Here is an 87,304-nt window from a genome sequence, read left to right on the forward strand (position 1 = left end):
GGTCACGGAGCGCCGTTTGTGCTTATTCATGGCAATACCTACAGCGCAACAACGCAAGTACGTTTAGCGCAGCGCTTCGCCGATCAATTCACCGTCTATTCATTTGACCTGCTTGGCCATGGCGGCTCGGCGCGCCCACCGGATCTGTTTACAACCCGCTACTTTGCGATGCAGGGGGAAGCGGTGGCCGATGCGTTAGCCGGTCTGTTTCATGCGCCAGTGCCTGTGTTCGGAATGAGCGCTGGCGGGATCGGTGCGCTGAACGCGGTATGTATTCGGCCTGATTTGATCGCTGCATTGATTCTCGATGGCGTCTTCGCCCGGGTGACAACAGCGACCTATCAGGCGCACCGGCACGCAACCGCGAGCATGTCACCGAGTTGGCACCGGTATATGGCCGGTCAGCATGGCGCTGACTGGTGGCCGATTCTCAATGCCGGTGTAGAGGCAGTGATCGAGCAATTGGCTAAGCAAGAGGCTTTAGTCACACCATGCCTTGATCAGATCAAGGTTCCTACCATCATCTTTCATGGCGGGAAGGATCCGTTTGTGCCTGATGAGCAAGCGCGCGCAGTGGCGGTCGGCATTCGCGGCGCGCGGATCGTCTATGAGCCGGAGGCCGGCCATTTGATTGCGTGGCGAAATCCCGACGCCTTTCGGGCCCGAGTAGGCCGATTCTTGGCCGAGCATGGGTTGATCGAGGCGACTATGTGACAAGCAGTGCAATTTGTCAAGATCGCCACATAGGTGAAAGAACAATGAACGGGTGCGGTGGTCACCGCACCCGCGGCAGCAGGGTATCTGGCAGGACTAGCCGTGCCGCGCCACTTGCTCTTTCACTGCCGCCACAACACGCTCGGCAGTCAGGCCAAATTCGGTGTAGAGGCGCTGGAACGGGGCCGAAGCGCCGAAGCGATCGACACCAATAATCGCGCCGTCGCAGCCAACATAGCGTTCCCAACCGAGCGAACGGCCAGCCTCGATCACGACCCGCGCCTTGACCGGCGGCGGCAACACCCGATCGCGATAGGACTGCTCTTGCTGATCGAACAGCTCGCGGCAGGGCATGCTGACCACCTGCACTGCAATACCCTCATGCGCCAATTGCTCTGCCGCAGTCAACGCAATCGACACTTCCGAGCCGGTGGCAATTATGATCGCTTGGGGCGAATCGGCGGCACGCAACACATAACCGCCGCACAGCACGCCATCGGCAGCGCCGAGCTGGGTGCGGTCGAGCGTCGGAACATTTTGGCGCGATAGGATCAGCGCGGTGGGGCCATTGGTACGCTGGAGAGCTAAGCGCCATGCCATCGCCACCTCGTTGGCGTCTCCCGGACGCACTACCAACAGGTTGGGAATGGCACGCAACGACACCATCTGCTCGACCGGCTGGTGGGTGGGGCCATCTTCACCAACACCGATGCTATCGTGGGTAAAGACGTACACGACGCGCAACCCCATCAATGCCGCCAGCCGGATTGACGGGCGCATATAGTCGCTAAACACGAGGAAGGTGCCGCCATAGGGAATAATGCCGCCATGCAGCGCCATACCATTGAGGATTGCGCCCATCGCATGTTCACGCACGCCAAAGTGTAAATTGCGCGCGTTAAAATGATCGCCGCTAATCGACCCTAGCCCTTCTAGATAGGTAAAATCCGAGGTGTGAAGGTCAGCCGAACCACCGAGCAAACCGGGGATAATAGGAGCTAGCGCCTGCAACACTGCGCCAGATGCGGTACGAGTGCCTTTTGCCTTTGGATCAGGGGCAAAGACCGGCAACGCCGCTTCCCAGCCGTCGGGCAACCCACCCGCTTGCAAGAGGTCCCATTCGGCGGCCAATTCGGGATACGAAGCCCGATAGCGGCGCAGCATCGCCTCCCATTCGCGTTGGCGCACCTCGCCGACTTCAACCGCCAACTGCATGTGGTCGTAAACCTCATTAGGCACGTAGAAGAGCGGCTCTTGCGGCCAACCGAGCGCCGCTTTGGTCAAGCGCACCCCCTCGACACCGAGCGGCTCGCCGTGGGCTTTGTGGCTGCCAGCGCGCGGACTGCCGTACCCGATCACCGTGCGGGTGATGATCAGCGAGGGCCGCTCGCCGTCTGCGATCGCTTCGGCCAAAGCTAAGGCCACCGACGAAATATTGTGACCATCGGCATACAACACTTGCCACCCGTAAGCGGCAAACCGCTCAGCCACGTTCTCGCTCCACGCTAGCTTGGTCGGCCCAACGAGCGAAATATCGTTGCTGTCGTACAGAACGATCAATTTGCCCAACCGCAGATGGCCGGCCAAGCTGGCTGCTTCATGCGAGATGCCCTCCATCAAATCGCCATCGCTGGCAATGACGTAGGTATAGTGATCAACGACCGGAAAGCCGGTCCGGTTAAACTTGGTCGCCAACCACCGCTCGGCAATCGCCATCCCAACCGCCGTGGCAATCCCTTGCCCCAGCGGGCCGGTGGTCATTTCAACTCCCGGTGTCTCGTGGTACTCAGGATGACCGGGCGTGCGACTGCCCCACTGCCGAAACTGTTTTAGTTCCTCCAACGGCAGATCATAACCGGTGAGATGGAGCAAAGCGTAGAGCAGCATCGAGCCGTGTCCAGCCGATAGCACAAAACGGTCACGGTTCGGCCAGCCCGGATCAGACGGGTTATGCTTGAGAAAACGAGTCCAGAGAACATAAGCTGCATCGGCCATGCCGAGCGGCATACCGGGGTGGCCGCTGTTGGCTTGTTGGACGGCGTCGATGGCCAGCGCGCGGATAGCGTTAGCGCACAACTGGTCGATGGTAGTTGTCACGGGTTCGTTCATGCGGCAATTTCTCCTATCTGTGCGCCGTCGGTGAGCGCCGGCGCATGTTCACCACTCTGTGGTTCATCATACCACTGCTTAGATGCAATGCTGCATGAACAGCAACGATACGATCGTGTGCCTGCGCCGGCAGCGACAGGGATTGGTCTGCTATTTTTGCGACACCTGCTGCGCAGGTTGATGGTCCTTACCGACCGGCTCCCGCTCCCACCAAGCAGTAGGAGCGGCAGAACCGGACGGTTGCCGGCACCGATCTTTGCCATCAACTACACCTACGCGCATGGGTTCTGTCCGCCCTCAAACATTGACAGCAGGGGAGCGGGGCGCACAAGAGCCTTTGTCATTGCAAGGGAGCGATGGCCTCCAGCGCGGCTGGAGGATGCCCGACCGAAGCAATCCCCCTGTTAGCATGCCTGAGGGGATGTCCGTTCGTGCTGGCGGGGATTGCTTTGCTGCGGGACAGAGCATTGCTCTACCCTTCCGCTCGCAATGACACGAGGGGAAGCGAGGCAGGGCGCCCGACCCTGAAAGATCGGACTACGTTTACGAAGCCTGCGGCGCAGGTTAGGCATGGTGATCTACGAGTAGTGGCTTCAACGCACACCGGTACATTGCGCGACACCTTCGGCTACATTTGTTATGATAGAACCATAATGATTACGCCCCAACGAGGTGTTATGGCCGAACCCTTACTCATCCTTGAAACTGATCCGGCAATTGAAGGCTTGTGGGTCGCAATCGAGACAGCGCGCGCGCAGAGCTACCCGCTCACCGGCGCAGCGTTCCGGCTTACGCGCGCGCCGCAAACACCCCTCGAGGCGTTAGATGCCGCTGCACGTGAACTCGACTTTCAACCGCTCGGATCGCACTGGATCGAGGTACCGCGGCGGATTGCCGTCAAGATTGCCACGCACATTATTGCCCACGATCTCGCCTACCCTGACGAGATTGTGCCAGCGGCGCAAGCAACGGAACTGGCCGGCAGGGTGTTGGCGCTAGTGGGGCCGCAGGCGCGCTACTTTACCAACGGCGCGGTAAGCGGCGAGTTTGCGATCTATGACATGCAGGGCAATGAAGTGATTGGTTGGCGCTCGCTGAGTGACGCGCCGTTTGACCATGGTCTATTTGCGCTGGATGATCGGCGTGTCATCGTGCTGTGGGCGGAAGATGCGCCGTAGGCGAGCCATAACCTAGAAACGCCAGCTATTGTCACGTATAATACAAATGTGATGAACCAACCTCGTTCCTTTAATCTATCCGCTTTAACCGCGCCCTTCCGCGTGCTATGGGATACATTACGCGATTTGTTCGATGAGTTTCTGTTGCTGACACTGGCTAATATTATGTGGGCGGCGATGAGCGTGCCACTCTTTAGTATTGCCTATGTCGCCATGGTGAGCAACGCAGCGCTGCCGGCGGCAGCGGCGGCGCTGATTGGCGTTGGGCCAGCGGCCCCTGCGTTTGCCGGTTTGTACGTACTGAGCAAACGGATTATAGAGGGACGGGCCAGTAAACTCAGCGACTTTTTTGCCGGGATGCGGGCTTATGCTGTGCCAGCATGGCGGCTGTACGGAGTATGGATGGCCGGGTTGGTGTTGATTTTTTGGAATCTGGCCTTCTATGCTGGCGTTCCCGGCATCTTGGGCGGGGTACTGATCGGCTTTTTCCTTTACCTCTTTATGCTCTGGTCGGCGCTGATTATCTACGCCTTTCCGCTCATGGTGCTGATGGAACGGCCTTCGCTGAAGCAGATTGCGCGCAATGCACTGGTGATGATTGTCAGCCGGCCAGTCTATACACTTGTAACCATGCTGCTGATGGGGTTCATCTTGATTCTGAGCAGTGTGGTGCTGCTGGTTCCCTTCTTGCTCTTTGCGGTTGCGCTGCTGGCGCTGTGGAGCACGCGGGCCACCCAGTTTCTGATTGACGAAGCGCGGGCGCGACAAGCCGCGGCTGCCGCCGAAACGGTGCCGCCGGCGGAAGAGCGGGGCCGGCGCGGGCAGGTGCGGCCTAAGTGATGACGCAAAGGCGCAAAGGATGGTAAATGCAAAGGCGCGAAGATCGCAAAGCACGCAAAGAGTTTGTTAATGTTATGATGCGCTGCCGGTGAGGCAAGAAGACGGTGCCGCTCAGCGGTCAAGGGTGCGTCAACACAAAGGCGATAGATAGTATGTTAACGCGACGGATTATACCTTGTCTTGATGTGAAGGCCGGGCGCGTGGTGAAGGGGGTCAAATTTCTCAACCACCGCGACGCCGGTGATCCGGTGGCGTTAGCGGCGGCCTATAATGCCGCCGGCGCCGATGAGTTGGTCTTCTACGATATTACCGCCTCGAGCGACGAGCGAGCGATCATGGTAGACGTGGTCGAACGCACCGCTGCCGAGGTATTTATTCCGCTAACGGTCGGTGGTGGCTTGCGCAGCGTCGAGGATATGTACCGGATGCTGCGGGCCGGCGCCGATAAGGTGAGCTTAAACACGGCTGCAGTCTACAACCCGAACCTGATAGCCGAAGGCGCACGGCGGTTCGGCAGTCAATGCATTGTGCTGTCGGTCGATGCCAAACGGGTGAACGCACCCGACGAACCGCCGCGCTGGGAAGTCTTTACCCACACCGGCGCGAACCCGCGCCCAACCGGCCTCGACGCGATCGAGTGGATCAAGCGCGGGATCGATCTTGGCGCAGGTGAAATCTGCATCAACAGCATGGATGCTGACGGCGCGCGCACCGGCTACGATCTCGCACTGCTGCAAGCGATCACCACCATTTCACCGGTGCCGGTAATTGCGTCGGGCGGGGTTGGATCGCCGCACGATATGTACCGCGGGATTGTCGAAGGCGGCGCTGACGCAGTACTGGCGGCCTCGATCTTCCACTTTGGCGACTATTCAGTCGCCGATGTCAAGCAGTATTTGGCTGAACACGGCGTCCCCGTGCGACGAACGTAGGGCCATTGCGGCACAATGTTCCTACGGCGTCACGACACACCGATTAACGCCACCGCATCGATCTCGCTCCAACTGCCATCACGCTGGTCAAGCGTGATCCGTGCGCCAACAATCCGGGTGAGGGTCTGCTCAAACGTGATCGTGAGCGCAAACGGGCACTCAGACAGCGGGACAGGATCGGCGCGGTGAACCACCTTGGCCGTGCCTTGTTCGTCAATCAGTTCGACCAGCGTGATGTAGCCGGGTTGGTAGTTCTGGTAGATGATCAAGCCGGTGGCGAAGACCGGTTCGGCAAAGGTGACGGTCAGCGTCTCGCGGCTGCCGGGAGTCGCCGGTGCCCACGCATTCGGGCTGTCTTGGCACTCTGGCACATCGGGCGGGCCAACCACGCCGCTGGGGTCGTAATCGGGCGCATAGAAGCTGCTGGCCGTAGCAGACGCCACCCACTGCTGCACCGTCTCGCTCGGCGGCGCTTCAGCGACCGGCGTGAGCGCCATTGCCGTTGCGAGGGCCGCAGCGTCGGTTTGTAAGCGAAACGCAGTCACCGCACTGTATTCACCGCTATTGTCACTCACCCAAACCACGCCACCGGGAGCGACGACAATCCCGTTGGGCAAGCTCAACTCGCCGGGGTTTGGAATGCTGCCGGGTGCAGCCGGTGCGCCGCCGCGAGCCACAATCGTACCGTCAGGAGCAAGCCGCAGAATCGTACCAGCATAGGTAGCAAGGTAGAGATAGCCGGCGCGGTCGATATCAAGCACCGGCCCGGCCAGTTGGGCAGGATCGGCGGGATCACCCCAACGGGCTAGCACGCTGCCATCAGGGGCCAATTTGACGATTGCGCCGGCAAAACTCTCGGCCAGATAGATCACGCCGCTGCGATCCACCACTAAATCCGCAGGCGCCAGATCAGGCGGCAAGGCAATCCGTTCCATCAACCGGCCTTCGGCGCTAAAGCGGACAATACTGCTAGCCGCCAAACCATCGGGACCGGGGCGGGCATCCAGCGCGTACACGCTGCCATCAGCACCGACAGCGATCCGTTGCGGCGCCGACAGGCCAAACTGGTCGGGCGCATCGCCGTGACCGCCCCACCGGCCTAGAAAGTCGCCAGCGGCGCTGAAGCGAACAATTGCGTTGCGTCCGTAATCAGCGACGTAGAGATCACCACTGGGGCCAAGCGCAACATCGTAAGCGTCGAGCAATTCATCGGCGCCGAAGGTGGTACGCAGCGTGCCATCAGGGGCAAAGACCCAAATCCCGCGCCCGCTTTCAGCGAGATAGAGCGTGCCATCGGGCGCTGCCGCCAGCCCGCGCGCGGCGACAAACCGGCTATTGGCCGGGCCGCTGCGACCACCCAGCCGCAGCACAAACCCCGGCGGCCCCGAACGCACAATTTGCGGCTGGGCAGCTACATCAACTAGCGTCGGGGTAGGGGTAAGCAACGGCAACACCTCCAGCGAAGCCACGATCCGTTCAATGAGCGGTTGTTCAGTTTCCCAGTTGGCGGCTGCCGCTTGAGCCAACACGCGCACCACCCGCATCTCATCAACTAACACCCACAATCGTCCGGCACTGGCCGGACTGCTGAGGTTGGCGGCCACCCCTTGGGCTGCACCGATCTGCACCGCTTGGGTAGGGGAGATCGTGTAGCCAGCCGACTGGATCGCGCTGCTCGCCAGCTCAAACACCGTCTCTGGGTTTGCCGCCGCTGGGCCGTATTGTGCGGTCAGCGCCGCCAATGGCGTCGTATCGAGCACAATCACCGGCGCATCGATCACGCCAGCCGCAAGGGCAGCCGCGTTAGGCGCAATGCGCAGCGCGCCGCTTTCCACCCGACTCTGCCATCCATCCGGCAGGAGCAATTGTACGCCGAGTTCGGTAAACATTACTTCATTCAGCACGATTACCGTCGGGCTTGGCGTCACTGGTGCCGGCGTTGGCGACGGCGGCGCGGCACAAGCAGCGATCAGATTGGTGAGCAGCAATGCGATAAGCAGAGGTAAACGCATGCCGGTTCCTTAACTATAAGCAATATGCAACGATGCTACCAGTAGATATACCACAGTCGCCGCAGGGTGATGATCACTGCGTCGGCAAAGGGTATGACAACATTGCAAGCCGAACTGTCACGCCATTAACGTGAAGGTTATACCGGCCCGTTATACTCAACGCAGCAAGCTGGCATGTTTGAAGATCACCTGCTCAGCGGCATCATAACGATCATCCGCATCGCCAGTATGACATTAATCAAACGACCATCAAGAGAACGGTCAAACGAGCCTATAGGCATGAGAGGATCAGGCGTGAAACAGGTCTTGCTCGCTGTCGCCGGAGTCATCCCTGCTGACCTTGAACAACAGATCGCAGCCGGACGTCGTCCACGCGCCGACTATCTTGAGCTAGCCCGCTACTGTGAGGCCGATCTCATTGACTACCGCATTGCTCACGCCGATAGTGGCATTGTTGGTCATCTCTGCGCGCAGTTGGGCGGGCCACACCTTGTGCTGGCGTTGGCCTGTTTTATGCGCCGCCATCACTATCAGGCCATTGTGACCAGCAACGAACAGGTTGGTCTGCTGCTCACGGCCCTGCTCAAGCTCTTTAGTCTCAACCGCCGCCCGCGCCATCTCATACTAGGTCATCAATTATCCAATCCGAAGCATCAGGCGGTTTTTGATCGGCTTGGCGTTCAGAGCCACATTGACCGGCTGATCGTTGACTCAGCGTGGCCGCAACGCTTCATCAGCAAACGCCGGCAAATACCGCCGCAGCGGGCGCCATACCTACCGGCAGCAGTTGACGAACAATTCTTTCACCCGCGCCACGCGCCACCGCGTCCCACGGTACGGCCACAGATCGGCGTGGTTGGTTTCAAACAGACCGATTACCACACCCTCCTGCGTGCAGTCGCCAAGCTTCACAGCGATGTCGTCGTGGCCGCTGCCGACCCATGGTTTACCCACCGTGACAGTAAGGGAATGCATCCGCTCCCGCCTAACGTGCGCGTGCAAACATTTACCCCTCTCGAATTACGTCAATTCTACCGCGATAGCCGGTTTGTAGTCATACTGCTCGAACCGGCAGATGTGCAGATTGGCAGTCGCGCCATCCTCGAAGCGATGGCGATGGAACGTGCGGTTATCTGTACGCGCATCACCGGTCAAAGTGACCTTGTTGTCGATGGTGCAAGCGGAATCTATGTACCGCCGCGCGATCCGGCAGCATTGCGTGCCGCAATTGAACAACTACTGGCCGAACCGGGCAGGGCGGAGCGGATGGGACGTATGGGGCGGCAGATCGTTGAACAAAGGCTGAGTCTTGATCACTATACCAGCCGTATGACCGATATCTTGTACGAAGCGTTGGCCGAAGCCGGCGTTGAGCCAGCGCCCAAGTAGCAGGAGCAATCGTAACATCGCTCGATCAATCCATCGGCAGCAGAAAGACGAGCCAACTCGCTCGATCCAACGGCTAGCACCGGTGTATACTACAGCCAATGCAGACTGGCATTGCAAGACCGAGGCGCGGGATGATGCCAGAACAGGAGATGAATCGCCTGCGCTGGAGCCTAAGCGACTCGCTAGGCACAAGCCGCCCGCTGCCAGATGACAGACGCCGCCTCCCGCCATTGCAATCTGACCCGGCGTCGATCACGATAGGCCTGAAGCACATAGAGGAAAATGATCATGGACATCAAGCTGCGTCATGTCGGCACCGTAGCTATTATCACTATCGCAGGCCGCTTCGACGCCTATACGGCGCCATCAGTGCAGCAGTGGCTCGAACAAGCGACCGCAGCCCCCGGTGCCCGTGTACTGGTGGATCTCACCGATACCACCTTTGTCGACTCCACAGGATTAGCGACGCTCGTGGCAGCCCTAAAGCGATGCCAGCAAGGTCAAGGCGAATTTGCGCTCTGCGGACTCCGCCGGCCAATTATGATGATTTTTGAACTAACCCGGCTTGATAAAGCGTTCAACATTTTTGTTGACACCGATCATGCGCTAGCGGTACTCAATGCGTAAACACGCCCATGATGCTGATCTCATCCCTCAGTTCACAATACAACCGCATACAGATCCTTGCCGAAGCGTGGCTAGCGCAAGGTGCGCAGGCCTTCAGCGTCTACGAACGTGGTCGCCTCTTGGCATCGTGGCCGGATGGACAGCGGATGCTACCGCCCGATCTGACGGCTCCGATCACCCGCTATAACGACGTTGTTGGTGAATTACACCTCAGCGGGCTGCGGGGCGAGATGGCTCGCCAGCGCTTGCAGGCTGAGGCGAGCCTGATCGGGGATATCTTGCAACTCGAACACGAATTGCAGTGCATGGCCGCCGATCTAGTCACCAGCCAAAATCAGCAGTTGGCACTCTACCGCCTCACCCAAGCGATGCGCGATCTGGTAACCATCCGCGAAAGCTTGGCAGCGATCGTCACCGAAGCGCAGCGGATGTTGAAGGGACGGGCCGGTTTTGCAATCTATGCGCCTGCGCAGCGTGATGATACGATTGTCGTGCAATCAACCGAGAGCGATCTCGACCCTGACCTCATCTGGCAACTATCCCGACAAGTGCAACGCGAGGATCGGCCACTGATCATCGGCGAAGATGATAGCAGATTCTCCTATCTGCCCGGCATACGCAACCTCTTGCTGCTGCCGATCCGGGTGCGCGGAGAGGTTATAGCTTGCCTTGGCATTGTCGATCGCGCTGACACCATTGGTACGCCGGAATTAAAACTGGGGCGCGCGATTGCCGATCAAGCGAGCGCCCAAATCGAACGCATCTTGCTCTACCAAGAGATGCTGGCACAGGCCCGGCTCCGTAGCGAGATGGATCGTGCCCGGCGAGTGCAGACCGCACTGCTCCCCCGGGTTTTGCCAGAGATAGCAGGGTTAGAGATCTACGCCGCTTCACGCCCGGCCCTGCAAGTCGGCGGCGATTTCTTTGATGTTATCAATCTGCCCAACCATCCGTTCATCTTCACGATTGGCGATGTGAGCGGCAAAGGCGTTTCAGCCGCTTTATTGATGTCAATGACGCGCACTGCGCTGCACAGCAAAGCGCGCTTCATGCCAGCGCCAACACCCGCGCTGGTCATGCGGCAATCGAACGCAGACCTCTACCATGATTTCACCCGCATCGGCGTCTTTGCCACCGTCTTCGTCGGCCAATATGTCGCCGAACAGCGCGCCATCACCTATGCTAATGCCGGCCATGCACCCGTCATCTACCGTCCGCGCCACGGCGCCGCCACCTTGCTCTTGGCCGGCAACCCCCCCCATAGGAGTTGCGACCACTACTCAGGTGCAAGATGGTTATCTACCTATGGAGCCGGGTGATCTGTTGATCGTCGCCACCGATGGCTTTCATGAAGCCCGCAATGCAGCGGACGAATTATTCGGCATCGATCGTTTACTCATGGCAGTAAACGCACTGGCTGAACAATCGGCACGAGCGATCGCTGACGGGATCTTTCAGGTGGTGGAACACTTTAGCGCCGGCCACCCACAAGACGATGATCAGACTTTGATCGTACTCAAAGGAGCAGCGACGTGAGCCAGCAGCGCAGTGAAATGATCCGGCTGGATTTACCGGCCCAGTATGCCTATCTGCATCTGCTGAGCGAAACCATCGCTGCGCTATTACGGCAGGCAGGAGCGAATGATGAACTATTGGTGTACAATGTGCAGCTAGCAGCCCACGAAGTCTGTACAAATATTATTCAGCACGCTTATCGGCATCGCAGTCATAGCGACAACCGCATCAGCATCGCGCTCACATTCCACCACCAACCGCCGCGGATCGAGATCGAGCTACATGATACCGGTGAGTCGTTTACTCCAGAACTGGCATCGCATCCTCATCTGAGCGAGGCGCAGATTCACGGGTACGGATTATTTCTGATCCGGCATTTGATGGACCACGTCGGCTATATCGCACATCCTGACGGAAATTGCTGGCGCCTAGTGAAGCGCCTTACGTAAAGGAGACGAGACGATGACCACCATCATGATTGTAGATGACTATCTTCCGAGCCACCGCCTAATGAGCTTTGTGCTCAACCAATATGGCTACACTGTAGTGACGGCACTTGATGGCGAACAAGCACTCAACCGTCTCGCCACCGGTCAGGTTGATCTGGTCGTTACCGATCTGAAGATGCCCCGTATGGACGGGATCGAACTCGCTCGTGCCATACGCGCTGATGAACGCTACGCCGATCTGCCGATCATTATGGTGACCGGCAGTGTCAAAGAGCAAGATGAAGTCAAAGCGACCGGTGTTGGCGTCAATGCCTTCCTCACCAAACCGGTCGACTCTGATGATTTAGTGAACGAGGTTGATCGACTGCTCCAACGGACGCCGCCGCAGACGCCACAGCAGGCATAACCCCTTAGCTCTCCAGCACGCGCCAAAAAGTGCCAACCATAACCATACGACCAAGCATCGTCAGCACAAAGAGCATTGCCAACCCGCTCACAGCCAGCGGCCCCAAGGCAACGGTGACGCCGGTCATCGCTTGGCCGATGGTGCCGCCGGCCAACGATGCCAGCAGGGTGCCTAAGCCGGTGAGCAGGCTGAAGATCGCCATCGCCGCGCCCCGCTGTTCCGCCGGCGCCCGCGCCATCAAGAGGTTGCCTAACCCTTGATTCACCCCCGGCCAAAAGACGCCTGAAAAGATGGAGGTTAACCACAATGGCACGATATTGTCAGGGGTTGAGAGGATCCAACCTAAAGGCAGCGGTATTGTACCCATAACGCACGCCGTCACTACCAACCGGTAGCCGTAGCGATCCATCAACCAGCCGACCAGCGGTGAAAAGATGAGGGCAACCGCATTGGTGACAACGCCCGTAAGCGCTAGCAGCGAGAAATCGAGCCGTAGCGCAGTGAGACCGTAAGCGTTAAAGAAGGGTGCGGCAATGCCGGTAACCAAGGCCCAGCCGGTCGCCAACATGGTAAAATGCCGAAAGCTGGCCTCGCGCAACGGATCAAACAGAAACGCGCTTACGCCACTCCACGGACGCGGGGTGATTGGCGGTTCAGGTTGGCGTGCAATCAGCACCGCCGCGCCAAACGCAGCCAGCACCGCCACGCCAAAGATGACGGCATAGCCCTGCGCTGTAGCGCCATTGGCGCGAAACCAGTCGAGCACACGACCGGCGGCGTAGACGCTGACCATAGCGCTGATCCCAGCGACCGTGTTGCGGATGCCAAAATAGCTGCCACGCCGGTTGGGCGGCACCAGATCGCTCATCCAACTCATCCACGCATTGCCGGCCATGCCGTTGAGACCATAGGAAAAGCCAAGGGCAATGAAAAAGACGGTTAATTGCCATGTTGTCGGCCAGCCAGTAAACGGCAAGCAGAGTAGAAATGCCCAGACCAGCCGGCCAGACAGCGCTGAATAGAATACAACCGCGCGCCGATTGGCGAAACGGGCTTCGAGGTAGGCGCTGAGAAATTGAAAGAGCTGGCCAATAAACGGTAACGCCCCCAACAAGCCAATCTGGAAATTATTAGCTCCAAGCAAGATGGCAAACCCGCTGAGGAAGACACTGCCGCCAATGGCGCCGGTGATACTGATGTGAATGTTGGCAATCGCCCCCTCCCAGATCGAGATGGTCAGGCCGCGCTGCATTTCCGATGGGAGTAACGGACGCGAGGCAGAGGGCGCGGTTGCGATGTGTTCGGTCGTTGCGGCGGCTTGGCCTGCAACATTGGTTTGGCTGGTCATCGTAACAACCTCATAGAAGCATAGACGCGCTGCGAGCCAGAAACGGGTAAGCCAGTATGCTATAATCAGCTAACACATCTTTGCGCTATAGACAGGGATTAGCGCCGGGGGAAATAGAATTATGAACGTCATCGATCTTCTCTTCGTTGTACTCTTCTTTGGCGCACTTGCGGTAGGTTTTTTTCAAGGCACTGTGCGTCTGCTGTTGATCATCCTCTCGTTTTATCTCGGCACCGTGCTGGCTAGCTTGTACTACCAAAGTTTGGCTGATATCTTCGTGCGTGAATTAGGCGGACAGCGCTTCGTCAGTCAATATGTTGCCTTCGCACTTATTCATCTGTTCAGCTTCATCGTGCTCACCTTTGTCGGCATTTACACCTTCCGCTATGTGCAAATCCCGCACCATTTGGAAATGATTGACCGCATCACCGGCACCGGTCTCGGCCTTGTGATCGGCGGAATGATACTGGGTCTGACCGCTGTGCTGCTCTGGAACCTCTTTATCGTGCGCGGTTTCGCCAACATTGATTACCCGATTACGCGCTGGCTCGGCGGGCAAATCGGCGCCTCGCTAATGTTGCGGTTCTTTGCCAATGCCGTCTTACCCAGCCTGTACGAGATTGTCGATCCAGTGTTGCCCGATGCCGCGCGGATCATCTTTCAAGTGCAGTAATCAACCTTGCGGCTGATGGCGCGATCGAAGCGCTAATGGTAGGCTGAACGCAGGAACGGCTGTGTTCAACGGTACGAGTATGTCAATCTCGGAATCATCGCTGCATACGCTTGAATTTGACACGATCCGCGACCGCTTAGCGCACTATACCGCTTTTTCGGCCTCACGTGAACTGGCCTTAAGTCTGACTCCGGCCACCGATCTAGCCGAAGTGCGCCGGCGGCAGGCACTGACCACCGAGGCACGCTTGTTGTTGGAAGAGTGGCCAGAATTGAGCATTGGCGGGGCGCGTGATGTGCGGCGGGCAACGCAGCACGCCGCGCGCGGCGGCATCCTCGATGGCGCTACCCTACGCGAGATTGCCGCGACCTTGCAAAGTGCAGCGTTCCTGCGCCAGCGCCTCAGTCGGCTCGACGAACGTTTTCCGCATCTGATCGAACTCGGCAATGCGTTGCCGGAGTTGCCGCAGGTGATCGAAGCGATCGAACGAGCGATCGGCGATGATGGGCAGGTGCTCGATAGCGCTAGCCCTACGCTGGCTCGCTTGCGCCACGACGTGCGAGTGGCCTTCAATCGCCTGCACGAGCGCTTGCAGAGCATGATCCATTCGAGCGCACTGGCCAATGCCTTGCAAGAACCGATTATCACCGTGCGGAACGGGCGGTATGTCATTCCGGTCAAGGCCAGCCACCGGCGCGAAGTGCGCGGCTTGGTGCATGACCAGTCCGGTTCGGGGGCAACACTCTACATTGAGCCGATGGCGGTGGTTGAGCTGAATAACCGCTGGCGCGAGTTGCAATCGGCGGAAGCGGAAGAGGTGCAGCGTATCCTCAGCGCACTCTCAGAGCAGGTTGGCGCGGCGGCGAGCACCATTACCAGCGCCGTCAATACCCTCGCCACGCTCGATCTGACGTTCGCGCTGGCCCGCTATGCGATCGCCACCCGCAGCATCGCGCCGGAGATTGTCGATTGGCGGCCCGACGATCCGCCGCCGGCTGAGCCGCCGTTCCGGCTGACCCGCGCCCGCCACCCGCTCTTGCCCGCCGCAACAGTGGTGCCGATCGATGTGTGGCTCGGCGGCGAGTTTTCCATCCTCCTCATTACCGGCCCTAATACCGGCGGCAAGACGGTGGCACTCAAGACAGCCGGCTTGCTAGCATTGATGGCGCAGGCCGGTATGCACATCCCTGCCGAGCAACCGTCGCGGCTGCCGGTGTTTCAATACATTTTTGCCGACATCGGCGACGAGCAAAGCATCGAACAGAGCCTGAGCACCTTCTCGTCACATATGGCGAATATTATTCGCGTGTTGCAGACGCTGGCTGAAACCCAACAGTTCCCAGCAGGCGACGATCAGGATTGGTTCGTTCATCGTCCGCCGGCGTTGGTGCTGTTTGATGAATTAGGTGCAGGTACTGATCCGGTAGAAGGTGCAGCTCTAGCACGCGCGATCATTGGCCGACTACTAGAGTTGGGGGTGCTGGCAATAGCTACGACCCATTACGCTGAGCTAAAGGCCTTTGCCTATGCGACACCGGGAGTGCAGAACGCCTCAGTCGAGTTTGATGTCGAGACATTGGCGCCCACCTACCGGCTGAGTATCGGCATTCCCGGTCGCTCGAACGCACTGGCGATCGCGGCCCGGCTAGGGCTTGACCCGGCGCTGATCGAGCAGGCTCGCTCGTTCATTGACCGCAAAGAGGCGCAGGTCGAAGACCTGCTGGCCGGGATTCAACGCGAGCGTGACGCTGCCGCGGCAGCGTTGCAACGCGCTGAAGAACTGCGCGCCGACGCCGAGAAGTACCGTGATCGGCTGGCTGCCGAGCAGCAGGCGTTTGCCGCCGAACGTGAGGCGGCGTTGGCGGCGGCCCGCCAAGAGATCGAAGCCGAACTGCGCGAAGTACGCCAGCACTTACGCCGGCTGCGCGAAGAATTCCGCTCAGTCAATATCTCGCGTCAATGGTTGGAAGAAGCGGAAAAGCGTTTGGCCGCCACCGCCGAACAATCCCAACAAGCTGTTGAAAAGCTGCGCCAAACCCATGCCCCGGCTGCGCCGCCCTCCCCCGCCGAACGCTCGCTGCAAGTCGGGGATACGGTGCATGTCGCTTCGATTGGTCTCAACGGCGAGATTGTCGCCATCGATGAGGAAGACGGCACTGCCACCGTGCAAGTTGGTGGCTTCCGTATGACGGTCAAGCTTGGCGAACTCAAGCGCCCCAAAGCGCAGGTCAGCGACGAGCGGCGCTACACCCCGCCCGAACGCAGCGTCAACCTGCCCAGCACCCCCGATGTCTCAATGACCTTTGACATGCGCGGCTGGCGCGTCGCCGAGGTCAGCAACCGGCTCGACCGCTACCTCAACGACGCCTATCTGGCCGGCTTACACCAAGTTCGCCTCATCCACGGCAAAGGCACCGGCGCGTTGCGCCAAGTCGTGCGTGATGTGCTGGCAACCCATCCGCTGGTGGCTTCGTTTAGCAGCGGCGGGCGCGACGGCGGCGAAGGGGTAACGATTGCTACGCTGGTTGAGCGGTAAGTCTACCGACTGGTGATCCAACAAATACGGGATATCCACGGAGGGTACGGATTGGCATAGAGCGGTGGTACGCTGCCCGGCTGCTGTCATTGCGAGCCACCCACGGCGATGAAGCAATCTCCTTGCAACGGGCTGGTTATGCTGTGCAACCCAGCAAGGAGACACTACTAAACCCGGATTGATCTGGATCGCGCATAACCTTGGCAAGATAACTGCTGCACCGCACGGAGACAATGCAGCAAAGCGGGAGGAAATGCGGACATGGATAAACCCGGATTGAACAGATTTACACCGATCCGTGCCAATCCGTGTCTCATTCCATGTGATGATACAATATTCTTCAATACCCGCACGCCCGTCAAGGAACACGTATGAGCGAACCGACCATTCTGGAACAGATTCTGAACCATAAGCGGATCGAAGTGCGCCGCCAGCAAGCGAAAATCCCGCTGGCAGCCCTGCAAGACAAGATACAGCGCATGCCGCCAGTGCGCGACTTTGCCGCGGCGCTGCGCCGCTCGCCGGCCACAGCCTTGATCGCTGAGGTGAAGAAAGCCTCGCCGAGCCGTGGCGTGTTGCTGGCCAATTTCGACCATTTGGCCCTTGCCCGCACCTATGTCGCCAACGGCGCCGCAGCCATCTCGGTCTTGACCGACCAGCGCTTTTTTCAGGGCAGCTTGACCTATCTGGCCGGCATTCGCGCCTTGCCGGAGGTGCAAGCCGCCGGCACACCGCTGCTGCGCAAAGACTTTCTCATCGATCCGTATCAGGTGTACGAGGCGCGCGCGTATGGCGCCGATGCTGTCTTGTTGATTGTCGCCGCGCTTGATGATGCCACCCTGAGCGAGCTCTTCGCGCTGACCTACGAACTCAGCATGCATGCGTTGATCGAGGTGCATACCGTCGCCGAGTTGGAACGGGCGCTCCAGTTAAACCCGCCAATTATCGGCGTGAACAATCGCGATCTGCACCGCTTCGTTACCGACCGCGCAACCACGAAAGCCATCGCCGATCACCTGCCTGCCGGACCGCAGCGCCCGGCGCTGGTCAGCGAGAGTGGCATCTTCACGCCGGAACACGTGGCCGAAGTGCGCAGCTATGGCGCAGACGCGATCTTGGTTGGTGAGGCCTTGGTGACGGCTCCCGACATCGGCGCACAGGTACGCGCGTTGGCAATGGCGTAAGCTTGCGATGCATTCGGCCCAGCGCTACCCGGCCCGCAGCATCCACAGCCATCTCTCCCAACGCGAACGCTGCCTGCTTACGCGTTGGTCATACCAGTGCATACCATAAAAAATGGGTGAAAATTCCAAGTTACCAGACGTGGAACGCCATCTTGACGATAAGGAGTGCGTACTGTGCGACAGTGCCCTAGCTGCGGTCATACCATCACCGGCGCTGAACGCTTCTGCCCAGCCTGTGGCCAGGCGCTGGCAGTAGCGGTCTGGCAACCAGCGCCAGCCATCGAAACTACCCTGCCGATTGCGCCGGCCCGCAACAGCCGGTTGGCGATTGTCAGCCTGATCTGCGGCATCACGGCGTGGATTCTCTTCTTCATTCCATTATTGCTGGCTGTGCCGGCGATCATCTGCGGCCATCTTGGCCAGAGTGCCGTCAAGCGCGGCAACGGCCAGCTTACCGGCAGCGGGCTGGCCTTGTTCGGTTTAGCGCTGGGTTATGCCCACATTGCCTTGACCGTCGTGGCATTATGTTTGGCAGTAGCGGTGATGGCGGTAGGGGTGTGACAGTCGTAGTGAACAAACCCACATAAACACCCCTCCCCCGCGCAGGCGAGAGGAGGGGTTGGCAGAGAGGGGCTGGGAGAGAGTTAGCCGATTTCCGGCACGATCACCCCGTAATTGCCATCGCGCCGGCGGTAGAGCACGCTGACCTGCATCGTCTCAGCGTTCTGGAAGATAAAGAAATTGTGACCAAGCAGCTCCATCTGCTCGATCGCATCATCAACGAACATCGGGCGCAAGCGGAAGGTCTTGGTGCGGATCACCTTCGCTTCTGGTTCCGGTTCAGCCGGCGCAGCCGCAGCTTCCTCCTCGGCAATCGCCACCTCTTCAGCGGGTGTAAACCCATTGGTTGCGCGCCGCAACTCGCGGCTCCGCCGCCAATATTTCTCTTTATAGCGCGAAATCTGGCGCTGCAACACCTCCTGCACTTCATCGATGGCGGCATAGAGGTCGGGTGCGCGCTCTTCGGCGCGCAGGATCACGCCGTGCTCGGCAACTAGCGTCGTCTGCACCCGATAGATTTCGCCGGCATTCCGCTGTTGTTCATGTTGGATTTCGACCGCGATGCTAGTAATGCCGTTAAGATAACGCCCCAATTTGGCGAGTTTCTCTTCGATGTGCTCGCGTTGACGCTCTGAGATCTTGCCGTTCCGGCTCTTGATGGTGAGTTCCATCGCATTCCTCCATCCGCTGTTGCCAACCCGTCATTGGGTGGCCGGGCGATAAAAACAACCCGGCCCCCGCCATCAGCACGGCGAGGACCGAGCTATTTCTCAAAAGGTCATCAGTTGCGGAGCATTGCGGCTGACCAAAGGGGTCATAAAGCCTCACTCCTGAATGGGTGCTATTCCCGTGTAGCACTCGCTAAAAAGCTTTGCCAGTATTCTACTACGCCGCCAGCCGTCTCGCAAGATAGGAAGAGTGAGAAACTGTTTACCATGCGTAATAATTAATCCGCTGCGGTGACTTGTTCGCTTCGGATCAAGCGATCACCCTCACACCACCAATTCCATCCCCTCTGCTGCCGCGGCCACCTGTAGCGGGCTATCCTGAGCTGCGAGCTCGGCGCGGAGACGGATGACCATCGCATCAAGTTCATCGTCGGTGCGAGTAGGCGCGTGGTGAAACAGCAACAACCGTTCGACGCCGGCAGCTTGGGCCACTTCAATCGCGTCTTCGATCCGGCTATGGCCGTAGTCTTCTACTTGTTCGGCGCGCAAATAGGGTGCGCTATGGATAAGTATGTGCGCATGACGCGCAAACGCGATCGCCTCCGCGCGGATACTCTCTTCATTATAGCGCACATCGGTCATATAGACTAGCACCCGGCCCTCTTCTTCCAAGCGATAGGCCCAGATCGGCGAATGCTGGCGGCGCGAGAGGGGTAGGGCGCGCACCAGCAAGCGACCGATCATAAACGGTTCGGTTGAGATAGTGGTGAAACGGTGCGTTGCACCGATGTGCGCCAGACCGTAAACCGGTGAGTAGACTGGCGAGAGCATCCCGTCATACACCATCTGCAACGAGCCGCGCGTGCTGTCAGGGCCATAAATATCGAGTCGATTGCCGGGAATATGCACCACACCGGGGAAGGGCAAACCGAGAATATGGTCCCAATACGTATGGCTGATGAGCAGCGTCAGGGTACCGCGTCCACGGCCAAACTCACCCTGCATCAACTCATCGCCCAGCATACAGAAGCCGGTGCCGGTATCAAGCACGACTAATTCGCCATGATCGCCCGTGACGGCAGTGCAGCAGGTATTGCCGCCGTACCGCAGCATAGCGGCGTGCGGCGTCGGCACGTAGCCGCGCACCCCCCAAAACCGCACCTTCATGGCTTCCTCCACAACTCCATGCCTTCAAAGGCTGCCGTCACCAACAATCCCGGCGCGGCCAACACTTGCTGTTCAGCCACAATCCGATCCAGTTCCTCATCGGTGCGATGAGGATCGTGGTGAAACAAGATCAACTGGCGCACCTGCGCCTCTTCAGCGATTTCGCGGGCTTGGGTTGCGCTGCTATGCCCCCAATGCGGAAAGCGCGCGTATTGGGCATCGGTGAATTGGGCATCGTAAATGAGCCAATCAGCGCGGTAGGCCAATTCAAGAATTGCCGCTTTCATCGCTGCTAATTCGCGCAATTCACTCTGGCTACGCGCCGTAGGTTGGCCAGTCCACTCAATTCGCTCCTCGCCGAAGAGCACCGTATGGAAGGGGCCGGTATCGGGAATAAAGGTCAGCACGCCATCGGACGTTTCTAGCCGGTAAGCGAGCGCGCGGTACGGATGGTTGGCGAGCGCCGTGCGCACCTGTACCGGGCCCAATTCAAAGCAGTGCCCGGCGCCAATTTCAAAAAAGTTAATCTGCGCGCGCAAATCATCCATATTCAGCGGCAACAGCGGATCACTCAACGCACCGGCCAACGTGGTGCGCAAACTCGACTGCGTGCGGGCCAAGCCATAAATATCGAGTTTCAAATCGGGATCAAACAGGGGTGCAAAGAACGGAAAACCTATGATATGATCCCAATGGGTATGGGTAATCAAGAGATCGAGTTGCCGTGGCACTTGCTCTTGAGCAAACGAATCGCCTAACATCCGCAGGCCAGTGCCGGCATCGAGAATAATATGGCGCCCTTCCGCCACTACCTCCACACAGGTAGTATTCCCGCCATACCGCAGCATACTGGCGTGGGCAACTGGATACGAGCCGCGCGTGCCCCAGATACGAACTCTCATCGATGCGCCCGTATATGTTGTCGTACCCTGAAAAGTGCTGCGCAACGTAATTGCAGCTTTGCATTTCACAGTTTACAGCATAAACGTAGTTTGTGAATGCTTTTTAGAGGATCATTTTACCAGCCAAGCGCAATTAGAAAGGTTAGATTATGGCTCGTTTTCGGGTTGGCGTACAACTCCATCCACAACATACCACGTGGGAATCGTACCGTGATGCCGTGCGCTATGCCGAAGCGATCGGCTGCGATACGATCTGGAATTGGGATCACTTCTTTCCGCTTTATGGTCCGCCAGACGGCCCACACTTCGAGGGATGGACGCTCTTGACCGCGATGGCGACCATCACCCAGCGCGCCGAGATCGGCTGTTTGGTAACGTGCAACAGCTATCGTAATCCGGCGCTGCTCTCAAATATGGCCAAAACGGTTGATCATATCAGCGGGGGTCGGCTGATTCTTGGACTGGGTGCCGGCTGGTTTGAACGTGATTATGCCGAGTTTGGCTATACCTTCGGCACTGCTGCCGATCGCTTGCGCGCGTTGCGCGAAGCATTGCCGATCATCAAAGCACGCTGGGAGGTCGATCAGCCGCCGCCACTGCGCCGCATCCCGATCTTGATCGGCGGCGGCGGTGAAAAAGTCACGCTGCGGATCACTGCGGAACACGCCGATATCTGGCACGGCTTCGGGCCGGTCGAAAACTTCAAGCGCAAGAATGAGGTTCTCAACCAGTGGTGCGCTCAGGTAGGCCGCGATCCAGCCACAATTGAGCGCAGCGTCTCACCGCGCGCAGGCGAGCCAATCGAGCCATACCTTGCAGCAGGCGCAACGCATATCATTATCGGTATGGGTGAGCCGTGGAACTTCGCGCCGGTGGAGGAGCTGCTCAAGCTGCGCGATTAACAGGCGATGCTCAGGCGCACTGAGAAGACGGGGAAGTAGACCATGCCCTTGACCTCGGTGCGCCTTAGCGCATGGCGTTCACCGCAACGTTGCATACCATTCGGTATAGAGTTCTTGAAAACTCTTGCCGTAAAGCCCGCGGTAATTGGCCGAACCGGGAGCGCGCCCACGACCACTGGCATACAACTCGTTGAACTTATCCCAGCCGTAGGTTTGGGCCAGATATTCGACAAACCCAGCCCACATCTCGTAGGCGACCATCGAATCGGCGCTACTGGCCAAGGCCGCCAGATTGCCGCGATAACCGGCTTGATAGAGCTCGCGCGCGCGGGCCTGAAACGACGACGAATCGGACAGGCTGAGCCAATATTCGCCCGAAATCCACGTCGCCAAGCCTTCCAACAAGACCAGATCAGAGCGGCTCTGCGCTTCGCGGCCATACGCTTCGGCCTGCAAGGCATGCGCCAGCTCGTGGGTGGCGATCACTAGTGCCTTATAGGTATCGTCGTTGGGGCCGTAGAAAAGGCGAATATTCGTGCGATCGTGGGTGTAGGCAATGCCGCGCGTATCGCTCGTCGGGGCTAAAGCCGGATTGTAGAACCCCATCGAGACGCGATCGGTCAGTTGGACATCAAATCGGCGTTGCAGATAGCCAAGCGCGTACTCGATCTTGACCGCCAAGTCACGCACTTGATCGGCGCGAAACGTACCCCTGCCAACGTAGAAATCGATCCGGCGTCCGGCATAAACAAATTCACCGGGCAAGACTGGGCCGTGACCGGGCAGGAAGCTGGTTGGCGCGGTTTTGACATCAAACGACTCGAGAAACTCGCGCCGGGCAAGGGTGGGGGTTAGGGTTGGTTCTGGGATCGGCGATGGCGAAGGCGTTACGGTAGGGAGCAGTGCTACCGTTGGCGTCTCAAGCGGCGGGAGATCGGCCACCTTCGGCGTTGGAGGCGGAGCAGGCGGCGTTGCCGCCATCAAGGCCACCAGCAGCAACAAGGCTAGCACGGGCAGGAGCACAAGCAGAGCGCGATTCAGTCGTTTCACGCAATCTCTCTCCTGTGTCGCGCAACGAGGCGCTAAGAGCCATAGATTGCCATCGTTCGCTCTCTTATATCACCACATGCGCGCAACTGTCAAATGGCTTGATGGCTATGAGGCGCGCAACTGGTTGGACATTTGACATCTGGTACCAACTGGTCGAGCGAGCTGCGCGTTGGCAGGGCACGTGCTGAACGATGAAGACGCCGGCTGGCTAGGAATGCCGCAGGCAGCGCAGCAATCCCCTTGCTAACACGAGCGGCTGCTATTCTGATGTTGCGCCACTATTGCAGGGAACTGCTGCGGACGATCGGCATCCTCGCAACGACAGGATGCAAGCAACTCCGGCCTATTGCACGGCCATGCTAGTATGCTGCACCCTGAGCGGCACCCAGTTGGGGCCATCATCATAGGGCAGCGATGCATAGAGGGGAGCCGCACTACCGTGCGGCTCGACAGTGATCATTTATTCGGCTGGGGAAATTTCAATCCACGCCCGTTCGACGCCACGCACATTCATGAAAAAATCGAACATTGCCTTCATCAGGCCATACTTATTATCGAGGGCTTCACGCGCCACCTTGGTCTCTTCAGGGGGCAAAATGCGCGCCCGCGCCGGCACGGTCGGCCCCAACGGCTTACCGGCGCGATCAGATGGCCCAACTTCGACGTGCGGATTGTTACGGATGCGCTTGACCTTGCCGGCATTAGCAGTAGTCATCACGTACAACTTGCCATTGCGCTCGGCAAACCAAACCGGTGTCACCACCGGCTGGCCATTTTTGCGAAACGTGATCAAATTGGCATATTCGTGCCGGTAAAGACCGGCGAAATAGGGTGTCGTCTGCTCGGCCACTGTTTCCTCCAGAAGTATAGACTTGCGAACCAACAATTGGCTCTCTTAGTACTATACCCCCGATTCGATCAAAACAGCGAGCAAGTTCGCCCATTCGGCCAATGTCACTGTTTCGGCGCGGCGTTGGGGATCAATCCCGGCAGTACGCAGCGCCGCCACCACTTGTTCGCGAGTAATATCGACCCCTAACGCGGCTAACCCGCTCGGCAAGGCATTGCCCAATTGTTTGCGGGCATGGAGGAAACCGGCCTTAATCAAACGGAAGAGGGCATTGACATCAGCGACCGTCACCGCTGGCTGCGGGCGACGTTGCAAGCGCACAATCGCCGAGTCAACGGCGGGCGCGGGGAAAAAGCTACTGGCGGGCACGCGGGCCACAATCGCGGGTTCAGCGTAAAACTGGATCGCATGGGTCAACACGCTATAGTCACCGGGGCCGGCGCAGATACGCTGGGCGACCTCCCATTGTACCAGCAACACACTTAGCTCAGGCGGAACAGTCGCTTCGAGGAAATGGCGCAGCAGCGGCGCTGTAATTGCATAGGGGATATTGGCGACCAGTTTGTAAGGCGGCGCAGCACCAGCGCGATCCAGCAGATCTGCCGGAGCTAGCTCAAGCACATCACCCTGCACCAGAAAGAGATTGGCACGATCGCGGAACTCAGCGGCCAACCGGTCAGCCAAACGGCGATCGAGTTCAACGCAAATCACCCGGCCTGCCCGGGCCAGCAATTCCCACGTCAACACGCCCAAACCCGGCCCCACTTCGATAACGGTATCGGATGGGGTTAGCGCGGCTTCAGCGACGATGGTTGCCAACCCATGGCCATCGAGCAGAAAATTCTGGCCCATGCCACGGGTTGGGCGCAGATTAAGCGCACGCAACGCGGCGCGGATCCGTTGTGGATTGAGATAGGGGTTCACGATTATTCAACCGGCACAAAGATGGTGATGCGCGTGCCCTTGCCGGGTGTCGAATCAATCTCGGCCCGACCGCCGGCTAACCGGGCCCGCTCATCAATATTCAAGAGACCAAAACTACCGCGCTTCTCATAGCTTTTGAGCAAGGCCGCTTTATCAAAGCCAACACCATCATCTTCGATCACCACTTCCAGCATCTTATCTTGCACCTGCCGCAAACGTACCCAAATATGAGCGGCATTAGCGTGCTTAATCGCATTGGTGACTGATTCTTGGATCATGTTAAACAACGCGCCTTCCACTTTTGAACCGAGACGGAGCTGATCAATATCGCTGGCTGCGAGAATGATAGCCGTCTTACCGGCTTTAGCGCGCAACCGATCCAGATATTGCTCTAACGCCACCTTCAAGCCCTGCGTTTCGAGCATTAGCGGGCGCAGCTCAAACAGCATTGTGCGCACCTCATAGTTGGTACGCTTAGCAATCGTGCTCAACTCATCAAGTTCGGCCAACGCTTGAGCCGGATCGCGATCAAGCAGGCGTTTAATATACTCGGCCTTCATCGTAATGACGGCCATCGATTGGGCCGGACCATCGTGCAGATCGCGCGCCAACTGGTGACGCACCTCCTCTTCGCGCGAGAGCAACTTTTCTCGTTCTTCTTTGAGATCGAAAATTAGTTGCGCATTATGCAGCGCAACGATGGCATAATTTGTCAACGCCATTAACATCTCGGTCTGATCCGTTTGCAGCATGTAATCGGTGGCAACTACAAACAGACCATAGGCGCGCATCCCCACTTGGAGGGGAATCAGGGCCGCTGAGACACAATCACGCAGCGCACTGATCTCTTGCAACGACGGAAACTGGGCAAAGGAGGTAATTGTCTGGGCCGTATTGGCGCGCAATGCCACCGCCAAGCCAGCATCCATCTGCAAGGTACGATTCAGATCACCCGGCGCCAGATTGGAGCCAAAGGCGACATACAGCTCATTCGGCTGGCCAGAGGAGAGTAACACCACACCAGCGCGGTAGGGCACAATTTTACGGCTTTCACGCAGCAGCGCATCAAGCACCTGCCGGTAATCGGCGGTCGATCCCAACGCCAGCGCCACTTGGTAGAGCGAGCGCATCTGATCGCGGTAGACATTTGCCTCTTGCAACGCCCGTTCAGCCTCTTGTTGGGCCTGCGCAACGCGATAGCGATTAGTTTCGCTCTGGCGTTCAGCCAGATTCCCCGTCACCCATGGCACGATCGCCAGTGTCAAGCCACGCAACGCCAGCGCCACGTAATCGAGCATAGTCATCAACGCTTCAGGCGCAATCAGCCGGCGCCAGCCGATGAACGCCGCAATATACGCCACGGCGGCCAGTGCGCCCGAAAGGACGCCGATGTGGAGCGGCTGTCGGATGGCAGCATAGGTCAGCGGCACCAAATAGAGCGGAAAAAAGATCACAACCCGCTCGCCACCCAAAAAGGCCATCAACGAAATGAAGGCAATATCAAACAGGTACGACAGGCTCACGAGACCGGCAGCGGGGGGCACAAACGCCAACAAGGTAAAAATTAGCGCAAAGCCGGCATACAGCCAAAAGATCAAATCTAAAGCCTCGAGTGCGCCATTGATCGGCCAAAGACTACCATTAGTCAGGAATTGGGTGACAACACCGAGCAAGATAATCATGACCCAGCGCGCCATCGCATAGAAGCGCTCGCCACCGAGTGGACTCCATGCCGACGTTGTGCGTGGTGATGACGATGATTGCATTGACGATTGCGCCGAACTGGCCATAACAGTATTCGCAAACAGTGAAGCGGCGACACGAACTAGCGCGCCGCCGCCGTGCTGAGATTACAACGACTTCAACGTCTCAAGCGTTGAGCGCACTGCTTTCGCCGAGGCGTTCAGCAGCGCCATCTCTTCCTCGTTGAGCGGCAACTCGATAATCTTCTCGACCCCGCCAGCGCCAAGCACTACCGGCACGCCGAAGTAGATATCGTTCAAACCGTATTGACCGGTCAGATACGCTGCCACCGGCACCACTCGCTTCTTATCCTTCAAAATCGCCTCCACCATCAGCGCCGTCGAAGCAGCTGGAGCATAGTAGGCACTGCCGGTCTTAAGCAGGTTGACAATCTCGCCGCCCCCCTTGCGTGTGCGCTCAACAATCTGAGCCAGCCGGTCAGGCGCAATGAAATGGCTCACCGGAATGCCGCCGATGGTCGAGAAGCGGGGCAAGGGCACCATCTCATCGCCATGGCCGCCCATAAGCATCGCCTGCACATCTTCGACCGAAACACCAACCTCCATGGCAATAAAGGTGCGGTAGCGCGCCGCATCGAGCACACCGGCCTGCCCCATCACCCGCTCTTTGGGGAAACCGCTCACCTCAGCCGCCAGATAGGTCATTGCGTCCAGCGGGTTATTGACCATAATAATGAATGCGTTTGGCGAGAGCTTCGCCGCTTTGCTAACACAATCGCGGGTAATATCAGCGTTAACCTTAATCAGATCCTCGCGGCTCATGCCCGGCTTACGCGGTGCGCCGGAGGTAACGACAATAACGTCGGAATTAGCGGTATCGGCGTAATCGTTCGTGCCGATCACCCGCACATCGTACCCCTCAACCGGCGCTGCCTCATAGAGATCAAGCGCCTTACCCTGTGGCACACCCTCGACAATATCCAATAGCACGATGTCGCCTAACTCTTTGGCAGCCAGCCAGTGCGCCGTAGTTGAACCAACAAACCCTGCCCCGATAATGCTAATTTTCTTGCGCATAACTGTCTCCTCACATCTTCGCGGCGCCAGTTATGGAATGCGACGGAGTGCGTCGTTGCCATCCCTGCGCATTGTAGCATATTGCGAGCTTAGTGCGTGGATGCAACCATTTGTAAATGGTTAAGAACGGACGACAGATCGGGCGGCAAGGGCGCAGTGAATTGCCGCCATTGCCCATCACGCGGGTGAAACAGGCCCAACTCGCCGGCATGCAAAAACTGGCGTGATAGGTACAGATGCGCGCGGCGCGGGCCATAGACCGGATCGCCAACGATCGGATAGCCGAGATGGCGCAAATGCACTCGGATCTGGTGCGTGCGACCGGTTTCGAGTTGCACTTCGAGCAAACTATAATCGCCAAAAGTCGCAATCACCCGATAATGGGTACGCGCCGGGCGGCCATCACTCACCACTGCCATGCGCAGCCGGTCACGCGGATCGCGGCCAATCGGCGCATCAATCGTGCCAGTGACTGGCGGTCGCCCGATCACCAGCGCCCGATAGATTTTGCGCATGCGTCGCGCCTGTTGTTGTTCAACCAACGCGCGCAGGGCGTCATCGTGACGGGCAATGACTAACAAGCCAGACGTGTCGCGATCAAGACGATGGACAATGCCGGGGCGTACCTCGCCGCCAATCGCCAAATCGGGGTAGCGGGCCAAGAGGGCGTTCACCAGCGTGCCGCGCGCATGGCCCGGTGCCGGATGCACGACCATGCCGGCTGGTTTGTTGATCACGGCAATATCGGCATCTTCGTACACCACGTCAAGCGGGATCGGTTCGGCCACCAGTTCGGTCGGTACGGGCGGTGGAATGGTGACGTGAATGGCCATCCCGGGGCGCACCGGCTGGCTGGCGCGAGTAGGCCGGCCCGCGCAGAGCACCATGCCCTGCTCGATTAAGCGTTGCACTTGCGCCCGCGACAGATCGGGCAAGGTCGCCGCTAAAAACCGGTCGATCCGCTCACCACTTACCTCGGCAGGAACGATCACCACCCGCTCATCAGAATCGAGCCATTCCAATGTACTGGCGTCATTCATGACGGCGACTCCGAATTGCGATTGCGCGGCTCGGCAGGCAGTGGCATTTCGGGATCATGGCTCAACAACTCGCTGAGCAAACTATCATCAACTGGCTCTGGTTCGACTGGTGCCGGTTCATCGCCAATGAAGATGATGTGAAAGGCCAATGCCGCGACTCCGAGTGAGATCGTGCTATCGGCTAGATTGAACACCGGCCACCAACCAATCTGAATAAAATCAACCACATACCCCTGCCGGATCCGGTCGAAGAGGTTGGAAATCCCGCCGCCGAAGATCAATCCGACCGCAACTGTTACCCACCGCGACTCAGCGGGGAGGATGTGCTGATACGTGTAGGCCAGCAAGATGAGCACCAAGCCAGCGCCAACCGAGAGGACACCGCCTTGGTCGGGGAAGAGGCCAAAGGCAACTCCAGTATTCTCGTGATAGGCGAGCTGCACCCAATCAAAGAGCAGTGGAATCGGGCGATTGGTACGCATCAGCACATCGCTCAACCAAACCTTGCTCAGTTGGTCGAGCAGAAAGATCGGTAGCGCCACCAGAAAGAGCAACATCCAACGGGTGCGCATCGCCATCACTGTGACATCATCGCTTGCCGCACACGGCGGAGAGCGATCTCATCAAGCGCGTATTGCAACATCAAGAGGACCGCACCAACCGTAATCGCACTATCGGCGAGATTAAAGATTGGGAACCAACCGACCTGAATAAAATCGACCACATACCCCAACCGGATCCGATCGATCACATTGCCCAACGCGCCGCCGAGGATTAACCCCATCGCGATCTGCACTAACCGGCGCCGGTTGGGCAATTGCGTCACATAGAGATAGATCGCGCCGGTAATGATCACCAACGCCACGATGGTCAACATATCTGACTTGCCTTGGAATAGGCTAAACGCAATCCCCGTATTATGTGAATACGCCAGCCGGACATCGTCGCCAATCAGCGGAATAAAGCGGGTCATCGTTTCAGGGCCAAGGGTGACGACGATCCAGCGCTTTGACGCTTGATCGAGCGCAACCGCCAGCGCGGCGACGAGCAATGGCGTGATCCAGCGAGCTTGCACCAGTGACTTCACGATTGCATCCCTTCCTCACGAATTCAATCTCGTTTTATCTCATTATAACGTAGGGCGCTGGAAATGGATGGGTAATAACGCTTTGTTAATATATTTGTACTATGTGTTCTCGTTGTACTTGACAGGAGCTTCCGGCGTGACTCGACGTTCTAACACTCGTTCCCGCGCTGCTAGCGAGGAGTTTGACCCGATCAGTGGCTTGTTAGCAATTGGGGTGATTTTGGGCAGCATCTTGTTATCGCTTCCCTTGTTATGGACGATAACCGTGATGGTTGCTGGGATGACGATTGTCTTCTTTATTAACCACTGGTTACGCGAACAGCGCATCCAAAAGTTACGCCGCCAGCAGTTGCTTGATCTTTCACCGAGTGAGTTTGAGCAGCGAGTTGCGCTATTGTTGGAAGATCTGGGTTGGAAGAAGGTCACGGTGCGAGGCGGCAGCGGCGATCGCGGTGTAGACATCACCGCCGAGCGCGATGGCTTACGCTTTATCATTCAATGCAAACGCTACACAAAACCGGTCGGCCCCAAATACGTGCGCGATCTGGTCGGCGCGCTGCAAATTCAGCAAGCGGATCGCGCCATCTTAGTGGCAACCAGTGCCTTTACTCGCCAGTCACAGCTCGAAGCACGCGGGCAAGCCGTTGAATTGTGGGACGACCGGATCCTGTTGCAACGCATTGACGAAGCGGAACGGTTGCGAGCAACGCAGCAACCACAGCGCAGCCGCCAAACTGCTCTCTTATTCGCCAGCGCACTGGTTCTAAATCTGGTGCTAGCCGGGGTTGCACTCTTGTTTGATGGCCTACCTGTGAACAATGCCGAAGCACAGATTAGGCAAACCAGCTTCTTTGGCATCACCGCTAATGCGCCATTATCTAACCAGACTGTAGCGGAAGCGGCGTCAGCGACCGCCACCCCACGCCCTACCCGCACCCCGCAACTGGCGGCTACACCACAACCAACGCCGACCCCAACCCTTCCAACCGCCACCGTGTTTAACGGCGGCAATGTGCGGGCTGAGCCAAACTTGAAAGGCACAGTCTTGGACCATATCCATGCCTATGAAACAGTGATCTTGCTTGGGCGAAGCGCCGATGGGATCTGGATCCGAATCATTAACCCCCGCCAGCAAGAGGGCTGGGTGCATCGCACACTCCTGACGCTCGCTCCGGCAATTGAGGCGGAGTTGCCGGTGATTGCGTCGAATTGAGGCCGGGAGGGGAGATAGGGAGGAGGGTAGAGATGCGCCGTATCCGGTATCAGGTAGCTTGTAGCCTTGATGGGTATATTGCCGGCCCGCAAGGCGACACGAGTTGGATTCCGGATGAGCCGGCGATCGAATTCGGCGCATTGTTTGCCGAATTCGAAACCCTCTTGATGGGGCGTAAGACCTTTGCCGGCTTACCACTCGCCGATCCTGAGTATGGCCAGTTGTACGCCAGCAAAGAGCTGGTTGTGGTTTCGACCACGCTCACGGCGGCTGATCATCGAAACGTGACCATCATCAACGAACTGAGCCATCACTCTATTGAACAGTTGCGCCAGCGTCCCGGCAAAGACATTTGGCTGTTTGGCGGCGGCGAGCTGTTTCGCCACTTGTTGGCGTTAGATGTGGTTGATACAATTGAGCTAGCTATCGCGCCGGTGTTATTGGGCAATGGCATCCCATTCTTGCCCGCGCCGGGACCATCACGCCAGCTCACGCTCACGGAGCAACGCCGGTATGAACAATCCGGAATCGTCTGGCTGAGTTACCGGATTGAGCCGGCAGCTCCTCAAGAAAGCCGTTTCTTAGGTTGTTAAAGTACCGGCCCGGTTAACAAACGCTGATATGGAGTGCGGTAGTTTCGACTACCGCACTCCATAAATATCACCACAACGCAAACACCTCGCTGCCCACCACCATCACAAACAGCAAGTTCAACAAAATCCCAACCACGAGACTGATCGCGGCCAACAAGAGCAAGTACATGGTGCGCCGGCGGATGAGGCGACGAAACTCGCCTTGCAACAACGCTTCGAGGGTCTGTTGTTGGGCAGCCAGCACCATTTCAACCGGCGTGCCTTCAGTTTCGGCTTGAGCCAGCGCAGCAGTGGCATCAATCAGCTCACGGCAACGATAGCGGCGGGCAACCTCGGCCAGCGCCGCAAAGGGTCGCATGCGCTGCTCTTCACCGAGTTCGATCGCGGTGGCGACCACTTCGCGCATAGGCGCTTGGCGCGGCGCGGCCTGTGCGCAGTAGCGGCGCAAGAGCGTGCTCGGCGCTTCAAAGCTGCCAAGCGCGACGCGGATGAAGCCTATCAACCCCGGCGTCAACCGGCGCAGCTCTTGCTCCATGCGCTCACGGGCGCGGCGCGGCTGGCGCGGCCACACCAAGCCAAGCGCCAAATAGGCGGCCAGCGCCAAGCCGAGCCAGATCGGGCCGCCACTGAGCGCCGCGCCCGCACAGAGTAATGCCAATGCTGTGCCGCCGGTCTGGCCGATGATCAACCGTTGCCGTTCGTCAAACGATGGTGTGGCAATGGGTTTCCCGCGCAATACCACGCCAAGCGCAGCCAGCAGCGCGCCGCACAACGCGGCCAGCAACGCCGGCGCAGCGGGAGTAGTTAGGACATGAGGCATGTATCGTACTCCTTTCGAACATATCTTCATCTGGTTCCTCAGACTTCACCTCTCGCGCCGTTCCCACAAGCTGGAGATAGGTGGCAAAGCGGGCCATTGTGGAGTGCAGCAGTCAAACTGCCGCACTCCATAGCATTGCTGGCGCTTTGGGTAGCGCACTGTCAACCGCGTGCGGCGGCAAGACTGCCGCACTCCGTAGCATTGCCCGATTTCACCTACCGACAAGACATATGCCATACTCGCTAACCCGCCCTAATACTCCACATCTTCCACCCGCGAGAACCAGATGCCGCCGGCAATGGGGGCCAGCAGGGCCAATCCGACCATCACTGCAAAGACCATCCCCAGCGGGGTGCTGTACGCAATGCGCACTCGTTCCCACTGGGTGGCAATCAAGTAGACAGCCATCAATACACCGGCCCCGCCAACGGCCAAACCGCTATAGCGCATCTGGGCCAGCTCGGTAAGCGCCTCTTCGCGACGACGTTCCGAGGCTTGCAAGGCGGCATAGGCCGCAGCGCAGCGGCGGGCTTGCAGGTCTTGCGGTTGGTCGGCGGCGACAGCAAGGTGGTTGAGCAGGGTCGCATGGCGGGCCGCCGAAGTTTGCCCGGCCAGTGCCGCAATCACTTGGCGCATAGTGGCAATGCTGCCATCGGCCAAAGGCGCACCTTGTTGCCGGATCAGCCACGACCATTCGCTCTGCAACGGGCCAGCAGTCATATCGGCGAGCAACCGCTCGAACGCAGTGCGCAATCCCAAACCGCCGCCGAGCAGGGCACTAAGCCGGCCAATCGCGGGAGTCAGTTCTCGCTCGAGCTGCTGGTTATAGCGCTGAGAGGCTAGTACAAAACCTACCCGTACTGCGAGCGCCGCTGCTGCCGGTGCTGCCGCCAACCCCATCCAGAGGGAACCGATGAAACCAAGCACTGCACTCACAAGGGCTGCTGCGCCGGCAGCTATCAAGAGCGCCGTGGCCGGTTTTAGCAGTGCTGGACGCCACACTAAGGCTGGATCGAGCGCCGCCGGCGATCGCTGCTGGACCAGCCGGGCCAGCCAGCGCGCCAACGGTTGGCGCAAAACGAAGGTTGCGGTCAGTGTGATCAGTGCGGCTAGCAACGCCGGTGCTGCGCGCAGCAGCCACGCTGTTTCGGGATGGGTGAGTGTTTCCATATTGGCTGAACCCTTTCACTTACTCAATCTGTCGGAATCTGCTGGTACCAGCGAGCAGATGTCTGCCGTGTTCACGGGCGATTACTTCAGTTGACAAGGCATGGCGTTGCAATACCCTGCTATGCCTCGCAATGACCGCAGGCACCCTGCGGTTGCATTTACGCTACGCACTTTGCGCCTGCAACGCTGCTTCACGCATACGCAACGCGGCGGCTACCGGCGTCAATGCCGCTGTGCCGACTTCACCGCTAGCAACAAGTGCATTGAGCGCAGCGTAACGCGCGTGCAACAATGCCAACGCCGTCTCATCGCTGAGGCGCGCCGGTTCAAAGTTGGTCAACAAATCGAGCGCATCGCGGGCGCGGCCCTGCGCCAATGCCTGTTCAGCGCGGTTAATGGCCACACCAGCCTCGTGATCGGTGCGCTGGCCGACAGCGATTGCCGCTACCAACACCGGCCAGCCGCCGGCTGGCGCAAACGCGGCGTAACGTTCGAGATCGGAACTCAGCTCGTCGTAAAGCGTCGCTGCCACCGCCCAGCGTCGCGCGGCCAAGGCCGTATTGATCTGCTCATACGCGGCACGGGCCGCCTCAGCCGCTTGTTGTTGTCGCCGTGGATCCATGGCAAGGGACTGACGGGCCGCATGCACCAACCGCTCATCGTTGCGCTCAGCCCATGCCCGCCGCAAGATGGCCAACGCGCGCTCGGACGCACCGGCTTGGCGGGCCAACGCAGCTTGTACCAACGCTTCATCAACTACGGCCCGGCTACTCGCCACGGCGCGGGGCCGCTCGGCTAGCTTGAGCAACGCCAGACGTTGCGCCAGCAGCTCAGGCGTCTGATCAGCGCCACGCCAGACCAACCGATCTCCATCAGCACGGGCCGCACAATGCCAGCGCACCCCATCAGCGGTTGGTTCAACCCATGCCAAGCGGATAAGTCTTGGCCGCAAGCCTGTAGCCGTCTCGTCACAGCCATCGAGCAACGCCACCTCATCAATATAGCGACGACCAGCCGCGCGGCTGAGATGGATCACGACATTGAAGTTGTCACAGATGTCTTCCAGCGCATTAGTGCGCCGGCCTTCGTAGAGGTACGCCCCCGGCATCGCGGCACAGTCAGCCAACCGGCTCAAGGCGCGCAAGGCTGTGCGCGCGTGAATCGTGGTGACCACCGCATGGCCACTGACAGCGACCGCGAGGATAGCGCCAGCTTCAGCGGCGCGTGTCTCACCCGGCGCTACCAGTGAAGGCGTCTGGCGCAAGACTTCCCGCGCCGCTCGCCCAAACGCCAACGGATCGAGGCTAGTCTGCACCAGTTCGCGCGTCCACGCTGCATGGCGAACGTTGATTTCAAGCGTGTTGTCTTCGATTGTAATCACGTGCGGTTCACCCGGCCATGAATTGACAATCGCTTCCAGCAGCGCCGTCTTGCCGCAGCCAGTCTCGCCGGCGATCAGAAACGAACAACGAGCGCGCACCAGCAATTGCAGCAGCGCAAACAAAGGTTCATCACACGCGCCGCGACGCAAAATATCGGCCAGCGTCCACGCAGTGCGACGACCGCGCCGGATACAGATCAGCGCAGTGTCGTCAGGTGTACACGGCGGAATAGTCACGTGCATACGGGTACCGTGCGCAAGCGGCAAAGTATCTTGCGGGCGGCTGCGGTCGAGCGGCACTGCCAGCCGCGACGCCAGCACCAAGGCGCGATCCAGCGCTTGGCGCGGCGAGCTAAAGCGTTCCGGCGCAAGGGTGAAGTCAGCCCCCTCTTCCTGCACCATAATGCGGTCACCGATAATCTTCACCTCTTGGATCCGCTCGTCATCCAGATAGGGTTGGGCTGGTCCCCAACCAATCGTATCGTGAAAGAGGCGGAGCAGGCTGGTATCGTCGGTGGGCAAACCAGCCAACGGCCCGCCGCGTTCGGTCTGGGTACCGATGGCAACCCGTAGCACGCGCAGCACCGCCGGATCACGCTCGGCAGCCGGCGCTACCGGGTCAAGCAGATCGGGTGGCAGCTCGGCGAGCAGAATCTCGCGCGCCGCTTGCAACGCCGTCGCCGCCGGATCGACTGTTGTCTGCTGCGGCATCAAATCGGCCAACCCACCCTCTTCAATCACTGTGAGAGGCCGGTACGCAGGATGCATGTATCTCCTCCATCTATAGTGGTTCGCATTTAGCTACCCAAGCCGGGCGGCTCAGGTCATTCAGGGCGGGCAGGCGACTAGCAATGCCGGTGCCTCCTACCCAAGGCCATCCCTCCCAAAAGTGAAAAGCATACCTAAAAGGGAGCGGCAACACCGACCATGAAGCGCATGAGCGTCGCGTTGGCGACAGTGCGGTTGGCTGATTGCTTGATCGCAGCGATGTTACTGATCCATATTGCGCACGATGACGGCGAGGGCTACGCCCCGCGCAACAATAGGCATACACCTTGCCAAGCCCGCCACTCCAGCGTTACGACAGCGCTGGCGCAGCAGCGCGCTGGCCTAACACCTGTTCGCTCAACCGTACCCACCAACCAACCCGCGGCAACGGCAGGCGCGGCTTCAAGCCGGCATGCGCGCACAGCGACTCAACCACCTGATGGGTAGCGCGGGCAAACCGGCTTTGCGGGCCAAGATCGAGCATCGAAACGTAGCCATCATGTTCATCGGCAAGACTGGCGAGGCGCGGTTCGCGCGGCAAAACGCCGAGATTGCCCACCCGCGGGTAACGGCGGGCAAAGAGATCAGCCACCATGCTGATCGTCACCGTTACCCCGCGCTCCGGCTCCATAAAGAGCAGTGAGCAACGTTCGAGCCGCTCTGGGGCCAATTCGGTAAAGTGTTCGAGCATGTGACCGACACCCATGCGTTCACGAGCGCCGGGCGGGGTGGGCAAGATAACGCTGCCACCGGCTTGCAAAACGTGGGTAGCATAAGGCCGACGTAGATAGTCAGGCGGGGTATCAATCAACACCACATCGTACCCTTCCAGCGCCACAATCCCCTGATACAGCCCTTGCCAATCGGGCAGGCGTAGATCATTCTCGGCCCGCGCCACCGCATGCGAACCGATCAGCAAGTCGATCCGCCCCCACCCTTGCTGATTGGCACGAGTATGTTCAGGCTGAAAGATGAAAGGCTGAATACCAGTCGGATTCCAATATGACGGCCCGCGCTGCACAAGATGAAGGTAGGACGGAGCGCTAGCCGGGATGCGAAACGCCGGCACCAAGCCGGGGTTTGAGATATCGCTATCCCACACTAGCACATCAAGCCCGCGCCGGCGCAGTCCTTCAGCCAACACACAGGTCGCGAAGGTCTTGCCAATACCACCTTTTGCAGCGCCAATCGCAATCACCGGCAGGCGCTGCGCGCCACCCCCGCGCCGCCGGCCAATCTGCGCACCAATCCAATCGGCCAGCGTCGCAGGATTACGTTCAGCGGTCGCCGGTAAACCGGCAGCCAACGCATCGGGCAACGCTGCCCGCGCTGGGCCGGCCAACCCCAGCATCACCCGTGTCCCCACCTGTTGGGCGCGAGCGGCCAAATCCCACAGATCGGCCAGCGGTGTCCCGCGACTATCGTCAAGGAAGATGGCATCTGGCGGTCGTGAACCGGCCAGCAACCGTTGCACCTGATCGATCCGTGATGGCGCTAATACCGCTACGTCACGCAATTGCTCAACTTCAGCCTGCAAACCATCGATCGCGCTAAAGATGATAAGTTCCATAGGGGTTGCTCCTTTTGAGAATTGATAAACCACCATCGTTGTGGGTGGTTGGTCACAGCGGCGCTATGCTGCTACAACCGTCCCGCTCCCCATCCGGCATTGACGTAGCCGGCGCGCGCTAACCGTTCGCTGGCGCGGTCGTAACGGAGGAGCGGGTTAGTCGGGAAGGGATCGCCACTCTGGCCTTGTGCCCCTTGCGGCAAGACCTCTTCAATGGCCAACACACCACGCTTCCCGTTGGGAGCACGCCCAATTAACACTACCAACAGATTCACCACATCAGAGGTAATCAGACCGCGCACGATCTGCGCTGCCGCCTGCCCGGCGCCGGTCGTCTCGTGGGCCAAGCCGATCAGCGCCATCCGCTCTAGATTGCGCAACGCGCCCTGCACGGTCGCCGCATGGATGGTGCCCAAGCCGGGGTGGCCAGTCGCGGCGGCTTGTAACATCGCCATTGCTTCGCCGCCGCGCACCTCACCAACGATGATGTAGTTGGGCTTTTGGCGCAAGGCAAACGTCACCGCCCGGCTAAAACCGCCCGTTTCAGCCGGCGCTTCAATGTGCAAGCTGTTCGCGCTTCGCGGCAACTCGCCGCCATCTTCAATTACCACCAGCCGCATCCGCGCCCCGATCGCTTGGCTGAGCGCCGCCGCCAGCGTTGTTTTGCCGCTGCCAGTTGCCCCTGCGATCAATAGCGAAGCACCGCCGTTCAGTGCTGCTAGCAACAAATCGCTCGCCTCACGGCTGATCACATTGCTCTGCACCAGATCATCGAGCGTTGCCCAGCGTTCGGGCAACAGCCGGATCGAAAGGCTTGGACCGGCTGGGGAGGCCCGCTGATTCGTGATTGCATAGCGCAAACCATCCACCACGCCTTGGGCAAACGCTGGCACCTCAACAGCGCCGCCATGGCAGCGTTGCACCAGTTGGCGTTGCGTCCACTCAATCCACGCCGGATGGACTATCACGCCGGTGTTGACCATCATGCCGCGTTGGACAACAAAGAAAGGCGAATCGGGCGGGCCGTTGAAGAGAATGTCCGAGACCGCATGCTCCGGATCGCGCCAGATTTCGAGCGGGCCGTACCATGCCACCTCATGCCACTGGATCGCGCCATCAAAACCGAGCCGCGCGAAGGCTTCTGCCGGCGGCAGATGCCAGCAATCGCGTAAACGCCCGCTGCGCAGCAGCATGCGCAACTCGTCGACGATCGCGGCACCAGAGGTTGGCAAAGAAGCCGGCGTGTGCGTCAAGGTATCCCAACCGCTCTGCATCAGTGAACCTCCTTCCGTGATCCTTGTCGGTTGCGGCAGCCGAGCTGCCGCAGTCCATAGCCATGGCACTCGCGTGCGCCCACACCAGCACCTACTTATCGGCTTCAGCGGGCATAACCGGCGCAGTCAACTCGCTTACCGTAAACTGGCCAATGTCAAGCCGCTCAAGCACGGGTAAGATCGGCGCATCGCTGCTGTAACGTTCGCCCCACAGCGGCAGGCCAGCGGCTTGCAAGGCCCAAATCGCATGCGATTGGTACGGGGTCAGTTCGAGGTAGGCCACCTGCGCTTCGGCATCGACATAGAGCACGCGCGCGCCGCTGAGCAGTCGGCAAGCATACGGACGCAACGGCAAAGGAGATGCCGGCGGCTGCACCGTTGGCACGCGGCCCTCGGCGGCGCTGCGCGCTTGATCGCACACATCGGGCGAACCGTTGGGATCATTGAAACCGATATTGAGCCGATCGTGATGGGTCAGCGGGCCAATGGTTTCAGTGCTAAACGGCACTGGCACCATCCCCGGCGTCAAGGCCTCGCCATTCGGATAGACCGGCTGAGCCGGCGGACGCTCCGTGATCATCGACGGTTGCAACAGATCATTGGCGGCGAGATTGCGAGTCGCATACTGGCCAACCGCAAGCGATGGCGCACTGATCCCCGCCAGTTGGGCCGGACGATGGCGCGGCAACAGCACTACCGCCAGATCGTCGGCGCTTAGCCGCTGGCCGTAGGGCACATTGCGCGCCAGAATGACAACCGGCTCGCTACTTCCAGCTTCTAGAAAGGCCAGCACGGTGAACACAGCGGTGATAATCAAACCGAGACCGATCAAGATCGCCGGGAGCGGATTGGCACGGCGACGGGCGAGCGCCTGATTGAGCGTGCCAAGAGCAGACATACGAGTTCTCCTTTCGATACGAGCTTACGGTTGGCCCAAACGATCGATGGTGTCAGCCGCGCGGATGCGAGGACGCACTTCGCCCAAACCGAATAATCCGCGCAGAGTTGGTTGCAATTCGGCGCAAAGCAGTGGCGTTGCACTAGCTACGCCAGCGCATGCCCCGCCTTGCGGTAAGACTGTCCAGCGCGCAGTAGCTGCCAGCGAAACCGGATCAATCCCGGTCAATTGCGTCGCTTGCATGTTGGCGAGCAGAAATTGATGCGCTACTTTGACAATATCCGCGCACTGACTAGGAGCGTGAATGGTCACCGCTTGGCAGGTTCGGTTGCCACGCAGGGCCTGCCCATTGCGCGCTAAAGCGGCATACTCGATCTGCTGCACCGCCGAGCGGGTAGCCTGCTGGAGTGCATCTTCCATCACCGCCACCGCCAGCCAGAGATTGGCAAACTCGATCACCACCATCACAAAGAGCACCAACACCGGCAACATCAATGCCAGTAGCGGCAATGCTTGACCCAAACGGCGACAGTGCATGCGGGCCTCCTACTGCTGATCACGTTCGGCTGCGCGAGTGGCGCGAGCGCGTACCACGATCTCGTCGCCGAAGGGCAACAGGGCGACCGGCATCCATAGCGCGGCGCGATACCGAACCTCGACCGTAATCGGGTCATACCGGCGGCACGGCTGGCGCGGGCACGAGATCACCACTTCACTCGCGGTCGGCTCAATCCCAAGGCTGCCGGCCAAGGCTTGACGAGCCGCCGTTTCGGTAACGGTGCGATTGCCGCCAGTGAGTGCGGCCTGATGCGCCGCTGCACGCGCCGCTTGGCTAACGGCATAGTGGGTAAGCAGTATCTGACCGATCGAGAAGAGACCGACGACCAAGGTCAATAAGATCGGCAAGGCTAGCGCCATCTCGATGAGGGTTTGGCCGCGCCGGTGAGCTTGTCGCATCGCGCAAATCCTTTCGCTACATCTTGCCTAGACCGAACATGACGAACGAAGCGGTTGGGTTGATTGCACGACCCTCCTTTCCTCACATCAAAGCTTGTAAGCATGCAGCGTGATCATCACTATTGGGTGGTGAACGGTTACGTAAGCGTTTCGTTTTCATCGTGTGGGTCGATTAGCGGCAGACAGCGCCAGCGAGCATTGCCTGCCGCAACGGATGGCCAATTAATTGCCCGGCGCAACGAGTGAGCGCGGCGCCAGCAGGTTGATCTCGATCTGACCGGTTACAAGCTGGCGCGCCGGATTGGGCAGCGGGGCGACCCGCACTGGCGGTAGCGGCACCCCGCCAATGTTGCCCGGCGCTTGATTGACGATCTGCACTTCTAGCTCGATCTGAATCGTGAGCCGGGCGCGATCAAGCACGTCAGCCGTGTAGAGGTAGACATCAGGGCGCATCGCCGGCGCCGGCGGGCGGCTCCAGTAGAGATGGAGTTGATCATCGAGATCGCGTTCGCGTAGCACGCTGGCGCCAAGCTGATCGCGGCTCTGGCCGCCAAGATAGCGATAGATGCAGCCGGTCAGCAGTTGCGGGGTGAGAAGCGGGCGCGCTCCCGGACGACAACCGGCTATGCCGCGGCTGTCGGCAGCACGCGGATCAAAGCGTTGCCCACCCACTGCAACCTCGGCCAAACTCCAACCCACGACGCGCGCTTGGTAGGCATACGGCCACGGTAATGGCTCATCGGCAAAGGTCAGGTTCGCCAGTTGCGGAGTCAGATCAAGCACCTCGCCCGATGGCTACGCAATTGCCGTGCCATCCGAGAGGTAAATACCATTCGTTTGGTTCGCGTCGTTCGTCGCCGGATCGAGCGTCGAGCGAATAGCCACCCGCAAATCACCACCTGCTGCGCCGATGGTAGAGGGCGGCGGCACCACATTGATCGTAAGCGCGGCGACATTGTCAACGGGATCATCCGCTGGCGTGCTGGTCGAGATGCGGGCCGTCGCCGGCAAGACCGCGCCGGCAGGCACGCTCGTCTGCACCACAACCTCGATAATACCGGCAGCTTGCGAATTCAGCGTCCCTAGATCCCAGCGCAATCGGCGACCGGTTTGGCTCGTAGACGGACGGCTAGACCCCACTAGTTGCACATCAGCCGGAAGCTCCAGTTCAAGCATCGTATTAGCAGCAGCGCGAGTTTGGACAGGGCGACGGCGATACAGGTTGCCGTAGTCAATCGTGTAGGCAAACACGCTGCCCTGCCCGACAATGCTGGCAGGCGCGCGCAATTGCACAAATGGGTTAGGACGCACGATCGTGACCATGGCGCTGGCCGTGTTATCAGCCTGATACGCGGGTAGTTCGGGGGTGGTCGTCGCAATGGTGGCCTGCGCCGCCAGTTGATCAACCGCGATCGTCGCCGGCAGAGTGAGACCAATGCGCAACTCGCCGCTCGCCGCCGGCAGCACTTCGCCAAGGGCACAGGTTAGCTGATAGCCATTACGCTGGCAGATCGGCGGCAAGGTGGTGAGCGTCGCTGTGCTCGGCACATCAACCGTGATCGTCACAGCACGAGCCAGCCCATTGCCAAGGTTGCGGTAGCCAACCACCAGCTCGGTCGCCTCACCCGCGGCTGCCGGCGCCGGCGCAAAGGCGAGACTGACTGACGGATTGGGACGCACATGGGCCGTGCTCGCCGTCGCCGTATTATCTGTCAGTGAGTCACCGGCAGTCGTGGTCGTGACAGTGGCCCGGTTATCAAGCCGGTCGGCTGCGGTTGGCCGTGGCTTTGTCTGCACACTAACAATAACCTCTTCATTTGGCGCAATGCTGCTAATCGTGCAGCGCAATGTATGCTGCGCCCCTTCGTAGCGGCATGTTCCCGCCGGTGCGCGCAAGATGCTAGTAAAATCAACCTGCGCCGGCAAGGGATCGGCGATCGTCACATTAGCCGCCGGTGCGCTGCCGCGATTCACCACCCGCAGGGTGTAGAACAGTGCATCACCGCTGAGCACCGCTACCGGCGCTTCTTTGCTGATGCTAAGTTCAGCTCTGATGAGACGGGTATGATGGCTGGCACGATTGTTCGTCAGATCATTGTCTGGCGGGTTAGCACTGATTGTCGCCACAGCGGTAATAGTCTGACTCAGACTGGCGCCAAGGGCGGTTGGTGCGCGCCCACGAACCTCGATCGTGCCGCTTGCGTTGGGTGCAAGCTGCGCAAATTGCCAGACCAGTACCGAACCACTCTGGCTGGGTGGCCGACTAGCACTGAGAAACGTTACCCCAGACGGCAACTCCATCCGCACTTCGACGTTGGCAGCGGTACGATTGCCAGTATTGTGATAGGTCATCGTATAGGACAGTTCATCATTAACAATTGCTTCAGCCAACCCATGTAGTGAGATACGGAGATCCATGTGAGTTTGGCCCAGCAACCCAACATCAATATCAGGTCGAATCGCACCGTGGGTTAGCTCTATCACTGCACTCGAGCCGGTTTGTTGGTCAATATCGCTATCACGCTGCGGATTACCACCGCGACCAGACGACGTGAAGGAATACTCTGTCGGTAACACTGCCACCACACGGTATCGACCGGGTTCGAGGTTTGTAAAGGCATAGCGACCTTGGGCATCACTCACAACGGTGCGGGGGTAGGGTTGCACCGCCGGTGCTGGGCCGGGTAATCGCTCTAGACGCAACACCACGCCGGCTATACCGGATTCGTTGGTGTCTTGCACACCATTACCATTGTGATCGAGCCAAACCCAATCACCGATCGTCGCCGGTTGAAATTGGCGGGTCAGGCCGATATCGACGTGACGAACCGTCTCTTCGCGCAATGGCAGGGGCAATGCGGCGCCGGTCACGCCATTGCCGGTATGCTGGCCGGCAAACTCAACCACACCAAAAACCGGATGGGCATCGCTATCACGGGTATCATCGGCACCAGCATTCATAGGCGCATACACCATGCCGGCTAACGGGCGGCCAACCGCAAACTCAGTCGGTGCCACGCGAATTCGCAATGCACGGTTCGGCGGCACGGCGATGGTATAACTCCCGTCAGCCGCCGTAGTGACTGCACCTAGCGGCAAAGGTTCATCCGAAGCCATTACTTCAAGCTTTACGTTGCTTAGCGGCGGTTCATTCGTATCACGAATGCCATTCCCGTCAGTGTCATGCCAAAGCTGACCGCTAATAAACGCATACGTACAAAGGAGTTCCAGATCGCCTAATGATGTAGATTTATTGCTACCGGGCGGGATTAAGGTAATGGTTCGAGATGGATGTGGCTGGTTCGCCTCATACATCATCAAGCCAGCCGAATTGTTACCAAGCAATGAGGTGGCGACTATCGTTTCTGTACCATTAGGACGCGGAATGGCGAGGAGGCTACCCATGTGGTTCTCGACGTGGGCTGGATGCTCCCCAGAGTAGTGATGTATATGATCGTTAAGCCAGTCACTATGATCGGCTAGGTACTTATGATCTGTTTGATTTGGATTAACTAGATCGATACGCGACCCGTTCGAGAGCGAAAGCGTCCACGCTCCCTGCATCAACTGGTAATTAAGCGTATCGCCTTGGCTGATAGAGGTATAGTGTTCAACAGGCGGTGGACCGAAGAAGGTCAGGTCACCAATCCGATCACGCAAGGCGAGACGTAAGAACTGATTGTCAGGGCTAAACGCAAGATCGGTAAGGAAAGGCTGAGCATGAAAAATAGCACGACTTTTTCGATATACCTGTAATCTTTCGAGTTGCTCATTCCACGGATTCCAGCCATAAATCTGATCATTTGGTTTTAACGATCGCAATACCTCCATGTACGTTGAAGAGCGGAAACGATTTTGGAACGTCTCAGTCATCAGTTCTTGCGTGATAATCAAGCTCCAGTCACCTGTATCAACCGTCAAAGCAAGCACATGGGCTGAAGGTTTTCCAAATGAAGCCGCAGTATCGGTAACGCCAACAAACAATTGCACACTACGATTATCCGAAATAGGTGCAAATTCGAGGGCGAAAGGACGCAGATTGGGTAGAATTCGCTGATCTGAGCTAATTAACTGGAAAGGTATGGCTATTGGCGTCAAACGACGGGGAAGCGCTTGGGTAATATCGTAGCGTTCAATGTGTCGTGCCGCGAGGTTTACGATGTACAGAGTAGCTCCATCTGGACTGATCTCCATATCACCCAATCCAGTTTTGCCGACTGCACTCAATACGGCTGTATCGTTCCGATCCGGCGAAAGTCTATCTTGACCTGCATTGGGTATAACAAACGACGCCCGCCATTGACCTTCGTTAAAGCGATATTCATAGACTCCACCCGGACCAAGTGGGCCAAAACTCGTAAATCGGCGGGTGAAGGCGGAGGCAAACAACCGTGGCATGCCGCTAATTGCGCCATCATCGTAAGCAAGACCGTAGACTGAACCAATACCGGTATGTTGGGCAATGCGTTGTTGATGTCCGGCATTAGTTGTGCCAATTGGCGCAAGTGGCTGTTTAACCCCACTTATCGTTACCCGAACAAGTGCCGGATCATTCGCCGACACCGGTGCATAGATGGTGTCAGCAAAACAGGTCGTCGCTAGCGACAGATCGTCGTTTAGGCAAGGCACCACACTCGCAAAGCCGGTTATACCGGTTTGAGCGACAGCCGGTAACGGTGTCAGTGATGGTAACGTTACAAAGAGGATGGCCACAACCAACCCAATCAACCAGCGTAGATGGCGACACATAGGGATACGATTGTTCACGGTGCCTCCTGCGTCGGTTTGAAGCATGCACTCACCTATAGCGACGCGCACCGCGTCACTCAGTGAGTGCAAACTATGTTGCGAACAACGGTCTTTTATCGGCCAACGAGGGGAACGTAGACAGTATGCGAGACGGTGGATGTAATCATCACTGGATCAATCGCTCGACCATTGCCGGCGCGATCAAACAATTGAATACGTAAAGCTGAGGCTTGTTGTGGTGGTGCCTCGAATAACACGTTTAGTCCAAATGGCGTGCTGGTGGCAGCGAGTGTCGCTGCTGACCCTGCTTGCACTTCAGACGCCTCCAACACGTGGTAAACCGGTTCGCCAAGTTCAACACCATCTGAGGTAACAAACTGCCACTCAACCGCCCACGGCAGAGGAGCATGTGCATCGTTAAATTGCCCGGTAATAGTTAATCTTGTGCCATCTTCGACAACTGTCGCTGTGGCACGAATATCTGCCAGTGTTGGCGGCGTTACATCGCGCACAATAGAGACATCGTGTACAACTACATTTGAAACCCGATCGAACAGGGCCATAGAAAGGCTAATCGGTCGTTCCACCGCTGGCAAGGGATATTCCGCTTCATATCGATCCGGAACATCCGCTTCAAAGATATACAAGACTGTCTGATCAATGCTAATACCTCCATCTCGCAGTCCAGCACACTCATTATCGCCAATGATGCTGACGAGTATTGTATCTTGATTGGTATATCCGCTCATTGCTCGCTGCGGCGTGACTAAGTTTATCTGAACATCCACCGAGTTATCCTTGAAAAACCCTCCCTGAAGTGAAATAAGGTTACCCCCTTGATCACGTATCTGGGCATGTAGCTCATATTGCTGACACACAACCCCAGTATCTGGCGGCGCTTGAATGATGATATTGCCATAGCCGGCATACACAAAAACTATCGGCTGCTAGGGGTCTGCATCAGTAGGCGGCTCATTCCAGCGCCAACGCACCTCGTTAAAACCAACCGGTAATTGCGAAAATTCTACGATAACATTTCCATCACTACGAACTTGACGAAATACGTACATAATTATCTCTGACTGCGCCGCCACTGGTTGCACTACCCAAGAGCAGAACCAGATCAGGCCAAGGAAAAGAAACAGCATAGGATGACGACGGTTATGGAAAGACATCGTAAAGCTCCTTATCCTAGCGCGTAAGTACATACCGCGCGACATCACGGCCCAAGGTCATTCCCTGCATGCCATCCATAAACCAATGCACACCACCGATGATTCGTGAGCGGGTAGCATCAGCGGCACGCTCGACGAGCAGGTCTTTGTGGTGTGGGAAGGTGACAATTAGCAGATTGGCCGCCGCCGAGCTAAAAGCGGCATGGCCCGACGGGTACGAAGGGTGGGGTGGGGTGGGCAACACCGGTTGCCATACCGGATCGACTTCAGCCATCCATTGTTCGGGCCGCTGGAAGCCATACAGGTATTTGTTATACCAACACGCGACAGCAGTATCGTGCATCGCGACGCCGAGATGGGCAAGGAGCGACGCCGTCTGCATTTCATCGAGCTTGTTGACTAACGCCATCGTAATCGCCGTCTCAAACCAGAGACCGGCAGGCGTGACGGTACCCACATCGGCGTGCCAATACCATGCCAGTTCGCGATGCTCATCAGTCAGCACTTTCTGCCCTGCTCGAAAGTTAGTGCGTTCGCGCTCCATCTCTTCACTGTCCCACGCTGGCGGTGGCGGTAACACAATGGCATCACCGGCGGGCAGGGCAACCGTCTTGACCGTGCCCCAATGCGGGTCAAGCGGGAGCTTGTTCGTGTTCCACCCACCACTTGCCGGCAAGGCAATCTCATACACCGCATTGCTGCCATCCTGCTGCGCCCACGCGACCACCTCGTGCCCCACCGCTTGCCCAATCTGGAAGCTGCGCGCGAGTTGTTCCGGCGGCACCGGATCGCGCAGCCACAGCCCATGCCAACGTGACACGTAGACATACCCCTCAATAATCTCGTTGTGTTGGGGATGGAGATAGCGCAACACCGGCCACATCGCGCCGGCCAGCAGCGCAGGGTTATCAACCGGCTGCTCCTGTGCGGCTTCACGCCCGACCATTAATGCATCGTTGAGCGCCACCGATACCAGCATCAATTCACGGGCGGCCCGATTGGGCGGCAGCCCATCACGGGCAATTAATTTGAGCGTGGTCTTGAGCCATTCGACGGCAACTGTGTGTGCCGTGTTCGTTGGTGGCGCTGGCGGCAAGTCGGCAAATGGTGCGTTTGCTGCGGCAGCTAATACCGCGCTCGTATCGGTCATTAACCAAAGCCGCGGCTTCAATGGGCTAATTAGCCTGCCACTCGCCACAGGAGCTTGGGTAGGCGCTGGCGTGGGCCGGGATGGTTCGGGGGCGCTGGTCAATGGCGCAGCGCAGGCGGTCAGGACGAAGAGCAAGACGAACAGGTGGACGAATCGCATGCGACACCTCAGCGGTACAAAAATGTGTGCTCATATATGAAACCGCGCGAGATGCCAAAAGGATTCGCAGAAATTTCGAGCAATTGTTGAATGTCTCACTCTGGGGTAAACAAGCAGCAGTTGGCGGCTCAGTGCAGGTGACGCTGCGCGCGCAAGAGATTTGCCATCTGCGCGCTGCTACAACCGCGACATACTGATTGAAAAGACATAACAGCCCCTCTCTCATCAATTGTGGAGAGGAGCTCTTTATCAGGTTATACGCTTTAACAAAGGTTACGAGGCACTTTCCACCAACGGCAACTGGCGCGCTTCGCCGGCGAGCAGTGTTTGGGCTGCGGCTGCCACGAAACCCCGGAAAAGTGGATGTGGCTTACCCGGACGTGACTGGAATTCGGGGTGAAACTGGCTGGCCACATACCACGGATGGTCACGCAGTTCGATAATTTCAACCAGCCGCTTGTCGGGCGAGATGCCGCTAATTACCAGCCCAGCCGCCTCTAAGATGGTGCGGTAGCGGTTATTAAATTCAAAGCGATGGCGGTGACGTTCTTCCACCCGATCACAACCATACGCCACGTGGGCGCGGGTGCCCGGCACCAGATCGCAAGGGTAAAGACCAAGCCGCATCGTGCCGCCCTTTTCGGTAATATCGCGCTGATCAGGCATCAGATCGATCACGGGGTGGGCGGTCTGCGGGTTAAATTCGGTGCTGTTGACATCGTGGGTGCCGAGCACGTGGCGAGCAAAGGCGATCGTTGCGCATTGCATGCCCAAACACAAGCCAAGGTACGGGATACCGTTCACCCGCGCATAGTCGGCGGCGGCAATCTTGCCTTCGATCCCGCGCTCACCAAATCCACCGGGCACAAGAATGCCGTAGACGCCTGACAATAAACTGGCGGGACCTTCACGCTCGACATCTTCAGCGGCAACCCAACGAATTTCAACATCGATCGACTGCTCAAGCCCGGCGTGATGCAAGGCTTCAACCACGCTGATATAGGCATCGTGCAATTCGACATACTTGCCGACCAAGGCAATCGGCAACCGCCGCTTCTCTTGCCGGATGCGCGCTACTAGCGCCCGCCATTCGTCGAGATCGGGAGTCGCCGCCGGTAATCCCAACCGTTCGACCAGATAATCGCCCAAACCCATATCTTCGAGCACCAAAGGCACCTCGTAGATTGAATCGACGGTTGGCACCGGGATCACTGCGCGCACATCAACATCGGCAAAGAAGGCGATCTTCTCGCGAATATCATCGTCAATCGGGCGATCGGCCCGGCAGAGAATAACATCGGCGCTGATACCTACGTTACGCAGCGCCATCACCGAATGCTGGGTCGGCTTGGTCTTCAGCTCGCCAGTGCTGATGTGGGGCAACAACGTCACGTGAATGTAGAGGATATTGTCGCGCCCAACGTCCTTGCGCATCTGGCGGATGGCCTCAAGAAAGGGCAAGCTTTCGATATCGCCAACGGTGCCGCCAATTTCGACAATGACCACATCGGCTTGACTGTTGCGGGCCAAAGCACCGATGCGAGCCTTGATCTCATTAGTAATATGCGGGATCACCTGAATCGTGCCACCCAGATAATCGCCGCGCCGCTCTTTGGCGATGACCGCCGAATAGATTTGGCCAGTGGTAACATTGCTCAATCGGCTCAGATTGACATCGATAAAGCGCTCGTAGTGGCCAAGGTCAAGGTCTGTCTCAGCGCCATCGACCGTCACAAACACCTCACCGTGTTGGTAGGGCGACATCGTACCGGGATCGACGTTGAGGTAGGGGTCAAGCTTCATGACCGAGACGGTGAAGCCACGGCTCTTGAGTAAGCGGCCAATCGAAGCCACACCAATTCCCTTGCCAACTGAAGAGACTACACCGCCAGTCACAAAAATGTACTTTGTCATAGACAAATGCTCCCTGCATAAAGATTTGTGGGTCGGTCAACCTTCGGTTGAACCGACCCACGCTGGCGCTCGCTTGCACTGTGCCGAAGCGGATTGCATGCCACACAATCGCTATTTACCGGATAGTCACACGTCCTATGATGAGCAGCATGTGTCTGCCGCACGTTTACACTTCAATTTTTCAGTATACCACATGTAAGCAGTATGAATGGTCAACTATGAGCCGGGCGCAGGATAACGATCCGGGTCTGCTCCTCATCGGCAGGCAAGGCATTCGCATTAACCACCAGCTTTTCTTCGGGGGTATATTCTTTCATACCCATTTCGCTCACAAACTTTTCGAGCGGCGCCAGCGGCGGGTCGAAATCGATCTGCCCCATCGCGTAATGCATTGGGATTACAAAACGAGGTTCGATCTGGCTGATCACATTACTAGCCATAGCCGGCCCAATCGTCTCGCCGCCGCCTACCGGCACAAACAGCACATCGACGTTCGAGCCAATCTCTTCAAGCTGGCTCGTGGTCAATTCGTGGCCAAGATCGCCGAGATGGCAGAAGACCAAATCATCGAGATGGATGATATACACGGTATTGAAGCCGCGTTCAGCACCTTTCACTGTGTCGTGGAAGGTGCGCACGCCGGTAATCAGTACCCCGCCAATCTCATACTCGCCGGGGCCATCAACCACAAAGACGCGATCGCGCAGGGGGCGCACCGCAGCCACGTGATCGTGGTCAGGATGATGATGGCTAACGGTGACGATCGTCGCGGTTGGCCGGCCTAGGTCGAAACCGATCGAGCGATGGTAGGGATCGCACACGATGGTGCCATCGCGACCGCGCAAGCGAAAACAGGCATGACCGAGATATTGTACTTCTGCCATAGTGAAATCCTTAACATCGTCAGGCGACCGTAACCGAGTATGTACCGTGACGCACTTCTTATTTTCTGTTGGCAAGCTGTTGCCGGCTGCAAAATGATCCGATGCAGCCACATCATATCCAGCAAGCCGGTGTCTGTCCAATAGCACAGATAGCGTTTTGGGAAGGCAATCCGCTGTTGTCACTGCCATTCCCACTGCTCATCCTCGCACCTGCAAGCGAAAGACAGAGAATCGCTGCGCCTCCTGATGACCGAAACAGACGCTAACCCAACCGGATTCGCCAGAAGACGCTATCCCTGTGCAGGGCAGGAATGTGCGCCAAACGCGATCGAGACACGAGACACTGCTGCTGCGGCCCGGCCTCTCCCGAATGCTCCACCTGCGGGTGGGTCGCCCGGCGCATGTGCCTTGTATCAGCGCGTTGCTTGCCACGGGTCCACCTGCAGATGGGTCACCCATACTCCAGCGCTACGCTTGCGGATCGTCTCTCGGTGTTTGTGCCAGACTAAATCACGCCTTGCGAAACAATGTTGGCCCAGTCTACCTTGACGCTATAGCTCATCGGCCATCTTACCAATCTGGCCCATCCTCCCCCAGATGCAATTCACGCCAAAGGCGAGCAAGGATGGGCCGGATCAGATCGGCGGCAAATCCGCGGCGTAGCAGATAACCACCGAAGCGGCGTTGAAAGGCGGCCCAATCGGCAACCTTCGCATAGCGCGGCAGAACAGCACGCGCGACTGCCTCGGCCCGCTCACGCTCGCTCATACCATCATCTTCCGCCGCTAACGCTTCATCGATAATCGCCGGCTCAATCCCCTTGTGGCGCAATTCGGCCCGCAAGGCGCGATTGCCGCGAGGACGCAAGGCGCGCCGGTTAGCGACCCAGCGACTGGCAAAATCAGCGTCATTAAGCAGACCCAATTCGTGCAGCCGGGCAATCGCGCGCGTACACGTCGCCTCGTCAAAACCTTTGCGCTGCAGATAACGCCACATTTCAGCAGTCGAACGCGGTCGCCGCTCAAGCTGCTGCAACGCTTTCTGCAATGCCTGATCAGCCTGCTCGCTGGCAACGAGGCGTTCCCATGCCGTCTCATCAAGCTGCACGCCTACCGCCAAACGCTCGCGCACCAGCGTATTGAGGCTAATGCCCAGCGCAAACTCGCCGTCAATGAAGACATTGACACGCTGCGGGTCATTGCTTTGCTGGCGAATAGCGGTGATGGTACCGGTTGGCATAGCGCAGGTCTAGCTCGTTCGCAACTAGCAGGAGTTGGATATGTTGGCGCAGGCAGCAGTGCATTGCGCTTCCTGCGACACCCAAACCGGGAAAAGGACCCTCTCGGCGGCGCACCGTAACGATTGCACTACGCGCGCAGCCATCACCGCGCCGCGTAAGCAGCGACTGCACGCGGTGACAATGCGCCCGCATAGCAGTGGTGCGCTCGCGTCCATCGCGCCGCGTAAGCAGCGACTGCACCCTGCCCACACCGCCCCAAGAACGATGAACGCCGCTAGCCACACTCTCGCCAACGGCGCTCACCCTGCCTACAACGCGAACGCTACTCTTCAAAAATACCGTCATCGTCGCCGACATCGGCGCTCGGCGCAATCACTGACGGATTGGTCAACGCTTGCGCTTTTATCAAGCGTTCGATCTCATCGGTCAGGGCCGGATTATTCTTGAGAAACTCGCGCACATTTTCGCGCCCTTGGCCGAGCCGATCTTCACCGAGATAGAACCACGCACCGCTCTTGCGGATGATGCCCAACTCAGTGCCGATGTCAATGATATTGCCTTCGCGCGAGATGCCTTCGTTGGCCAGAATATCGAATTCGGCCTGCCGGAAGGGCGGCGCGACTTTGTTCTTGATCACCTTTACCCGCACCCGCGAACCGATCGCCTCTTGCCCTTGCTTGAGCGTCTCGATCCGCCGAATGTCAAGCCGCACCGAGGCATAGAACTTGAGCGCCTGCCCGCCAGTGGTCGTTTCCGGCGAGCCGAACATCACGCCAATCTTCATCCGCAACTGGTTGATAAAGATGACAACCGTGCGACTCTTGCTGATCGCGCCCGACAATTTGCGCAACGCTTGGCTCATTAGGCGAGCTTGCATACCGGGCATCGAATCGCCCATATCGCCTTCAATTTCGGCCCGCGGCACCAAGGCGGCGACCGAGTCGATCACAATCACGTCGATCGCGTTCGAGCGCACCAGCATTTCGCAGATCTCAAGCGCCTGCTCGCCGGTGTCGGGCTGTGATACCAGCAGGTCATTGGTATTGACGCCACACCGCGCTGCGTAGACGGGGTCAAAAGCGTGTTCGGCGTCGATAAAGGCGCAGACGCCACCCATCTTCTGCGCTTCGGCGATAATGTGTTGGGCCAGCGTAGTTTTGCCGCTGCTCTCAGGGCCAAAAATCTCGATCACGCGCCCGCGCGGTACGCCGCCGATGCCCAGCGCAATGTCGAGGGCAATCGAACCGGTGGGAATGGCTTCGATGGCCAGCCGGTTCCCAACCTCTCCCATCTTCATGATGGAGCCTTTGCCAAACTTTCGATCGATCTGCGACATTGCCGCCGCGAGCGCTTTTTCTTTCTCCGGGGTGATTGCCATCGCGGGCGCTCCTCCATTATTCGTACCCACTCGTATGCTCCTCTTGCTACTCTACTCGATGGGGAGGGCGCTGTCAACGCCGTTGCCTGCCCCGTACATATGTGCTATAATAGCACAAGTGTACGACTATGACAAGAGGGGCGCGATTTTTTCCTCCCTATTAGTATACCGCTGCAAACAGCAAAACGATGCGGAGATGGCGGGCCATTCGTCACAATCGTTCAGCTATCGGCCATCCGCTGAACGAACTGACGGTGCGACAAGGTGAGAGGGGGTGGCAAGCCGCATACCTTCACAAGCATGCTTGCACACCATCAGGTGGGTTATCGAGCAATCCTCGCAAGCATACGGAGCAGGCCGGGCTTGGTGCGCAAGCCGCCTCACCGCGCTCATACCGCCAAAAAGCTTTTTGCAGTATTGGTAACGAAACGCTTTTCGCAGTTTTTTGCGGCAATGATTCAATGGCCTTTTTTGATGAATCTGCCCCGCAAACATGGTATAGTGCAGATAGTTGTACCAGCATCGTCAGAGGTGAGACAATGGTCAAACGCATTCCGCCCGGCCCCGGCCAAGAATCGGTCTGGGACTATCCACGCCCGCCGCGGCTCGAACCGACCTCGCGCCGGATCCGGGTGATCTTTGCCGGGATCACGCTGGTCGATAGCCGGCGCGCAATCCGGGTGCTCGAAACCAGCCATCCGCCGGTCTATTATGTTCCGCCCGCCGATGTGCAGATGGCCTTCCTCCGCCCCAATCTGGCTCGATCATTCTGCGAATTCAAGGGCATCGCCACCTATTACGATGTGGTGGTTGGCGAGCGCAGCGCTGTACAAGCGGCGTGGTCGTACCTTGACCCCACGCCTGATTTCGCGTCCATCCGCGGGTATCTCGCCTTCTACGCCGCTCCGATGGATGCCTGCTATGTTGATGATGAACAGGTGACGCCCCAACCGGGCGGATTTTACGGCGGATGGATTACGAGCGATATTGTCGGGCCGTTCAAGGGCGGTTCCGGCACGTGGGGATGGTAGAGCTGCTCTCGCCCCGACACGGGAGGAGCTGAGCGTAACTGGTGGCTATAGCCGAGAATGCCTGATGCGATAGTTGGGCTGCCGCACTCCATTCAGGCACTGTCGCTGCGCTTATGCGACAGGGCTGCGCTTGCCCCGATGGAGGCCGAGCGGTGCGCCACCGGCGGTCTTGGCCGGGGATGGATGATACGCAGTTGGACCGCCGCACGTCATACGAGCATAGCGCAAAGGCTATGTATGCACTATAACGACCTTAGCTCGCCGGTCACACGAGTGCAACCGCCGGTATTTTGCGCGATGCATTGCATGCACGCTGGCAATGACACAGATAGGCCTGTACCCCTTTCATAGGAGGTGGCACTAGCCGAGAACCACGTTTTGAAGAGAAAGGACGAACCGATGAATCAATCAGACGAGCGGCTGCACGTGTTGCAGATAGCCCGATCTGAGGTATTGGCCGGGCGGATGAGCCGCCGCGCATTTCTACGCCTTGGGTTGGCGCTCGGCTTATCAGCCGGTGCAACGGCGCTAGCAGCCTGCGGCGGAACTGCGCCAGCGTCTGCCCCCACCGCCGCACCAGCTCCTGCCGGCAGCGGCCCCAGCGGGAGGCTGCGCGTGGCGAGCGAAATTCCGGTGCAGCTTGACCCGGCGTTCGCTTCGTCAGACGCTGAAATCCTCATTCTGAACCACGTGTACGACTATCTGGTTGATATCGACGCCGGCAATAACGTCATTCCCCGCCTTGCCCGCGAATGGACGATCAGCGACGATGGTTTACGCTACCGATTGACTCTCGCCAGTGGCGTCACTTTTCACGATGGTAGTCCGCTCACTGCTGCCGATGTGGTATGGACATTCAATCGCCTGCGCGATGCGTCGCTGCAATTGCCAACTGCCGACCTCTACGCCAACATTGCCGATATTGCCGCCGACGGCGAGAATGCTGTTGTCTTTACGCTATCCGCTCCTAATCCGTTCTTCCTCTACGATCTATCCGATAATCACGCATTGATCCTCCGAGCCGGCACGGCGAATCCGGCCACGACCTTTAACGGCACTGGCCCCTTTAAGGTAGTGGAGTATCGCACCGAGAACCGGATCGATCTAGCGGCCAATCCGGCTTATTTCCAAACCGGCAAGCCGGCGGTCGCCGACCTTGAGATCATCTTTTTCGCCGATCAAGCAGCGGCGGTTGATGCACTGCGCGGCGGGCAGGTCGATCTGGTGTTGCGTATGCCAACGCCGCTGTTCCAAACCCTGCAACAGACAGCGGGGATCGTAGCGGTGCAGACGCCGACCAACGGCTTTGATCTGGTGCGGTTGCGCGCCGACCGGGAGCCGGGCAACAAGCCCGAGGTGATCCGCGCCCTGAAACTGGCTACTGACCGCCAAGCGATCTTCCGCCAAGTGAAAGCCGGCTTGGGCGCAGTGGGCCGCGACAGCCCGATTGGGCCACTCTTCAGCACCTACTACTCTGAAGAAACGCCGCTCCCGGCACGCGATCCGGCGGCAGCGCGTGCGTTGCTCGCGAGCGCAGGCTATCCTGACGGGTTGAAACTCGATCTGCACGTGCCCGATTCGGGTGATCGCCCCGATTTGGCGGTGGTGTTGAAGGAGCAGTGGGCTGAAGCCGGGATCGACATTAATGTGATCGTCGAGCCAGAAAGCGTCTACTACGGCGATAACGGCTGGCTAGAGGTCGATCTAGGCATTACCGGCTGGGGTTCGCGTCCGGTGCCGCAGTTTTACCTCGACGTGATGCTGGTGAGCGGTGCAGTGTGGAATGAAAGCCATTTTAGCGACGCCGAATTTGACGCGCTGGCCGCCACTGCCCGCACGACGCTTGACGAAGCCGAGCGTGCGCACGCCTACCGTGAGATTCAGCGCATTTTGATCGAGCGCGGCCCAATCATCATTCCCTACTTCTTTGCCCAGCTCAGCGCCCACCGTGAAGGATTGCGCGGATATGTGGCAAAGGCGTTTCCGGGCCGCACCGATCTGGCGGCAATTGCAGTGTAAGATGGGCAAGAGCGAGCATCCTTTGGTGTTGAGAGTCGTGCGAGAACCATGAATGTTCAGCGACTAGGCCGCGCTTTTTTCGCCGATCCGGCGACTGCGGCTGGGACGATCATTGTCACCGTTTTTCTGGTGCTAGCCCTGTTTGGGCCATTGATTGCGCCGCATAGCCCGACCGCGCAAAATGCCGATCTCATCCGCCAACCGCCGTCGCTGAGCCACCCCTTCGGAACCGACCGGCTGGGCCGCGATCTGTTCAGCCGGATCGTGTACGGCGCGCGCGATATTCTGGCGCTGGCCGGCGGCGGCACTGTTTTGGCGGTGATCATAGGCGCGTTCATTGGGATCAGTGTCACTTATCTGGGAGGCTGGCTAGAGGAGACGGTCTTTCGCCTGTTTGACGGCTTGCTCGCCCTACCAGCCCTCTTGCTCGCCCTGATCTTGCTTGGCGCAACCGGCCCTTCACGCGCAAACGTGCTGCTGGTGATGATATTGGTGTATACCCCAATCGTGGCCCGCGTGGTACGGAGCGTGGTCTTGGCGCTGAAATCACGTGGCTTTATCGAAGCGGCGCGCATGCGCAATGAACGGCTGGGCTACATTCTCTGGCGCGAATTGTTGCCGCTAGTGGCGCCAACGCTGGCGGTTGAAGCGGCGTTGCGCTTTTCTTACGCGATCTTTCTGGTTGCCTCGCTCGGTTTTCTTGGCGTCGGCGTGCAGCCACCCAGCCCTGACTGGGGCCTGATGGTGCTGGAAGCGCGCAATGAATTCGCCCTTGCGCCGTGGTCATTATACGTCCCGGCAGCCGCGATCGCGTTGCTGGTAATTGGGGTTAATCTGATGGCTGAAGGGGTGCGTCGGGCGATCAGCGACTCATGAGCGACGAACATCGGTGCTGAGCCGGCACGTAGATCTGCACCCTTGCGGCCTGCATTGGGCAAGAGCAGTCATGACAACTTCCGTCCTCTCGGTCGAGAACCTTTCGGTTGAATACTACACTGGCCGGCAACGGCTGCCGGTATTACGCGAGATCAGCCTGAGCGTCGCCGCCGGCGAGACATTGGGCATCGTCGGCGAGAGCGGCAGCGGCAAGAGCACCCTTGGCTTGGCCATCCTGCGCGCGTTGCCGGCGAATGGCCGGATCAGCGTCGGGCGCGTGCTGCTCGATGGCATCGATCTAGCCCAAACGCAAGGGGCAACCCTGCGCACGCTCTGGAAGCGCGCCCTGCGACTGGTGCCACAAAATCCACTGGCGGCGCTCAACCCCACCCTGCGTATCGGCGAGCAACTGATCGAAGCGATGAGCGGCAAACATCCTGTCGCTGAAGCACAAGCCGCCGCTCTGTTGGCGCGGGTGCAAATCGCTGATCCGGTGCGAGTGATGCGCAGCTACCCCCACGAACTCAGCGGCGGGATGCAGCAGCGCGTCATGATCGCGATGGCGTTGCACGGAGCGCCTCGCTTGCTCGTGCTCGACGAACCGACCACAAGTCTCGATGTGACAACCGAAGCTGCTGTGATTGATTTGCTGGCCGATCTGATTGCCGAACGGCAGCCGGCGTCGCTCTTCATTTCACATAACCTCGGCCTTGTCGCACGCATCGCCACGCGCACCGCCGTGCTCTACGCTGGCGAACTGGTCGAAATTGCACCCACTGCCACCCTGTTCCAACAGCCGCGCCATCCCTACACTCAAGGATTGTTGCGCAGCCTGCCGCACCCCGGTCTACGCTACGACTACCATCCCTTGCAATCGATCGAGGGGGCTATTCCGGTCCCCGGTGCGCTACCGGACGGCTGCGTCTTTGCGCCCCGTTGCCCGTTGGCCAATGATCGTTGCCGGCACGAGCGACCACCGTTGCTGGCGATTGCGCCCGATCACGCCACCCGTTGCCATTACTGGTCTCACCTCACCTTCGACCTCGCGCTGCCAGCTCCGGTAACTGCCACCGCACTGCCAGACAGAGCGCCGTTGTTGACCACGCATCGTCTCACCAAAACGATTGCGCAACGCCGATCGCTGGTTGATGCCGCGCGCGGCAAGGCTGCGCCGGCGGTACAGGCGTTGGCAGCAGTCGATCTGACCGTGCATCGCAACCGCACGCTAGGAGTCGTCGGTGAGAGCGGTAGCGGCAAAACCACGCTGGCCCGCTGCATTATTGGCTTAACCCCGCCGTCGGGGGGCACAATCGAATTACTTGGCATACCGCTAGCGCCGCACATTCAACAGCGACCGCGCGAACAGGTGCGGCGCTTGCAAATGGTGCTGCAAAATCCGCAAGAGGCGCTCAACCCGGCCCTACCAATTGGCGAGGCGCTCATCAGGCCAATGATCCGGCTAGGAGGTCTCGATGGCAAAACGGCGGCGAAGCAGGTGTCTGATCTCTTGCGGCTCGTGAACTTGCCGCCCGACTATGCCAACCGCCGCCCGCATCAACTGAGCGGCGGTGAGAAGCAACGGGTGGCAATTGCCCGCGCACTGGCAGCCACGCCCGATCTGCTTGTGCTCGACGAAGCGGTCTCGGCGCTTGATGTCTCGGTGCAGGCGGCGGTATTGAACATACTGGCCGACATCAAAGAACGCACCGGCATCACCTATTTGTTCATCACGCACGATTTAGCAGTGGTGAGCTACTTGGCCGACGATGTCGTGGTGATGTATCGCGGCGAGATCGTCGAGGAAGGCCCAGTGGCATCAGTGCTCAACCCGCCGCTGCATCCGTACACCGAAGCCTTGCTAGCGGCAACCAACCCGCACGGCGTGCGCCTCCGCGAAGCCGAGGCGATGGCGCCGGCCACCGGGTGCCCCTTCCAGCCCCGCTGCCCGCGCGCGCTCGACGATATTTGCCGCACTGAGAAACCACCGTGGCGCGAGGCCGGCAATGGCCATCGCCTGCGCTGCCATATCCCGTTAGAGGAACTGCGCGCTATGCAGATGAGCGGTTGATGGTAGAGGAAATGGCCACAAGCAAAAGGCACAAACCGATCTGATTAGCTCTGCCTGTCGTTGCCCTCACCCCCCGGCCCCTGCTCTACCGCGCGGCGAGAGTGGCGAGCCGCGTGCGACTTCGTATTGTCGTCTCCGCCCCCCCAGTGGGGGAGAGGGAGGGGGTAGAGGCTGCCTGATGCTTACCGCCGAGGACGCAGCAGATGATGCCAAATCCCGCTGCGTGCTCTGCGGCCCTTGCACCTTTGCGTTAAAAATCTCTGCGCCTTTGCTCCCTTTGCGCCTTGGTATTCCCCTCTTCCACCCAGTCGTATAATGAGCGTAGCAGTGCTCTTTTGACAGATAAAGGACAGGGCGATGCAAGACTTTTTTGAATTCAGCCTTGGCGCGCGCGTGCTCTATCAGATCGGGCTGGCCTCTGAATTAGGGCAGGTGATCAGCAATGCGTTGCCGCAGCGCCGCGCGTTCATTGTGGCCGACAAGGGGGTGGTGCAAGCCGGTTTGCTCGAGCCGATCAAGGCTGGCATTGACCCCGTTGAGATTGTCGGCGTGTTTGATGATGTGCCGGCCAATTCATCGGTGGCGAAAGTAGCTGAAGCCGCCGCGCAGGCTCGCGCCGCCGGCGCCGATCTGCTTATTGCTGTTGGCGGCGGCAGCCCGATCGATACCGCAAAAGGCGTTCGCATCGTGCTCACACTGGGAGGATCGATCCCGGATTACGAAGGCTACAACGTGATCGAGACGCCGCTATCGCCGCTGGTAGCTATTCCAACCACTGCCGGCACCGGTAGCGAAGTGACTCCGATCGCAGTGATTCTGGACGAAGCGGAGCACCGCAAAATCAGCATTGTCAGCCGCTATGTCACCCCCGATCTCGCCATTCTCGATCCGATGATGACCCGTACCTTGCCGCCGCGCCTCACTGCGGCTACCGGTATGGATGCGCTGTCGCACGCGATTGAGACATACGTCTCGACTGAAAACAACCCCTTCAGCGATAGTCTGGCGCTGGCGGCGATCGACATGATCGCCACGCACTTGCGCGACGCAGTGCATGACGGTGACAACATCGAAGCGCGCAGCCAATTGCTGATTGCCGCAGCTATGGCCGGCATCGCCTGCGGCAACAGCTTGTTTGGCGTTGTCCATGCTCTTTCGCATGCGGTGGGTGGCAAATTCCCGGTGCATCACGGCACCGCCAACGCCATTTTCCTACCGCCAGCGATGCGTTTCAACAGCGAAGTAGCGCCTGAGCGCTATGTGCGGATTGCACGCGCGATGGGGGTGAATGTGGGAGGGCGCAATAATGCCGAGGTGATTGCCGACGGCATTGCCGCCGTGCGTACCCTGACCGCTGACTGCGGCTTGCCAACTCGGCTGCGCGATGTTGGCGTGCCGCGCGAGGCTTTGCCCGAATTGGCTGAGCTGGCCGCCGTCGAGCCGGCAATCTTCAACAATCCACGCCCAGCTACGCCGGAAGAGTTGTTGGCGATGCTGGAAGAGGTGTGGTGAGCGTATGAGGGATGAAGAGCGGCAGTAAAGCTGCCGCTCTCGTCGTGCTGCCGTTGTCGGCGAGCAATTGCCCCGCTTGCGTATGTATCCTTCACGAGGTAGGGAAATGGGAGACGGCTTCACGCGGATAGCGCGGGGCATCACCTCATTTAGAAGCAGGCGATAGAAATCGGCCCTCGCTGCTTACACCACCGGTTCGGTGTCGGGCGCAGCCACCATCCGCCCGCGCTCGGCCCAGCGCATTAAGCCCAACGCGCCGAGCGCCAGCGCGGCAAAGCCGATGGCTAACGGCGTCACAGTGCCGTTGTAAGCCTGCCCGATGATCGCGCCAAGCGGGATAGCGACAAAGGTTGAGAGGGAGCCAACGACTGCCGCACCGACACCAGCAATATGACCGAGTGGTTCCATCGCCATCGCGTTCATATTGCCAAAGAGGATGCCAAGGCAGAAGAAGCACGGAACGAAGTAGGCCAGCAAGAGCCACAACGGAGGTTGGCCGCCGGTCGCCAGCGCCACCCCCGCAAAGACCAGCGTCACGCTCACAAAGACCAGCAACGCGATGGTTAGCAACGGTCGCATGCCGTAACGCAGGACGAGCCGGCCATTGGTGAATGAAGCTAACCCGATGGCGAGCGCATTGATGGCGAAAAACAACGGAAAGAGCGGGCCTAGCCCATACTGAATCTGAAAGATCTGTTGCGCCGAGCTGAGATAGCTCTGCAAGACGGCGGCTACCACCCCAGCCATAAGCGTATAACCGAGCGCAATGCGGTGGCTGAGCACTTCGCGGAAGACATGACTAATCCGACCGAGCGACAATGGCGCGCGCCGTTCAACAGGCAGCGTTTCGGGTTGGCGCAACCCGAACCAAACCAGCGCCACTACCCCCAACAGGAACAGAATGACAAAGATGGCTCGCCACGCGGCTACTAGCAAGATCACCTGCCCCAGCGCCGGTGCAACGATCGGCACAATGATGAACACGGCCATAATAAACGACATCACCCGCGCCATCGCCCGCCCGGCAAACCGATCACGGATCAACGCCATCGAAACGCCGCGCGGCCCGGCCACCCCCAACCCTTGCAACAATCGTCCGGCCAACATCATTGGAACGTTGACAGCCACAATGGCAAGCAGCGACCCGGCAAAAAAGAGGGCAAAACCGAGGTAAATGGCCGGCTTGCGCCCGATGCTATCCGAGAGCGGCCCGTAGAGCAGTTGGCCGATCGCCAAGCCCACAAAGACCATCGTCACTACCAACTGATTGTCATTGTCGCGCTGGACGCCTAGATCGGCGCCGATCTGGGCCAACGCCGGCAGCATCACATCAATCGACATCGCCACCAGCGAGGTCATTAGCGCCATCATTGCCACAAATTCGCCCATGCGCGGGCCGGATTGGCTAGATTCGGTTGCCATAGACACCTGTGCAGTGTAAAGAGGTACGGCAGTGATGCGAGGCTGTGGAATACTCCTTCATTATCGCTGCTTTCATGATTTCTGACAAGTCCATTATTAGATGCGTATAGAAATAGGGCGGAATGAATGCCGCCCTTCATGCAGTGCGCGCGGCACCTCGTAGGGCGGCATTTGTTCCGCTCCATCAACCACCTCGCATGCCCCGCCCCTACGACGGCTAGGCGTGTTCCCCCTCACCCTTCCCCTCTCCCCCGCGGAGCGAGGGGGGAAGGGGGGACTCGCCATGCGTTCATCTTCCGGGCCATAGCCGAGCCGCACGGTCGTGCGGCTCTACGGTTATGCGATACGTTCTATTCTCGCGCCCAGCGGCTAACCTTGCTCGGCAAGGTTGTTCAGCAACTCAGTCAACACTAGCCGGGTATGGCGCAGTGGAGTCGGATCGGTGCGCAACCGGCGCAGATCGGCGATGGTGTCAATGTCGTACCACGGATCGATGAGTGCCGTGCGCAGGCCTAGTTGCTCGGCGATGGCGAGGGTATCACGCAACACGGTAGGGGTGCTCATAGGTACGCCGGTGAACAAGGCCGGGGCGGGCCGGCGTAACCCTACCAAATAGTAACCGCCATCTTCCGCCGGCCCTAATACCAGATCAGCGCCGCTAGCCAGCGCCGTGACGGCCTGCGCGATATGGGCTGGCGGCAAGCTGGGACTGTCGCTGCCGATCACCAAAACTGCCGGCACACCTTCACCCAACACAGCATTGGTCACGGCGGCCAGCCGCTCGCCAAGATCAACGCCGGTTTGCGGACGGCGAGCGATATCAGGGGCCAGTGCCGCAAAATAATCAGCGGCCTCAGCCGGCGCATAAGCAATCAGCGGCTGCATACCGGGTACGGTGCGCAATAACTCGACCAGATCGCGTAGGAACGCGGCATAGAGCGCCGCTGCCTGCGCCGGGGTTAATGGCGGGCAAAGGCGCGTCTTGACCCGGCCCGCTTCAGGGCGGCGAGCCATCATCACGAGGACGGGAGGCGCGCTCACGGCGCGCTGATCGTCCCTGTTCAGGTGGAACCGGCGGCGGCGGTGCATGCGTAACAATGAGCAGCAGTGCGAATTTCGCGGTTAGCAATATCGGACAGCGTCACATCCAAAATCGTTTGCGGCAACGCTATATCAAGCATCTGGTTAAAGTCACAGTCATAAAGTCGGCCATCCCATCCGACTGAGAGCGTCGTGCGGCACATCAAGCCAGCCACCGTCGCCGGATTGAACGACTGCACCAGCAACTGGATATAGTCGTCGAGTTGGCCGCTCTCGTGCAGGTAGGCCAGATAGCGGCTAATCGGCACATTGGTGAGCGTGTAGAGGCGGTTAAAAACAATGCCGTAGCGCTCGGCTAATTCAGAACGCCAGCGCACTTCAAGAGTCGCTTGGGGTTCGGGAAGATGGGGCCCGGTCGGATTAGCAATCAGGTTGAGCAGCAACCCACTACCGGCTTGGCCATAGCCCAACGCATTCAATTCGCGCAGAGTGGCGATTGACAGAGCAAAGACGCCATCGCCGCGTTGGCCATCGGTGCCGGCGGGATCGGGGGCCGGCAATGAGGCGATGATCTCAACCTGCTGTTCGGCGAAAAAGCGGGGCAAGTAGCGATAGTTAGGCAATTGGGCAATTGTCAAATTGCAGCGATCGATCACGTGACACCCTAGCGCGCGCGCTCGCCGGACAATCTCGGCAAACGCGGGATGCAGCTCCGGCGCGCCGCCGGTAATATCGAGCACCGGAATCTGCCAGCGCGCGAGCAGATCAAGACAAGCGGCGACCACATCCGGCGGCATTATCTCGGTGCGATCGGGGCCGGCATCGACGTGGCAATGGCGGCAGGTTTGGTTACAGCGCCGCCCGACATTGATCTGCAACACTTCAACCCGCGATCCGGCGCGCAACGGCCCTACCCTATGCGCGGCCAACGTTTCCGCGAACGGCGGTGCCGGCACTGCGGCCAGCATCTGCTGCTGGGCCAGCGGATCGGCCAACGGGTGACTTTGCCGGCGTAAGGTTGGAATGAGGCGGATAGCTGCCATACTCGTTTTCCTTCGGATATTGGTAGTATAGCACGTTGGATGATTGGTTTGGCAACAAGTAGCTATGGGTTTGCAATAGTATGAGGTTGACTGGCGCAAAACCGGTAGCACTATGAGGAGATTGAAGAGATTGCAATAGTATGGGGTCTAACACTGGCGGGTGTGGCCCATAGCAATCTCAGGGGATAGCTGAGGAGGTTGGTTTCGCCCTCGCGGGGGATTGTTTCGCCGCCTGCGGCGGCTCGCAATGACACGAGGAGAGCGACGGCGTGCAAGGATAGACTGTAAGAGGCGGTTACCTCCGACCGATGACGGTAATCCTTGCGAGCAACGGTATTGCGCAATCCACACTCAGTAATGAAGCGGCAAGCGGTATTTGAAGATATGGCAATTGCACAATGGAACGTCGTACCCATCACTGGTGCAGCAATCGCGTTGATTGCATAGGATACAGGTCAGTTAGGGCCGGAATAGCACGCAAGCTTCGTTGATAGTATTGCTCATTGCGCTCGATGCCAATCGCCGGATAACCTACAGCTAATGCAGCCGCAATCGTAGAGCCAGAACTCATACATGGGTCGAGAATCACTTCTGTGCCGCGTGGAAGAGCAGCATATACTATCTGGCGCAAAAAGGATTGCGGCTTCAGACGAGGAGGATCGGCAAGCACCCGTTCACGCTGCGGCGTGCGCTCGCTCTCAATAACATTGGCAAATGGTGTGCCATCAGGATATCGACGGAGACCAACTGTTTGGCAGGCTCCGACGGTCATGCTGGGGGTAACGGCTTGCGAAATAATCCCCCCGGCTCATAACACCCACGCGGCAATGAACCGACATTGGCGAACTCTGCTTCGGCATGTTTTGGCCGATCACCGCCGCGCAACGTGCGCACCAACCGGATCATCTGGCCGCGAAATTCAAATCCGGCCTCACTCAGGGCAGTGAATACCAATTGCGCAAGTAACGAATTTGTAGCAAGAAAGAAATGGCCGCCGGGTTGTAGAAGCCTAAGCGCGAGTTGCCCCCTCGGTAAAATAGGCGACAAGGTGCCGGCAATCATCTGCGGTTATCGCGGTAAACCGAGACAGCGGTGCTCGTGTACGACCATCGAATGCAGGCGGGATGCGTCAAATCCCACCTTGACCTCGTTCTCGTTTTGCTCATTGATCGGGTTCAAATTCGCGCACCCCATACGGTGGATCGGTCACAATGGCATGAATCCGTTAGGCAGACACCGTTCGCATCCACGTAAAGCAATCAGCGTGATAGACAATTGCACTACCAATATGGGCATGCTCAATATGGTGGCTATGCTCGTACAGGTCTGAATCGATCATCGCCGGCAGCTCCGGTAGGCACGCGCTATGGATAATGCTCTAGCTATAAAGACAGAACATTTGTTTGTCAACTCGACTGAAATACAGTTTGCTTCAGGCATTGCACAGACATCAGCAATCAACCACGCTAACCATTGCTCGTGGTGTGTGATATGAAAGAGGCACACGCTCAGTCCCCTCTTCACCCTGTGCCACGCACAAAAATATTCGGCCATGGGCGGAAGCGAGTAAAGAAGAGTTCTCGCCGTTCTTGGCCGCTAGCATCGATGACGATACGATAGATCGAGATATCGCGTCCGTTACGGGCAACGTCAGTTTGGCGCAACGTGCCGCGCGGCAAGGAGGGGTCATCAACATAGACCGGCTGGCTCGGCGCGCGCACTTCGTTGGCGATAATCGGCCCTTCGAGACGCACCTCGCGGTTGGGGCGGGTACCGTACAGTTGCACCACCAACACCTGCGCCTGTTCATCGATGCTAGTTTGCATTAATAACCAATAGCCGGTGTCATTGACGAATTTCAAGTCTTGTATGCCGGTGAAGATAGCGGCGTCTAGCCCTTGGCCATCGCCGTTGGGGCCAAGGCCAAACCGGTCGTACCAACTGATGTAGAACGAGTGAGCGTGCCGTTCGGTGATCGGCAAGCCAGCCCAGAAGGCGGCGCGGAAGACGGTGGTGCTGACTTGGCAGACGCCACCACCCCATTCGAGTTGGGTGCGGTTGCCGATAATGGCGTACCCCTCAACAAAGCCATTTTCAGCGTTCACCTCACCCAATTGGCGGTTGAACGAGAACTCTTCGCCGGGAGCGATGAGGACGCCGTTCATGCGGGCAGCACCGGCGCGAATGTTGGTGATGCGGTACGGCGCTGAGCCAACAAAGCTGCTGCGCCCTTCGGCAACCAATTCGACGATGCCAAGGTTATCGAGGTTGGCAGCCGTGATCTGAGGATCGATCCGGTCAACCGGCAAGACGAGCGTGCGGGTGATCGGTGAAGGTTGCATCAGCAGCTCACCGAGAGCAGTAACGGCCTCGGCCTGCCGCAAACGGCGACCCGGCTGGCCCTCAGCGACGATCCGTACCCGGCCATCACTGAAGCGCAGGCGTGGTTCGGCGGTGCCGGTATCAATGCTCTGCGCCAAACCCTCGACAGCGCGAGCAAGCCGATCAGGATCGGGTTGAATAACGAACTGGCCGTCAACTGGCTTCACCTGCAACAGCTCGGCCAAGCGCTCAGGCGACCACACGATCCGCTGATCTTCGACAACTAGCTCGATCGGGCTGCGCAGTAACTGCACCGCCAGCTGTTGGGCCACCACTAGATCGGTATCGTCGATCAGCGGGGCAAGCTGGCGCGTGCGAATTGGCACTATCTGCGGGCGAAGTTGTTGGACGGCGAGCAACACATCGTTGGCGGTGGCATCGATCAATAGTTGCGTACCGGGCTGACTAGGCTGACCGATTACACGAGCATCGGCCAGACTAAGCACAGCGTCGGTCGGTGCCTGCTCGATCTGCGACGCAATGCCGAGCAAGTAATGCTGGGTTTGGCTCAGATCAACCGCTAACCGTGGCCGCAGATCAATCCCTTCGCGCCAGAGCAACCACAGATCGCGAACGCGCGTGAAGGGGTCGCCGCTGCGGCCCAAGGCGAAGGCATCATTCACCAATCGCTCGATGGCAAATGTTACCCCCAACTCGGTAAGCGTTGGCTGCCAGACTCGATCGCGGAAAGTAAGCGTCACCGGTTGTTGTTCAAAGGTGCGATAGCGCTGACGCAACTCGATCATCAGATCAGCCCGGCTACGCCCGCCGAGCGGCTCGCCGTTGAGCGACACGCCGGGCAAGATGGTATTGGGATAGGCCAGATCAACCGCATAGACTGCACCCACTGGCGCAGCTACCAACAAGAACAAGACAAACGCCAGCCACACCCATGCCGGCGCGCGCTGTCGCCGTCGGCGCAGAGGGCGGCGCGGTCGCGGCCGTTGCGGCTCTTCGGGCGGCGGTTCGTCTCTGGGCAGCAACTCACGTTGCGCTACCCGCCGGCGGTAGATCGGGCCGTATTCTTGATAGTAGCGATTACTAGGCATAGCGATGCAGCGAACCTGTCATAGACCCTTTCGCATTGTACAAAACCTCGCCGGTTACGACAAGTTGACAATTTGGGCAGGTTGTTGTATATTCTCAGCGGGCCTCTAGCTCAATTGGCAGAGCAGTTGACTCTTAATCAATCGGTTGTGGGTTCGAGTCCCACGGGGCCCACCACTACTACACCGGCTAATGCCGGTGTTTTTGTTTGGCCCACCTACCGTCGCTCTAGCCACCTTACCGCAGCCGCGAACAGTGGGTCGTCGGGCGCTAACAGTGCAGCCCGACGTATATCGTCGCCAAACGCCGGATCGGTCGGATCAGCGAGAAATCGACCCCATGCTCTGACGAAATGGATTTCGGCCCGATCGGGCATAACGGCTAACGCTCGTTCAGAGGAATCAAGTAAATACATACTCAATTCCATCTCCCATCCCTCGGCCACGGTACCGACGATCAGCGGCGACTCGGTGCGAAAGATCGCATCTGGCGAATAAGCACGCATCTGGGCAACCGCGCCGGCGTAATCACCATAAAAGACGTGATTAAGCAGCGGATAGGCGCTGGTCGCAACAGCCTCGCGCTGGGCATCGTGGATCATCTGAATGAGCAGTTGATTCCAGTGCAATGAACCGGCCGTGGTAGGTGGATCGGCGTCACCAGCCTGTACCACTGCCGCGTTGATCGCTGCCAGCGCATCGGGCCACAGATCGGCCTGCGCAAAGGTGACCGCCTGCCGATTGAGGTCGGCAAACGGCGCAGCTTGATCGGCAGTGGTCAGGTGGCTGATTGCAACCTCACCGAGTGATGTACCCTGCCATGTATAGACTTGATACGAAGGATAGTACACGCCGCAGGCGTAGCAGAAAATGTACGGCTCTGAGCGGTCAAGCACCACCTCGTTCAAACCATCGCCGTTTAGGTCTTCGACGTGGCCAACGCCGGGGTGAGACGAAAACGCAACCACGGCAAGCTGTAGGGTATCACCGTCGAACCGAAACAGGTGATAACTGCCGCTATGCGCACCTAATCCGCCTTCGATTTGAAGCCAAATCTGACCGGGAGCAATCTTAACTTGTTGCACATCGCCGATATAATCCGGTTCGGCATCGGCCGTACTTAGGGCTACTCGATCAAGTTCTTGCCACCGACCGGCTTGGTTAGCGTAGATCGCAACCACATGCGACGGTACCGGATTAAGGTCAACATTGCGCATCCCGGTGCTATACACCACCCAAAGCTGGCGACCATCAGTGGTCTGCAAGGGCTGGGCGGCTATCGTATCGAAGGCATTGGCCGGCAACGATGCTTGCATGGCGGCAAACACCTCGCTCAGCGGGGTGATGGTAGGTTCGGTTGCAGTTGTCGTTGGTGGAAGATCGTACCGCTCGCCGGGTCGGCATTCGCCACGGTAGAAAGCCCATTCTTCGCAGCGTGTACCGTCAGGAAAGTTACAGAATCCGATCTGGTCACCGTTGGCAGTAGCTTCAATTTCAAGCCGGCCACCCTGTACGATGCAGTAGGTTGAGGCAGGATTGTCGAGTCCTACAATAGAAGCTGAGGGTGACGTTGGGGTTGGCTGGGTAATGGGAATAGTTGGTTGGCTCTGCCCGTCTGAACTCCCGCTAGCGTTGGTGGATTGCCTTGGTGTTGGCTTAGTGGTGGGTGAGCTAGAGGATTCTGGCGAAGACTGGCCGCACCCGGCAATGAGGAGACCTAATACCAACACAACGACGAAGCTCCAGTGGCTGCGCCCCTGACCCAAACGAACAAGGGTGAACATCGTAAATCCTTACGCTGAGCAACGGTTGTACGACAAACAGCGACGTGCCGACTACATTGGCGCCGGTAATTCCGCTGTGTAGGGTTCAGCGAGTGAGGCAGAGGGCATAACGTTCGCTACTCGCTATTATAACGCAAGGAATAAGGTTGAACATTTAAAATCTCAAAATTGGTCAAAACATCTTGATCATCCACCTGAGAAGTGATATATTCGTAGTGCTATTTCCAAGTAAGAACATTTATAAAATCTCAAACTCAATCCCTCCTCTACCGATTCCGCTTCATCTCCGCTTGTAAAGCCATCGCTCACCACCTAAATTATCCCCGTCCAACCTCGCATCGTCGCCACCGTCAACTTCCAACCCCACAGGAGGTTCTATGACACAGCTCCAATTCAAAACTTCGTGGCTCCTGCTGCCACTGCTGATCACGTTCTTGCTAGCCGGCTGCGCCACACCGCCACCCCTCGTTGAACCACCATCTATCACTCCCGCTCCCCAAGTCAACCAATCTACCGACAATCCAACGCGACCGCCGACCGTCAGCGCAGCAGCCACACCAACTCGCTCAGCGCCAAACAACTTCGCCGCCGCTCGCGGCGACTATCTGATCAATCAGCGTACACGCAACCCAAAGATCGACTTTGACGCGATTATCTACCGCGTGTCCCTGACCGAGAGCGCACTGGTGGTTCGGTTTGGCATGCAGAACATGAGCAACGACTCGCGTTACCTTTCTGCCAGCTTCAAGAGCACCGAACTCCGCCTTGTTGATAGTGCCGGGAATGAGTATCGTCCTTTAGCAGTCAGTGACAACATCGAACGGTTCAGTCTCAAGGATGGGTATTTGCCCGGCCAAGCCAACATTGGTGAAGTAACGTTCCCGCTGCCAACCGCAGGTGGGCCATTTGAGCTGCACGTACCCACGTTTGAGCCCCTGATCTTCACGCTCGATCAGCGAGTTACACCAAATACGCTCAACGTACCTAGCGGTGAATACCCGCTCGATGTGGTATTGTACAGCAGCCAATCTGCATTAAGTCGGCTCGATTTACGCCTTGAGCGCGTCACCGTGACTGCCGATGAAATCAGCTTCGCGATCGCGTTCGTTAATACCGGCCGGCGACCGATCGGTCTTGGCAGCGGCCTCAGCGGCAACGATAGTCGGGTATTCGATGCTGAAGGGGTAGTGTATGCACCTCTGCGGATGAGTGAGCAGTTTCGTACTGCCATTATCCCATCTGATGGCTTGCTGCCGGGAAAAAGTTACCGTGGCGAGATCGTCTTCCCACGGCCGCAGGATATCGATCAACTCCGCTTTTTCTACCCATTCTACAGCGCAGCCACGCTTTCCTTTAACGAGCAAGGGTTCGTTCGGGCGACGGTCACCTCAGCGAGCGGCGGCCCACCACCGCCAACTACGACGCCAACCAGTGCAGAATTGGCACTGCAAACTCTCGAAGCGGTGTTGAACCGGCAAGCGCAGGCGCTGATGACAAGCGATCTGGCCGGCTACCTTAGCACCTTTGCCCCAGAATTACAGCCAGAGCAAGAGCGCATCTTTCAGCGAAGCCAGCAACTACCCATCGCAGAGTACCGACTTGTTTTGTCCCCTAACACAATCCTGCTAGAATCAGCGTGGGAGCGTGGTACCCAAGATAGAATGACGGTCTGGCTATCTTACCACTGGCGCGGCATGCCGGACAATGTTTTTCAGCATGAGCTGCGTTACTGGTTCACCAAACAAGCAGACCGTTGGATCGTCAGCCGGTATGAGCTTGATCAACCATCGCTCTTCTGGTGGACTGATGATGTACAGCTCAGCGAGACCGATCACTTTCTCATCATCCATCGTCCGGCAATGGCCGATCAGATTGATGAGATCGCGGCTGAATGTGAACAGGTGTACACCGAGTTGCAAGCTGCCGGTTTTTCTCTTGATCAGAAATACATCATCTTCGTCCCCATTGATCAAGAGGACTTCCGCGCCCAAACTGGGCAGGGTGCGCGTACCCTTGGTGTTGCCTACTGGAGCTACAATCTCACCGACGAGTATATTCAGTCACAGGGCCGGGCGTTTTACCTCAATGGCGCAAGCTTAACCGAGTACGCTAACGTTGACAATTCGTTTGGCCGGAAAGCAACGATTAAGCATGAAATGGTACATTTGGTGCTCGCCCGCGAGACCATGCCGTTCACGCCGGTTTGGTTGATTGAGGGCACGGCTATGTACTTTGCCGACCAATACCGGCCTGAGCTACGCCGATATCTTATTCAGGAAGGCCAACCAGACCAGATCGATCTCACAAAACTCACCGCTGCCGATCAACTTGGTCAGTTCGATATGCTTGGTAAGAGCGTCGGGCCAGAATATCTCTTTTCTGCTGAAACAGTCCAGTATCTGATCGACACCTACGGGATCAAGCGGTTTTGGGAGTTCTATCGCTCGTTTACCACAATACCGACCGAACGTCTCCAGCAGGCGATTCCCCTTTTCACCGTGTTGGGTAGCGGGTTAGGGCCTTTCCGCAACGAGGTTACTCCCGAAATGCTCAATGCGGTGTACGGGTTGAGTTTGGTTGAACTAGAGGCCGCCGTGAAAGCAAATCTACAGCAGTAACATCGGATCGGCTATAATACCCCCAATTTGACGCCAGCAGACTGTCGGCGTCATTGGTAGCGGGAAGGTATGGCCGACATCATTGAACTCGACATTGACGGCATTGCGCAGGGTGGCGACGGCGTAGGCCGGTTAGACGAACTCGTTGTTTTTGTCAGTAGCGCCTTGCCGGGGGAGCGGGTACGCGCCCTCATCCGAGAGCGGCATACCCGCTTTCTGCGAGCAACCGTCAGTGACGTACTCCGTGCGTCACCTGATCGAGTAGCGCCGTTAGTCAATCCCGGCGATCATGTGCCATGGCAGCACATTGCTTATCCGGCGCAGGTGCGTTACAAGCAGACAATCATCGCCGAGCAGATCGCCAAATTTCTACCGACCGTTGATCTCCCCGTCCAGCCGGTGATTACCGCACCACACCCGTGGGGATACCGCAACAGCGCCCGTCTGCATGCGAATGGCGCCGCGCTCGGTTACCACGCCATCGGCACAAAGACAGTGCTTGATGTGGTTGACGACCCACTGTTGTTACCAGCCTTGCGCGCGGCACTAGCCGGACTACGTCAACTGCCCTTCGCCGGTCTCATCAACGAGGTACACTTGCGGGCCAGCGCGACGTATGGCTATGCCGCCGCCCGGCTTGATCCCGCCCCCGACGCCGATCGCAATGCTCTGGTCCGGTTGGCTGCGACGTGGATGGCCGCCACGCCGGTGTTAGCGGGTGTCACGCTCGGCGACGAACCGCTCATAGGGGCTGATGCCATCTATGATGAATTAGGCGGGGTGGTCTTTCGGCTCAGCCTCAGTAGCTTCTTTCAAGTCAATCACGCGCAGGCCGAGCGCATGATCGAGGTGGTGCGCGCAGCGTTAGCGCCGCACGGCGGACGCTTGCTTGACGCCTACAGCGGCGTGGGCAGTTTTGCCTTGCCATTGGCCGCCGCCTATGACGAAGTGGTGGCGGTGGAAGCGCACCAACCCGCAGTAGCCGATGGTCGCCAGAGCGCCGCCGATAATCAGATGAAAAATGTGCGATTTATTGCTGGTACTGCCGAACGAGTGGTAGGACGCCTGCCCGGCCCCTTCCATGCCGCGATTCTTGATCCACCGCGACGCGGGTGCCATCCGGCGCTGATCGAGGCAGTGATTGCCCATGCCCCGGAACGAATCGTCTATATTTCGTGCCACCCCGGACTAATAGGACGCGATCTTGCCCCTTTGTTAGCGGCAGGCTATCATCTCACGCTGGTGCAGCCAATTGATCTCTTTCCGCAAACCCCGCATGTCGAGACGATCCTTGTGCTTTGTCGATAGACTCTCTTCGATCGTCATACGTAGATCAAGTTAACCAAACGTTATTAAGACGAAATGATCAACTTATTTTAACCAAAAAAGATCATAAATTCATTTAACGCTCTTGCAAATCACCATTTAATCTTTAACAAATGTCACGTGTAATATGTTTACAATAGACATTTCATCATAATTTAGAAGACACAAGAGACACCGCACTCATAGCCGGCCAAAAGCGAACCATTTGCACCGCATCACCCAATCACGTATCATTGACCATCCACACTCAATCCAAGAAGCAATATGTGTTATACTATAGCCAAGTTTGATAGGTGGAAGTATATTTTCAACAAAAAATGCCGTGAATCAACTCACTGCTAAAATCTGTTTGCTCGGAGAATTCTCCGTTGGCAAAACGAGCCTCATCCGTCGCTTTGTCGAAGGCATTTTTGACGAACGATACCTAAGCACGCTTGGCGTTAAGATTAGCCGCCATTCGCTCAAGCTAAACCACATCGATATAAACCTCATCATTTGGGATACGACCGGCGGCGAGCGCTTCAACCAGATCGTGCAGAATTACTATCGCGGCGCGGCAGGTGCCTTGCTCGTCTGTGATCTGACTCGGCCTGACACCTTACCGGTGCTTAGTGAGTATGCCGAGGCATTTCACCGGGCTAGTCCACACACACCATTGGTCATCGCAGCGAATAAAGCCGACCTCACCGAGCAACGACGAATCGCCGATGACGACATTGCCGCTGTGGCGACGAATTTATCAGCCGATTGGCTCTGCACCAGCGCGCGTACCGGCGCTGGCGTGAACGAGGCGTTTCAGGTACTAGGGCGGCAGATTGTGCAGCAGAAAGGGCGCGTATGACAAACGATGTATCGGGAATTAGCAACTCGGAGGAAGCCGAAGAGCTTGAACGGGTACGCCAAATTATTCTCGGAACTAGCACGCGCCAACCACGACAGGCGGAAGTTGATCGCCTGCGCGACATCATCTTTGGCCCGCAGATGGAAGAGTATGCGCGTGCATTCAGTGACATCCGCCGCCAGATTGAACATCTTAATGACGATGTCCGCCAACTGCAAGACCGGCTCGGCGAGGTTGAAAAAGCGATGCTGCGCCGGTTTGATGCGCTTGATGTCGAGACACGCCGGCTGAATGACGAGCTGCGGCGTGAGATTGAGCGGGCCCGGGCGCGTGAGTCAATCTTGCAGCAGGTTTCGGCGCAAGTGCGCCAGCACGAAGCAGCGCTCAACGGCTTGGGCGACGGCGTGAGCGAACTACGGCGGGTACAGAATCATCACGATCTTGAGATCCGCACGAACCGCGCTGGTCTCGCCGAGACGCGCGATCTGCTCGAACAGCGTGCCCAAGCGTTACGCCGCGAGCTACGCAGCGCCGAAGATGCGTTGCGCACTGAGTTGCGCCGAATCGCTGACCGGCTCGATAATCAGAAGACTGACCGTAAGGCACTAGCCAGTATGCTGATCGAAATAGCGACTCGGCTAGAAACCGGGAGCACCGTGGCCGGTTTGTTGGATGGTCTCACCTCGGCAAAGGATGAATGATAGGCACGTATGGCGAGCGAACCGCAGACCAGCCGCGAGATCGAAGAGCTGCGGCGTGTGTTGCTGAAACCGGAGGCGCTGGTCGATAAGATCAGCCCGGTGATCGCAGATATCTTAGCTGAGCATATTCAAACCTCACGCGAGGATATTGCCCGTGCAATTGCGCCAGCAATCGGCGAGGCTATCCGACAACAGGTGTACAAAGCCCGCGAAGATATCATTGACGCCCTCTATCCGGTCATCGGGGCAATGATCGCACGCGCAGCGACAGAAGCGATCCGCGATCTTGCTGCTCAGATCGACACTCGCATTCGGACTGGCCCAATGCTCATGCTCGATCCCGGCTATTGGCGTGCGCGTGCGCAAGGTGTGTCGGCGGGTGAATATGCACTACGCAGTCAATTACCCTTTTCGGTACAAGAAGTTTTTCTGATCCAGCGTGACTCTGGGTTACTCATTTGCCACGTCGCAGCCTCCGGCACTCCCGCAACTGACCGCGATTTGGTAAGTGGGATGCTGACGGCGATTCGCGATTTTGCCCGTGATGCCCTCGGCGATAGCGATGAACTCGGCGCGATTAGCTACGAGGCGCGCCAGATTGTCATTGCCAGCGGCAGCGCTGCGTATCTAGCCGCAGTCATCACCGGTATCGAGCCGCGTGGCTTTCGTGAACAGTTGCGCCAAACATTGGTCGCTATTCATGAAGGCCGCTACGACCGACTCCGTGCTTTTGCCGGCGATGATGATGCGTTGGTAACAGAAGCTGAAGCGATCATTCGTCAACAGATTCCGCTGGCGACGACCCAGTCAGCGCGCACGAAACAGACTCCTTCGTTCTTGCAGCGCACAATCATCGCTCTGTTGCTCTTGATTGCACTGTCACCGATCTTCTTCTGCGGCTGGTGGGTGATGAGCGTGGAAGCGCGAATGGCAGCCTTGTTTGCGCCAACGGCAACACCGACAGCAACTCCGATGCCGACGGCAACCCCAACGGCTACCCCGACACCGACAGCAACCCCAACGGCAACCCCGACACCGACAGCAACCCCAACGGCTACCCCGACGCCAACGGCTACCCCAACCGCCACGCCAACGCCAACCATCACGCCGACGCCGACGGCTACGCCTATTCCATACGATGGCGTAATGACTGGGAATGTCTATCTCTACAGCTTCCCCGATGAAGCTAGCGAGCGCAGCCCGATCGTTGCACCGCGCAATGCGCCGGTCGTGGTCTTGGCTCAATACGGTGATTGGTACCAAGTTCGGGTTGACGTGCTGATCGATCAGCGTCCCATTCAATTAATCGGTTGGGTACCATCACGGTGGGTAGGTTTGGTGCGTCCGATCCCGCCAGCACTCGTAACCCCATTCCCACGACCTTAAGAGGAGTATGCTGTGCTATGCATATGACGGTTGAACAACAGGTGCTCATCGAGACCGGCAGCGCCTACCTGATCGTTGATCCTGATCTACGTATCCAGAGCGCCGGAGGGTTACTGGAACTGGTTGGCGGCGAACCACCGATCGGCGTTCACCTGATCGAGCTGTTGCCAGAATTGTTCGGCAACGAGCAGGCGTTGGCCGAGATTCTCAGCGGAGATCGCGACCGGCTGAGCCTACCGTTGATCAACCGTCAACTGCCCGATGGTTCGGTGCTCTATCTCGATCTGTTGACCGTGCCGCACGTTGATGATCGCGGCAACCTTATCGGTCTGATTCAAATCATTACCGATACGACGCACCGCAGCCTTTCCGAGCAACTCCTTGCCCAGCGCCGCAACGAATTGCAATTGCTCAAAGATCGCATCCAGCGCCAGAATGTCGAGCTGGCCCGCATCAACGCCGGCTTGCTGCGCGTCACCAAGCTGAAAGACGAATTTCTGGCCAGTATGAGCCACGAGGTACGCACGCCATTGACCGCCATTCTTGGCTTAGTGGATGTGCTGCGTGCGCAATTGGTTGGCCCGCTCAGCGAAGAACAATTGAACGCGATCAATGGCATTAAGCAGGGCGGCCAGCATCTGCTGTCGTTGATTAACGATTATCTCGATATTGCCAAAATCGAAGCCGGACGGCTCGAATTGGATATTGGCCCCGTCTCGGTGCAAGATATCTGCTATTCGCTGCGCCCGATGGTGGCAGATATGGCCCGGCGGGCCAACCTCGAACTGATCTATGATCTGGACCCCTCGGTGCAAGTGATCTTGGCCGATGCGCGCCGCTTACGCCAAATTTTGATCAATCTGCTTTCAAATGCAATTAAGTTTACCCCCGCTGGCGGTAAAGTCGGCCTTGAGGTGCGCGGCGAGCCTGAACGCGGTGCGGTACGGTTCACGGTTTGGGATACCGGGATTGGCATTACCGCTGAAGATGCCACCCGCCTGTTTGAGCCGTTCCAACAGATCGAGAGTGAGCGACAGAAAGAGGTAACCGGCAGCGGTCTTGGTTTGGCGCTGGTCTCGAAGCTAACCCGCTTGCATGGTGGGAGTGTGAGTCTTGAGAGTGAAGTGGGCGTCGGTAGTCGCTTCCATATCTCGCTGCCGTGGGAACCGGATGAACAGCAACGCTTACTCGACTGGTTCGCCGACGAGCGACAGAAGGAACACGACGCGGATATGCCGGCCGATCTGCCACGCGCGTCACCACTTGCTGGCGACCGACCACTGCTGATGGTTGAAGACGATGTCGCCACCGCTACGCTCTTTGCTCAGTACTTGACGCGCTGCGGCTACCGAGTGGTGCATGTCGAGTCGGGCGAAGAGGCGCTTGCCTATGTGCAGGGTGAAATGCCTTGTTTAGTTTTGCTTGATGTCCGTATGCGCACAATGGATGGGATTGAAGTAATGCAACATTTGCGTAGCGATGTAATGACCCGTCATTTACCGATTCTGGTGTTGACGGCGTTGGCAATGCCGGGTGACCGCGAGCGTTGTCTGGCCGCCGGCGCTGATGATTATCTGGCGAAACCGGTGCGGCTCCGCCAACTAGCCGAGCGGATTGAGGCGCTGCTTGAACAGAAGGGGTAAGCCCTGTCTCGCTCGCTAGCGCGGGAGATGGGGAGAAGGGGGGTAGAAAGTAGAAAGAATACTTCCTCCCACCTCTGCATTCTCAAATCCCTTTACGTCTTTGCGCCCTTTGCGTCTTTGCGTTAACCAGTATGCTCCAACCGCACGAACTGCGTCTAGCCAGCGAGATATTACCCTTCTTGCGCGATCCAACCACGCCAATTGCGCGTGATTTTATCGCGCAGGCAAGCCTCGTGCGCCTGCCGGCAGGCGCAACCATCTTCGCTGAAGGCGATGAATGCAGTGCCTTCGCCGTGCTGGCCGACGGACAAGTCCGCGTCTTTAAAATTGGCGAAACGGGGCGTGAAATCACGCTCTACCGCTTTGGCCGTGGTGAGAGCTGCATCCTTACCACAAGTTGTGTGCTCAGCCAGCGCAACTTTCCGGCAATTGCCACCGTTGAGCGAGATGCAACCGCCTTTATTATTGATCAGGCAACCTTTCGTAACTGGATCGATCGCTACAGCCCGTGGCGCGACTACGTGTTTCAACTCCTCTCGTACCGACTGGCAACGGTCATGGCGATTGTCGATGAGATCGCCTTTCGCCGCGTCGATGTACGACTCGCCGAGTTCTTGCTTAAGCACGCCCAAGGTGACCCACCAACCATTAGCGCCACCCATCAGCAGATCGCTACCGAGTTGGGTACCTCACGCGAAGTGGTGAGCCGAATTTTGGCCGACTTCAACGATAATGGCTTGATTAGGAGCAGTCGTGGCCAGATCATCGTGCGCGATAGCGAGGGCCTACGCCGCTATCGAGGCGTTGCACTGTGATAGGGCTGCTGGTAGTAAAGCTCGTGGCACATAAACGTGCACGTTGCCAAGAGTACGGCTGCAATATGTTCACACGGAGGTGATTGGTAAAACGTGCTAGAGCATCACGCCCAGCGAATGATTAATAGATAACGTGATCATGGCTCATCTCCAACGAAAACTTTATCGATTTTAACGTAATACTCGCCATCTATCCGGCAATACCGTTGAAACCGTAATCCAACTGGCGACATCGCATGGTTCACCAATGAAAGAAGTAGCGAATGCGACGACCGGCCATCATCACCTTTCTGATTATGGCTGCCGTCTTCTTCGGCGGCGCACTCGGCGGCTTTGCCCTGACGACCATCCTCATACCTGAACCACACGTGCTGAGGTGGTTTAGTCTCGGCGCTTTGCCAATCGCCTTCATCGCGGGTTCCTTTCTCTGGCTGAGCATCGCCTTTGGTCGCGGTCTTGTTCACATCCTTAAGCGGCGCAAACGCCCCACCTTTGCCGGTGATCGCGCCATCCCGCCGGGCACGACCGCCTTTATCGTCACCTCCACCGGCATCATGACGCTGTTTGGGTCGTTGGTGGCCATTACCCCGAACCGGCTCGGATTCTTGCCTACCTTCACGCTGTTCACCGTGGTAGGCGTCGGATACGGCCTGCTCTGCCGCGTCTTGGCCCGCAACGGGTACTTGCCAGTGTACGATTTGGAAGGGGAGTAATGGGGAAGAGGGAGGCGCGCAAAGAGGTGAAGAATAAGTAGCCATTGTAATGAGTGTCCATGTACTTCTTGACAAGGATTTTCTGGGTAGACTAGAATATGCTCAATTGCGCTTTACCAATCAATGGAATGAGCGGTTTACCCATCCGAGCACATCGCAATCGATCGAACATGGACATGTTCCAAATCATTGTGAGTGAATTCACACGAACACATCGCACACAACCATGGACTTCCTCGACGCTGCGTATCACATCTTACAATCAGCCGGTGAGCCGCTGCACTACAGTGAAATAACCCGGCGTGCCCTCGATCTTGGTATCCTCAAAACAAATGGACAGACGCCAGAAGCAACAATGGGGTCGCGGCTCTACGTTGATACGAAGTCGCCCGATTCACGTTTTCAGAGAGTTGGTCGTGGCACGTTTGCTTTAGCCGCACCCGTTCAACATCCGGTTGTCCGTCAGATTGATGAACTAAATCAAACGGTGCGCGACCAATTGCACCAACGCTTACAAACGATGCCGCCCGATCGCTTCGAGGCACTGATTGGCGAGTTGCTCATTGCCTTGGGATTTGCCGAAGATACTATCAACGTCACGCGTTACCAAAAAGATGGTGGGATCGATGTGCGTGGCGTGCTCAAGGCCGGCGCTATTGCTGAAGTCAAAGTGGCGGTGCAGGTCAAGCGGTGGAAGCACAATGTACAGGCACCTACCGTGCAGGCATTGCGCGGTGCGTTGGCGGTCGGTGAGCAAGGTGTTATCATCACCACCAGCGATTTCACGGCTGACGCAAAACGTGAAGCCCAAGCGCCAGCTAGAACGCGAATTAGCCTAGTGAATGGCGAGCAGTTGATCGATTTATTGATCCAGCACCAGCTCGGAGTGAAAACTGAGACGTACACAACGTTGTCGCTTGATGAGGAATGGTGGGATGCGATTGCAAATCTTAACAGTCAACCATTGTCACCGTTGCCTAACAGTCAACCCTCGTCACCTTCGCCCCAATCACTACCATTCAGACAGCCACGCGGCAGTGTCGCCAGCAAGTTAATCGAAGCGGCTGAGCGTGCTATCCGCGAGGGCCGCATTGACACCCAAACGAAGATTGCCACTGGACACACCCGCTATCTCGTCAACCACGAGCCACGCCACAAAAATGGCCGTGATTTCTTTGCTCCAGTCCGGTTGTCCAATGGCCTCTACCTCGAAACGCATACCAGTAACAAGCAGGCTGATGATCAAGTTCGGTTGCTGAACACATGGTCTGCTAATCGGAATAGATGGTAACGTCGGTGGATAGAGCTACCATCGACGAGAGTCACTGTGATGTTGGCAGCAGTCATAGTTGAAGTGCGATGTCTGCTGTTGTGCCAACCACAGAGGGGATCGTAACCCTTACGTCACCGCCGGGCGATGATCGCGATACTTAAGATAGCGCTGCTCGGTCACGGCTTGCGCCATGCGCTCAACGGCGGTGTGAATGTCGCGGAAGCTGGTGTACAGCGGAGCAATCCCAAGCCGAATGTTGTCGGGAGCACGAAAGTCAGGTAAAACGCCCAGCTCATTAATCAGCGCCAAATCAATACCCAACCCCTCCGGGTGGCCAAGCGAGATGTGCGATCCGCGTCGGGACGGATCACGCGGTGAGTTGAGCGTATAGCCGAGTGGGGCAAGCCACTGCTGCCATAGCCCAATCAGATACTCGGTCTGGGTAATCGACTTCGCCCGTAATCGTTCGATCCCCGCCGCCAGCACCAAATCGACGCCCGGCTCGATCAGCGCCAGCGACACCACTGGCGGCGTGCCGGTGAGAAACCGGCGCAGGCCGGGGGCCGGTTCGTAATCGAGATCGAAATTAAACAGGTTGCGTTGCCCCATCCAGCCGGCAATTGGGTTAACCAGTTGTTCTTGCAAATCACGCCGAATATAGAGAAACGCCGGCGCACCCGGCCCACCGTTAAGGTATTTGTAGCAACAGCCAATCGCCATATCGACATTGCTCTCATTGAGGTTGATCGGTACCGCACCCACCGAATGGCTCAAATCCCACAGCACCAATGCCCCCACCGCATGAGCCGCGGCAGTCAGGGCCTGCATGTCGTAGAGAAAGCCGCTCTTGAAGGTGACGTGCGAGAGGGTGAGCAAAGCAGTGTTGCGATCAAGCAAGCCAAGGATCGTCTCGACCGGGCCGTGGATGCCGTCACTCGAATAGGCCATCGCGATTTCATACCGCCCGCCAAGCAGATCGGCTACTCCCTGCAAGATGTAGAGATCAGAGGGAAAATTGAGGTCGTCGCTAATCATTCGCTCACGACCGGGGCGAGCACGCAAAGCAGCGATCACCAGTTTGAACAGGTTTACCGACGTGCTATCGGCGATGATCACTTCATCAGGTTCAGCGCCGATCAGGCGCGCAATCTTCGCCCCGATCCGCTCCGGCAGATCAAACCATCCCTCATTCCAACCGCGAATCAGGCGTGTACCCCATTGACGGCGTACTAAATCGGCGGCTAGATCCACCGTCGCTCGCGGCAACCGCCCAAGCGAATTGCCATCGAGGTAGATCAGGTCAGGTTCATCGTTGACAAACGCCTGCCGCAACCCGGCCAGATCATCAGCAGCGTCAAGCTGATCGGCGTAGGCGGCATCGAGTGGGACGGTCATCGTCGTTCCTTTCTGGAGAGACCAAGATACGCAGGAGCTTCCGGTACTTCCCATTGGGACGATGTATGTATGATTATGTAACCATGAACGATCACCAACAAGATCATTACCAAACACGCTGTGCGCCTTGGCGTTGTTCACGGCGCCGGAGTAGGGAAGAGGGTCGGCACCGGGATGCGGATCGGATCGAGCAACAGTGGCGGGGTTGGCGTTGCCACCGGCGTGGGTACAGCGTTGCTGCCCGGCAAATGGAGCACTTGGCTGACCAGCACGATTAGCACGAGACTGGCGATAATCAGCGCCACTAATTGCGGTTGTATACGAAGCCGGCGGGTCAAGTCTTGCAAGCGCTTGGTCGGCGCACCCACACTCGTTTCAGTCGGGGCAAACCGTGGCCGCGGCACGGTAGTGACTTGACGCAGCGGGCGCACCGCTTCCGGCGGAGCCGGCGCAATCGGCGGTTCACCGGGGCGAAAGAGCTGTTCACCACCGGGAGCGAGATAGAGCTGGGGCGCACCCCACGGCTCTTGCGCGTTTGCCAAAGCCGCCCGGCCTATTGTCATAGCAATATCAACCGGTTCGACAGCAGCCAGCGCCTGATAGCACGCTGCACTCCAGCGCACCTGCGCTGCTACGCTGAGATCAGGCAACGCCACCACTGCCCGGCCATCAGCTTCATGGAGCGCGGCGGCAAATATTACGCAAGCCTCCGGCGGCGCGCCCGCTACCGTTAGCAACCGTAGTTCGTCAATACTCACCAACAACTCAGCCAACTCACCGGCGCTCACCGCCCGCCCCAGCCGGATACGCGGCGCTTGGCGCGGCGGCTGCTCGAACTCGCCGATCAAGTGCAAGAGATGGCGCGGCTCGGCAGCCAGCTCAGCCACAATCTCATCGGCGGTCGCATCGCGCAGCCGGTCAACCACCAGCTTCCCGGCGCGCACCGGCTCGATCAGCGCCTCTCCTAGCGCATCGGCGACTATCTCATGTCCACGGGCAACCGCGATCAGCATCCGCAGCGGCCCAGCGACCCGGCGCGGCGGCAACGGACGCAGCGCGCGGGGGCTGATCCGCACCAGCGGGTAGTCGTCGCGGAGCGCCGGTTGCCAACGTTGCTTGCCATTGCTCAGGGTAAGCCACTCCCACGGCAGCGTCGCCAATTCAGGTGCAGCAATCTCTAGTCGCACCTGCATGCGCGCTCCATGCTCGGCAGCTTCGCGCGCCGTCTCGATCAACAACCGCCGGATGGGCGCCGGCAACAGCCATTCCCCCAACTCAGTCGCCGATTCAGCCGGCGGATTCACCAGCACTGGCGGCGGCATTATCTCTTCGGCACTGCGACCACCACAGCTCGCCCGCAACGGATACCCCTGCGGCGCGCGCGCTCCGATCACAATGTGAAATGGAATGACAATCTCTTGCATGCCAGTTAGGTTGGATATGGGCGGCAATTTGTCTTGAATATAACACGCCTGATCGCGGCTGTCTACCGTGTTTGGTGATTGCGGCGACGAATGCCTGTACAGCCGCACGGCCGTGCGGCTCCCATAGAGCGAGCACGCCCCCTTTCTCCGGTGGGGAGAAGGCTGGAGTTAGGGGATGAGATAGTCGCGGGCGCTGGGCGCCCTCGCTATGACAGACACCTTCGCTCCCCCTTGTGGAGGAGGGGCGATAAAAGCGCACGATGGAATGGGCAAGCTAAAGCACTACCTCAGGCCACGCAAGCCCCTTGCAGGGGCTGGAAGAAGGGAGCATGCCTGTCTCCTCCCTCTCCCCAACGGGGAGCGAGCTGAGGTGAGGGGGTTCTTTTGTGCAGCGGTGCCTTCACGCAATGAAAGGGGCGAGAGCAGGAGATTACTGCGTGTGCTATGCTATTTTGCAAGATAAGGGCGGGTGACATTTGCCCTACCTCCTTACCCTGACAGGGAGAGGATTACAGGAAGGGAACAAATAACAAATCGTGAATAAGTGAACCTGCTACTGTTATTTATTTTCACGATCTTCTAGCTGAAACAATATATTCATATAACTCCTTCTTTGAAGTACGTTTCCGTAGCAGAGTAATTTCTATCTCTCCAAAACCCATATTTTGCAGAAGAGACGCTATAATCTGCTCGGTCGGCACAAGAACACTATAGAATTTTGAATTACCAACCACATAAAAGATACGAGCATTGCTTTTCGTTACTTTATAGAGTTCGGTAATGTGTTGCTTCATATCAACAAAATACTTAGCAATATAGCGCGCTAATAGGTCGCTATGTTCTGCAACCCGTCGAATCATGTCGGTAAAATTGGGATATGGCACACCGTGATCTTCTGGTATCGACCACCGCCCAACGTAGCTTGTAGCAACACCCCACGTACCTCCGATTGCTTGCCAGTCAAGTTCACCAGCATCACGCCCATTTTGCAAAAATCCTAACCAGTACATATACGGACGCAGTTCGCGAATGTAGCTCATTCGATTAGGGTACGGTGGCGAGGTAATGACGAATGAAACTGTTTCTTTGGGAATAAGCGTGGTAAGCTGTCGAGCATCATGGAGATGAATCGCTGGCAGAGTGATTATCGGAGTCTGCATCGAACGTATTATATCATTGATGCTCTCCTGCCAAGTTAAGATCAGATCATCGATTATTTTCGAGAATAGACTCGGTTGACATTTCTTTTTAAACGACATCGATTGGTGATTGAAACTAGCATGAGAATGAGAGATAACGAGACGACAGAAAGCAACTTTGAGCAGATCAATGACTGGTTCTGCGAATGTGTCGTGTAACCGATGAATCTGGTACAAGAGTGCGCCAAGCAGAGACAATACTTCTGGCTCCCACCACTTTTCGCGCTGATGAATCTCAGGCAACCAAATGACCTCAGGGGGTACCTTATCGACATGTTGAATGAGTTCGTTCGCAAGCTGTTGAAAGCATTTAACCTCAGCAGGCGTATACGCTCTTGTTTTTGCTCGTGCTAACCACACCAAGAATGGGTTAATATCGGTTGAGATACAAGAAATACCGCGCTCAGCACATGCTAATGCAGTAGTTCCCGAACCACCAAATGGATCGAGCACGATATCACCTGTCAATGCATAGCGCTTGAGCAGATCGGCTACAACATGAACCGAATACGCCGGTGTCAACCGAAGCCAGCCGTAGCGGGTATGCTGCGCATTCCCGCGGTGGGTGAGGTGATAAGCAAGACCGAGGTGGGATGACATAGGTTATGCGTTAGGATAGAAGTTGGTTGAGAACGTTCTCAACTTCTTTTCGGATAGATTCGGCATTGCGCTGAAAGAATGCTGCCACATCATAGCCGATAATGTCACGACAAAACACATACGTACTTTTTGTATCTTCTCCTTCGAGCTCACCTTGTAGCAACAACCAAAAGTTCTCTTGATACCTGCGAGCAACGTCTCTATCAATCTGCTGTGAAAATAGCATGATAACAGGCAGGTAGCCTTCAGAATAGGCTCGAATCGCATGCTCAAGATCAGCATTCTGGCGTTTAGAGTCTTTGCTTTTGTATCCTTGTCTGATTTCAAAGACGATACCATTCACACGTTGTATAGCCGAGTCATGTAGTTCTACAACCGAGGCTGCTTTATCTAGCCAACCTCGAATTCTTTGCTTTTTTGTTCGTCTTGAACATCGGACAAATTAATCCGCGCATCAAGCGCAAGCTTCCGTCGTTTACCGCTAGTGGTAGAAACTTCATAACTCCAAGTGATTTGTTCAGGTAACAGGGAGAGTTGATCCTGCAATATACGGCGAAACAATGCTTGACAAGCAATTCCGATTTGTCGATAAATTGATGTAATTCCCCCTGCAGCTCTGTGAGCCGCATATATGCGAGGCGACCCAAGACCAAACCACTGGTAAAGGGGATCATTAGCATACATTTCCTGAAAGGCTTCGAGGTTTAAGCCTTCATTACCTTTACCAAATTTTGGCAGATATGCAAGACATGCACCAATCGAGTGGGTAAATATTTCAAGATATGTCGAATCGTAAGACTGCATATTTGTATCAAAAATGTACGGTGATTTTAGCTGAAATCTACTTTTACTGCTGTTAAAGCAGTAAAAAGCAACATACTCGCGCATCATATCCACTGAGCGGGTCACTGAGGCAGAATGAATTCTGCCCTACAGCGCGCTGTTCCTAATACAATGCAGGAGAGTCGGGGTTGAAACCTGCCCCTAGTACATCCCCTCGCAATGAATTATACGCTATTCCTCCCTCTCCCCAACAGGGAGCGAGCTGAGGTGAGGGGGTTCTTTTGTGCAGCGGTGCCTTCACGCAATGATAAGGGGCGAGAGCAGGAGTACCTATTATCGCCCCAGCGCGTAAAACTCGTCGTTCGGACGCAGTGCGCTCATGTTGGCCAGTCGATTGCTCATTGCGAAGAAGGCCGCAATTGCGCCAATCTCCCAGATATCGGCTTGGGTGAGGCCGTGTGCATACAGCGGCTGCCAGTCGTCTTCACTGATCCGCGCTGAGTCAACGGCTACCTTCAACGCATAGTCGAGGATAGCACGCTGGCGGGGAGTGATTTCAGCGCGACGATAGTTGGTGGCAACCTGATCGGCGAGCCGTGGGTTCTTACTACGAATGCGCAGAATCGCGCCATGGGCAATCACACAATAGAGACAGTCGTTGGCCGCTGAGGTCGCGACCACGATCATCTCTTTCTCAGCCTTGGTAAGATTCGATGGCTTTTCCATCAGTGCATCGTGGTAGGCGAAAAAGGCGCGAAATTCGTCAGGACGGTGGGCTAGCAAGAGAAAGACATTCGGGATGAAGCCGCTCTTTTCGGCAACCTGCTCGATCCGCTCGCGGATGTCGGGCGGCAGATCGATAATCCGATCAACAACCGGGAACCGGCTAATCGGGCGATCGTCGTTGATCATAGGTAGGACTCCTTTGGTGGTATCCAATTACCAGATATTCTATCATACTAGACTATGCCCAACGAGAGTGACAAAACGTGGGCAGGAGTAAAGCCTACCCCACCAGCCAACTTAGTTGCGGCAGTTCGGCCATATGGCCAAAGCACCGCGGCCTACCACGTGCCGTCGATCAGGCGCAGCGTCATCACCACACCCCCAAAGACGACCACCGGCCTGAATGCAGCCACCAGCAGCCAACCCCAACCGATCCGCCAGCACGCCATCCAGCCCGCCAACTCGCCCACTCCGGCGGGGCCAGCCGTTAGCAGCGTGACG

Annotated in this window: 74 protein-coding genes and 1 tRNA gene; 32 read left to right on the top strand and 43 right to left on the bottom strand. The window is 57.9% G+C overall.

Annotated elements, in window-relative coordinates; all coding sequences use genetic code 11:
- Positions 1 to 714 (top strand): alpha/beta fold hydrolase (locus Q1A59_RS07145; protein ID WP_299644597.1); only part of this gene is annotated, 714 nt, incomplete at its 5' end.
- A gap of 96 nt (positions 715 to 810) precedes the next feature.
- Here Q1A59_RS07145 and tkt read toward each other — a convergent pair.
- On the bottom strand, positions 811 to 2,823 hold the full coding sequence (tkt, locus tag Q1A59_RS07150) for a transketolase (protein WP_299644599.1): 2,013 nt from the start codon (positions 2,821 to 2,823) through the stop codon (positions 811 to 813).
- Between the two features lie 677 nt (positions 2,824 to 3,500).
- On the opposite strand from tkt, the gene Q1A59_RS07155 reads away from it, so the two are divergent.
- The 3 genes from Q1A59_RS07155 (at position 3,501) to hisF (ending at position 5,773) form a co-directional block, all read left to right on the top strand.
- Positions 3,501 to 4,001, top strand: coding sequence for a hypothetical protein (locus Q1A59_RS07155; protein ID WP_298402968.1), 501 nt, complete (start codon positions 3,501 to 3,503; stop codon positions 3,999 to 4,001).
- Between the two features lie 51 nt (positions 4,002 to 4,052).
- Complete coding sequence (locus Q1A59_RS07160) at positions 4,053 to 4,841, top strand: hypothetical protein (RefSeq protein ID WP_299644602.1); 789 nt, start codon at positions 4,053 to 4,055, stop codon at positions 4,839 to 4,841.
- Between the two features lie 152 nt (positions 4,842 to 4,993).
- Complete coding sequence (gene hisF / locus Q1A59_RS07165) at positions 4,994 to 5,773, top strand: imidazole glycerol phosphate synthase subunit HisF (protein WP_298402965.1); 780 nt, start codon at positions 4,994 to 4,996, stop codon at positions 5,771 to 5,773.
- Between the two features lie 29 nt (positions 5,774 to 5,802).
- On the opposite strand, the gene Q1A59_RS07170 is transcribed toward hisF, so the two are convergent.
- Positions 5,803 to 7,785, bottom strand: a complete 1,983-nt coding sequence (locus Q1A59_RS07170) for an NHL repeat-containing protein (protein ID WP_298402964.1) — start codon at positions 7,783 to 7,785, stop codon at positions 5,803 to 5,805.
- Positions 7,786 to 8,079: 294 nt separating this feature from the next.
- Between Q1A59_RS07170 and Q1A59_RS07175 the strand changes: the two genes are divergently transcribed.
- From Q1A59_RS07175 to Q1A59_RS07200, 6 genes are all read left to right on the top strand, one after another.
- Positions 8,080 to 9,174, top strand: coding sequence for a glycosyltransferase family 4 protein (locus Q1A59_RS07175; protein WP_298402963.1), 1,095 nt, complete (start codon positions 8,080 to 8,082; stop codon positions 9,172 to 9,174).
- Between the two features lie 288 nt (positions 9,175 to 9,462).
- Entirely contained in the window at positions 9,463 to 9,801 is a 339-nt protein-coding gene (locus Q1A59_RS07180; protein WP_298402962.1) for an STAS domain-containing protein, read from the top strand.
- An 8-nt stretch (positions 9,802 to 9,809) separates the two neighbouring features.
- Complete coding sequence (locus Q1A59_RS07185) at positions 9,810 to 11,120, top strand: PP2C family protein-serine/threonine phosphatase (protein ID WP_299644608.1); 1,311 nt, start codon at positions 9,810 to 9,812, stop codon at positions 11,118 to 11,120.
- Positions 11,086 to 11,337 (top strand): SpoIIE family protein phosphatase, encoded by a 252-nt coding sequence (locus Q1A59_RS07190; protein WP_367280893.1) that lies wholly within the window; start codon positions 11,086 to 11,088, stop codon positions 11,335 to 11,337. The genes Q1A59_RS07185 and Q1A59_RS07190 overlap by 35 nt, the downstream gene beginning before the upstream one ends.
- Positions 11,334 to 11,765, top strand: coding sequence for an ATP-binding protein (locus Q1A59_RS07195; RefSeq protein ID WP_299644613.1), 432 nt, complete (start codon positions 11,334 to 11,336; stop codon positions 11,763 to 11,765). The genes Q1A59_RS07190 and Q1A59_RS07195 overlap by 4 nt, the downstream gene beginning before the upstream one ends.
- 13 nt (positions 11,766 to 11,778) lie before the next feature.
- Complete coding sequence (locus Q1A59_RS07200) at positions 11,779 to 12,171, top strand: response regulator (protein WP_298402958.1); 393 nt, start codon at positions 11,779 to 11,781, stop codon at positions 12,169 to 12,171.
- A gap of 4 nt (positions 12,172 to 12,175) precedes the next feature.
- Here the strand turns inward: Q1A59_RS07200 and Q1A59_RS07205 are convergent, their stop codons facing one another.
- A complete protein-coding gene (locus Q1A59_RS07205) occupies positions 12,176 to 13,519 on the bottom strand; it encodes an MFS transporter (protein WP_298402957.1) in 1,344 nt (447 codons plus the stop codon).
- Positions 13,520 to 13,640: 121 nt separating this feature from the next.
- Between Q1A59_RS07205 and Q1A59_RS07210 the strand changes: the two genes are divergently transcribed.
- The 4 genes from Q1A59_RS07210 (at position 13,641) to Q1A59_RS07225 (ending at position 18,473) form a co-directional block, all read left to right on the top strand.
- A complete protein-coding gene (locus tag Q1A59_RS07210) occupies positions 13,641 to 14,192 on the top strand; it encodes a CvpA family protein (protein ID WP_298402956.1) in 552 nt (183 codons plus the stop codon).
- 79 nt (positions 14,193 to 14,271) lie between these two features.
- Positions 14,272 to 16,728 carry an endonuclease MutS2 gene (locus Q1A59_RS07215; protein WP_298402955.1) on the top strand — a complete coding sequence of 819 codons (2,457 nt, stop codon included), beginning with the start codon at positions 14,272 to 14,274 and terminating at the stop codon, positions 16,726 to 16,728.
- Between the two features lie 371 nt (positions 16,729 to 17,099).
- A complete protein-coding gene (gene trpC / locus Q1A59_RS07220; protein WP_298402953.1) occupies positions 17,100 to 17,912 on the top strand; it encodes an indole-3-glycerol phosphate synthase TrpC in 813 nt (270 codons plus the stop codon).
- Positions 17,913 to 18,086: 174 nt separating this feature from the next.
- The gene (locus Q1A59_RS07225) at positions 18,087 to 18,473 is read left to right on the top strand and encodes a DUF4190 domain-containing protein (RefSeq protein WP_298402951.1); all 387 of its coding nucleotides are present in this window, start codon (positions 18,087 to 18,089) and stop codon (positions 18,471 to 18,473) included.
- Between the two features lie 83 nt (positions 18,474 to 18,556).
- On the opposite strand, the gene raiA is transcribed toward Q1A59_RS07225, so the two are convergent.
- The 3 genes from raiA to Q1A59_RS07240 all read right to left on the bottom strand — a co-directional run bounded on the left by raiA (position 18,557) and on the right by Q1A59_RS07240 (position 21,210).
- Positions 18,557 to 19,144, bottom strand: a complete 588-nt coding sequence (gene raiA / locus Q1A59_RS07230) for a ribosome hibernation-promoting factor, HPF/YfiA family (RefSeq protein ID WP_298402949.1) — start codon at positions 19,142 to 19,144, stop codon at positions 18,557 to 18,559.
- A gap of 321 nt (positions 19,145 to 19,465) precedes the next feature.
- Positions 19,466 to 20,308 (bottom strand): MBL fold metallo-hydrolase, encoded by an 843-nt coding sequence (locus tag Q1A59_RS07235; protein ID WP_298402947.1) that lies wholly within the window; start codon positions 20,306 to 20,308, stop codon positions 19,466 to 19,468.
- Positions 20,305 to 21,210: an MBL fold metallo-hydrolase gene (locus tag Q1A59_RS07240; RefSeq protein ID WP_298402945.1), complete on the bottom strand. Its 906-nt coding sequence runs from the start codon at positions 21,208 to 21,210 to the stop codon at positions 20,305 to 20,307. The genes Q1A59_RS07235 and Q1A59_RS07240 overlap by 4 nt, the downstream gene beginning before the upstream one ends.
- 149 nt (positions 21,211 to 21,359) lie before the next feature.
- On the opposite strand from Q1A59_RS07240, the gene Q1A59_RS07245 reads away from it, so the two are divergent.
- Entirely contained in the window at positions 21,360 to 22,112 is a 753-nt protein-coding gene (locus Q1A59_RS07245) for an LLM class F420-dependent oxidoreductase (protein ID WP_298402943.1), read from the top strand.
- A 78-nt stretch (positions 22,113 to 22,190) separates the two neighbouring features.
- Here the strand turns inward: Q1A59_RS07245 and Q1A59_RS07250 are convergent, their stop codons facing one another.
- The 8 genes from Q1A59_RS07250 to lspA (Q1A59_RS07285) form a co-directional block, all read right to left on the bottom strand.
- Entirely contained in the window at positions 22,191 to 23,162 is a 972-nt protein-coding gene (locus tag Q1A59_RS07250) for a hypothetical protein (protein ID WP_298402941.1), read from the bottom strand.
- Positions 23,163 to 23,622: 460 nt separating this feature from the next.
- Positions 23,623 to 24,012: a PPOX class F420-dependent oxidoreductase gene (locus tag Q1A59_RS07255; RefSeq protein ID WP_298402939.1), complete on the bottom strand. Its 390-nt coding sequence runs from the start codon at positions 24,010 to 24,012 to the stop codon at positions 23,623 to 23,625.
- Positions 24,013 to 24,063: 51 nt separating this feature from the next.
- A complete protein-coding gene (rsmA, locus tag Q1A59_RS07260) occupies positions 24,064 to 24,936 on the bottom strand; it encodes a 16S rRNA (adenine(1518)-N(6)/adenine(1519)-N(6))-dimethyltransferase RsmA (RefSeq protein WP_298402937.1) in 873 nt (290 codons plus the stop codon).
- Positions 24,937 to 24,938: 2 nt separating this feature from the next.
- Positions 24,939 to 26,726 carry an ATP-binding protein gene (locus Q1A59_RS07265; RefSeq protein ID WP_298402936.1) on the bottom strand — a complete coding sequence of 596 codons (1,788 nt, stop codon included), beginning with the start codon at positions 26,724 to 26,726 and terminating at the stop codon, positions 24,939 to 24,941.
- Positions 26,727 to 26,786: 60 nt separating this feature from the next.
- Positions 26,787 to 27,716, bottom strand: a complete 930-nt coding sequence (gene mdh, locus Q1A59_RS07270) for a malate dehydrogenase (protein ID WP_298402935.1) — start codon at positions 27,714 to 27,716, stop codon at positions 26,787 to 26,789.
- Between the two features lie 89 nt (positions 27,717 to 27,805).
- The gene (locus Q1A59_RS07275) at positions 27,806 to 28,756 is read right to left on the bottom strand and encodes an RluA family pseudouridine synthase (RefSeq protein ID WP_298402934.1); all 951 of its coding nucleotides are present in this window, start codon (positions 28,754 to 28,756) and stop codon (positions 27,806 to 27,808) included.
- Complete coding sequence (gene lspA / locus Q1A59_RS07280; protein WP_298402933.1) at positions 28,753 to 29,334, bottom strand: signal peptidase II; 582 nt, start codon at positions 29,332 to 29,334, stop codon at positions 28,753 to 28,755. Before lspA (Q1A59_RS07280) ends, Q1A59_RS07275 begins: the two co-directional genes overlap by 4 nt.
- Positions 29,334 to 29,843 carry a signal peptidase II gene (gene lspA / locus Q1A59_RS07285; protein ID WP_298402931.1) on the bottom strand — a complete coding sequence of 170 codons (510 nt, stop codon included), beginning with the start codon at positions 29,841 to 29,843 and terminating at the stop codon, positions 29,334 to 29,336. Before lspA (Q1A59_RS07285) ends, lspA (Q1A59_RS07280) begins: the two co-directional genes overlap by 1 nt.
- 136 nt (positions 29,844 to 29,979) lie before the next feature.
- On the opposite strand from lspA (Q1A59_RS07285), the gene Q1A59_RS07290 reads away from it, so the two are divergent.
- Together Q1A59_RS07290 and Q1A59_RS07295 are read left to right on the top strand one after the other, a co-directional pair.
- The gene (locus Q1A59_RS07290; RefSeq protein WP_298490141.1) at positions 29,980 to 31,056 is read left to right on the top strand and encodes a DUF2034 domain-containing protein; all 1,077 of its coding nucleotides are present in this window, start codon (positions 29,980 to 29,982) and stop codon (positions 31,054 to 31,056) included.
- 32 nt (positions 31,057 to 31,088) lie between these two features.
- Positions 31,089 to 31,649, top strand: a complete 561-nt coding sequence (locus Q1A59_RS07295) for a dihydrofolate reductase family protein (RefSeq protein ID WP_298402929.1) — start codon at positions 31,089 to 31,091, stop codon at positions 31,647 to 31,649.
- A gap of 67 nt (positions 31,650 to 31,716) precedes the next feature.
- Here Q1A59_RS07295 and Q1A59_RS07300 read toward each other — a convergent pair whose 3' ends face one another.
- From Q1A59_RS07300 to recA, 16 genes are all read right to left on the bottom strand, one after another.
- Entirely contained in the window at positions 31,717 to 32,469 is a 753-nt protein-coding gene (locus Q1A59_RS07300; RefSeq protein ID WP_298402927.1) for a hypothetical protein, read from the bottom strand.
- A 252-nt stretch (positions 32,470 to 32,721) separates the two neighbouring features.
- A complete protein-coding gene (locus tag Q1A59_RS07305) occupies positions 32,722 to 33,639 on the bottom strand; it encodes a hypothetical protein (RefSeq protein WP_298402925.1) in 918 nt (305 codons plus the stop codon).
- A 163-nt stretch (positions 33,640 to 33,802) separates the two neighbouring features.
- Complete coding sequence (locus tag Q1A59_RS07310; protein WP_298402923.1) at positions 33,803 to 35,788, bottom strand: ATPase, T2SS/T4P/T4SS family; 1,986 nt, start codon at positions 35,786 to 35,788, stop codon at positions 33,803 to 33,805.
- 310 nt (positions 35,789 to 36,098) lie between these two features.
- Complete coding sequence (locus Q1A59_RS07315; protein WP_298402921.1) at positions 36,099 to 37,358, bottom strand: ParA family protein; 1,260 nt, start codon at positions 37,356 to 37,358, stop codon at positions 36,099 to 36,101.
- 71 nt (positions 37,359 to 37,429) lie between these two features.
- Complete coding sequence (locus Q1A59_RS07320) at positions 37,430 to 38,632, bottom strand: CpaF/VirB11 family protein (RefSeq protein ID WP_298402919.1); 1,203 nt, start codon at positions 38,630 to 38,632, stop codon at positions 37,430 to 37,432.
- A gap of 91 nt (positions 38,633 to 38,723) precedes the next feature.
- Positions 38,724 to 39,530 (bottom strand): SAF domain-containing protein, encoded by an 807-nt coding sequence (locus Q1A59_RS07325; RefSeq protein ID WP_298402917.1) that lies wholly within the window; start codon positions 39,528 to 39,530, stop codon positions 38,724 to 38,726.
- 24 nt (positions 39,531 to 39,554) lie between these two features.
- Positions 39,555 to 40,067 (bottom strand): TadE/TadG family type IV pilus assembly protein, encoded by a 513-nt coding sequence (locus Q1A59_RS07330; protein ID WP_298402915.1) that lies wholly within the window; start codon positions 40,065 to 40,067, stop codon positions 39,555 to 39,557.
- 9 nt (positions 40,068 to 40,076) lie between these two features.
- Complete coding sequence (locus Q1A59_RS07335) at positions 40,077 to 40,487, bottom strand: TadE/TadG family type IV pilus assembly protein (RefSeq protein WP_298402913.1); 411 nt, start codon at positions 40,485 to 40,487, stop codon at positions 40,077 to 40,079.
- A gap of 222 nt (positions 40,488 to 40,709) precedes the next feature.
- Positions 40,710 to 41,270, bottom strand: coding sequence for a hypothetical protein (locus tag Q1A59_RS07340; protein WP_299644630.1), 561 nt, complete (start codon positions 41,268 to 41,270; stop codon positions 40,710 to 40,712).
- 12 nt (positions 41,271 to 41,282) lie between these two features.
- Positions 41,283 to 45,254 carry an SdrD B-like domain-containing protein gene (locus Q1A59_RS07345; protein ID WP_299644633.1) on the bottom strand — a complete coding sequence of 1,324 codons (3,972 nt, stop codon included), beginning with the start codon at positions 45,252 to 45,254 and terminating at the stop codon, positions 41,283 to 41,285.
- Between the two features lie 95 nt (positions 45,255 to 45,349).
- The gene (locus Q1A59_RS07350; protein ID WP_299644636.1) at positions 45,350 to 46,168 is read right to left on the bottom strand and encodes a hypothetical protein; all 819 of its coding nucleotides are present in this window, start codon (positions 46,166 to 46,168) and stop codon (positions 45,350 to 45,352) included.
- A gap of 259 nt (positions 46,169 to 46,427) precedes the next feature.
- Entirely contained in the window at positions 46,428 to 47,720 is a 1,293-nt protein-coding gene (locus tag Q1A59_RS07355; RefSeq protein WP_298402908.1) for a vanadium-dependent haloperoxidase, read from the bottom strand.
- Positions 47,721 to 47,993: 273 nt separating this feature from the next.
- The gene (locus Q1A59_RS07360; protein ID WP_298402907.1) at positions 47,994 to 49,634 is read right to left on the bottom strand and encodes a CTP synthase; all 1,641 of its coding nucleotides are present in this window, start codon (positions 49,632 to 49,634) and stop codon (positions 47,994 to 47,996) included.
- 212 nt (positions 49,635 to 49,846) lie between these two features.
- Positions 49,847 to 50,518, bottom strand: a complete 672-nt coding sequence (locus tag Q1A59_RS07365; RefSeq protein ID WP_298402906.1) for an MBL fold metallo-hydrolase — start codon at positions 50,516 to 50,518, stop codon at positions 49,847 to 49,849.
- A gap of 570 nt (positions 50,519 to 51,088) precedes the next feature.
- Positions 51,089 to 51,757 (bottom strand): regulatory protein RecX, encoded by a 669-nt coding sequence (locus Q1A59_RS07370; RefSeq protein ID WP_298402905.1) that lies wholly within the window; start codon positions 51,755 to 51,757, stop codon positions 51,089 to 51,091.
- 323 nt (positions 51,758 to 52,080) lie between these two features.
- Positions 52,081 to 53,136, bottom strand: coding sequence for a recombinase RecA (recA, locus tag Q1A59_RS07375; RefSeq protein ID WP_298402904.1), 1,056 nt, complete (start codon positions 53,134 to 53,136; stop codon positions 52,081 to 52,083).
- 539 nt (positions 53,137 to 53,675) lie between these two features.
- Between recA and Q1A59_RS07380 the strand changes: the two genes are divergently transcribed.
- The 5 genes from Q1A59_RS07380 to Q1A59_RS07400 all read left to right on the top strand — a co-directional run bounded on the left by Q1A59_RS07380 (position 53,676) and on the right by Q1A59_RS07400 (position 60,642).
- Positions 53,676 to 54,167, top strand: coding sequence for a DUF427 domain-containing protein (locus tag Q1A59_RS07380; RefSeq protein ID WP_298402903.1), 492 nt, complete (start codon positions 53,676 to 53,678; stop codon positions 54,165 to 54,167).
- 399 nt (positions 54,168 to 54,566) lie between these two features.
- On the top strand, positions 54,567 to 56,186 hold the full coding sequence (locus Q1A59_RS07385) for an ABC transporter substrate-binding protein (protein ID WP_298402902.1): 1,620 nt from the start codon (positions 54,567 to 54,569) through the stop codon (positions 56,184 to 56,186).
- 48 nt (positions 56,187 to 56,234) lie between these two features.
- Entirely contained in the window at positions 56,235 to 57,062 is an 828-nt protein-coding gene (locus Q1A59_RS07390) for an ABC transporter permease (protein WP_298402901.1), read from the top strand.
- Between the two features lie 70 nt (positions 57,063 to 57,132).
- The gene (locus Q1A59_RS07395) at positions 57,133 to 59,130 is read left to right on the top strand and encodes an ABC transporter ATP-binding protein (protein ID WP_298402899.1); all 1,998 of its coding nucleotides are present in this window, start codon (positions 57,133 to 57,135) and stop codon (positions 59,128 to 59,130) included.
- A 357-nt stretch (positions 59,131 to 59,487) separates the two neighbouring features.
- Positions 59,488 to 60,642 (top strand): iron-containing alcohol dehydrogenase, encoded by a 1,155-nt coding sequence (locus Q1A59_RS07400; RefSeq protein WP_298402897.1) that lies wholly within the window; start codon positions 59,488 to 59,490, stop codon positions 60,640 to 60,642.
- Positions 60,643 to 60,825: 183 nt separating this feature from the next.
- On the opposite strand, the gene Q1A59_RS07405 is transcribed toward Q1A59_RS07400, so the two are convergent.
- The 6 genes from Q1A59_RS07405 to Q1A59_RS07430 form a co-directional block, all read right to left on the bottom strand.
- Entirely contained in the window at positions 60,826 to 62,115 is a 1,290-nt protein-coding gene (locus tag Q1A59_RS07405) for a multidrug effflux MFS transporter (protein WP_299644677.1), read from the bottom strand.
- Between the two features lie 318 nt (positions 62,116 to 62,433).
- A complete protein-coding gene (locus tag Q1A59_RS07410) occupies positions 62,434 to 63,105 on the bottom strand; it encodes a TIGR04282 family arsenosugar biosynthesis glycosyltransferase (RefSeq protein ID WP_298402895.1) in 672 nt (223 codons plus the stop codon).
- Positions 63,106 to 63,125: 20 nt separating this feature from the next.
- On the bottom strand, positions 63,126 to 64,148 hold the full coding sequence (arsS, locus tag Q1A59_RS07415) for an arsenosugar biosynthesis radical SAM (seleno)protein ArsS (protein ID WP_298490146.1): 1,023 nt from the start codon (positions 64,146 to 64,148) through the stop codon (positions 63,126 to 63,128).
- A gap of 415 nt (positions 64,149 to 64,563) precedes the next feature.
- Positions 64,564 to 64,920, bottom strand: coding sequence for a DNA methyltransferase (locus Q1A59_RS07420; RefSeq protein WP_299644644.1), 357 nt, complete (start codon positions 64,918 to 64,920; stop codon positions 64,564 to 64,566).
- On the bottom strand, positions 64,917 to 65,102 hold the full coding sequence (locus Q1A59_RS07425; RefSeq protein WP_299644647.1) for a hypothetical protein: 186 nt from the start codon (positions 65,100 to 65,102) through the stop codon (positions 64,917 to 64,919). Before Q1A59_RS07425 ends, Q1A59_RS07420 begins: the two co-directional genes overlap by 4 nt.
- A gap of 566 nt (positions 65,103 to 65,668) precedes the next feature.
- The gene (locus tag Q1A59_RS07430) at positions 65,669 to 67,579 is read right to left on the bottom strand and encodes a VanW family protein (RefSeq protein ID WP_298402889.1); all 1,911 of its coding nucleotides are present in this window, start codon (positions 67,577 to 67,579) and stop codon (positions 65,669 to 65,671) included.
- 99 nt (positions 67,580 to 67,678) lie between these two features.
- On the opposite strand from Q1A59_RS07430, the gene Q1A59_RS07435 reads away from it, so the two are divergent.
- Positions 67,679 to 67,754 (top strand) — tRNA-Lys (locus Q1A59_RS07435).
- A gap of 40 nt (positions 67,755 to 67,794) precedes the next feature.
- Here Q1A59_RS07435 and Q1A59_RS07440 read toward each other — a convergent pair.
- Complete coding sequence (locus Q1A59_RS07440) at positions 67,795 to 69,360, bottom strand: DUF333 domain-containing protein (protein WP_299644650.1); 1,566 nt, start codon at positions 69,358 to 69,360, stop codon at positions 67,795 to 67,797.
- Positions 69,361 to 69,737: 377 nt separating this feature from the next.
- Between Q1A59_RS07440 and Q1A59_RS07445 the strand changes: the two genes are divergently transcribed.
- The 9 genes from Q1A59_RS07445 (at position 69,738) to Q1A59_RS07485 (ending at position 80,694) form a co-directional block, all read left to right on the top strand.
- A complete protein-coding gene (locus tag Q1A59_RS07445) occupies positions 69,738 to 71,978 on the top strand; it encodes a hypothetical protein (RefSeq protein ID WP_299644653.1) in 2,241 nt (746 codons plus the stop codon).
- A 69-nt stretch (positions 71,979 to 72,047) separates the two neighbouring features.
- Positions 72,048 to 73,286, top strand: coding sequence for a class I SAM-dependent RNA methyltransferase (locus Q1A59_RS07450; protein ID WP_298402883.1), 1,239 nt, complete (start codon positions 72,048 to 72,050; stop codon positions 73,284 to 73,286).
- A 340-nt stretch (positions 73,287 to 73,626) separates the two neighbouring features.
- Positions 73,627 to 74,145, top strand: a complete 519-nt coding sequence (locus tag Q1A59_RS07455) for a Rab family GTPase (protein WP_298402880.1) — start codon at positions 73,627 to 73,629, stop codon at positions 74,143 to 74,145.
- A complete protein-coding gene (locus Q1A59_RS07460; RefSeq protein WP_298402878.1) occupies positions 74,142 to 74,846 on the top strand; it encodes a hypothetical protein in 705 nt (234 codons plus the stop codon). Before Q1A59_RS07455 ends, Q1A59_RS07460 begins: the two co-directional genes overlap by 4 nt.
- 9 nt (positions 74,847 to 74,855) lie before the next feature.
- Complete coding sequence (locus Q1A59_RS07465) at positions 74,856 to 76,232, top strand: SH3 domain-containing protein (protein WP_299644656.1); 1,377 nt, start codon at positions 74,856 to 74,858, stop codon at positions 76,230 to 76,232.
- 17 nt (positions 76,233 to 76,249) lie between these two features.
- Positions 76,250 to 77,875 carry an ATP-binding protein gene (locus Q1A59_RS07470; RefSeq protein ID WP_299644659.1) on the top strand — a complete coding sequence of 542 codons (1,626 nt, stop codon included), beginning with the start codon at positions 76,250 to 76,252 and terminating at the stop codon, positions 77,873 to 77,875.
- A gap of 131 nt (positions 77,876 to 78,006) precedes the next feature.
- Complete coding sequence (locus tag Q1A59_RS07475; RefSeq protein ID WP_299644662.1) at positions 78,007 to 78,690, top strand: Crp/Fnr family transcriptional regulator; 684 nt, start codon at positions 78,007 to 78,009, stop codon at positions 78,688 to 78,690.
- A gap of 263 nt (positions 78,691 to 78,953) precedes the next feature.
- On the top strand, positions 78,954 to 79,403 hold the full coding sequence (locus Q1A59_RS07480) for a hypothetical protein (RefSeq protein ID WP_298402874.1): 450 nt from the start codon (positions 78,954 to 78,956) through the stop codon (positions 79,401 to 79,403).
- A gap of 226 nt (positions 79,404 to 79,629) precedes the next feature.
- Entirely contained in the window at positions 79,630 to 80,694 is a 1,065-nt protein-coding gene (locus tag Q1A59_RS07485; RefSeq protein ID WP_299644666.1) for a restriction endonuclease, read from the top strand.
- A gap of 108 nt (positions 80,695 to 80,802) precedes the next feature.
- Here Q1A59_RS07485 and kynU read toward each other — a convergent pair whose 3' ends face one another.
- The 6 genes from kynU to Q1A59_RS07515 all read right to left on the bottom strand — a co-directional run bounded on the left by kynU (position 80,803) and on the right by Q1A59_RS07515 (position 86,989).
- Entirely contained in the window at positions 80,803 to 82,071 is a 1,269-nt protein-coding gene (kynU, locus tag Q1A59_RS07490; protein WP_298402871.1) for a kynureninase, read from the bottom strand.
- 137 nt (positions 82,072 to 82,208) lie between these two features.
- Positions 82,209 to 83,495: a polysaccharide deacetylase gene (locus Q1A59_RS07495; RefSeq protein WP_298402869.1), complete on the bottom strand. Its 1,287-nt coding sequence runs from the start codon at positions 83,493 to 83,495 to the stop codon at positions 82,209 to 82,211.
- 569 nt (positions 83,496 to 84,064) lie between these two features.
- Complete coding sequence (locus Q1A59_RS07500; protein ID WP_298402866.1) at positions 84,065 to 85,294, bottom strand: DNA methyltransferase; 1,230 nt, start codon at positions 85,292 to 85,294, stop codon at positions 84,065 to 84,067.
- A gap of 10 nt (positions 85,295 to 85,304) precedes the next feature.
- Entirely contained in the window at positions 85,305 to 85,637 is a 333-nt protein-coding gene (locus tag Q1A59_RS07505) for a hypothetical protein (protein ID WP_299644671.1), read from the bottom strand.
- Between the two features lie 47 nt (positions 85,638 to 85,684).
- Entirely contained in the window at positions 85,685 to 86,185 is a 501-nt protein-coding gene (locus tag Q1A59_RS07510) for a hypothetical protein (RefSeq protein WP_299644674.1), read from the bottom strand.
- A 225-nt stretch (positions 86,186 to 86,410) separates the two neighbouring features.
- On the bottom strand, positions 86,411 to 86,989 hold the full coding sequence (locus Q1A59_RS07515; RefSeq protein ID WP_298490154.1) for a peroxidase-related enzyme: 579 nt from the start codon (positions 86,987 to 86,989) through the stop codon (positions 86,411 to 86,413).
- Positions 86,990 to 87,304: the final 315 nt, after the last annotated feature.

This window comes from uncultured Chloroflexus sp. (assembly GCF_937951745.1).
Lineage (GTDB): Bacteria > Chloroflexota > Chloroflexia > Chloroflexales > Chloroflexaceae > Chloroflexus.

Coding starts and splice junctions, on each gene's coding strand:
- Q1A59_RS07320 (WP_298402919.1), bottom strand. CDS start 38,632: ATGCAGAGCGGTTGGGATACCTTGACGCACACGCCGGCTTCTTTGCCA.
- Q1A59_RS07210 (WP_298402956.1), top strand. CDS start 13,641: ATGAACGTCATCGATCTTCTCTTCGTTGTACTCTTCTTTGGCGCACTT.
- Q1A59_RS07315 (WP_298402921.1), bottom strand. CDS start 37,358: ATGGAACTTATCATCTTTAGCGCGATCGATGGTTTGCAGGCTGAAGTT.
- Q1A59_RS07305 (WP_298402925.1), bottom strand. CDS start 33,639: ATGGAAACACTCACCCATCCCGAAACAGCGTGGCTGCTGCGCGCAGCA.
- Q1A59_RS07205 (WP_298402957.1), bottom strand. CDS start 13,519: ATGACCAGCCAAACCAATGTTGCAGGCCAAGCCGCCGCAACGACCGAA.
- Q1A59_RS07180 (WP_298402962.1), top strand. CDS start 9,463: ATGGACATCAAGCTGCGTCATGTCGGCACCGTAGCTATTATCACTATC.
- Q1A59_RS07440 (WP_299644650.1), bottom strand. CDS start 69,360: ATGTTCACCCTTGTTCGTTTGGGTCAGGGGCGCAGCCACTGGAGCTTC.
- Q1A59_RS07325 (WP_298402917.1), bottom strand. CDS start 39,530: ATGTCTGCTCTTGGCACGCTCAATCAGGCGCTCGCCCGTCGCCGTGCC.
- Q1A59_RS07240 (WP_298402945.1), bottom strand. CDS start 21,210: ATGAGAGTTCGTATCTGGGGCACGCGCGGCTCGTATCCAGTTGCCCAC.
- Q1A59_RS07475 (WP_299644662.1), top strand. CDS start 78,007: ATGCTCCAACCGCACGAACTGCGTCTAGCCAGCGAGATATTACCCTTC.
- Q1A59_RS07335 (WP_298402913.1), bottom strand. CDS start 40,487: ATGCGACAAGCTCACCGGCGCGGCCAAACCCTCATCGAGATGGCGCTA.
- Q1A59_RS07275 (WP_298402934.1), bottom strand. CDS start 28,756: ATGAATGACGCCAGTACATTGGAATGGCTCGATTCTGATGAGCGGGTG.
- Q1A59_RS07360 (WP_298402907.1), bottom strand. CDS start 49,634: ATGACAAAGTACATTTTTGTGACTGGCGGTGTAGTCTCTTCAGTTGGC.
- Q1A59_RS07295 (WP_298402929.1), top strand. CDS start 31,089: ATGCGCCGTATCCGGTATCAGGTAGCTTGTAGCCTTGATGGGTATATT.
- Q1A59_RS07380 (WP_298402903.1), top strand. CDS start 53,676: ATGGTCAAACGCATTCCGCCCGGCCCCGGCCAAGAATCGGTCTGGGAC.
- Q1A59_RS07160 (WP_299644602.1), top strand. CDS start 4,053: ATGAACCAACCTCGTTCCTTTAATCTATCCGCTTTAACCGCGCCCTTC.
- raiA (WP_298402949.1), bottom strand. CDS start 19,144: ATGGAACTCACCATCAAGAGCCGGAACGGCAAGATCTCAGAGCGTCAA.
- Q1A59_RS07185 (WP_299644608.1), top strand. CDS start 9,810: ATGATGCTGATCTCATCCCTCAGTTCACAATACAACCGCATACAGATC.
- Q1A59_RS07470 (WP_299644659.1), top strand. CDS start 76,250: ATGCATATGACGGTTGAACAACAGGTGCTCATCGAGACCGGCAGCGCC.
- Q1A59_RS07510 (WP_299644674.1), bottom strand. CDS start 86,185: ATGATGCGCGAGTATGTTGCTTTTTACTGCTTTAACAGCAGTAAAAGT.
- Q1A59_RS07430 (WP_298402889.1), bottom strand. CDS start 67,579: ATGCCTAGTAATCGCTACTATCAAGAATACGGCCCGATCTACCGCCGG.
- trpC (WP_298402953.1), top strand. CDS start 17,100: ATGAGCGAACCGACCATTCTGGAACAGATTCTGAACCATAAGCGGATC.
- Q1A59_RS07500 (WP_298402866.1), bottom strand. CDS start 85,294: ATGTCATCCCACCTCGGTCTTGCTTATCACCTCACCCACCGCGGGAAT.
- Q1A59_RS07265 (WP_298402936.1), bottom strand. CDS start 26,726: ATGGCCAGTTCGGCGCAATCGTCAATGCAATCATCGTCATCACCACGC.
- Q1A59_RS07215 (WP_298402955.1), top strand. CDS start 14,272: ATGTCAATCTCGGAATCATCGCTGCATACGCTTGAATTTGACACGATC.
- Q1A59_RS07445 (WP_299644653.1), top strand. CDS start 69,738: ATGACACAGCTCCAATTCAAAACTTCGTGGCTCCTGCTGCCACTGCTG.
- kynU (WP_298402871.1), bottom strand. CDS start 82,071: ATGACCGTCCCACTCGATGCCGCCTACGCCGATCAGCTTGACGCTGCT.
- Q1A59_RS07235 (WP_298402947.1), bottom strand. CDS start 20,308: ATGAAGGTGCGGTTTTGGGGGGTGCGCGGCTACGTGCCGACGCCGCAC.
- Q1A59_RS07385 (WP_298402902.1), top strand. CDS start 54,567: ATGAATCAATCAGACGAGCGGCTGCACGTGTTGCAGATAGCCCGATCT.
- Q1A59_RS07420 (WP_299644644.1), bottom strand. CDS start 64,920: ATGACCGTCGGAGCCTGCCAAACAGTTGGTCTCCGTCGATATCCTGAT.
- Q1A59_RS07370 (WP_298402905.1), bottom strand. CDS start 51,757: ATGCCAACCGGTACCATCACCGCTATTCGCCAGCAAAGCAATGACCCG.
- Q1A59_RS07390 (WP_298402901.1), top strand. CDS start 56,235: ATGAATGTTCAGCGACTAGGCCGCGCTTTTTTCGCCGATCCGGCGACT.
- Q1A59_RS07495 (WP_298402869.1), bottom strand. CDS start 83,495: ATGCAAGAGATTGTCATTCCATTTCACATTGTGATCGGAGCGCGCGCG.
- Q1A59_RS07460 (WP_298402878.1), top strand. CDS start 74,142: ATGACAAACGATGTATCGGGAATTAGCAACTCGGAGGAAGCCGAAGAG.
- mdh (WP_298402935.1), bottom strand. CDS start 27,716: ATGCGCAAGAAAATTAGCATTATCGGGGCAGGGTTTGTTGGTTCAACT.
- recA (WP_298402904.1), bottom strand. CDS start 53,136: ATGGCAATCACCCCGGAGAAAGAAAAAGCGCTCGCGGCGGCAATGTCG.
- Q1A59_RS07400 (WP_298402897.1), top strand. CDS start 59,488: ATGCAAGACTTTTTTGAATTCAGCCTTGGCGCGCGCGTGCTCTATCAG.
- Q1A59_RS07450 (WP_298402883.1), top strand. CDS start 72,048: ATGGCCGACATCATTGAACTCGACATTGACGGCATTGCGCAGGGTGGC.
- Q1A59_RS07515 (WP_298490154.1), bottom strand. CDS start 86,989: ATGATCAACGACGATCGCCCGATTAGCCGGTTCCCGGTTGTTGATCGG.
- Q1A59_RS07395 (WP_298402899.1), top strand. CDS start 57,133: ATGACAACTTCCGTCCTCTCGGTCGAGAACCTTTCGGTTGAATACTAC.
- arsS (WP_298490146.1), bottom strand. CDS start 64,148: ATGGCAGCTATCCGCCTCATTCCAACCTTACGCCGGCAAAGTCACCCG.
- Q1A59_RS07155 (WP_298402968.1), top strand. CDS start 3,501: ATGGCCGAACCCTTACTCATCCTTGAAACTGATCCGGCAATTGAAGGC.
- lspA (WP_298402933.1), bottom strand. CDS start 29,334: ATGGCGATGCGCACCCGTTGGATGTTGCTCTTTCTGGTGGCGCTACCG.
- Q1A59_RS07245 (WP_298402943.1), top strand. CDS start 21,360: ATGGCTCGTTTTCGGGTTGGCGTACAACTCCATCCACAACATACCACG.
- tkt (WP_299644599.1), bottom strand. CDS start 2,823: ATGAACGAACCCGTGACAACTACCATCGACCAGTTGTGCGCTAACGCT.
- hisF (WP_298402965.1), top strand. CDS start 4,994: ATGTTAACGCGACGGATTATACCTTGTCTTGATGTGAAGGCCGGGCGC.
- Q1A59_RS07330 (WP_298402915.1), bottom strand. CDS start 40,067: ATGCACTGTCGCCGTTTGGGTCAAGCATTGCCGCTACTGGCATTGATG.
- Q1A59_RS07480 (WP_298402874.1), top strand. CDS start 78,954: ATGCGACGACCGGCCATCATCACCTTTCTGATTATGGCTGCCGTCTTC.
- Q1A59_RS07465 (WP_299644656.1), top strand. CDS start 74,856: ATGGCGAGCGAACCGCAGACCAGCCGCGAGATCGAAGAGCTGCGGCGT.
- Q1A59_RS07355 (WP_298402908.1), bottom strand. CDS start 47,720: ATGCGATTCGTCCACCTGTTCGTCTTGCTCTTCGTCCTGACCGCCTGC.
- Q1A59_RS07310 (WP_298402923.1), bottom strand. CDS start 35,788: ATGCATCCTGCGTACCGGCCTCTCACAGTGATTGAAGAGGGTGGGTTG.
- Q1A59_RS07170 (WP_298402964.1), bottom strand. CDS start 7,785: ATGCGTTTACCTCTGCTTATCGCATTGCTGCTCACCAATCTGATCGCT.
- Q1A59_RS07485 (WP_299644666.1), top strand. CDS start 79,630: ATGGACTTCCTCGACGCTGCGTATCACATCTTACAATCAGCCGGTGAG.
- Q1A59_RS07365 (WP_298402906.1), bottom strand. CDS start 50,518: ATGGCAGAAGTACAATATCTCGGTCATGCCTGTTTTCGCTTGCGCGGT.
- Q1A59_RS07300 (WP_298402927.1), bottom strand. CDS start 32,469: ATGCCTCATGTCCTAACTACTCCCGCTGCGCCGGCGTTGCTGGCCGCG.
- Q1A59_RS07200 (WP_298402958.1), top strand. CDS start 11,779: ATGACCACCATCATGATTGTAGATGACTATCTTCCGAGCCACCGCCTA.